The 115,343-nt window shown below is 38.9% G+C and carries 95 protein-coding genes, 4 tRNA genes, 3 rRNA genes, 1 other RNA gene and 1 pseudogene (2 of these 104 running past the window's edge); 66 read left to right on the top strand and 38 right to left on the bottom strand.

The genetic code is table 11. The annotated features are described in order from the left end of the window. On the top strand, positions 1-3,015 hold the 3' portion of the coding sequence (locus VCM39_RS07660; protein WP_322933445.1) for a hypothetical protein. Its footprint begins 21 nt before the window's first position; 3,015 of the gene's 3,036 nt are visible here — the last part of the coding sequence; its start codon lies beyond the left edge, outside the window; the stop codon is at positions 3,013-3,015. A 706-nt stretch (positions 3,016-3,721) separates the two neighbouring features. Here VCM39_RS07660 and VCM39_RS07665 read toward each other — a convergent pair. The 3 genes and pseudogenes from VCM39_RS07665 to VCM39_RS07675 form a co-directional block, all read right to left on the bottom strand. After that, positions 3,722-3,925 (bottom strand): annotated as a pseudogene (locus tag VCM39_RS07665) (phage integrase SAM-like domain-containing protein); the annotation flags it as partial. Positions 3,926-4,014: 89 nt separating this feature from the next. Beyond that, positions 4,015-4,088, bottom strand: a tRNA-Asp gene (locus tag VCM39_RS07670). Between the two features lie 58 nt (positions 4,089-4,146). Further along, a tRNA-Asp gene (locus VCM39_RS07675) sits at positions 4,147-4,220 on the bottom strand. Positions 4,221-4,865: 645 nt separating this feature from the next. On the opposite strand from VCM39_RS07675, the gene purU reads away from it, so the two are divergent. The 11 genes from purU (at position 4,866) to VCM39_RS07730 (ending at position 18,407) form a co-directional block, all read left to right on the top strand. Further along, positions 4,866-5,723, top strand: a complete 858-nt coding sequence (purU, locus tag VCM39_RS07680) for a formyltetrahydrofolate deformylase (protein ID WP_025867592.1) — start codon at positions 4,866-4,868, stop codon at positions 5,721-5,723. Between the two features lie 101 nt (positions 5,724-5,824). After that, positions 5,825-6,415: an imidazole glycerol phosphate synthase subunit HisH gene (gene hisH, locus VCM39_RS07685; protein WP_322933444.1), complete on the top strand. Its 591-nt coding sequence runs from the start codon at positions 5,825-5,827 to the stop codon at positions 6,413-6,415. 82 nt (positions 6,416-6,497) lie between these two features. Next, on the top strand, positions 6,498-7,217 hold the full coding sequence (gene hisA, locus VCM39_RS07690; protein WP_221649370.1) for a 1-(5-phosphoribosyl)-5-[(5-phosphoribosylamino)methylideneamino]imidazole-4-carboxamide isomerase: 720 nt from the start codon (positions 6,498-6,500) through the stop codon (positions 7,215-7,217). Between the two features lie 48 nt (positions 7,218-7,265). Then, on the top strand, positions 7,266-8,027 hold the full coding sequence (gene hisF / locus VCM39_RS07695) for an imidazole glycerol phosphate synthase subunit HisF (RefSeq protein WP_321028795.1): 762 nt from the start codon (positions 7,266-7,268) through the stop codon (positions 8,025-8,027). Between the two features lie 109 nt (positions 8,028-8,136). After that, positions 8,137-8,745, top strand: coding sequence for a bifunctional phosphoribosyl-AMP cyclohydrolase/phosphoribosyl-ATP diphosphatase HisIE (gene hisIE / locus VCM39_RS07700; RefSeq protein ID WP_002561500.1), 609 nt, complete (start codon positions 8,137-8,139; stop codon positions 8,743-8,745). Then, positions 8,730-9,425 (top strand): cell division ATP-binding protein FtsE, encoded by a 696-nt coding sequence (locus VCM39_RS07705; RefSeq protein WP_002561501.1) that lies wholly within the window; start codon positions 8,730-8,732, stop codon positions 9,423-9,425. The genes hisIE and VCM39_RS07705 overlap by 16 nt, the downstream gene beginning before the upstream one ends. Positions 9,426-9,456: 31 nt before the next feature. Next, positions 9,457-10,776: an aspartate kinase gene (locus VCM39_RS07710; protein ID WP_221649368.1), complete on the top strand. Its 1,320-nt coding sequence runs from the start codon at positions 9,457-9,459 to the stop codon at positions 10,774-10,776. Between the two features lie 107 nt (positions 10,777-10,883). Further along, entirely contained in the window at positions 10,884-12,044 is a 1,161-nt protein-coding gene (lysA, locus tag VCM39_RS07715) for a diaminopimelate decarboxylase (RefSeq protein ID WP_289293537.1), read from the top strand. Positions 12,045-12,188: 144 nt separating this feature from the next. Continuing rightward, a complete protein-coding gene (locus VCM39_RS07720; RefSeq protein ID WP_322933443.1) occupies positions 12,189-12,668 on the top strand; it encodes a ferritin in 480 nt (159 codons plus the stop codon). Between the two features lie 218 nt (positions 12,669-12,886). Next, a complete protein-coding gene (locus VCM39_RS07725; protein WP_322933442.1) occupies positions 12,887-16,153 on the top strand; it encodes a carboxypeptidase regulatory-like domain-containing protein in 3,267 nt (1,088 codons plus the stop codon). A 10-nt stretch (positions 16,154-16,163) separates the two neighbouring features. Then, the gene (locus VCM39_RS07730) at positions 16,164-18,407 is read left to right on the top strand and encodes a sensor histidine kinase (protein WP_322933441.1); all 2,244 of its coding nucleotides are present in this window, start codon (positions 16,164-16,166) and stop codon (positions 18,405-18,407) included. 38 nt (positions 18,408-18,445) lie between these two features. Here the strand turns inward: VCM39_RS07730 and VCM39_RS07735 are convergent, their stop codons facing one another. Next, positions 18,446-18,847, bottom strand: a complete 402-nt coding sequence (locus VCM39_RS07735) for a DUF2721 domain-containing protein (RefSeq protein ID WP_002561509.1) — start codon at positions 18,845-18,847, stop codon at positions 18,446-18,448. A gap of 152 nt (positions 18,848-18,999) precedes the next feature. Continuing rightward, positions 19,000-20,187 carry a glycine C-acetyltransferase gene (gene kbl / locus VCM39_RS07740; protein ID WP_221649363.1) on the bottom strand — a complete coding sequence of 396 codons (1,188 nt, stop codon included), beginning with the start codon at positions 20,185-20,187 and terminating at the stop codon, positions 19,000-19,002. Positions 20,188-20,321: 134 nt separating this feature from the next. On the opposite strand from kbl, the gene VCM39_RS07745 reads away from it, so the two are divergent. The 5 genes from VCM39_RS07745 (at position 20,322) to VCM39_RS07765 (ending at position 26,247) form a co-directional block, all read left to right on the top strand. Next, entirely contained in the window at positions 20,322-21,275 is a 954-nt protein-coding gene (locus tag VCM39_RS07745) for an NAD-dependent epimerase/dehydratase family protein (protein ID WP_025867600.1), read from the top strand. Next, positions 21,275-22,129 carry a DUF4348 domain-containing protein gene (locus tag VCM39_RS07750; RefSeq protein WP_322933440.1) on the top strand — a complete coding sequence of 285 codons (855 nt, stop codon included), beginning with the start codon at positions 21,275-21,277 and terminating at the stop codon, positions 22,127-22,129. Before VCM39_RS07745 ends, VCM39_RS07750 begins: the two co-directional genes overlap by 1 nt. Positions 22,130-22,744: 615 nt before the next feature. Further along, on the top strand, positions 22,745-23,746 hold the full coding sequence (murB, locus tag VCM39_RS07755) for a UDP-N-acetylmuramate dehydrogenase (protein WP_221649361.1): 1,002 nt from the start codon (positions 22,745-22,747) through the stop codon (positions 23,744-23,746). Between the two features lie 48 nt (positions 23,747-23,794). Beyond that, a complete protein-coding gene (locus tag VCM39_RS07760; protein WP_221649360.1) occupies positions 23,795-24,562 on the top strand; it encodes an MBL fold metallo-hydrolase in 768 nt (255 codons plus the stop codon). A gap of 53 nt (positions 24,563-24,615) precedes the next feature. Further along, positions 24,616-26,247, top strand: a complete 1,632-nt coding sequence (locus VCM39_RS07765) for a DUF3352 domain-containing protein (RefSeq protein WP_221649359.1) — start codon at positions 24,616-24,618, stop codon at positions 26,245-26,247. A gap of 346 nt (positions 26,248-26,593) precedes the next feature. Here VCM39_RS07765 and VCM39_RS07770 read toward each other — a convergent pair whose 3' ends face one another. Further along, positions 26,594-26,965, bottom strand: coding sequence for a DUF3127 domain-containing protein (locus tag VCM39_RS07770; protein ID WP_221649358.1), 372 nt, complete (start codon positions 26,963-26,965; stop codon positions 26,594-26,596). A gap of 153 nt (positions 26,966-27,118) precedes the next feature. On the opposite strand from VCM39_RS07770, the gene dnaN reads away from it, so the two are divergent. The 8 genes from dnaN to VCM39_RS07810 all read left to right on the top strand — a co-directional run bounded on the left by dnaN (position 27,119) and on the right by VCM39_RS07810 (position 36,723). Then, a complete protein-coding gene (dnaN, locus tag VCM39_RS07775) occupies positions 27,119-28,243 on the top strand; it encodes a DNA polymerase III subunit beta (protein ID WP_221649357.1) in 1,125 nt (374 codons plus the stop codon). 119 nt (positions 28,244-28,362) lie between these two features. Then, entirely contained in the window at positions 28,363-29,148 is a 786-nt protein-coding gene (locus tag VCM39_RS07780; protein WP_221649356.1) for a 3'-5' exonuclease, read from the top strand. A 65-nt stretch (positions 29,149-29,213) separates the two neighbouring features. Beyond that, positions 29,214-30,407 carry a bifunctional phosphopantothenoylcysteine decarboxylase/phosphopantothenate--cysteine ligase CoaBC gene (gene coaBC / locus VCM39_RS07785; RefSeq protein ID WP_322933439.1) on the top strand — a complete coding sequence of 398 codons (1,194 nt, stop codon included), beginning with the start codon at positions 29,214-29,216 and terminating at the stop codon, positions 30,405-30,407. 38 nt (positions 30,408-30,445) lie between these two features. Beyond that, positions 30,446-31,354 (top strand): DUF4835 family protein, encoded by a 909-nt coding sequence (locus tag VCM39_RS07790; protein ID WP_221649354.1) that lies wholly within the window; start codon positions 30,446-30,448, stop codon positions 31,352-31,354. A gap of 126 nt (positions 31,355-31,480) precedes the next feature. Then, positions 31,481-33,145, top strand: a complete 1,665-nt coding sequence (gene recN / locus VCM39_RS07795; protein ID WP_322933438.1) for a DNA repair protein RecN — start codon at positions 31,481-31,483, stop codon at positions 33,143-33,145. Positions 33,146-33,267: 122 nt separating this feature from the next. After that, positions 33,268-34,014 carry a 23S rRNA (guanosine(2251)-2'-O)-methyltransferase RlmB gene (gene rlmB / locus VCM39_RS07800; protein ID WP_221649352.1) on the top strand — a complete coding sequence of 249 codons (747 nt, stop codon included), beginning with the start codon at positions 33,268-33,270 and terminating at the stop codon, positions 34,012-34,014. 145 nt (positions 34,015-34,159) lie between these two features. Beyond that, positions 34,160-35,863, top strand: a complete 1,704-nt coding sequence (locus VCM39_RS07805; RefSeq protein WP_221649351.1) for a S1 family peptidase — start codon at positions 34,160-34,162, stop codon at positions 35,861-35,863. 485 nt (positions 35,864-36,348) lie between these two features. Then, positions 36,349-36,723 (top strand): RidA family protein, encoded by a 375-nt coding sequence (locus VCM39_RS07810; RefSeq protein WP_221649350.1) that lies wholly within the window; start codon positions 36,349-36,351, stop codon positions 36,721-36,723. On the opposite strand, the gene VCM39_RS07815 is transcribed toward VCM39_RS07810, so the two are convergent. Further along, positions 36,691-37,989: a bifunctional folylpolyglutamate synthase/dihydrofolate synthase gene (locus VCM39_RS07815; RefSeq protein ID WP_221649349.1), complete on the bottom strand. Its 1,299-nt coding sequence runs from the start codon at positions 37,987-37,989 to the stop codon at positions 36,691-36,693. The genes VCM39_RS07810 and VCM39_RS07815 overlap by 33 nt on opposite strands. A 133-nt stretch (positions 37,990-38,122) precedes the next feature. Between VCM39_RS07815 and VCM39_RS07820 the strand changes: the two genes are divergently transcribed. Then, complete coding sequence (locus VCM39_RS07820; RefSeq protein WP_002561526.1) at positions 38,123-39,448, top strand: PhoH family protein; 1,326 nt, start codon at positions 38,123-38,125, stop codon at positions 39,446-39,448. Between the two features lie 340 nt (positions 39,449-39,788). Here VCM39_RS07820 and VCM39_RS07825 read toward each other — a convergent pair whose 3' ends face one another. From VCM39_RS07825 to VCM39_RS07920, 20 genes are all read right to left on the bottom strand, one after another. Beyond that, on the bottom strand, positions 39,789-41,777 hold the full coding sequence (locus VCM39_RS07825; protein WP_221649348.1) for a glycoside hydrolase family 97 protein: 1,989 nt from the start codon (positions 41,775-41,777) through the stop codon (positions 39,789-39,791). Between the two features lie 546 nt (positions 41,778-42,323). Further along, positions 42,324-42,800 (bottom strand): UpxZ family transcription anti-terminator antagonist, encoded by a 477-nt coding sequence (locus tag VCM39_RS07830; RefSeq protein ID WP_221651284.1) that lies wholly within the window; start codon positions 42,798-42,800, stop codon positions 42,324-42,326. 56 nt (positions 42,801-42,856) lie between these two features. Further along, entirely contained in the window at positions 42,857-43,552 is a 696-nt protein-coding gene (locus tag VCM39_RS07835; RefSeq protein WP_322933437.1) for a CpsB/CapC family capsule biosynthesis tyrosine phosphatase, read from the bottom strand. A 35-nt stretch (positions 43,553-43,587) separates the two neighbouring features. Then, positions 43,588-44,256, bottom strand: a complete 669-nt coding sequence (locus tag VCM39_RS07840) for a tyrosine-protein phosphatase (protein ID WP_322933436.1) — start codon at positions 44,254-44,256, stop codon at positions 43,588-43,590. 71 nt (positions 44,257-44,327) lie between these two features. Beyond that, on the bottom strand, positions 44,328-46,793 hold the full coding sequence (locus VCM39_RS07845) for a polysaccharide biosynthesis tyrosine autokinase (RefSeq protein WP_321029075.1): 2,466 nt from the start codon (positions 46,791-46,793) through the stop codon (positions 44,328-44,330). A 15-nt stretch (positions 46,794-46,808) separates the two neighbouring features. Beyond that, the gene (locus tag VCM39_RS07850; protein WP_322933435.1) at positions 46,809-47,588 is read right to left on the bottom strand and encodes a polysaccharide biosynthesis/export family protein; all 780 of its coding nucleotides are present in this window, start codon (positions 47,586-47,588) and stop codon (positions 46,809-46,811) included. 130 nt (positions 47,589-47,718) lie between these two features. Beyond that, a complete protein-coding gene (locus tag VCM39_RS07855; protein ID WP_322933434.1) occupies positions 47,719-48,801 on the bottom strand; it encodes a DUF1972 domain-containing protein in 1,083 nt (360 codons plus the stop codon). Between the two features lie 29 nt (positions 48,802-48,830). Next, entirely contained in the window at positions 48,831-49,937 is a 1,107-nt protein-coding gene (locus VCM39_RS07860; RefSeq protein WP_321029078.1) for a glycosyltransferase, read from the bottom strand. 70 nt (positions 49,938-50,007) lie between these two features. After that, the gene (locus tag VCM39_RS07865) at positions 50,008-50,526 is read right to left on the bottom strand and encodes an acyltransferase (RefSeq protein WP_321029079.1); all 519 of its coding nucleotides are present in this window, start codon (positions 50,524-50,526) and stop codon (positions 50,008-50,010) included. A gap of 2 nt (positions 50,527-50,528) precedes the next feature. Continuing rightward, positions 50,529-51,431: a glycosyltransferase family 2 protein gene (locus VCM39_RS07870; protein WP_322933433.1), complete on the bottom strand. Its 903-nt coding sequence runs from the start codon at positions 51,429-51,431 to the stop codon at positions 50,529-50,531. 31 nt (positions 51,432-51,462) lie between these two features. Next, entirely contained in the window at positions 51,463-52,683 is a 1,221-nt protein-coding gene (locus VCM39_RS07875) for an O-antigen ligase family protein (protein ID WP_322933432.1), read from the bottom strand. Positions 52,684-52,816: 133 nt separating this feature from the next. Further along, positions 52,817-54,010, bottom strand: a complete 1,194-nt coding sequence (locus VCM39_RS07880; RefSeq protein ID WP_322933431.1) for a Coenzyme F420 hydrogenase/dehydrogenase, beta subunit C-terminal domain — start codon at positions 54,008-54,010, stop codon at positions 52,817-52,819. Positions 54,011-54,015: 5 nt separating this feature from the next. Continuing rightward, positions 54,016-55,527 carry a lipopolysaccharide biosynthesis protein gene (locus VCM39_RS07885; RefSeq protein ID WP_322933430.1) on the bottom strand — a complete coding sequence of 504 codons (1,512 nt, stop codon included), beginning with the start codon at positions 55,525-55,527 and terminating at the stop codon, positions 54,016-54,018. 1 nt (position 55,528) lies between these two features. Beyond that, entirely contained in the window at positions 55,529-56,638 is a 1,110-nt protein-coding gene (locus tag VCM39_RS07890; RefSeq protein ID WP_322933429.1) for a polysaccharide pyruvyl transferase family protein, read from the bottom strand. Positions 56,639-57,299: 661 nt separating this feature from the next. Further along, entirely contained in the window at positions 57,300-58,373 is a 1,074-nt protein-coding gene (gene rfbB, locus VCM39_RS07895; RefSeq protein ID WP_321029085.1) for a dTDP-glucose 4,6-dehydratase, read from the bottom strand. A gap of 95 nt (positions 58,374-58,468) precedes the next feature. Then, positions 58,469-59,038, bottom strand: a complete 570-nt coding sequence (gene rfbC / locus VCM39_RS07900; protein WP_322933428.1) for a dTDP-4-dehydrorhamnose 3,5-epimerase — start codon at positions 59,036-59,038, stop codon at positions 58,469-58,471. Positions 59,039-59,176: 138 nt separating this feature from the next. After that, a complete protein-coding gene (gene rfbA / locus VCM39_RS07905; RefSeq protein ID WP_221651301.1) occupies positions 59,177-60,061 on the bottom strand; it encodes a glucose-1-phosphate thymidylyltransferase RfbA in 885 nt (294 codons plus the stop codon). Between the two features lie 4 nt (positions 60,062-60,065). Further along, positions 60,066-60,617, bottom strand: a complete 552-nt coding sequence (locus tag VCM39_RS07910; RefSeq protein ID WP_221651302.1) for a UpxY family transcription antiterminator — start codon at positions 60,615-60,617, stop codon at positions 60,066-60,068. Positions 60,618-61,517: 900 nt separating this feature from the next. Next, the gene (locus VCM39_RS07915; RefSeq protein ID WP_221651303.1) at positions 61,518-63,356 is read right to left on the bottom strand and encodes a WecB/TagA/CpsF family glycosyltransferase; all 1,839 of its coding nucleotides are present in this window, start codon (positions 63,354-63,356) and stop codon (positions 61,518-61,520) included. A gap of 340 nt (positions 63,357-63,696) precedes the next feature. Next, positions 63,697-64,638, bottom strand: coding sequence for a tyrosine-type recombinase/integrase (locus tag VCM39_RS07920; protein WP_221651304.1), 942 nt, complete (start codon positions 64,636-64,638; stop codon positions 63,697-63,699). Between the two features lie 250 nt (positions 64,639-64,888). On the opposite strand from VCM39_RS07920, the gene VCM39_RS07925 reads away from it, so the two are divergent. Continuing rightward, positions 64,889-65,497, top strand: a complete 609-nt coding sequence (locus VCM39_RS07925) for a master DNA invertase Mpi family serine-type recombinase (RefSeq protein WP_221651305.1) — start codon at positions 64,889-64,891, stop codon at positions 65,495-65,497. Positions 65,498-65,597: 100 nt separating this feature from the next. On the opposite strand, the gene VCM39_RS07930 is transcribed toward VCM39_RS07925, so the two are convergent. Further along, a complete protein-coding gene (locus tag VCM39_RS07930) occupies positions 65,598-66,164 on the bottom strand; it encodes an HdeD family acid-resistance protein (protein ID WP_221651306.1) in 567 nt (188 codons plus the stop codon). Between the two features lie 248 nt (positions 66,165-66,412). Between VCM39_RS07930 and tpx the strand changes: the two genes are divergently transcribed. Beyond that, a complete protein-coding gene (gene tpx / locus VCM39_RS07935; RefSeq protein WP_002561552.1) occupies positions 66,413-66,916 on the top strand; it encodes a thiol peroxidase in 504 nt (167 codons plus the stop codon). A 153-nt stretch (positions 66,917-67,069) separates the two neighbouring features. Continuing rightward, complete coding sequence (locus VCM39_RS07940; protein WP_221651307.1) at positions 67,070-67,954, top strand: DUF3078 domain-containing protein; 885 nt, start codon at positions 67,070-67,072, stop codon at positions 67,952-67,954. 132 nt (positions 67,955-68,086) lie between these two features. Here VCM39_RS07940 and VCM39_RS07945 read toward each other — a convergent pair whose 3' ends face one another. From VCM39_RS07945 to VCM39_RS07960, 4 genes are all read right to left on the bottom strand, one after another. Then, on the bottom strand, positions 68,087-68,725 hold the full coding sequence (locus VCM39_RS07945; protein WP_221651308.1) for a DedA family protein: 639 nt from the start codon (positions 68,723-68,725) through the stop codon (positions 68,087-68,089). Between the two features lie 133 nt (positions 68,726-68,858). Next, a complete protein-coding gene (locus tag VCM39_RS07950; protein ID WP_322933427.1) occupies positions 68,859-70,310 on the bottom strand; it encodes a tetratricopeptide repeat protein in 1,452 nt (483 codons plus the stop codon). 103 nt (positions 70,311-70,413) lie between these two features. After that, positions 70,414-72,153, bottom strand: a complete 1,740-nt coding sequence (locus tag VCM39_RS07955) for a glutamine--tRNA ligase/YqeY domain fusion protein (RefSeq protein ID WP_002561556.1) — start codon at positions 72,151-72,153, stop codon at positions 70,414-70,416. Positions 72,154-72,212: 59 nt separating this feature from the next. Continuing rightward, a complete protein-coding gene (locus VCM39_RS07960; RefSeq protein WP_322933426.1) occupies positions 72,213-73,025 on the bottom strand; it encodes a PstS family phosphate ABC transporter substrate-binding protein in 813 nt (270 codons plus the stop codon). Positions 73,026-73,211: 186 nt separating this feature from the next. Between VCM39_RS07960 and pstC the strand changes: the two genes are divergently transcribed. The 6 genes from pstC to VCM39_RS07990 all read left to right on the top strand — a co-directional run bounded on the left by pstC (position 73,212) and on the right by VCM39_RS07990 (position 78,648). Continuing rightward, a complete protein-coding gene (gene pstC / locus VCM39_RS07965) occupies positions 73,212-74,408 on the top strand; it encodes a phosphate ABC transporter permease subunit PstC (RefSeq protein WP_322933425.1) in 1,197 nt (398 codons plus the stop codon). Position 74,409: 1 nt separating this feature from the next. Beyond that, positions 74,410-75,285: a phosphate ABC transporter permease PstA gene (pstA, locus tag VCM39_RS07970; protein WP_322933424.1), complete on the top strand. Its 876-nt coding sequence runs from the start codon at positions 74,410-74,412 to the stop codon at positions 75,283-75,285. Between the two features lie 173 nt (positions 75,286-75,458). Continuing rightward, a complete protein-coding gene (pstB, locus tag VCM39_RS07975) occupies positions 75,459-76,214 on the top strand; it encodes a phosphate ABC transporter ATP-binding protein PstB (protein WP_221651312.1) in 756 nt (251 codons plus the stop codon). A gap of 148 nt (positions 76,215-76,362) precedes the next feature. Further along, positions 76,363-77,055, top strand: coding sequence for a phosphate signaling complex protein PhoU (gene phoU, locus VCM39_RS07980; protein WP_322933423.1), 693 nt, complete (start codon positions 76,363-76,365; stop codon positions 77,053-77,055). A gap of 422 nt (positions 77,056-77,477) precedes the next feature. Further along, positions 77,478-78,077, top strand: a complete 600-nt coding sequence (locus VCM39_RS07985; protein WP_002561562.1) for a riboflavin synthase — start codon at positions 77,478-77,480, stop codon at positions 78,075-78,077. Positions 78,078-78,108: 31 nt separating this feature from the next. Beyond that, entirely contained in the window at positions 78,109-78,648 is a 540-nt protein-coding gene (locus VCM39_RS07990; protein WP_122200587.1) for a nitroreductase family protein, read from the top strand. Positions 78,649-78,797: 149 nt separating this feature from the next. On the opposite strand, the gene VCM39_RS07995 is transcribed toward VCM39_RS07990, so the two are convergent. Both VCM39_RS07995 and VCM39_RS08000 read right to left on the bottom strand, forming a co-directional pair. Then, entirely contained in the window at positions 78,798-79,622 is an 825-nt protein-coding gene (locus VCM39_RS07995) for a DUF4373 domain-containing protein (protein ID WP_322933421.1), read from the bottom strand. Positions 79,623-79,738: 116 nt separating this feature from the next. Continuing rightward, entirely contained in the window at positions 79,739-80,086 is a 348-nt protein-coding gene (locus tag VCM39_RS08000) for an SH3 beta-barrel fold-containing protein (RefSeq protein ID WP_322933420.1), read from the bottom strand. 1,155 nt (positions 80,087-81,241) lie between these two features. On the opposite strand from VCM39_RS08000, the gene VCM39_RS08005 reads away from it, so the two are divergent. The 18 genes from VCM39_RS08005 (at position 81,242) to VCM39_RS08090 (ending at position 97,550) form a co-directional block, all read left to right on the top strand. Beyond that, positions 81,242-81,799 carry a UpxY family transcription antiterminator gene (locus VCM39_RS08005; protein ID WP_322933419.1) on the top strand — a complete coding sequence of 186 codons (558 nt, stop codon included), beginning with the start codon at positions 81,242-81,244 and terminating at the stop codon, positions 81,797-81,799. Between the two features lie 67 nt (positions 81,800-81,866). Continuing rightward, positions 81,867-82,349 carry a UpxZ family transcription anti-terminator antagonist gene (locus VCM39_RS08010; RefSeq protein ID WP_322933418.1) on the top strand — a complete coding sequence of 161 codons (483 nt, stop codon included), beginning with the start codon at positions 81,867-81,869 and terminating at the stop codon, positions 82,347-82,349. 80 nt (positions 82,350-82,429) lie between these two features. Further along, positions 82,430-83,497, top strand: coding sequence for an acyltransferase family protein (locus VCM39_RS08015; RefSeq protein ID WP_322933417.1), 1,068 nt, complete (start codon positions 82,430-82,432; stop codon positions 83,495-83,497). Between the two features lie 418 nt (positions 83,498-83,915). Next, positions 83,916-85,382 (top strand): hypothetical protein, encoded by a 1,467-nt coding sequence (locus VCM39_RS08020; RefSeq protein WP_322933416.1) that lies wholly within the window; start codon positions 83,916-83,918, stop codon positions 85,380-85,382. A gap of 19 nt (positions 85,383-85,401) precedes the next feature. Beyond that, the gene (gene kdsB / locus VCM39_RS08025) at positions 85,402-86,139 is read left to right on the top strand and encodes a 3-deoxy-manno-octulosonate cytidylyltransferase (RefSeq protein ID WP_322933415.1); all 738 of its coding nucleotides are present in this window, start codon (positions 85,402-85,404) and stop codon (positions 86,137-86,139) included. Then, entirely contained in the window at positions 86,132-87,706 is a 1,575-nt protein-coding gene (locus VCM39_RS08030; protein ID WP_322933414.1) for an aldolase catalytic domain-containing protein, read from the top strand. Before kdsB ends, VCM39_RS08030 begins: the two co-directional genes overlap by 8 nt. Before the next feature lie 2 nt (positions 87,707-87,708). Next, a complete protein-coding gene (locus VCM39_RS08035) occupies positions 87,709-88,389 on the top strand; it encodes an inositol monophosphatase family protein (RefSeq protein ID WP_322933413.1) in 681 nt (226 codons plus the stop codon). A gap of 67 nt (positions 88,390-88,456) precedes the next feature. Then, positions 88,457-89,284 carry a 6-hydroxymethylpterin diphosphokinase MptE-like protein gene (locus VCM39_RS08040; protein WP_322933412.1) on the top strand — a complete coding sequence of 276 codons (828 nt, stop codon included), beginning with the start codon at positions 88,457-88,459 and terminating at the stop codon, positions 89,282-89,284. A 59-nt stretch (positions 89,285-89,343) separates the two neighbouring features. Further along, a complete protein-coding gene (locus VCM39_RS08045; RefSeq protein WP_322933411.1) occupies positions 89,344-89,484 on the top strand; it encodes a hypothetical protein in 141 nt (46 codons plus the stop codon). A gap of 209 nt (positions 89,485-89,693) precedes the next feature. Continuing rightward, entirely contained in the window at positions 89,694-90,422 is a 729-nt protein-coding gene (locus VCM39_RS08050) for a glycosyltransferase family 32 protein (RefSeq protein WP_322933410.1), read from the top strand. Positions 90,423-90,432: 10 nt separating this feature from the next. Next, entirely contained in the window at positions 90,433-91,413 is a 981-nt protein-coding gene (locus tag VCM39_RS08055; protein WP_322933409.1) for a glycosyltransferase family 2 protein, read from the top strand. A 463-nt stretch (positions 91,414-91,876) separates the two neighbouring features. Beyond that, positions 91,877-92,725 (top strand): hypothetical protein, encoded by an 849-nt coding sequence (locus VCM39_RS08060; RefSeq protein WP_322933408.1) that lies wholly within the window; start codon positions 91,877-91,879, stop codon positions 92,723-92,725. 46 nt (positions 92,726-92,771) lie between these two features. Next, positions 92,772-93,995 (top strand): glycosyltransferase, encoded by a 1,224-nt coding sequence (locus VCM39_RS08065; RefSeq protein ID WP_322933407.1) that lies wholly within the window; start codon positions 92,772-92,774, stop codon positions 93,993-93,995. A gap of 31 nt (positions 93,996-94,026) precedes the next feature. Continuing rightward, a complete protein-coding gene (locus VCM39_RS08070) occupies positions 94,027-94,779 on the top strand; it encodes a glycosyltransferase family 2 protein (RefSeq protein ID WP_322933406.1) in 753 nt (250 codons plus the stop codon). 9 nt (positions 94,780-94,788) lie between these two features. Beyond that, positions 94,789-95,685, top strand: a complete 897-nt coding sequence (locus VCM39_RS08075; RefSeq protein WP_322933405.1) for an NAD-dependent epimerase/dehydratase family protein — start codon at positions 94,789-94,791, stop codon at positions 95,683-95,685. 97 nt (positions 95,686-95,782) lie between these two features. Next, entirely contained in the window at positions 95,783-96,739 is a 957-nt protein-coding gene (locus VCM39_RS08080; protein ID WP_322933404.1) for a glycosyltransferase family 4 protein, read from the top strand. Positions 96,740-96,891: 152 nt separating this feature from the next. After that, positions 96,892-97,368, top strand: coding sequence for an HU family DNA-binding protein (locus tag VCM39_RS08085; RefSeq protein ID WP_322933403.1), 477 nt, complete (start codon positions 96,892-96,894; stop codon positions 97,366-97,368). A gap of 86 nt (positions 97,369-97,454) precedes the next feature. Beyond that, positions 97,455-97,550, top strand: coding sequence for a smalltalk protein (locus VCM39_RS08090; RefSeq protein ID WP_002560793.1), 96 nt, complete (start codon positions 97,455-97,457; stop codon positions 97,548-97,550). Between the two features lie 69 nt (positions 97,551-97,619). Here the strand turns inward: VCM39_RS08090 and VCM39_RS08095 are convergent, their stop codons facing one another. Then, positions 97,620-98,939 (bottom strand): YihY/virulence factor BrkB family protein, encoded by a 1,320-nt coding sequence (locus VCM39_RS08095; protein WP_322933402.1) that lies wholly within the window; start codon positions 98,937-98,939, stop codon positions 97,620-97,622. A gap of 27 nt (positions 98,940-98,966) precedes the next feature. Beyond that, positions 98,967-99,356, bottom strand: an RNA gene (rnpB, locus tag VCM39_RS08100) — RNase P RNA component class A. 225 nt (positions 99,357-99,581) lie between these two features. On the opposite strand from rnpB, the gene VCM39_RS08105 reads away from it, so the two are divergent. The 6 genes from VCM39_RS08105 (at position 99,582) to VCM39_RS08130 (ending at position 106,558) form a co-directional block, all read left to right on the top strand. Next, positions 99,582-100,565 carry a C40 family peptidase gene (locus tag VCM39_RS08105; protein WP_323674011.1) on the top strand — a complete coding sequence of 328 codons (984 nt, stop codon included), beginning with the start codon at positions 99,582-99,584 and terminating at the stop codon, positions 100,563-100,565. A 1-nt stretch (position 100,566) separates the two neighbouring features. Beyond that, positions 100,567-101,721 carry a dipeptide epimerase gene (locus VCM39_RS08110; RefSeq protein ID WP_322933400.1) on the top strand — a complete coding sequence of 385 codons (1,155 nt, stop codon included), beginning with the start codon at positions 100,567-100,569 and terminating at the stop codon, positions 101,719-101,721. Positions 101,722-102,077: 356 nt separating this feature from the next. Continuing rightward, positions 102,078-103,616 (top strand): Do family serine endopeptidase, encoded by a 1,539-nt coding sequence (locus tag VCM39_RS08115; RefSeq protein ID WP_289294212.1) that lies wholly within the window; start codon positions 102,078-102,080, stop codon positions 103,614-103,616. 219 nt (positions 103,617-103,835) lie between these two features. Continuing rightward, positions 103,836-104,696: an RNA polymerase sigma factor RpoD/SigA gene (locus VCM39_RS08120; protein WP_221651321.1), complete on the top strand. Its 861-nt coding sequence runs from the start codon at positions 103,836-103,838 to the stop codon at positions 104,694-104,696. Between the two features lie 140 nt (positions 104,697-104,836). Then, entirely contained in the window at positions 104,837-105,238 is a 402-nt protein-coding gene (locus VCM39_RS08125; protein WP_221651322.1) for a hypothetical protein, read from the top strand. Between the two features lie 93 nt (positions 105,239-105,331). Next, a complete protein-coding gene (locus VCM39_RS08130; RefSeq protein WP_221651323.1) occupies positions 105,332-106,558 on the top strand; it encodes a clostripain-related cysteine peptidase in 1,227 nt (408 codons plus the stop codon). A 40-nt stretch (positions 106,559-106,598) separates the two neighbouring features. On the opposite strand, the gene VCM39_RS08135 is transcribed toward VCM39_RS08130, so the two are convergent. Together VCM39_RS08135 and VCM39_RS08140 are read right to left on the bottom strand one after the other, a co-directional pair. Continuing rightward, positions 106,599-107,054, bottom strand: a complete 456-nt coding sequence (locus tag VCM39_RS08135; protein WP_221651324.1) for a DUF4405 domain-containing protein — start codon at positions 107,052-107,054, stop codon at positions 106,599-106,601. Between the two features lie 72 nt (positions 107,055-107,126). Then, positions 107,127-107,969: a helix-turn-helix transcriptional regulator gene (locus VCM39_RS08140; RefSeq protein WP_322933399.1), complete on the bottom strand. Its 843-nt coding sequence runs from the start codon at positions 107,967-107,969 to the stop codon at positions 107,127-107,129. Between the two features lie 847 nt (positions 107,970-108,816). Here VCM39_RS08140 and VCM39_RS08145 point away from each other — a divergent pair. From VCM39_RS08145 to VCM39_RS08175, 7 genes are all read left to right on the top strand, one after another. Continuing rightward, positions 108,817-110,340, top strand: a 16S ribosomal RNA gene (locus tag VCM39_RS08145). Positions 110,341-110,493: 153 nt separating this feature from the next. Then, positions 110,494-110,567: transfer RNA gene (locus tag VCM39_RS08150), tRNA-Ile, on the top strand. 91 nt (positions 110,568-110,658) lie between these two features. Next, positions 110,659-110,732: transfer RNA gene (locus VCM39_RS08155), tRNA-Ala, on the top strand. A gap of 169 nt (positions 110,733-110,901) precedes the next feature. After that, positions 110,902-113,787 (top strand): 23S ribosomal RNA (locus VCM39_RS08160). Between the two features lie 78 nt (positions 113,788-113,865). Continuing rightward, positions 113,866-113,976: ribosomal RNA gene (gene rrf, locus VCM39_RS08165) — 5S ribosomal RNA — on the top strand. The 16S, 23S and 5S rRNA genes sit together here with 2 tRNA genes alongside, the layout of an rRNA operon. A 260-nt stretch (positions 113,977-114,236) precedes the next feature. Next, positions 114,237-114,464 (top strand): hypothetical protein, encoded by a 228-nt coding sequence (locus tag VCM39_RS08170; RefSeq protein WP_221649883.1) that lies wholly within the window; start codon positions 114,237-114,239, stop codon positions 114,462-114,464. Between the two features lie 298 nt (positions 114,465-114,762). After that, a protein-coding gene (locus tag VCM39_RS08175; protein ID WP_221649884.1) for a hypothetical protein crosses the window boundary here: on the top strand, positions 114,763-115,343 show its 5' portion. The gene runs 10 nt beyond the window's last position; the window shows 581 of its 591 coding nt (coding positions 1-581); it begins with the start codon at positions 114,763-114,765; its stop codon lies beyond the right edge, outside the window.

Below are 115,343 nucleotides of genomic sequence, written 5' to 3' on the forward strand. Positions count from 1 at the left end.
ATTCTTGTTTGTATGATGGCTTTTGCCAGTACAAGCTGCCGTGATGATTTTATGGCATATGATTCTGTTATTGGAGAAGGCAGGGCGAAAGTGTCTGCTGTTGTGGATTTTGAACCAATGTCATCGGGACTGATACAAACAAGAACTGCCGGAGATGCAATCAAAGATATTACCAGTCTTCATGTGTTGTTATACGACTATGAAACTAAGAATCTGACAGAAAGTTGGAAGATTGAGAACTATCAACCCAAAGATGTGGACCGTATTGACACGGATGCGGAAAATGGGATAACTGCAGAAGCAAAGACGAAGCGCGTCTCTTTCGAGTTGAATAAAACTATCGGCAAAGGTAAATATCTTATGTATGCAGTGGCGAATATCCCCGATTTACTTGAAAATTATGAAGAAAATATTAAAACGGTGGATGGACTTAAGAGCATACCGCTTACATGGAACGATAAGGATATAAGCCAAAACAGTCAGATGATAGGATATTTCACAAAGAACACTACTGTACAGCCGGAGGACAATCCGCTTGTTATAAACGAATCGGAGGTTCGCTTGCATGCATGGTTACGCCGTGCAACTTCAAAGGTGACTATCGCTTATGACGGAAGTAATTTGAAAGAAGGGGTTTTTATTTATCTCAAGTCGGTACAGATTAAAGATATACCGGAGCAGTGTTATCTGGGGAAAGACAACAATGTGGGTACTGAGGGATATACGTTAAAATGTCCGGGAAAGGGACCGGACATGCCTGACGGAGAGATAATCAAATATTATGAAGGAGAAGAAGAACCGGCTGAATTCGGCCCTGACTATAAAGGACCTCGTATTACGGTGGGAACTCCAAAATATGGTTCTCATGAAGAAAATGCTAACGCTTTGTTCTTTTACGAGAATATGCAGGATATTGGCAAGGATAAACGGCAGGATTCGGATGGTGATAAAGTGCTTGATGCACCGGGAATGCCGGGGGATGTGACTTATGTGTTCAAAGACGGCAAGCCGTATGGCACATATATAGAAGTGGAAGCGCACTATATTTCTAATAATTCGGAAAAACTGGGTAATGGTCGTATCATATATCGTTTTATGTTGGGACAGGATGTAAAGACAGACTATAATGCTAAACGGAACTGTCATTATAAGCTGACGTTGATATTCAACAACTTTGCTAATGATGTGGATTGGCATATAGAGTATGAAGAGCCGGAGCCGGGTGTGATGACTCCCGAACCTTACTATATTTCCTATCTGTATAACCACTCATTGATGTATCCGCTCAAAATCAATACAGGCGGAAGGAAAATAGAATACATAAAGGCGGAAATAACCGATAATCGCTGGGCGCCGGATAATGCCAATAAGGAAGTTTATTTTCATGAAATGGATTTACCCAATCAAAACCAATGGAATGGTTTCCTGTCGTTGCATGAAACGACTGAGACGCGTATTACCGGGACCCAACCTTTTACCGCTACATCGAATATGGAATACTATAATAAAACTCCTAAACGAGGTGAACGGGAGTACAAAGACTTTACAGAAGGAGAACATACGACTGACAATGCGAATATAACCGATATTTATCGTGTACAGAAACATCCTACGGAAGAGAATACATTCAATGTATATATTCCTATGTACACGCGGGCTAAACAGTTGATTAAGGCAACAGGTTATACCGGCAATAATCCTTACGTGGCATATCAGCGTAAAGCGAATGTAAAGATTACAACCAAGTTGGAAGGGCTGGAACAAGTATTTGAAAATAATGTAACCATGTATCAAGTACGTCGTATCGTGAATCCCAAAGGAGTTTATCGTAGTGCCGATAATAATAAATCATTTCATGTGGTATTGAAACGATTGCCGCGGGAAAATGCAGAGCGCTTTGAAACATTTCAATCAGAAGGTCCATGGAAAGCTTATATTGTAAGACATTATAATGGAGATGGGATTGAACTTTCAGGATATCAGGGAAAGTCGGAATGTATAAATGACACTATATATGGTAATACGGGAACAAATATGGATTTTAACATTGATTTTTCCGGAACGCCGGTTGGTAACCGATATGCTATAATTAGGGTTGAGTATCATAATTATACTTGTTATCATCTGATATTTGTAAGACAGGGAAACGAACCCGACAATTTGATTGATGGTGGTGCGTTATGGTATGCCGAAAATATGAAAACCAAGAACCAATTAGCGGCAAGTCCGCTGGATGAAGGTTCGTTATTTAAGTTGGGAAACTGGGATGATCCGATTGATGCGTTGAATAATAAAAATTCGAAAACACCTTGGATAAATGTCACCTCGGCAGATTTTAAAAAGCCGACAGATGGCTTTATTATAGCCGGAAAAACGGATACGAAAAAAACATGGGATCAGATAATAACAAAGGTTGATGTAAACAATCCGCAAATAGTAGTTTCATTTGATGATCCCGGAAATGGAATGGAAGTTGCTAAATGGGAGGACTATGAGGCCTTATATAATAGCAAAGATATAGAACAAGGATACGGTATCCTTTACGGAGATGATGCGGTAGAGACAGCTGATCATATAGACCATGCATATGGATATGATTATAGCCATGGAGTAATGGGATGTGGAATGAGAGGTTGTTTTGTATATAACAAGATGACAGGCAAAAATCTTTTCTTCCCGATAGGAGCTTCTGGCTACGGACACAGAAAGCACTTAGAAGGTGGAATATTAAGATATTCTGCGGGGCAGACCGGATATTACACCACGGGACGTGTTCCGGCTGACACTAGTAAACCGGCTGTTTACCCTGAAGGTGTGAAAGATGCCCCGTTGTTGCATGACATATATATGAGACCGGGAGCTGTATATTGGTATAAAACACAGGGAGGAAATATACCTGACGGACCATACGTAGGCTGGGATATAAACTATTTCTCATTCGATTTCTATCCGATAGGTAGTTACTCCACAGGAAGCCGTCGGGATGCTTGTTTTGTGCGTTGTGTGAAAAAATGATAACTTTATCTAGTGGCTTCTTTGTGTTGATGCGTATGCAAACTACTTTAGATCACCGAAGCAAATTCAAAAAAGCTCTGAAATACTTGAATTTCAGAGCTTTTTTGAATTTGCTTTTCGTTTTTTCGGTGCGTACGGAAGATGAACCTAAATTCTATTCTTTACATAACTAATATCTTAGTAATGCTCTTGCTATTTAGTTCGACGAATAGTCCAACATATTAAGTTCGCTGTTCTGCTTGGCTTTTTGTTGTTGCTTGGAACACTGTAAATGTACGAAATCACATTTAAATCATCAAATTTTAAAGAGATTTATTCCTTTTCGCAATCATGTTCTTGAGTCATTTTCCATCTATTATAAAGACCCAGGTATTGGATTCATTGTATAAAAGTAATCTGCATCTATTACAAAGAAAGTATCTGAAAAAAGGTAAATTTGTTGTGCCGACCTATACGCGCAATAAACAGACAGTTCCTATTTATACCTTTTATGAATATTCACCCACAAAAAAAGGCTTGTATTATTTCTGCCGGAAAGATGATTTACTGACTTCTGATTTTTTGTATTATACAAAACTTGAAGAATTTCTCAAAGAGTTTTGCTTGACTCACGGGGTTGAGAGAATGATATTCCCATGTATTGAATATGGAAAACCTTGGTTTTGATGTTTAGAGAGTAATTTATCTTGTAGTAAATAGACACTTGTTCCTCACGAGATAAGAATTCAACATTCACTTCGTCATACTTGGAATGAATGCCATAAAAGGGAATTTTATAATCCACTCATTAGCTAAGGCGATACGAATAATTTTCTGGTAGGTTCTTCAAGTGCTTTAATACTGAATTATTATAGTAATGTTTGGTTGTTTTCAGCCAAGATTCAAAGTTTTGAATAAATTGTCTATTTATGGGCTATCTTTTGTAAAATGAACTAAAAATGATAAAGCTCTGAAGCGTTTGGCTTCAGAGCTTTACTTGATGTTTGCAAATTAAGATTGCGGTGTGTACGGGACTCGAACCCGTGACCCCATGCGTGACAGGCATGTATTCTAACCAACTGAACTAACACACCAAATATTTATTTGATTAATCAGATTTTACCGTTTACACTTCTTAGATAAATTAAGAAGCGGTGCGTACGGGACTCGAACCCGTGACCCCATGCGTGACAGGCATGTATTCTAACCAACTGAACTAACGCACCAGTATTTCATTTTAATCAGCTTTCTCTCTCGATTGCGGGTGCAAAGGTAGCTGTTTTTACGTAATTTGCAATACTTTCAAAAAGTTTTTTTGTGAGTAAAATAGTCATTTTTTGCTTTGTGCTTCATTATGAGGTATTTCTGTTAGAATAAAAAATAGAAATTCTTTTTATTTCTTTCTCTATAGAGGGATTCTAATGCTTTAGAAAGTGTGTGTTGTTAATATATTTTCTTCTGCATTTAGATAATTGATTTTATAGGCTGTAAAAGTACGTATTTAAATGTGTCTTAATTACCTAATTAAGGCAGTGTTAAAACGGATAGTTTATATCTATAAAGTACGTACTTTTTAACCGCCTGTAATACAGTAGCATATGGCGTTGTTTTGCCTCAGTCTGTATATTCGTGTCTTATCTCATGTATGCTTTTCTGCCTGTCGTGCGGTTGAATACCTTAAAATGATGACATTATTTTCTTTATTTCTTTTTGAATTTTGAGCTTCAATCTTTCTATCTGATCTATTTCTTGCTTTTAGAGTAAACTTTTTGCTCAAATTATTCGCTATTTTGCAATAATTAGTTATTTTTGCAAGCTAAAATCGCAGGCAGTGAAACAACACTGCATGAATTAGTAAAATAGTAGAAACAATGATGACAACTGCCAAACTGTTATTGCACTGTCCCGATAAACCGGGTATCCTGGCCGAGGTGACAGACTTTATCACGGTAAACAAAGGAAATATTATCTATCTGGACCAGTACGTAGACCATGTGGAAAACATCTTTTTTATGCGTATTGAATGGGAATTGAAAGATTTTCTGGTTCCTCAGGAAAAGATTGAAGATTATTTTGAAACACTCTACGCCCAGAAGTATGGTATGAATTTCCGTCTCTATTTCTCAGATGTGAAACCACGAATGGCTATTTTTGTATCCAAAATGTCGCACTGTCTTTTTGATATGTTGGCACGGTATACGGCAGGAGAGTGGAATGTGGAAATTCCTCTTATCATTAGTAATCATCCTGATTTGCAGCATGTGGCAGAGCGTTTTGGAATTCCTTTCTACCTTTTCCCTATCACAAAAGAGACGAAGGAAGAACAGGAACGCAAAGAGATGGAACTGCTGGCTAAACATAACATCACATTTATTGTGTTGGCGCGTTATATGCAGGTTATCTCAGAGCAGATGATCAATGCTTATCCTAATAAGATTATCAATATTCACCACTCTTTTCTTCCGGCTTTTGTAGGTGCAAGACCTTATCATGCTGCTTTTGAAAGAGGTGTGAAAATTATTGGTGCTACCAGTCATTATGTAACGACTGAGTTGGATGCCGGACCTATTATAGAACAGGATGTTGTGCGTATCACACATAAAGATTCGATAGAAGATCTGGTTAATAAGGGTAAGGACCTGGAGAAAATTGTACTTTCGCGTGCCGTGCAGAAGCATATCGAACGCAAGGTATTGGCTTATAAAAATAAAACGGTAATATTTAATTAGTTGATAATTGACAATTGACAGTGGACAGTTACTGCGTTGTAAGCGTCTGGTTATTTGAACTCACTGTCAATTGTCAATTGTCAACTGTCAACTAAATAAGGATGAATGTTGCAGTAATAAAATACAATGCCGGGAATATCCGTTCTGTAGACTATGCTTTAAAGCGTCTTGGAGTGGAGGCTGTGATCACTGCCGATAAAGAGGTGCTGCAGGCTGCCGATAAGGTGATTTTTCCTGGAGTAGGACAGGCTGAGACTACCATGAATCACTTGCGGGCTACTGGGATGGATGAATTGATCAAGAATCTCCGTCAGCCGGTGCTGGGTATTTGCCTGGGGATGCAGTTGATGTGTAGTTATTCTGAAGAAGGGGATGTGGACTGTTTGGGAGTTTTTGATGTGCCGGTAAAACGTTTTATCCCACACAAGCATGAGGATAAGGTGCCACATATGGGCTGGAATACGATAGGGCATCTGAATAGTGAACTTTTTAAGGGTTTCACGCAGGATGAATTTGTCTATTTTGTACATAGCTTCTATGTACCCGTTTGTGATTTTACGGCTGCCCGGACAGATTATATACATCCGTTCAGTGCTGCTCTGCATAAAGATAATTATTATGCTACACAATTTCATCCTGAAAAGAGTGGTGGGACAGGAGAGAAGATATTGAAAAACTTTTTGGATCTATAACTTTCATGATTATACGATGGAGAGTACAGTCTGATGTATTTTCAATCGTCAAATCGTAAATCGTCAAATTGTAAATAATAATATGATTGAAATTATTCCAGCTATTGACATTATCGATGGGAAATGCGTTCGCCTTTCTCAGGGAGATTATGACAGTAAAAAGGTGTATAATGAGAACCCGGTGGAAGTGGCCAAGGAGTTTGAAGCCAACGGTATTCGTCGCTTGCATGTGGTAGATCTTGACGGGGCTGCCTCTCATCATGTGGTAAATTACCGCACGTTAGAGCAAATAGCTACCCGTACTTCTCTTATTATCGATTTTGGTGGTGGCGTAAAGAGTGACGAGGATCTTATTATTGCTTTTGAGAGTGGTGCAGAGATGATAACCGGAGGAAGTATAGCTGTGAAGAATCCTGAACTGTTTTGCCGTTGGATAGACAAGTATGGCAGTGAGAAAATTATTCTTGGTGCCGATGTCAAAGATCATAAGATTGCTGTCAATGGCTGGAAAGATGAAAGTGCCTGTGATCTTTTCCCTTTCCTGAAAGAGTATATCCATAAAGGGATAGAGAAAGTGATCTGTACGGATATCAGTTGTGACGGTATGCTTGCCGGACCTTCTATTGAACTGTATAAAGAGATACTTGCTGAACACCCCACTCTCTATCTGATAGCAAGTGGTGGAGTCAGTAACATGGGTGATATTGAAGCCCTCCATGAAGCCGGAGTGCCTGCCGTTATTTTTGGCAAAGCGCTTTATGAAGGACATATTACCCTGAAAGATCTCTACCGTTTTTTATAGTATTTTCAATCGTAAATAGTAAATTGTCCAATCGTAAATATTAGTATCGTGTTAGCAAAAAGAATTATTCCCTGTCTTGATATAAAAGATGGACAGACTGTAAAAGGAACCAATTTTGTCAACCTCCGTCAGGCAGGTGATCCGGTTGAACTGGGACGTGCTTATAGCGAACAGGGAGCTGATGAACTGACTTTTCTTGATATTACCGCCAGTCATGAAGGACGTAAGACCTTTGCCGAATTGGTGAAACGAATTGCTGCTAATATTAATATCCCTTTTACAGTGGGAGGAGGGATCAATGAATTGAGTGATGTGGATCGTTTGCTGAATGCCGGTGCCGATAAAATATCTGTAAACTCTTCTGCTATTCGTAATCCGCAATTGATTGATGATATAGCAAAGCACTTCGGATCACAGGTTTGCGTGCTTGCCGTAGATGCCAAGATGACTGAAAATGGTTGGAAATGTTACCTGAATGGCGGCCGTATAGAAACAGATAAAGAATTGCTGGCGTGGACCAAAGAGGCTCAGGAACGGGGTGCCGGAGAGATACTTTTTACTAGTATGAATCATGATGGTGTGAAGACCGGATATGCCAATGAAGCACTTGCTTCGCTTGCCGGGCAACTTTCTATACCTATAATTGCTTCGGGAGGGGCAGGTGCGATGGAACATTTCCGGGATGCTTTCACTCTTGGCAAAGCGGATGCTGCGCTGGCTGCCAGTGTTTTTCATTTCGGAGAAATCAAAATTCCCGATTTAAAATCGTATCTTTGCAGCCAGGGAATTACTGTAAGAAGGGAGAATTGAGAGGAGAGAAGGGAGAAGTAATTTCAATCGTAAATCGTAAATCGTTAACGTACCTATGTGTTAAAAAATAAATAATGGTCATGACCGTAGGGAATAAATTGTAAATAAAATGTTGGATTTTGATAAAATGAATGGGCTTGTTCCCGCTATCATACAAGATAATGACACCCGTAAGGTGCTGATGCTTGGTTTTATGAATAAGGAAGCTTATGACAAGACAGTAGAGACCGGGAAAGTAACTTTTTTCAGCCGTACCAAGAATCGTCTCTGGACCAAAGGAGAGGAGAGCGGTAATTTCCTGAATGTGGTTTCTATCAAAGCCGATTGTGACAATGACACACTGTTGATTCAGGTTAATCCGGTTGGCCCTGTATGTCATACAGGTACAGATACTTGTTGGGGCGAAAAGAATGAAGAACCTGTAATGTTTCTCAAACTGCTGCAGGATTTTATTGATAAGCGTCACGAAGAGATGCCGGAGAAATCTTATACTACCAGCCTTTTTGAATCGGGTATCAATAAGATAGCTCAAAAGGTGGGCGAAGAAGCGGTAGAAACAGTTATAGAAGCTACTAATGGAACCAATGAACGGTTGATTTACGAAGGATCCGATTTGATCTATCACCTCATCGTGCTGCTAACTTCTAAAGGCTATCGCATCGAAGACCTGGCACGCGAATTGCAGGTAAGACATAGCGCCTCATGGACGAAGCACTGATTACATATAACAATGTAGAGATACATCAGCAAGAACTTTGCGTGCTGAGTGACGTAACGTTACAGTTGCACAAAGGTGAGTTTGTATATCTGATAGGTAAGGTAGGGTCGGGAAAAACGAGCCTGCTCAAAACCTTCTATGGTGAACTCGATATTGCTGATGGTGAAGCGGAAGTGTTGGGATATAATATGAAAACGATCAAACGTAAGTACATCCCGCAACTGAGGCGTAAACTTGGTATTGTCTTTCAGGACTTCCAGTTGCTGACAGATCGTACCGTATATAACAATCTTGAGTTTGTGCTTCGTGCTACCGGTTGGAAGAATAAACAAGAGATAAAGGAGCGTATTGAAGAAGTATTGCAGTTGGTAGGCATGAGCAACAAAGGTTACAAGTTGCCTAACGAACTCTCCGGAGGTGAGCAACAACGTATTGTTATTGCGCGTGCCGTACTTAATTCACCTGCTATTATCCTGGCAGACGAACCTACTGGAAACCTGGATGTGGAAACAGGAAAGGCCATTGTGGAATTGTTGCATAGTATTTGCGAATCGGGTTCATCTGTAGTGATGACTACCCATAATTTGCAATTATTGCGCGAATATCCCGGACGTGTATACCGGTGTTCGGAGCATCATATCAATGATGTGACGGATGAATTTACAGAGAAAAATAATTAATATACATACTAATTTTAATACAGTAACGAAAATGAAAGTTTTAAAGTTTGGAGGAACTTCCGTAGGCTCTGCACAGCGGATGAAGGAAGTAGCCAAATTGATTACCGATGGTGAAAAAAAGATTGTTGTTCTTTCGGCTATGTCGGGTACAACAAACACATTGGTGGAGATTTCCGACTATCTGTACAAGAAGAATCCGGAAGGTGCCAACGAGATTATCAATAAGCTGGAATCTAAATATAAACAGCACGTTGATGAACTTTATGCTACCCCGGAATATAAACAGAAAGCGCTGGAAGTTGTCAAATCTCATTTCGACTACATTCGTTCGTACACGAAGGATCTCTTCACATTGTTCGAAGAGAAAGTAGTACTGGCACAAGGCGAGCTGATTTCTACTGCCATGGTAAACTTCTATCTACAGGAGTGTGGCGTGAAGTCTGTACTGCTTCCGGCTTTAGAATTCATGCGTACTGACAAAAACGCAGAGCCCGATCCTATCTATATCAAGGAGAAATTGCTGGCACAACTGGAGCTCTATCCGGATGCAGAGATTTATATTACGCAGGGGTTCATTTGTCGTAATGCTTATGGGGAAATTGATAACCTGCAACGTGGTGGTAGCGACTATACTGCTTCTTTGATTGGTGCGGCTATCAATGCTTCTGAAATACAGATTTGGACAGATATCGATGGGATGCATAACAATGATCCGCGTATTGTAGACAAGACTTCTCCGGTGCGTCAGTTGCATTTTGAAGAGGCTGCTGAGTTGGCTTACTTTGGTGCCAAGATTCTTCATCCTACTTGTATTCAGCCAGCTAAGTATGCTAATATTCCGGTACGTTTGCTTAACACAATGGCTCCTGAGGCTCCGGGTACATTGATCTCTAATGATACGGAGAAAGGAAAGATTAAGGCTGTAGCTGCTAAAGAAAACATTACTGCTATTAAGATTAAATCCAGTCGTATGTTGCTGGCTCACGGATTCTTGCGTAAAGTATTCGAGATTTTTGAAAGTTATCAGACCTCTATCGATATGATCTGTACTTCAGAGGTGGGTGTGTCTGTTACCGTAGATAATACCAAGCATCTGAATGAAATACTGGACGACTTGAAGAAATATGGTACGGTAACGGTTGACAGAGATATGTGCATCATTTGCGTGGTAGGAGACCTTGAATGGGAAAATGTAGGTTTTGAAGCCAAAGCGCTTGATGCGATGCGTAATATTCCGGTACGTATGATCTCTTTCGGTGGTAGTAATTACAACATCTCCTTCCTTATCCGTGAGTGTGATAAGAAGGTAGCATTACAATCGCTGAGCGATATGTTGTTCAACGGAAAATAATAATCACATATCTACTATAGAAGGCACAGAGGACACAGAGGATTAAAAGAAATTCAAACTCTGTGCCCTCTGTCCTCTCTGTAGTAGACCTAAATAAAGTATCTTTTATGAAAGGAATATTCCCTATTGATAAATTTCGTGAGTTGCGTACCCCTTTTTATTATTATGATACAAAAGTGCTGCGTGACACACTGACTGCTATCAATAAAGAAGTAACCCGTTACGAACATTTTGACGTGCATTATGCTGTGAAAGCAAATGCAAACCCGAAGGTACTCACCGTCATCCGTGAGAGTGGATTGGGTGCCGATTGTGTAAGTGGCGGCGAAATACGTGCAGCTATTAAAGCTGGTTTCCCAGCACAGAAGATTGTATTTGCCGGTGTGGGGAAAGCCGATTGGGAGATCGAACTTGGATTGGATTATGACATTTTCTGTTTTAACGTAGAATCTATTCCTGAACTGGAAATTATTAACGAACTGGCTGCTGCCAAAGGAAAAGTGGCAAACGTTGCTTTTCGTATCAACCCCAATGTAGGTGCACATACCCATGCAAATATCACTACCGGACTTGCTGAGAATAAGTTTGGCATCAGTATGGAAGATATGGATAAAGTGATAGATGTGGCTTTGGAGATGAAGCATATCAACTTTATCGGTCTGCACTTTCATATTGGTTCGCAGATACTTGATATGGGTGATTTTATTGCTCTTTGTAACCGGGTTAACGAACTGCAGAATAAACTTGAGGCACGCCAGATTTTTGTAAAGCATATTAATGTGGGTGGTGGACTTGGTATTGATTACGATCATCCCAATCGCCAGCCAATCCCTGATTTCAAGGCTTATTTTGCTACCTATGCAGGCCAGTTGAAGTTGCGTCCGCATCAGACATTGCATTTTGAACTGGGACGTGCAGTAGTGGGGCAGTGTGGTACGCTTATTTCTAAGGTGTTGTATGTGAAGCAAGGCACCAATAAGAAATTTGCTATTCTCGATGCCGGAATGACGGACTTGATTCGTCCGGCACTTTATCAGGCACATCACAAGATGGAGAATCTTACTTCTGATGAGGCGATGCAGACTTATGATGTAGTAGGTCCTATTTGTGAATCGTCTGATGTTTTCGGTAAAGCGATCGATTTGAATAAAGTGAAACGTGGTGACCTGATTGCTCTCCGTTCTGCGGGTGCATATGGCGAAATTATGGCTTCATCCTATAATTGTCGTGAACTGCCGAAAGGTTATACATCGGATGAATTAGTCTAAAAAATTAAATTTGTTTAGAACAAATAAGAAGCATCAATTGTTTTTATATAAAATGAATTTTGATTTTACAGATAGTGATTTATCGATGTTTATATTTCTTGTGAAATCAAAGTAAGGAGTTTAATTCACTAATATATAATTATTATGATGACAGAGAAATTACAGAAAGTTCTGAATGAGCAAGTTACAGCAGAAATGTGGTCTGCTAACCTTTATTTATCTATGTCTTTCCACCTTGAAAGAGAGGGGTATACCGGTTTTGCTTCCTGGTTGAAAAAGCAATCACAGGAAGAGATGGAGCATGCTTATGCTATTGCCGGTTATATCATAAAACGTGGTGGTATAGCAAAAGTAGACAAAATCGATGTGGTGCCTACCGGATGGGGTACACCATTGGAAGTTTTTGAGCATGTATATGAACATGAATGCCACGTTTCTAAAATGATTGACGGCCTGGTAGCCATTGCTTCTTCCGAAAAAGACAATGCCACACAAGATTTCCTTTGGGGCTTTGTTCGTGAGCAGGTAGAAGAAGAAGCTACTGCTATGGAGATTGTAGATAAAATCAAACGCGCAGGTGAGGCAGGTGTCTTTTTTATTGATGCTCAGTTGGGTAAGCGCTGATCGAACTATTCTTTTCACATAAAAAGGTCCCGGACAATTCGTTCGGGACCTTTTTTATGTAAGAAAAATGTTTGTTTGTTATCCGATATTTTCTTTGTATAGGAATAATAAGATTTTTTTAATGTAAGCCCCCATATTTTTACAAAATTTATCTATCTTTGCTCCAATTATCATAAAGAAGATAAAAGATCGTTTATCTTTTTTATAAAGTGGAAAGCATGAACAAAATAATATTTCTAATTTGCTGTTTATTTTGCTATACAGTGAGTTATGCTCAGGTTACCACCTCTTCTGTGAGTGGTCTTGTATCAGATGAAAATAAAGAACCGCTACCTGGTGCTGTTGTTATGGCTATTCATGAGCCTTCGGGAACTCAATATGGAACTATCACTAATCTTCAGGGGAATTATCAATTGCAGGGAATGCGTATCGGTGGGCCTTATCGGATTGAAATATCTTATGTTGGTCATCGCAGAGCTGTATTTACTGATATCTATTTGAGGTTGGCTGAGAATTACTCATGTAATGCTTTGCTGAGTTCATCGACAGAATTGGATGAGGTGGTGGTCGTAGGAACGTCTTCAAAGTTTGCCGGAGAGAAAACAGGTGCTTCCACACATATAACTATTGAGGATATCAATCGGTTGCCAACCATTAACCGTAGTTTGAGTGATATTACAAAACTATCACCTTATGCCAGTGGTAGTGGCTTTGGAGGACGGGATCAGAGAATGAATAATTATAGTATTGATGGAGCAAACTTTAATAACACTATGGGACTGGATGGAGCTGTCTTACCGGGAGGTGGTAATCCGATTTCCATAGATGCATTGGATGAAATCCAGGTGAGTATTGCTCCTTATGATGTGCGGCAGACTAATTTTATCGGAGCATCTGTCAATGCTGTGACCAAGAGTGGTACGAATCAGTTTCGTGGTTCTGGGTATATGTATGTTAAGAACGAGAATCTCCGTGGGAATGAGGTGAATGGAGAAGATTTGGGTGAACGTGCTGAAGAGCGACGCAATATCTATGGCTTTACTCTGGGAGGGCCAATTGTGAAGAACCGGCTTTTCTTTTTTGTCAATGGAGAGTATGAGAATGAACCGAAGCCAATGCATAAATGGAAACTTTCTGCTGATGGAACCGAAGATGTTGAGCATTTGATATCGCGTGTTACCGACGCGGACATGCGTCGCTTTTCCAATGACTTGAAAACAATGTACGGTTATGATACAGGTTCATGGACCGACTTTAGCGGAGGAACAAATACTTACCGTGCAATGGCGCGTATGGACTGGAATATTTCAGAACGCCATAAACTCATGGTACGTTATAACTATACTTCCCAGCAGAAAGATAATAATGTAGTGGGCGCAGCTTTAAATATAAATGGGGCTCCGGTGGGCCGTTACTCTATGACCTTCCGAAATTCTACTTGGAAGCAGTCGAATAATGTGAACTCTTTGACAGCCGAATTGAATAGCCGGTTGGGGATGATGATGAATAATAAACTATTGGTAAGCTATACTTTTAATGACGGCAACAAACGTAAATGTAACGGAGACTTCCCGACAGTAGATATTATGAAGCCTGACGAAGGAGGGATAAACCGTGCTTTTATGAATGCCGGTTACGATCAGCATGCATGGAGAAATGGTATTACAGAAAAAGTATGGGCTGTTACCGATCATTTTTCTACGCAGCTAGGGGCGCATAATTTAGGTGCTGGACTTAGCTTTGAGTCACAAAATGTATCCAACTGCTACATGCGTTATGGAGCGGGATATTACCGGTATGCCAGCTATGATGACTTTATTAACCGGATGGCTCCGATTGCTTTTGCAATGACCTATTCACTGACAGGAGAAGATCGTGCATTATCGGCTGTACATTACAATCAGTTTTCAGTATATGCACAGGATGATTATAATGTATCTTCCCGTCTGAAACTTGTGTATGGTGTCCGTATGGATGTTCCTTTCTATGTAAATAAGCGATATGAGAATCCTTCTATTACCGGATATGATTTTAACGGAAAGACATTGAGTACTGGTAGCTGGCCTAAAGCCACTCCGCTCATTTCTCCGAGAGTGGGTATTAATTATGATTTGTTGGGTGATAGCCGGCTCAAACTGCGTGGAGGTACAGGGCTTTTTACCGGTCGGTTTCCTTTAATTTTCCTTTCAAAGATGCAGGAAGGAAGTGGTATACTGCAGACAACGGTTTCGACAACCACTGTGGGAGACCCTTTGCTTACTGCTCTGGCCGGAAGTATTCGTATGCCCCAACAAGTGTTACAGGAAATAGCTCCTCAATTTCCTGACCGTTTCCCGACGGAACCTGGAGCTGTAAACAATATTATTACAATCGACCGTAATTTCAAGATGCCTCAGGTATGGAAAACATCACTGGCCTTGGACTATCAGTTGTTATTACCCTTTAAGGCAGATATGACTTTGGAAGGAACTTTCATCAAGGATATCAATGCCATTTTACAGCAGAATGTTAATGTGATAGCTTTGGATGACCCAAAGATGTCTACTTTTTCAGGTCCTGACAAACGTTATCGTTATCCGGGAAATGATGAAAAATACATTCATCCGGAAATTACGGATGCTATGTTGATGACGAATACGCATAAAGGATATAGTTACAACCTGAGTGCTACATTGCATATGATGCCGGTAAAAGGGCTGAATCTGATGGCATCTTACACCTACACTTGTTCACGTACACTTTCCAATAATCAGAGTAATCAGATAGATGGGGCTTGGAAACAGGAAGCTTCTGTACAGGGAGCCAACTACCTGGCTTTACATAATGCTTCCTATCTGTATTCTCCTCATCGGTTGATAGCAGAAGCATCGTATGCTATACGGTATGCACATAATTATGTAACGTCTGTTTCTATTTTCTATACCGGACAACGTGAAGGTTCTTATTCTTATCTGTACGATAATGATATGAATAATGACGGTTATATATTTGATTTGATGTATATTCCGTCCAATTCAACAGAACTGAACTTTCAGGACCAGAAAGTAGGGGATCGCACATTTACAGCCGAAGAACAACGGGATGCCTTTTGGACTTTTGTAAATCAGGACCCTTATCTTAAAAAACATAAAGGAGAATATGCTGAAACAAACGGAGCATTTTTGCCTTGGGTTAATCGTATCGACTTACGTCTCACGCAGGACTTCCGGGTAAAAGCCGGGAAGACAATGAATACTTTACAGTTTAGTGTAGACATCATGAATATTGGTAATTTGTTGAATAGTTCCTGGGGAGTGTCAAAGAGTGTCAGAACTAATAAATTGTTGAACTTTAGGGGAGTAAATTCTGCAAATGAGCCGGTTTATACTATGGTGACACAGTCGAATGACGGAATCGTTACATTACCTTCGGAAACGTTTATGTCCAATCGTTTATCCGGTAATTGCTGGCAGCTTCAGTTTGGTATACGTTATATCTTTAATTAGTAAAAAATACATGTATAAGAAATTTCTTAAACTTACATATTTGCTTTTTTTGCTGTTATCTGTTACTGGGTGTTCAGAGAAAGATACACATCGTATACTGGTTGTTCATGCCTATGAATTTAGCTATGCTGCCTATCCTGATTTTAATCGTTTGATAGAGGAAGATTTTCATAAATTAGCCATTGATTCGGATATAAGGACACTCTACCTGGATTGCGAGAGCTATCAGGAGCAGCCTGAACTGGAGAGAATGAGAAGATTACTTAGTTCATTAAAGGATTGGAAACCGGAAGTAATCTTGGTGAATGAGGATCAGGCTACCTACTCATTATTGAAGTGTGGACATCCTTTGGTAAAGGAGGTTCCGATAGTGTTTGCCGGTGTTAATTATCCGAACTGGGAGTTGATAAAACAATATCCTAATGTGACAGGATTTTATGATAAGATAGATTACAGGACGAATTTTCATGTTGCGAAAGAATTGTTTGGAGAAAATGTACGTCCTTTTGCAATATTAGACAAAACTTTTCTTGACAGGGCTATACGGGATGATATGAAGGAGCAGCTGAAAGACGAAAAGGTAACGGGTATAGTCCATCCCGAATATAATAATGCAAAAAGAGATTCATTAGTTAAGAAAGAAGGCTATACACCTTTCAATGCAATGGCTGCGAGAGGTAGTAATTCTTATGGAGGTGCGCTTATATGGAGTCTTAGCAAATATGTCCCTAATGGATGTTATGTGCAGTTGAAGCGTGATTTTACGACGGTAAATATGGGAAATGTTTCAGCCAGTCCCGGGATGACGGTGATTAATGAGGCATTTGGATATGGTGAGAGATTACTGGGAGGATATATCACTCCGATAACTGTACAAGCAAATGAGGAAGTAAAGGTTGCTGTTCGTATTCTTAAAGGAGCTTCCCCGGCAGATATACCTGTATGTGAGAGTAAGAAAGAGTTTTTGATAGACTGGCAGGTACTGAAGCAGTTGCAGTGGGATAAGGAAAGGATTCCGGAGAAGTATCACTTTATCAATATGCCTTTCAAAGAACAGTATAAAGGAATCTGGACTGCATTGATGGTACTTGTTTTCATTTTGCTGTTTAGTATATTCAGCTTGTTGATGTTTCTTTATCTGCGTGAACAGAAACGAAAGAAAATGGCTCTTTATGCTTTAGCAGACGAGAAAGAAACGCTGGCACTGTCTATTGAGGGAGGGAATACATATGCCTGGAAATTACAGGATGAATGTATTGTACTTGAAAATGCTTTTTGGAAATCTATAAACGGACTACCCCGAAAGTTAACAATCGATGAATTGGAGAGTTATGTTCATCCGGAACAGCGTAATAAGTTTGAGTTGAACCGGGAGAGTTTGCCATTGGCAAAAAAGAAGATTGTACAGTTAAAGTGTGATTTTGACGGGCAGGGTTACCAATGGTGGGAGTTTCGTTATACAACTTCTTATTCGGTTTCCGGGCAGACTAAAACCGCTGGTTTACTATTAAATATTCAAACCATTAAAGACCGTGAACAAGAGCTGGAGGATGCGCGTCGTCTGGCTGAAAAGGCAGAGCTTAAACAGTCGTTTCTGGCAAATATGAGCCATGAGATACGTACACCTCTCAACGCGATTGTTGGCTTTTCAAATATTCTGGCTATGGATGATGATTTGGAAGAATCAGATAAAATGGAATATATAGATACTATTAACCGGAATAGCGAGTTGCTGCTAAAGCTTATTAATGATATTCTCGAACTGTCGCGTATTGAGTCGGGGAATATGACTTTTCAGGAGAGCAAATGCCAGATATCTGAGTTGGTTAATAGGGTTTACACTACCCATAAGGTATTGATTCCTGCTCAATTGGAGTTTATAGAAGAGATGGATGATATTCCGATGGAAATAGAAGTGGACCAGGATCGTCTGACGCAAGTGCTGACTAACTTTCTGAACAATGCGTCTAAATTCACAAAAGAAGGATATATTAAGCTGGGGTATCGCTATGTACCCGAAGAAAATCAGGTACGTATCTATGTGGAGGATACCGGTATTGGTATCCCTGTGGAAGAGCAACGTATTATTTTCAGTCGGTTCTATAAACAGGATGAATTTGCACAGGGGACGGGGCTTGGATTATCCATTTGCCAGTTGATTGTTGAGAAGTCCGGTGGGAGCATTGAACTTTGGTCCGAACCGTCTAAGGGAAGCCGGTTTACAGTGGTACTTCCCTGTCACGTTGTATCTTAAATTGTGATTTCTAAGACCGCTGTCGGTTCATACTTTGGTCAATTTATCTTTTTTTCCATTGTGCTCAGGTAGATCTCCAGTGAACGGGTAGATATTTGTATTTCCCGGAAAGAAACTCCCAATGAAGCTATCAGCAAGAGTAGTGCCAGTCCGAACACGTAGGCAGATAGTAATTGCAGTCCGATATAGATAAGAAACATGCTGACAACACAAAAGAACAGACTTGCAATGCCCAGCCCTTGCATGGTACGGGTTAGGTTGAGACGTTTGCGCAGATTCTCAATTTGTGCAACGGTGATGTCGGTAGGATTTTCCATATAACGATCACGCAATTGGCGTACCAGTTGGGCATACGACAGAAAACGATTCGTGTATGCTAACAGGATAAGTGAAACTGCCGAAAAGAGTAGGGCAGGCGTTGTGAGTGTAAGTTCTTCCATAATGTTTTTTTTAGTGGTATGTGGTTGAGAGTAGATGAGAGAGTAGTAAGTAGTCAAGTAGTAAGTAGACGATAGTGATTGAGTATCTGAATCACAGAAACCGGGCTATCGTCTACTTACTACTTGACTACTCTTAATTACTTATTTAAAGATCATTTCAGCACGCCAAGTTCTTTGCCTACTTTAATGAAGGCATTGATACACTTGTCCAGGTGCTCTTTGTCATGTCCTGCAGAAATTTGTACGCGAATGCGTGCCTGTTCTTTCGGAACTACCGGATAGTAGAACCCTGTCACATAAATACCTTCTTCGAGCATGCGGGCAGCGTAATCTTGAGAAAGTTTGGCATCATACAACATAACTGCACAGATTGCGCTCTGTGTCGGTTTTATGTCAAATCCGGCAGCCATCATTTTGTCACGGAAGTAGTTGACGTTCTCTACCAGTTTATCGTGTAACGCATTACTTTCTTTCAGCATTTTGAATACTTCAAGACTTGCACCGATAATGCCCGGAGCCAATGAGTTAGAGAACAGATAGGGGCGACTGCGTTGGCGCAATAGGTCGATAATCTCTTTACGTCCTGTGGTGAATCCTCCCAGTGCACCGCCAAAAGCTTTGCCCAATGTACCGGTATAAATGTCCACACGTCCGTAGGTCTTGTAGAGTTCGCTCACACCATGACCTGTTGCACCTACCACACCGGCCGAGTGAGATTCATCTACCATTACCAGTGCGTCGTATTTCTCGGCGAGATCACAAATTTTATCCATAGGGGCCACATTGCCATCCATTGAGAATACACCGTCTGTCACTATAATGCGGAACCGTTGTGCCTGAGCTTCCTGAAGACACTTTTCCAGTTCCTCCATATCAGCATTGGCATAGCGATAACGTTTAGCTTTACAGAGGCGTACACCGTCTATAATAGAAGCATGATTCAGTGAATCCGAAATAATAGCGTCTTCTTCTGTGAATAATGGCTCGAAAACACCGCCGTTGGCATCAAAACAAGCGGCATATAAAATTGTATCTTCTGTCCGGAAATAGTCAGAGATTGCAGCTTCCAGTTCTTTGTGAATATCCTGGGTCCCACAGATAAAACGGACGGATGACATACCATATCCGCGACGGTCCATCATCTTCTTTGCTCCCTCTATCAAACGGGGATTATTGGAGAGTCCCAGATAGTTATTAGCACAAAAGTTCAGTACTTCTTTTCCTTTTACAGTGATCGCTGCTTGTTGTGCACTTTCAATGAGTCGTTCTTCTTTATAGAGTCCGGCTTCTTTAATTTCAGCAAGTGTATTGCTGAGGTGTTCTTTCATTTTACCGTACATAGCGTTTGGAGTTTTAGTTTCTATGCAAAGGACATTATTTTTCTCCAAATTACAATGACTATTTGCTATAAAAGTGAAAAAAAAGTGCTTACTTTGCGCACCATTTAGCTTAATATACCCTATAAGTTGGAAGAATGAAAAATATTTTGGTAATTGGAGCTACCGGGCAGATTGGTTCGGAGCTCACGATGGAACTGCGTAATCGCTATGGAAATGAGAACGTTGTAGCCGGATATATTCCCGGTGCAGAACCTAAAGGAGAATTGAAAGAATCGGGCCCCGCGGCAGTAGTTGATGTAACGAACGCCGAAATGATTGAGTCCGTAGTAAAAGAATATAATATTGACACAATATACAACCTTGCGGCCTTGTTGTCTGTTGTAGCTGAGTCAAAACCAAAGCTTGCCTGGAAAATAGGTATTGATGGTTTGTGGAATGTACTTGAAACAGCGCGTATCCATGGATGTGCGGTGTTTACACCGAGTTCTATCGGATCGTTCGGAGCAGATACACCACACACGAAAACGCCGCAGGACACCATTCAGCGTCCGCGTACGATGTATGGCATTTCCAAGGTGACTACTGAGTTGTTGAGTGACTATTACCATAATAAATACGGAGTAGATACCCGTGCAGTTCGTTTCCCCGGAATTATTTCCAATGTGACCCCTCCGGGTGGCGGAACAACGGATTATGCTGTTGATATATATTATTCTGCCGTAAAAGGTGAAACCTTTGTATGTCCTATCGCCAAAGGTACGTTGATGGATATGATGTATATGCCGGATGCTTTGAATGCTGCCATCTCGCTGATGGAAGCTGATCCGGAGAAACTGATTCACCGTAATGCTTTCAATATTGCTTCCATGAGTTTTGATCCGGAGGCAATTTACGAAGCCATCCGTAGGCATGTGCCCGATTTCAAAATGATCTATCAGGTAGATCCTTTGAAACAGCGTATTGCCGATAGTTGGCCCGATAGCCTGGATGATACCTGCGCTCGTGAAGAGTGGGGGTGGAAACCGGCTTATGATTTGGAAAGTATGACAGTGGATATGCTTGAAAAATTAAGAGCTAAACTGAAATAATGAAAAAACTTATTGCGGGGGCTGTTGCCCTCGCTCTTCTTGCTTCTTGTGGAAACAAGAGAGCGAATCTTGACCCCTTCGCATCACTTACAAATGAGGTGGACTCGGCTCTTCACAGAGCTGATACGCTCCACCAATCAAAGACATCAGAGGGACCGAAGCCGATAGAGGCTGACGAATCATTCGATGACTTTATTTATAATTTTGCTTCCGATGACGAGTTGCAGCAGCAGCGCGTAAAGTTTCCGTTGGCTTATTATAACGGAGATGAACCTTCAAAAATTGAAAAGAAGTACTGGAAACATGATGATCTGTTTACAAAGCAGAGCTATTACACTTTACTTTTTGATAGCGAGGAAGATATGGATCTGGTAGGCGATACTGCGCTTACTTCCGTGCAGGTAGAATGGATCTTTATCCGTACTCACATGGTGAAGAAGTATTATTTCGAGCGGGTGAAGGGAGCATGGATGCTGGAAGCTATTAATCTGCGTCCTGTAGAGAAAGGGGATACTGAGGATTTTGTAGAATTCTTCGGACGTTTTGCAACGGATAGTCTTTTTCAATGTCGTCGTGTACGTCAGCCCTTGATGTTTGTAACTACTGATCCGGACGATGATTTTTCTGTTTTGGAAACAACCCTTGATCTTAACCAGTGGTTTGCCTTCAAACCGACATTACCTACCGATAGATTGTCGAATATTAATTACGGACAAAAGAATACTAATAATTCTTCTACTAAAGTTCTTGCCCTGAAGGGAATAGGAAACGGACTTTCTAATATTCTCTATTTCAAAAGGAAAGAAAATAGCGGAGAGTGGGAACTGTATAAGTTTGAGGATGTGAGTATTTGAGTGCTTCCCGCACAGGGAGGTGCGACAGGCGATGCTACATCGTCAAAACGTAGATGAACGTAGTTTTTCGCAAAGGGAAACAAATGATGATAAAGAACTACAGTCTTTTAATCTGCGTTAATCCTGTGTTAATCCGCGTTCCATCAGATAGATACTACTCTGTGGAACTCTGTGTTACTCTGTGGTGAATTTCCCTTATTTCTGATCCGTTTATGCTAAATGTTGTCTGCCATAACTATCCATCCCTTTCTCCGGTATTGATAAAGCCCCTTCTCGTGGAGCAACGTATGAAGCCTCGGTGTGTAACGTTGTTTTAGATGTACATGTAAAGCGGTACGACATGCGCATGTGGGACAGTACGACATGCACATCTCATGCAGCTTTACATGTACATCTAAAACAAGACTGCGCACCGGGAAAAGGAATGTTCCTTTTTAAGAAAAAAAGCTATTTAGTCCCTTTCCATCAGTTTTGAACTTAATATTTTGTGTGGTTATTCTGTCTTTCTTTTGTATCAAGGCAAAAGAAAGAATAATTTCATTAATTTTGCGGCACAACAGATAAGAGGAATATAGTCGGTATATTCTTTTATTATATTGAATAATTGGTTAAATTATGAAACAAAAAAATTGCTCTCTTTTATCTCACAATACATTTGGCATTGATGTGAAAGCCGCCTGTTTATTGGAATATTCTTCTGTGGATGAACTCCGTGAACTGATACTTCAGGGGCTGATTGTTAAACCCTATTTACATATTGGTGGTGGAAGTAATTTGCTTTTTACCAAAGATTATCCGGGTACAATTCTTCATTCCCTCATTGATGGACTGGAAATTCTCGATGAGAATGAGCAGGAAGTACGGGTACGGGTAGGTGCCGGTGTACAGTGGGATGATTTTGTTGCCGAATGTGTTGCCAGGGGATGGTATGGAGCCGAAAATCTTTCATTGATTCCCGGTGAAGTGGGGGCAAGTGCTGTGCAGAATATCGGGGCTTATGGTGTAGAGGTAAAAGACCTGATTACGGCTGTGGTGACAATGAACATAGAAGGGGAGCAGCGTGTTTATAGCGTAGATGAATGCCAGTATGCTTATCGTGATAGTATCTTTAAGCGTGCGGAAATGAAAGATGTTTTCGTTACTCATGTATGTTTCTGTCTGAGTAAACAAGAGCATTATACATTGGACTATGGCACAATTCGTCAGGAGTTGGAGAAGTATCCGGCGGTGACATTGCCAATAGTACGCCGTGTGATTATCGATATTCGTAAGAGTAAATTGCCCGATCCGAAAGTAATGGGTAATGCCGGTAGCTTCTTTATGAATCCTATTGTTCCCCGAAAGCAATTTGAAGCTTTGCAACAGGAATATCCGCGTATGCCATTCTATGAATTGGCAGACGGAAGGGTGAAAATTCCTGCCGGATGGATGATAGACCAGTGCGGCTGGAAGGGAAAAGCATTAGGACCGGCTGCTGTACATGATAAACAAGCATTGGTGTTAGTGAATTGTGGCGGTGCAAAAGGTAGTGACATTATTGCGCTTTCAGATGCGGTACGGGCTTCCGTACGCGAAAAGTTCGGGATTGACATTCATCCGGAAGTAAACTTTGTTTAATGAATTATGCTATGCAGCTCATAATTCATCAATCATAAATTATAACTCATGAAGATAACAATATTAGGAAGCGGTACTTCTACAGGAGTGCCTGAGATAGGTTGTACTTGTCCTGTCTGCACTTCTTCTGATCCTCGTGATCACCGACTGCGTGCTTCTGCTCTTATTGAAACAGACGATACGCGTATACTTATTGATTGTGGCCCGGATTTCCGGACTCAGGTGCTCGGACTTCCCTTTAAGAAGATAGATGGAGTACTTATCACTCACGAACATTACGATCATGTAGGTGGTTTGGATGATTTGCGGCCTTTTTGCCGTTTTGGTGAAGTACCTATTTATGCTGAGCCACATACGGCGGAACGTCTGCGTACCCGTATGCCTTACTGTTTTGTGGATCATAGTTATCCCGGAGTTCCCAATATTCCGTTGCAGGAGATTGAAGAAAATCGTACTTTTTTGATTAATCATATCCCGGTAACCCCTTTGCGTGTAATGCACGGCAGGCTTCCTATTCTGGGGTATCGCATTGGGAATATAGGGTATATTACTGATATGCTGACAATGCCTGATGTATCTTATGAACAATTACGCCAGCTTGATGTTCTGGTGGTAAATGCGCTGCGGATTGCTCCTCATCCAACGCATCAGAACCTGGCAGAAGCCCTTGACACTGCGCGGAGGATTGGAGCTAAAGAAACTTATTTCATTCATATGAGCCATCACATAGGGCTTCAGGCGGAAGTTGAAAAACAACTGCCTCCCCATGTGCACTTTGCATCGGACGGAACAGAAATATTTTCGCAAAAGTTTTGATTCTTTAACGGAAATCCTTATTTTTGCCTGCAGTCGGTAAAAGAAGCAATATTATGAAACTTCGTACCTTCGTCAAAATAGCAATTACCACTTCTGTTGCGCTTTTGTGTACAGGTTTTGTTGTGTTCTCATTTTTCAAGTTGTCGGCAGCAGAAAATAAGGAGGACTTTGAACTTTATACACTTGTACCGCCTACGGCAACAGTTGTTTTTGAGACAGATGACATGTGTACCCTGGTACAGGAAATTAATGAACTGAACTGTAGTCGGGATAATAATTATTTGTATATTTCTAAAATTTTCTCTTATCTTAAACTGCATCTTTATACGCTTCTCGAGGATACTCCCCATGGGCTGAGCAGGCAGATGAGTAAAATGTTGCTTAGTTTTCATGAGCCGGATAACGATCGTAATCAGGTACTCTATTGTGCTCTTGGTTCGGGGGATTATGAATTGGTGGAAAAATTCATCAAAAAATATTGTTCGAGTACATTTCCTTCCAAATTGTTTGATTATAAAGGAGAGGAGATACGTATCTATCCTTTGCCGGACGATGATTTTCTGGCTTGTTATGTTACTTCCGGTTTTTTAGCTGTCAGTTATCAGAAGAAATTGATAGAACAGGTGATTGATGCACGTTTGTCAGGTAAGTCGTTACTTAGAGATGATTCTTTTTCTAAGATACATGCGGCTAAAAAAAGTAATGTGGCTGCCACGATTTATGCTCGCATGGAGTCGCTGGATATGGGTAAAATGACTGATGGTATCCGCTCGCATACGGATCTTGGCGGCTGGACAGAGTTTGATATGAAGCTCAATGGAGATGCTATTTATTTCTCGGGTATCAGCCATGATACGGATACATGTCTGACGTTTATGAACATGTTGCGTCAGCAACAACCGCTGGAGGGTTTTCCTGGGGATATTCTTCCGGTGTCCACATTCTTTTTCAGTCAGCGTTCGGTAAGTGATTTGCAGGCGATGTTCGATTTTACAAGTGGTCAGGAGTATGCTACAGCTACTTATTCGGATTATATCAGTGCACGTGATGAGGCGTTATTGTCTTATCTCAAAGAGAATGGTAAACATGATATAATGACTTGTCTTTTTCACCGTAATGATACTGTTACTTTTCCGGCTGCCGTGGCAAGTTTGCCTGTTGATGATGTGGTGCAGGCTGAACGAATGTTGAAATCGCTGATAGAGAATACCCCAAAGGAGGAAGATGCGCCTTCTGTACCTCCTATGACTTTTTGTTATACTTCTAATCGGGCATATACCCTCTATGTGCTGCCGCGTAATACGTTGTTTGCACAACTGACTGGTGTGACGCAATCTTCATTGTATGTTTATGCATGTTTGTACGATGGTCGGTTGTTGTTAGCTCCTGATTCTGAGAGCCTCTCTTGTTACATTGGGCATTTGGATAAAAAAGAAGTGTTGGAAGAATTGCCTGCGTATCAGGAAAGTGTATCAGGCTTATCTGATGTGTATAATTTTATGCTTGTTGCCGACTTGGGCAATATGTTTGCTCAGCCTGAAAGTTATGTCAGGCTTGTTCCAGGTTTTTTCTTCCGTAACCCTGACTTTTTCCGTCATTTTGTTCTTTCTGCCCAATTTACGAGTATGGATGGGCAGATTTATCCGAACGTAGTTTTGCAATATAAAGGGAGTGAGAACTATTGATTTTTTCGGGATAAAGATGCGCTTTTTAAGCTTCGTTTAGCTGGATAATTATTGTGTTAAAAGCTTCTGATTTCCGGGTGCTTTCTGAATTTCGTTCAAAAAAATCAAGAATGACTCAGAAATAATCCTAAAGTTTAATGTCGCTTTTTTTTAATAATCAGTTGTGTATGGTCTTAATAACGTGCTTGTGCAATAACACGCGTAAAGATATAGAGCATAGAACTCATTCAAGAGAAGTGTGCGGGAATACTTAATTTTCCTCGGGAGAAAAGCGGGATTTACTCCCGAGGAAAGTAAGGGTTTACCAGGGATAATACAAAAAGGGCTCTCTGATAATTTTTTTTTCTTAGAATGGCAGGTCATCCTTTGCGTCACCAGCGATAAACTCGGGTGCTGCTGTCGGGGCTGGAGGAGGAACCGGAGCGCCCGGAGCCATGGGTGCACCTGCTGCTACGCGTTCCACTTTCCATGCACGTATACTGTTGAACCAACGATCCTGCCATTGACGTGCATCGACGTCAAAGGATACGGTGAGCTCTTCGCCCATCTGGATATTGAACTGCTCTATTTTGTCAGCACCAAATACGTCAAAACACATTTTACGTGGGTACTGGTCGTGGTTTTCAATAACATATTCCTGCGATTTCCATTCGTTCCCAGTTTTAGAAACTCCGCCTCTGGGCTGGAGTATAGCGATAATTTTTCCTGTAAATTCCATTGCGATAAATTTAAATTCTGCGGCGAAGTTACAATTTTTTAGGAATATCTAAAGCACAACCCGGTGTTTTTTCTTTCGTTTTGTTGGTGCACCCCAATCTTTTTTTGTAACTTTGTGCATTGATAAAATTAAAAATTAAACATTCGGAAATATATGAAATTTATCGTTTCTAGTACTGCGCTTTTCAGCCATTTACAGGCTATTAGCCGTGTGATAAACTCAAAAAATGCGCTGCCTATTTTGGATTGTTTCCTCTTCGAACTGGAAGACGGAACGTTGTCTGTGACCGTTTCTGATAGTGAAACGACGATGGTAACCTCTGTCGAGGTCAATGAAAGTGATATGAATGGTCGCTTTGCAGTGGCTAACAAAACATTGCTCGATGCTTTAAAGGAGATACCCGAACAGCCGTTAACGTTCGATGTAAATACCGAAACTCTTGAAATTACTGTGCAGTATCAGAACGGAAAATATAGCCTTATGGGGCAGAATGCCGATGAATTTCCTCAGTCTGCCACGTTGGGTGAAAGTGCTGTTAGGGTGGAGATGAGTGCAGATATACTGCTGGGTGGTATTAATCGCAGTGTATTTGCTACTGCAGATGACGAATTGCGGCCTGTGATGAATGGTATTTATTTTGATATCACTACTGAAGATATTACAATGGTAGCTTCGGATGGGCACAAATTGGTACGTTGTAAAACACTTGCTGCCCGTGGCAATGAGCGTGCTGCCTTTATTTTGCCAAAGAAGCCGGCTACTTTGCTCAAGAATCTGCTGCCGAAAGAAAATGGCATGGTAGTGATTGAGTTTGACGAACGCAATGCTGTTTTCACACTTGAAAACTATCGTATGGTATGTCGTCTTATTGAAGGCCGTTACCCTAACTATAACTCAGTAATTCCGCAGAATAACCCGCATAAGGTGACTGTAGACCGTCAGCAACTGATAGGAGCTTTGCGTCGTGTGTCAATCTTCTCGTCGCAGGCCAGCAGTTTGATAAAACTCCGTATCCAGGAGAACGAAATAGTAATTTCCGCACAGGATATCGATTTCTCTACTTCTGCAGAAGAAACTCAGGTATGTCAATATGCTGGCGCTCCGATGAGTATTGGTTTTAAATCAACGTTCTTGATTGATATTCTCAATAATATTTCGGCAGAAGAAGTCATAGTTGAATTGGCAGATCCATCGCGTGCCGGTGTGGTTGTTCCTGTGGAGCAGGAAGAGAATGAAGACCTGTTGATGTTACTCATGCCGATGATGCTGAACGATTGATTCAGTTGAAAGTTGAAGTTGAGAGTTGAAAGTTGCTATGCAGTATGATAGCGCAGCTGACTTTCAACTCTCAATTTTCAACTTTTATTTTTTTTACAGATAAAGACTTTAAACAGAATATGAAATTAAACCTTAAGAATCCTATCGTTTTTTTCGATCTTGAAACGACAGGTACAAACATCAATACAGACCGGATCGTAGAAATCTGTTACCTCAAGGTACATCCAAATGGAAATGAAGAGACTAAAACCATGCGTATCAACCCGGAAATGCATATTCCTGAAGCTTCTTCTGCCGTGCATGGGATTTTTGATGCAGATGTGGCAGATTGCCCTACTTTTAAGGAAGTAGCAAAAAATATAGCCAATGATATTGAAGGTTGTGATCTGGCAGGATTCAACTCTAACCGTTTTGATGTACCTGTGCTGGTAGAAGAATTTTTGCGAGCAGGAGTGGATATAGACATTAGTAAACGTAAATTTGTAGACGTTCAGGTCATTTTCCATAAGATGGAGCAGCGTACACTTTCTGCTGCTTATAAGTTTTATTGTGAGAAAAGCTTGGAAGATGCACACACTGCCGAAGCCGATACCCGTGCTACCTATGAGGTATTGAAAGCACAGCTTGACCGCTATTCAGAAGAGTTGCAGAATGATATTGCATTTCTGGCAGATTACTCCAGCTTCAATAAGAATGTAGATTTTGCCGGGCGTATGGTATATGATGATAATGGGGTAGAAGTATTTAATTTCGGTAAGTATAAAGGTCAGTCCGTGATAGAAGTTTTGAAGAAAGATCCGGGATATTACAGTTGGATTCTGAATAGTGACTTTACACTCAATACCAAAGCGATGTTGACAAAAATCAGGCTGAGAGAAATGAGTAATATGAATTATAAATTATGATTTATGTTGGGTGCGACACATAGTATAGCCGATAAATCATAATTCATAAATTAAAAATCACAAAATTGAAAGGTAAAAAAATAATTCTTGGGATCACTGGTAGTATTGCTGCTTACAAAGCCTGTTATATTATTCGGGGACTTATAAAGCTGGGTGCTGAAGTGCAGGTAGTTATTACTCCTGCAGGGAAGGAATTTATTACTCCTATCACACTGTCGGCGTTAACCAGCAAGCCTGTTATTAGTGAGTTTTTTGCACAGCGGGATGGTACATGGAATAGTCATGTGGATCTTGGCCTTTGGGCAGATGCCATGCTGATAGCTCCCGCCACTGCTGCTACTATCGGTAAGATGGCAAACGGCATTGCCGACAATATGCTGATTACTACTTATCTGTCTGCCAAAGCACCTGTTTTTGTAGCACCGGCAATGGATCTCGATATGTATGCTCATCCTTCCACTCAAAAGAATCTGGACATTTTACGTTCGTATGGCAATCATATCATAGAACCTGGTACGGGATTTTTGGCGAGCCATCTTGTGGGGAAAGGACGTATGGAAGAGCCCGAAAATATTATTCGTGTTCTTAATGCTTATTTTTCGGCCAGTGGTGATCTGGCAGGGAAAAAGATATTGATCACTGCCGGTCCGACTTACGAAAAGATAGATCCGGTACGATTTATTGGTAATTATTCTTCCGGAAAGATGGGGTTTGCACTTGCCGAAGAGTGTGCCGGTCGAGGTGCAGAAGTGATGTTGGTTACTGGCCCAGTGTGTTTACAGACATCCCATCCGCGTATTCATCGTATTGATGTGGAAAGTGCTGCTGAGATGGCCAATCAGGCACAATTATATTTTCAGCAGGCTGATGCTGGTATTCTTTGCGCTGCTGTGGCAGATTTTACACCGGAAACGACAGCCGGCTATAAAATAAAGCGGGAGAACGACGATCTGACGCTTCGTCTTAAGCCTACACAGGATATTGCTGCTACGCTGGGACGGATTAAAACAGCAAAGCAGAAATTGGTAGGCTTTGCACTCGAAACGAATGATGAGCAGCACAATGCCCAGAGTAAGCTGGAACGGAAGAATTTTGATTTTATCGTACTTAATTCTTTGAACGATTCCGGAGCAGGATTTCGTTATGATACAAATAAGATCAGCATCATTGATCGGCAAGGACATACGGATTATCCGCTGAAGTCGAAGCCGGAGGTTGCACAAGATATAATTAACCGTTTGGTGGAGGAATTGCAATGAAGCGGATTGGGGGGATATGGAACATAAGGTGTGATGTAATGTGGAAGATATTGAGTGCTTTTGCGGTATGGTTATTTCCTCTGTTTCTTTCGGCCCAGGAACTTGATTGTAAAGTGACTGTCAACCATGCTCAGGTGCAGGGAACGAATGTGCAGGTATTCAAAACACTTGAAACCGCACTGACCGAATTTATCAATGAACGCCACTGGACACAAGCACAGTACGAGATTAATGAGCGTATTCGTTGTTCCATGAATCTTACTGTGAAAGGATATAATGAGAATGAAGGTCGATGGACGTGTGAGCTTATAGTGCAATCCACCCGTCCGGTTTATCAGTCTGGTTATCAGTCTACCGTGTTTACTTTCAAGGATAATAATGTAGAGTTTAATTATCGTGAGTTTGATCCGTTGGAGTTACGTGATAATCTGATAGATAATAATCTCACTGCTGTTATTGCCTATTATGCCTATCTGATGATTGGCCTGGATATGGATACGATGTCACTAAAAGGTGGAACAGAGCTTTTTCGTGCAGCTGAGAATGTAGTGACTGCTGCACAAACTTTGAATGAAAAAGGTTGGAAGGCTTTTGATGATAGTCGTAACCGTTATGCTATTGTTTCCGACTATCTGGATGAGGGTATGAGTCCGCTTCGTCAGATGATGTATGAGTATCATCGAAAAGGAATGGATGAAATGGTAACCAATGCCACCCGTGCGCGTGCGGCTATTACTGCTTCACTTGCCGGATTGAAACAGGCGCGTGATACTAAACCTATGTCTTCATTGCCTGTGATATTTACGGAAATAAAGAAAGACGAACTGGTCAATATTTATGGTGGAAAATCACCTGCAGCTCAGAATGAACGAGAACAGGTATATCAGATTCTTTCAAATATTAATCCTTCGCAAAATAGCGTATGGGACAAGATCAAATCAAAATAATGTGCCTGTGTGCCAATGAAAAGAGACTTAAAGAATAGAGAGATTTAAATAATTAAATAATTAATAAAATTATGTGCACAGCCAATTGGCACATTGACTAATTGGCATATTAGCACGTTATTATATATGCTACGTTCACTGTATATTCAGAATTATGCCTTAATAGAGAAGTTGGATATCCACTTCGATACAGGATTTTCTGTCATCACGGGTGAAACCGGTGCCGGGAAATCAATTATATTGGGGGCTATTGGTTTGCTGTTAGGGCAGCGGGCTGATGTGAAAGCGATCCGTCAGGGGGCATCTAAATGTATTATAGAAGCTCGTTTTGATATTTCTTCCTATGGTATGAAACCTTTTTTTGAAGAGAATGAACTTGAGTATGAAGATGAATGTATTCTTCGTCGTGAAGTGCAAGCGTCGGGCAAGAGCCGGGCTTTCATTAACGATACCCCGGCTTCGTTGACACAAATGAAAGAATTGGGTGAACAGCTGATTGATGTGCATTCCCAGCACCAGAACTTATTATTGAATAAGGAAGGTTTCCAGCTCAACGTACTTGATATTTTGGCACACAATGATGATGCGTTGAACACTTATCATCGGCTTTATACAGACTGGAAGCGTTTGGATAAAGAACTTGACGAGTTGATTTCGTTGGCCGGACAAAGTAAAGAGGATGAAGACTATATTCGTTTTCAGCTTGAACAGCTTGAAGAGGCACATCTTGTCGAAGGTGAGCAAGAAGAGCTGGAACAGGAGTCGGAAACATTGAGCCATGCTGAAGAAATAAAAGCAGGGCTATACCGTATTGAACAGGTTTTTACTTCCGATGAGGGTGGTTTATTGGCTGCATTAAAAGAAAGTTCTGGTTCTCTTTCTGCCTTACAAAAGGTGTATTCACCTGCAACGGAACTTGCAGAACGTATGCATAGTAGTTTCATTGAGCTAAAAGACATAGTAGATGAAATTAGTACCCAGAGTGAAAATATAGAATTTAATCCCACTCGTCTGGATGAAGTTAACGACCGTTTGAATCTGATCTATTCTTTGCAGCAAAAGCATCGTGTGCAGACTGTTGAGGAGTTAATAGGATTGACGGAGGGATATAAAGAGAAATTGTCGGCTATCACTTCGTTTGACGATCGTATTGCTGCTCTGACAGCCGAAAGAGATATCCAATATAATAATGTGAAAAAACAAGCCGGGGTTCTTACGAAGGCTCGTGTTACTGCTGCCCGTGAAGTAGAGAAGCAGATGGCTTCCAGGTTAGTGCCGCTAGGTATGCCTAATGTGCGGTTTCAGGTAGAGATGGGGGTACGCAAAGAACCCGGATTGCAGGGGGAGGATACGGTTAACTTTCTTTTCTCTGCCAATAAGAACAGTGCATTGCAAAACATCTCGTCTGTAGCTTCCGGTGGTGAGATCGCTCGCGTCATGTTATCTGTTAAGGCAATGATAGCCGGAGCGGTAAAACTCCCTACCATTGTGTTTGACGAAATAGATACCGGTGTTTCCGGTGAGATTGCTGATCGCATGGCAGACATTATGCAGGAGATGGGAGAGCAGGAAAGACAAGTGATAAGTATCACCCATTTGCCGCAGATCGCTTCCCGTGGATGTGCACATTATAAGGTGTATAAGCGTGATAGTGATACTGAGACAAATAGCCACATTCGTCGTCTTACTGATGAAGAACGGGTGGAAGAAATAGCACATATGCTGAGCGGTGCTACTTTGACGGAGGCAGCGTTGAGTAATGCAAAAGCGTTATTAGGATTTACGATTTGATGATTTACTATTTACGATCTAGCTGCGTAAGGCAGGAAGAGTAAATGTAGAAATGGAAGAATCGCAAATAGAGAGTATTTTTTTATAGTAAATTGTACATAGTTAAATAGTAAATAAATAAGATGATTGATCAAAGTGAAATGATTTTCGGTGTTCGTGCCGTAATAGAGGCTATACAAGCAGGTAAAGAGATTGATAAAATTCTGGTAAAGAAAGATATCCAGAGTGATTTGTCAAAAGAGTTGTTTGCAGCCTTGAAAGGTATGCTTATTCCGGTGCAGCGTGTTCCGGTAGAGCGTATCAACCGCATTACCCGTAAGAATCATCAGGGAGTAGTAGCATTTATCTCTTCTGTGACTTATCAGAAGACGGAAGATCTTGTACCTTTTTTGTTTGAACAGGGTAAGAATCCGTTCTTCGTAATGCTGGATGGTATGACGGATGTTCGTAATTTTGGTGCTATAGCCCGTACTTGTGAGTGTGCTGCGGTGGATGCCGTTATCATTCCGGCCCGGGGTAGTGTGACGGTAAATGCAGATGCTGTGAAAACTTCTGCGGGAGCTTTGCATACTCTACCTGTTTGCCGTGAACAAAGTTTGAAGAGTACTTTACAGTTCCTCAAAGATAGTGGCTTTCATATTGTGGCTGCCACCGAGAAAGGAGATTATGACTATACGAAAGCCGATTATACTACTCCGACATGTATTATTATGGGGGCCGAAGACAAAGGAGTATCTTATGAGAATCTTGCACTATGTGACGAATGGGTGAAGATTCCGATGCTGGGTAGTATTGAATCACTTAATGTATCTGTGGCTGCCGGCATTTTGATATATGAGGCTGTGAAACAACGTCACAGTGACCTTTAAACTTTGAGTAGTTAGAATTTAGTAGTCAGTAGTCAGAATCTATGCAGCGTGATAACTTTTAAACCGAATGGATTCCAGCTACCAGCTTCTAACTACTAACTTCTAACTGCCAGCTACTAACTACTAACTTTTTAATTTTTAATTTATGAAAAAGATTCTGTTACCTTTAATACTTATTTGTATGTCGGTACAATGGAGCATGGCACAAGCCCCTAAGTGGGTAGAAAAAGCTAAGCGTGCTGTATTCTCTGTAGTGACTTACGACAAGAACGATAAAATACTCAATACCGGAAATGGCTTCTTCGTTACTGAAGATGGTATAGCCCTGTCGGATTATTCTCTTTTCAAAGGAGCGGAACGTGCCGTTATTATTAACTTTGAAGGAAAACAGATGCCGGTAAATGCTATTCTCGGAGCAGATGATATGTATGATGTTATCAAGTTTCGCGTGGCTATCACTGAGAAGAAAGTTCCTGCGCTGGTAATAGCTACTACAGCTCCTGCTGTAGGGGCAGAGGTGTATCTGCTACCGTATTCTACTCAGAAAGATCGTACGTGTACACCGGGAAAAGTACAAAAGGTGACTAAGGTAGGAGAGAATTATAATTATTATACGCTTGATATGCGTTTGAAAGACAAGATGGTGAGCTGTCCTGTGGCTACAACGGATGGTCAGGTGTTCGGGCTTGCACAGAAGTCATCCGGCAAGGATACTACCAGCATCTGTTATGCTGCCGGAGCCGCTTTTGCCATGTCTCAAAGCATTAGTGCACTGTCTCTCGGTGATCTTACTTTGCGGAATATTGGTATCAAAAAAGGATTACCTGAAACAGAAGAACAGGCACTCGTGTATTTATATATGGCTTCTTCACAATCTACTCCCGAAGTATATATGTCTTTATTGGATGATTTTGTGAAGCAGTTTCCGAACAGTCCGGATGGATATCTTCGCCGGGCTTCAACAACTGTTTTTAATGCAAAGGATGATGCTGCGTTTGATAAAGCAGCGGCCGATATGGAACAAGCCTTAAAAGTAGCACAGAAGAAAGATGATGTGTACTATAATATGGCAAAACAGATTTATAGTTACCAACTTGGCAAACCTGAGAAAGTCTATAAAGATTGGACGTATGACAAGGCTTTAGAGTATGTTCATAAAGCATTGGCTATTGATTCTTTGTCTGTTTATGTACAATTGGAAGGAGATATTCAGTTTGCAAAGCAAGACTATCCGGCAGCATTGGTTAGCTACGAAAAAGTGAATCGTACCAATCTTGCTTCACCTGCTACCTTCTTCAGTGCTGCTAAAACGATGGAATTAATGAATGCCGATCCGAAGGCAGTACTTGCTGTGATGGATAGTTGCGTAGCGCACTGTCCACAACCGGTTTCCGCAGATAATGCTCCTTACGTGCTGGAGCGCGCCCAGATGAATATGAATGCAGGAGAATATCGTTCGGCAATGCTTGATTATGACACTTATTTCAAAGCAGTAAATGGACAAGTGAATGATGTATTCTATTATTACCGTGAGCAGGCGGAATTTAAGGCCCGTCAGTATCAGCGTGCTCTGGATGATATTGCTAAAGCTATTGAACTCAATCCGAAAGAGCTGACTTATCGTGCTGAACAGGCAGTAATAAATTTACGTGTGGGACGTTATGAGGAAGCGCTGAAAGTGTTGGATGAGGTATTAGCAATTGATTCTAAATATGCTGAAGCTTATCGTTTGAAAGGAATCTGCCTGATACAATTGAAAAAGCAAGAAGAGGCTTGTGCCAACTTTGCCAAGGCAAAGGAACTGGGTGATGCCAATGTGGATGAATTGATAAAGAAACACTGTAAATAGGTTTTGAGTTGGTAAGTTGGTAAGTTTTTGAGTTCTCATAGTAAATCCTCATATGATACTATATGTATAGAAAGGATGTATTAAAAGCTCATCAACTTAAAAACTCATCAACTTACCAACTCAAAAACTTACTAAAAAACTTCACAGAAATGGTGAAGCCCCTGTCCACGCAGTTGGATAGGGGCTTCTTTTTGGAGATTTCCATAAAAACACTCTCTCTCATCTCCTTACTTAGTCAAGCTCAGGTTTTAGTTCCTTAAAGTTAGTCTTGTATTTTCTCTTGTATAACTATATAGTAAATGCGGAGGTATGCAGAATACTGCATTGGCTTCTGCTTTTTTTCTTAGAATTTTTATCAGAATCTTTTTTTTACTATCTTCGAAGCGTAAAATAACGTGTTAATGAGCTGAATACACCGGTTGGCAGGTTAACTGTGTGTGTTAATTGACACATTGTACATCATTAATAATAAAATAGAGAATAGAATGAAAAAAGTAATTTGTAGTGAAAAGGCTCCGGGAGCGATCGGACCCTACAGTCAGGCTATTGAAGCCAATGGTATGGTGTTTGTATCAGGACAACTGCCTATCGATGCTGCTACCGGAGTAATGCCGGAAGGAGTGGAGGCACAGGCTCGCCAGTCTTTAGAAAATATTAAGCACATCCTGGAAACAGCCGGACTGACAATGGCGGACATTGTCAAAACGACTGTATTTCTGCAGGATATGTCTTTGTTTGCCGGTATGAATGGCGTATATGCAACTTATTTCAACGGAGACTTCCCGGCCCGTTCTGCTGTGGCAGTGAAAGCTTTGCCGAAAGATGCCTTAGTTGAGATTGAGTGCATTGCGGCTCGCTAATAAATCTGCAACAATAAAACTACTGCCTCCTACAAAGATAAAGTCTTTGGGGAGGCTTTTTTCTTGTGCTGCACGTACGGCGCTCTCCACTGTTGGGTAGGTAGTACCTTTCAGGTCAAATTCATTGGCTATACTTTGCAATTCTCCTTCCGGCAAGGCTCGTTTTACACTTGCTTTTGTGAAATAATAACTCGCTTCCTGAGGCAACAGACTTAATACACCGCGAATGTCTTTGTCATTTACCATACCTATTACAATGTGCAGATGGTGGTATGGGATCGATTTTATTTGTTGGGTGATATACGTAATTCCACCGATATTGTGTCCCGTGTCGCATATTAACAGGGGAGCATCACTCAATTTCTGCCATCGCCCCATTAGTCCTGTCAATTCATTGACATGAGAAAACCCATTACGAACACTTTTCTCTTCAATCCGATATCCCAGAGCTTTCAGCTCTTTTAAAGCATGCAGTATTGTATTGGTGTTTTTTATCTGATAACATCCTCCAAGTTCTCCTTCCAAACGGGGATACTCCTGAGTTTCGTATACCAGCATATTGCTTTGGGAGTTCGCATTTAAGACAAGTGTATTATCTTCTGCAAATACGATGGGAGCATCCCTCTCTTTCGCTTTTTCAACAAATACCGGTCGGGTTTCTTCTGTCGCTTCTCCAATTATTACCGGGATTTCCTTTTTAATAATTCCCGCCTTTTCTCCTGCAATCTTTGCCAGTGTATTACCTAGAAACTGTGTATGGTCAAAGCTGATATTAGTAATGATACATAGATCCGGAGCAATGATATTGGTGCAGTCGAGTCGTCCTCCCAGTCCCACTTCAATGATTGCTACATCCACCTTTTCATCGGCAAAGTAACGGAAAGCCATAGCTGTAGTCAATTCGAAAAAGGAGGGATGGAGCGGTTCAAAGAAAGACCGGTGTTTTTCTACGAAGTTTATAACATATTCTTCAGGCATCATCTCTCCGTTGATACGGATACGTTCGCGAAAATCGACAAGGTGGGGAGAAGTATAAAGCCCGACCCGGTAACCTGCTTCTTGCAAAATGGCGGCAAGCGTATGGGAACAGGATCCTTTACCGTTCGTTCCTCCTACATGAATGGTACGGTATTCACGATGAGGATGTCCGAAGTATTCATCTAATATTTTAGTGTTTTCCAGTCCTTCTTTATATGCTCCGCTTCCTATTTGCTGGAACATGGGTGCACTCTCATATAAGTACGTTAAAGTGTTCTGATAGTCCATCTTTTATAATATTTAACTGGCAAGAAATCTTTATTGCCCTTTTATTTCTTATCTTAGGTGCCACAATCCTTCATCGTAGTGACTGATTGCTTTAACGGATTGCAAATATCAACATTTTAAATCTAAGAAGAGTATGGGAACTAAGAAAAATTTTGTGCTTGACACAAATGTTATCCTTCACGACTACAATTGCTTGAAGAATTTCCAAGAGAATGATATTTATCTCCCCATCGTAGTGATTGAAGAACTGGATAAGTTCAAAAAAGGGAATGAACAGATTAATTACAATGCCCGCGAATTTGTCAGAGAACTCGATTTGATTACAGATGATAATCTTTTTACGAGTGGTGCCTCATTAGGAGAGGGACTGGGACGTTTGTTTGTTATTACGGGTGAAGTCGATTCTCCGGCTGTACGTGATTCTTTTCCTTCACGTAAGCCCGATCATCAGATTCTGGCTGTAGCAGATTATCTGGCGCACAAGCATACTAATATGAAGACTATATTAGTGACTAAAGATGTCAATCTACGTATGAAAGCCCGTTCTATTGGTGTGATTTGTGAAGATTACATTACTGACAAAGTGGTGAATGTAGATATCTTTGAGAAGTCCAATGAAGTATTTGAGGGAATTGATCCTACGCTAATCGATCAGATCTATTCTGCCCGGGAAGGACTGGATATCAACGAGTTTGATTTTAAAAATATTATTCGTCCTAACGAGTGCTTTATATTGAAAAGTGATCGTAGTAGTGTACTTGCCCGTTACAATCCTTTTACCCATACGGTTTGCCGGGTCAATAAAACGAAGAATTATGGAATTGAACCTCGCAATGCCGAACAAAGTTTTGCTTTTGAAATATTGAATGATCCCAATGTGAAACTGGTTGCTTTGACAGGTAAGGCCGGTACTGGTAAAACTCTTTTGGCATTGGCTGCTGCCTTAGGCAATCTGATTGATTATAAGCAGATTTTATTGGCACGTCCTATTGTGGCTCTTTCCAATAAAGATCTGGGCTTTTTGCCGGGTGATGCAAAAGAGAAGGTAGCTCCTTATATGCAGCCTTTATTTGATAATCTGAATGTAATCAAACGCCAGTTTGCTGCTAATTCCACTGAAGTGAAACGTCTGGAAGATATGCAGAAAAGTGAGCAATTGGTTATTGAAGCATTGGCATTTATTCGTGGACGTAGTCTGAGTGAAACTTATTGTATCATTGATGAAGCTCAGAATCTTACTCCTCACGAAATAAAAACGATCATTACCCGTGCGGGTGAAGGTACTAAGATGGTGTTTACCGGAGATATCCAGCAAATTGACCAGCCTTATCTGGACAGTCAATCCAATGGATTAGTTTATATGATTGATCGTATGAAAGAGCAGAATATCTTTGCCCATGTCAATTTGGTGAAAGGTGAGCGTAGCCAGTTGAGTGAATTGGCAAGTAATTTGATGTAATGACTCATAATAAGAATAGGGATACTTTTTGAATGTCCCCACTTACAGATACAAGAGAGGCAATTAATTCATTACGAATTAGTTGCCTCTCTTGTATCTGTAAGAAGTATCCTTATTTTGGATCAAATGAAAAATACTGTTGGCAGATTATCTGAATGTATAGATCCGGCTTACTTATTTTATTCCATGAAAATACGTATTTAATACCTTGTTAAAATGCATATTAACAGCGTCTTAAATACGTATTCTTATACTGTAAAAGTACGTACTTTTAAGCAATAAAAAACAGGCTTGTCAAAAGTGTTAAAAATAACACTAACAAAGATTTTTATTTGATCCCTTATTCTATTTTCATTGCAAATCCACCTCCGGGTGCGAGATGTATTTTCACTTTATCTTTATCATTCAACTTGATGTTTTCTTTTTTATAGTCCCGTCCGCTGCGATGTGCGTTTATACCATCTTTAAACAAGGTAACTGTTTTCCCTTTTTCTTTTAAGAATGATAAATCGACCTCTATGTCGCGTGCATCCCAATTAGTCATTCCACCGACATACCAGGTATTACCGTGTCTGCGGGCTGTTACTATATATTCGCCGATCTTGCCATCAAGAGTGATACTTTCGTCCCATACGGTGGGTATGTTTGCAATAAAATCCAGTGATTCCGGTTCGCGCATGTAGTTGCTTGGTGCGTCGCAAAGCATATTGAACGGAGATTCCAGTATAACGTACATGGCCAGTTGATGACATCTTGTACCCTGACTCATTGGTTCTGAATTGCAAGGATAATAGTTACCTTTTGCCGCATTGCGCATGGCACCTTGCGTATAATCCATAGGTCCTGCCACCTGGCGGATGAAAGGAATAATGACATCATACTTCATCTGGTCTACAGCAGGGCTCCATTTCATTTGTTCCAGTCCGTGCACTCCTTCAAAGTTCAGAACATTGGGATATGTGCGGTTCATTCCGGCAGGTTTGTATGTGCCATGCAGGTCGAGTATCAGTTTGTGTTTTGCACAGGTTTCAGCGGCACGGTAGTTAAAGTCTACCATTTCCTGATCATCACGATCCATAAAGTCTACCTTGAATCCTTTCACACCGATATCGGCATAGTGTTTACAGATATTCTCCATATCCCGGTTGAATGCGTGAAAACCTGCCCATAGGATGATGCCTACGTTCTTTTTCGCGCCGTAATCTACCAGTTCTTTGATGTCGATCTCTTTTACAACCTGCATCAGGTCAGCTTTCAGGTTTACTGCCCAGCCCTCATCCAGAATAACATACTCAATACCATGTGCTGCTGCAAAGTCTATGTAATATTTATAAGTTGCATTGTTGATTCCGGATACAAAGTCTACTCCGTCAATGTTCCAATTATTCCACCAGTCCCATGCTACTTTACCGGGTTTGATCCATGAGATATCAGCCACTCGTGAGGCCGCTCCTAACTTGTAAGTCATGTCACTGTTTGCCAAATCTTTATCTGTAGTAGAGAGGATCGCTATGCGCCAGGGGAATGTCCGTGGGCCATTCACTTTGGCTATATAGTGTTCGCGTTGTTGTACTTGCATTTGTAGCATGTTGTGCCCACCCTGTTTGGTAACTTTGGGGTATTGAGCTTGCTTGCCGGTCAGGCTGTTATTGCCGTTTGCGTTAGTCAGATAGAGTCCGGGGTAGCTTTCCAGATCCGATTCTGTGATACAGATTTTTTTTCCGTTCCCTACTTCGACTACCAGCGGCAGAAACATCATTCTTCCTTTGTTTAGTTTTGAAAGCCGGTCGGTGGTATAAGCGTTCTCAAATGAATTCATAAACTGAGACTCATAATCTCCATCTTTTCCGGGCCTTACATAGGGCACTGTAGCCATAGCATCATCGTTAAACTGGTAATTGACCTCTTCACTTTGGATATTAAATGGCTTTTTCCGTTGATTGATAAAACGATAAGCTATTCCATCGTCGTATGCACGAAACTCCAATCCCCATTGTTTTTTGAATGTCAGTTTCAATTCGTTATATGTATCCTGGATTTTATCTTTCTTGTAGAATGGTGAAAGGATTGTTTCATTCACGCTTCGTTTGTTACTTTGGGATAGTTTGGCATTGTCGCCCCATACTTCTCCATCACTTAACATTAATGAAATAGGGGAGGGGGACAGGACAGACTGTCCATCATGTGTAATGTCATAGGTGATTTTTTCGCCGATGTTAATAGTTGTACTGATACGTCCGTTGGGTGAAGTCAACGTAAATTGTTTTTGTGCATAAACTGTGGTTATCAGAAACAGGCTGCACAGCAGAGTCATTTTTAGTTTTCTCATGGTATATAAATGTTTAATTAGACCTTGGTTATTTAGGTCGCTAATATGAAATCGTGTTGTGATATATAAAGTTGTTACAAATATACAATGAAAAAATATAAAAAACTGAGTTTGAGATAGGTTTGATTTATAATTGAATAGATATGAGCAAAACTCACCACAGAGTAGCACAGAGTTTCACAGAGTATTATTTATCTGATGAAACGCGGATTAACACAGATAAACACAGATTAAAAGACTGTAGTTCTTTATCTTAGATTTGTTTCCCTTTACGAAAATCTGCGTTTCAATAAAGATTTAAACTCTGTGTTACTCTGTGGTGAAATACCGTATAGAAGTGAATAAAAAATTCCCCCTTTACTGGCCACGCCTGGTCAGAAGGGGGAAACACAAACAAACAATAATATTAAGAAACTGGCGTGATTCACATCAGACCAACTCCCTGTTTCCCTTTCGGGAAAATACAGTACTGAGATTGAATAACAGTACTATATGCCTTCAAAAAACTATTAATTCTGTTGTTGTGTCATTTTTATTCATAGTTACTTATTCGGTGATTTCACTCCACGGATAAGGATACTTTTCCAGATTTGCCAGTGTATCTACAATCTCTTGTTCTTCCGCTGTTAACTCTCTTTTCCCCCAACTGTCTATTATGTCATGAGCTTCTGCTGCCAGTTCGTCATCAAATACTTCACCATAACAATAGGTCAGTAGTTGACATTTCAAAAGAGAAGGAGAGAGTTTTTCCAATACTTTCCATGAGCGGTTCAGAATTGTTTGCTTTCGGGCTTCTATATCATTGGTATAGATAAGAGCGTTATATCCCATTAACAAAACGAGGCAAAGGAGTGCTTCTTCTTCGTCCGTAGAGGCTTGAGCTGTGAACAAAGCATTTGCTTTTTGCAGTACTTCTTTGCTCTGTTGGCAGAGTGAATCTGCATATATAAGTGAATCATCTACACCCAGATATAACAGTTCGTGGGCTAAATGTTTTAATTCCTGAATTTGAGTTGTTAGCATATGATTATTGAATTTAAATTAGTAGCATTTAAAAGAGTGATTTTGTTATTTATCTCTTATTGTAGAGTATTTACTTTATTGCATACGATGGTAATGCCTAATTTAGACAAGCCTGTTGTCCATTCATCTTCATTTGAATTGAAATACTCACTGTAGTGCATTATTTTGGTATCTTCTATTCCGGAAAAAGCATATGCGTACAGATCTCTTCTTAGTAACATTCTACTATAATTCAGGGCATCATCCCCGTTGTATCCAAAGAAAGAATAGAGATTCATCATGAGCTTACAACCTTTTTCTTTGAGCCGTACAAAGTCCTCTGTTCCCCAATAAATACATCGTTCCGGTTGCATGACTACAGGGATATAACCTGCATTTAAAATAGAGTCAAGCACTTCCCAGAACTTATCATTTTTTAGCAGAGGATGAACATCAATAAGCAATTCTTTTTGTTCGTCAATGGTTAATAGTTTTTCAGTATCCAGCATCTTTTCAAAAGCATTATCCAGGCGATATCTGGCAGAAAGTTTTAGTTCAATGCTTCCTTTATACTGATTTTTTAAACTATTGAATACTTTCTCGAGATTCTTTGTTGTGTTCTCAGGATTCTCTTTTTTCACAGGTGGAACACATGTCACCTGCTTTATTCCTATATCTTCCAGATAGTTCAACAGTTCCATTGATTTGTCCGGAGATAAGGCCCAGGCATCTGTACCTGGTAAGATGTAGGGCTGAAAGTCAGTATAAATCATTAATCTTTCTTTTAATGTAGGTACAGTTTCTTTTTTTATTCAAGAAGGTTATTGTAGTCTATTAATGTCTTTACTAATTGTTGCTGTGAGCGTGATAACCGTATTCGTGAAAGGGCATCCACATAAATTTCCAGATGGTGAAGATCAGAACCTGCAAAGTCGTAAAAACCTGCTTTTAATAATACTTGAGACCGTTGTAATACTCTTTTGCCATATGTACCTGCCAATGACATCAGATTTAACTGGAACTTACAACCATTTTTCTTTAGTGCAACCAGTTCCTCTTCGCGCATATACAAATATCGTTCCGGATGTGCTATAATGGGTTTATAGCCACTTACCTGTAACTCATAAAGCATGTGACGGAGGTCAGGAGGTGCCGATAAATAGGAGGTCTCCACTAATACATGGTGATCACCCAGAGTCAGCAATCCCTCTTCCGTCTGTTTCTTAAATCCTGTGTCCAGCATATACTCGCCGGCCAACCGGAGCTCAACAGGAGATTTACTCTTTTTACAAAACTCTTCGAAACGCTTTTGAAGAAAGTCGGGATGGTTTTCAATGATATCTTCCATAATATGAGGTGTGAGAAAGATTCTTCTGACACCTATTTCATGCAGGTATTCAATGGCAGCAAGGGATTCTTCTACAGAAGCCATCCCGTCATCTACTCCGGGAAGGAGATGGGCATGGACGTCTGTCATGCCCTTTAAGAGTCCCGATTTTAAAATATTTGTTTTTGATGAAAGCCAGGAAAACATAGAGTAGTTTTTGATTATTTATTAAAAAGATTGGAGATACGTTTTTTCAAACGCTTTGTCAAACTTTTGTTTTTGCTTTTTCGTCCTTCATCATTTCCATATCCATAGCCGTATCCATAACCGTACCCATATCCATAACCATAGCCTTTACGGTCATAATTGACTCCGTTAAGTACGATGGCTATATTACGTAATTTATCCAGTTCGTACATTCGTTCCAGATTCGGAAGCTGGCGATGATCCATCACTCCGGCACGTACTACATAGATGGTTAGGTCTACTACTCGATTGATAATTGAAGCATCGGCTACGATGTCTACCGGTACGTTGTCCAGAATTACATAGTCATAGTGTTTTTTTAACTCTGTAACCATACGGTCAAAACGTTCGCTCAGAAGAAGTTCGGCAGGATTGGGAGGGACAGGACCGGCAAAGATGATATCGAGATTTTTATATTTATCATTTGTGATGATAATATCTTCGATTTTATCTGTTTTTCCCGATAAATAATTGGTAAGTCCCATACGAGCCGGAATATCAGTGAAAATATTGCTCAAAGTACCTTTACGGATATCCACATCGACCAGGATAACCTTCTTATTCATTTGGGCGATACTCATAGCCAGATTACATGAGATAAATGTTTTCCCGGCTCCGGGATTAGAGGATGTCAGCATTACTACCTGAAGGTTTTCAGTTTTCACACGCATGAAGTCCATATTAGTCCGGATAATACGGAATGCCTCGGATATTGGGCTACGGCTATTCTCGTGAACAATGATAGGAGATTCTTTTCTGTCTTTCTCACTACATTGGGGAATATCACCCAGAATGGGTACACTTAGAGCATCTTCCAGATCTTTACGGGTACGCACTTTGGTATCCAATGTGCTTTGTAACCAGAAGAATACCAAAGGAATGGCACCCCCTATCAGAACAGTAGCAAATAAGATTATCATTGTTCTGGGAGCTACAGGTTTGCTACTACCCGATGCCGGATCGATAATACGTGCATTACTTTCTGTGATAGCCTGTGTTAAAGCATTCTCTTCACGTTTGTTCAGCAAATAGAGATAAAGCTCTTCTTTAATTTTTTGTTGGCGTTCTACGGTTAGTACATATTTTTGTTGAGCAGGCACAGCTTCAATACGTTTCTGGGTTTGCTCTTCATGTTCCCGGTTATTCTTTAATTTGATGTTCAATCCAACGATTAAGTTGTCCACGGAACGGATAATCGTCTGTTTCATTGCAGCCAGAGAATTGTTCAGGTCGATAACAATGGGATTCTTGCTACTACTGCCTGAAACCAATTTATCACGTTTAAGCAACATTTCATTGTACTCACTGATTTGAGATTCCACACTGTTGTCAGAAATACCGGTATTGGCAGGGATTAGGTCTGCGTTTTTTTGAGGATCTACTAAATAATCTTTAATATATTTAGCAATACTTAGTTGATTTTCGAGGCTAAGTCCTTCCTGGCGATAAAGGCTTGTGTTTGCCAGATACATACCTGTTTCTGACGTGATATCGGTCAGTTGATTTTCACGTTTGAATGCTTCAATGTTGGCATCCACTCCACCGAGTTCACGTTCGATGATTATCAGACGATCATTAATAAAGTTTGAAGTATTGACAGCTATCTGATTTTTATCATTGATTGCGTCTTCATTATAAATGGCAATTGCCATGTTGATAATATCTTCTGCACGTGCTATTGAAACATCTCTTAGAGTCAGATTAATGATTGTTGCAGTTTTACTTGCAAGAGATACTTCCATGTTACTTTGGTAGGTATCTACAATCCTTTCCATGTTAGATTTAGTGACTGAGATGGGTTTCTCATAAAAATTGTCTGAATAATACAAAGTTGGCATTACTACCATTGTACCGACTGGAGTTTGTATTGTATCATGTAAGTTTACTTCCAGTACCTCGTTTGAAGTGATTTCTCCATCTCCAACACTCATTTGCAGATCAGATAGCCTGACTTTAGTTGAATCGATGGGAGTTACTGTTACAAGGATTGCTTGCCTCTCTTCTGCTTCAGGAAAAGAAAGTATTATTGGAGAGTGTGTATAAAGTTCTTTATTTCTTAATCCTTCTTTTATTTTATAACTAATATCTAAATGCAGACGGCGTGCAACTTCTTCCATTAAATGGCGGGACTGAAATATAAGCACTTCATTATCTACGTTCCGTTTTCCTCCGAAAAGTCCTAAATCTGCAAAAGCGGAGGATTCACTTAAACCGCCTCCTTTCGAATCATCACGTATTAAAACAGAGGCTTTACGACTATATATTTTGGACGAAGATTGTAAATAAAAGAAGGCAATACCTACACACAGGAAAATGGAAAGTATAAACCAATAACGGTTACTCCATATTAGCTGTAGAATATCAGCAATATTAATTTCTTCTTCCTGTTCAGAAGATTTGGAGACTTTTGATTCTTTATTAATTTTTTGTTCAGTACTCATTATTCAAAGGCATTTTTATTTAAACATAGTCACTAAGAGTGAGGTTATAGAGGCAAGTACGGACACTCCGGACAACCATACACCGACAGAATTGTTGGAGTTGATGCGACTTTGCCCCGTTTTTGCATTGTTTGGCTCTACATATACAATATCATTCTGCTGTAGATAGTAACAAGGTGACTGAAAGATATCTGATGAACGTAAATCATGATATAGGATACTACGTTTACCATCTTTTTCACGGATTACGGCTACACGGTCACGACGACCATAGATGGTTAAATCACCAGCCATACTCAATGCTTCGAGCAATGTTATTCTGTCTCCTGAAATATCGAATGTTCCCGGACGTCCTACTTCACCTATTACAGAAATTTTGAAGTTAAGGAATTGAACTGTTACAATAGGATCTTTGATTAATTCTTCTTCAATTAGTCTCTTTTTAATTAACTCGGTCACTTGCATACGGGTTAAACCTTCTACATGGATTTCTCCTAAAATAGGGAAATCGATATTACCATCCTGATTAACGAGATAACCAACTAACCGTTGTTGGCTAACGTTTTGTCCACCTATCTGATAACTTACTAATGGCATATTGAAAGGTAAAGCTAATTCAGGATCTTTACTGTTTACTATAATAGCTAACAGGTCATCTTTGTGGATGATAACCTCGTAACTCTTATCAATTGCTTCTTCTTTGATAAGAGAAATGTCTTGTAAATAAAGCACTTTTTTGGGAGCTGAACAGGCCGCAAGTAAAACGACCATACAGATTAAAAATGTATGTTTCATTTTTTAATAAAATAATTAGTTATTGTTGTTTGAATTTTAAATTAATATCTGAGAAGTTTGAAAAGAGAATTTGTCAATTGGAGGGGGCTACTGGAAATTTTATTAATAAAAGTGTAAAATAATAGCTGTTTTAATAATATATACTATACTGATTAGCAATTGTTTCCCATTTATAATTTCTATTGGCAATCTCTAACATGTCTTTGGCGTTTTGTTGTAAGATAGTATTGTTTTTTTGAGTTAATTCAAGAAGATCTTTTTCATTTTGAAAATAACAAGCCTTTTTTTGAGTAGTTTCGCGATTGTATATAACGTCATAGGCAAGAATGGGTACACCGAAAAACATAGCTTCCACTAATGACGGATTTGTGCCTCCTGCACTATGCCCATGAATATAATATTTACAATTTTTCCGGAGTACATATAGTTTTTGCAAATCATAAATAGGATCTAATATCTTTATATTATTATGTGAAATATATTTTTTTTTCAGATCTTTTCCATACTCGCTTCTTTCCCAGTTGCCAATAAATATTATTGGTATATTGCTTTGTGCGAAAGCTTCCAATATTAGATAGCAATTATTTTCTGGTTCAATTCTACAGATAGTTATGGCATATTCACCAGCAGATAAATTATAATGGTTTAAAATGTTATATTGTTGTTCACTGGATATGGTTTGTTGTACGTGGTCACCTCCATATGCTATTAACACGGTTTCTTTACCATATTCATTTTTTACATAGTCTTGTATTCCTTTGTTATCTGCTATTATCACATCGGCATATTTTATGGCCATTGCTTCAGAATATTTGAGGAACTTTCTTGCAAACTTTCCCCATTTAGCCCGTCTGTGTTCTATCCCGTCTATATTTATTATTAATTGTTTGTGGCATAACATACGGAAGAAGGGTAAGAAGATACATCCTGATACCCCTAAAACTAAAATAGTATCGTAGCCTTTGATTACTTTCATTAATGAATAGATATCATATGGGGTGCTTTGTATTCCATTTGCATGGAAAAGGGGGATATATTTCAAAACAGCTCCCTTATAAACTTTCATTTGTTTTTCATAATCTTTACTACTGCAAAATACGGTATATTGAATATCAGAGGGTGTGTTTTCACCGATCATGTTCTCTACCAGTGTTTCAAAGCCACCATATTTTGCGGGTACACCTTGTATACCTATGATTGCAACTTTCTTCATTAATTATAATATTATAATAGAAATACGGATTATTCTTTTATCCATTTAGAGAATTCATTTGAGAATGATGTAATTTCTTGCCTGTTAGTGTAGGTACTATATTCTGTATCTATATAGTAATCTGTATACTTAGTATGCCTTTGTATAATATTAGAGAAAGTATTGGTAAAAGATGTAATATCTAAATCTGTAAGTATTCCAAAACTTTTGAATTTAGATAACATCATATTAAAATATGGAATATTACTTGCAATAATCGGTTTTTTAAAATAGAAGGCCATTTCTAAAATTCCACTTTGTGATGTTTTTCTATATGGCAGTACTACATAATCAGTATTTTTATATAAGAATACTAATTCGTCATCATTGATATGTTTTAGAAAAACTTGAAAAGACTGTGGATACATGAGAGGAATTTTATGAATAGTCCCGTCAAAATCCTTTCCTGCAATGATAATGTTTAACTTCTCAGCTTGTTCTTGGGGTAATGCATTAATTGTTTGGATTAGGATGTCTATTCCTTTATTATAATTTATATTTCCGAAGAATAATATATTTATTTTATCTTTTGCAATTGAATGTTGAATCTCTTTTTCTACCTGATTTTCATTACATGTTTTTTTGAAGCAATATTTAAAGTGTGGAACAGATAATCTCAATCCTTGAAAATCATATTCATTAAGAAAGTTGTTTGTGCGTTGTGAGTGCGTTATTACACTTTTTATTTTAGAAGAGTATATGTTTTTGAACCATTTTTTTAATCGTAGATTTGCATCTACATTCTGTCCTATTGCTTCATGAATATCGATTATATGCTTTGGCGCCTTAGAAATTATCCATAGAAAGGGAATGTCAATACTATTTCCATAAGTCAAATATATGAAACAGGCTTTTTTATTAGATAGAACCTTGATATATAACTTAATGTAATTATATACTAAGAAAATAACTCCAATGAGCTTATTGACTGAATAGAAGTTTAAAAAGAAAGACGTAGCTTTTTCTTCCGGATAGTTAGATAAAATATTTATTTTTTCATTAGGTAAAGGGTTGGATAGTACTTTCTTGAAAGCATCATTATAATAATGCATACCACAATGAATGCCTAAATAATCAACAATAAAGATTTGTTTCATTTCTATAACTGAGATAGATTAGTGATTTCGTATAATATCTGTCTTATAAGTAATTGGGGGTATATAATAATTAACGTGGCTTGAATAGCTCTGTATTTACAGGGATTTCTAATTCTTCTTTATATCTGTTACAGATAAATCGTGCAGGAGCCCCTCCCCAAACTGTATAAGGAGGTATATCTTTATTTACAATAGAACCAGCTCCGATTATAGCTCCATCACCGATAGTAACAGGCTTGGTAAATATAGTATTACTTGCTATATATACATTTCTTCCTATATGAATTTGGCCACGATAGTATGCATGCTCTTTTAGATTGTAGACATCATAGTAATGAGATAAGAGAATACAACCATCAGCTATTGCTGTTCCTTTTCCGATGAAAATATCTTCAGGGTGAATCGTGTCTATTGATATTTTTCCAATACGTACTACTCCTTTTTCAATAGATACGCCCAGAATACGATAAATTTTTGCTCGCAAAAATCTGGAAATGGGTATAACATTACAACTTTTGAAAATCAGAATTTTTATATACCGTTTTATGCTAAAATCATATTTAGCACGATTTGATTTATTTATATCCACAATTATATATTTTTTGTAAATAGTAATTGAATTAATTTCAACTTGTTGGTGAAAAGGTCTTTTCTCAATAAAATTAAAGGAATCCAAAGACCTAAATAGAAAAAACGAAAACATATATAAGCGGAATACTTATTATGCTTCTTAATATAATATAGCTTACTTGTAAATATATTCTTCATTCTATTAAATGACCAGGCACTGGATTGGGATGGATCGCTACCTCCTTCTAAATGTATAATTTCTGGCTCACTGATTATTAATCTTTTATATCCGTTTATAGCCATCCTATATTGCCAGTCTACTTCTTCACAATACATAAAAAACATCGGGTCAAAACCCTCTAATTCTTGATATACTTTATATGGAATGAATAAATCTGCTCCTGTTATGTAGTCCACTTCTTTTGATTCTTTTATTGCTGGTGGATATAAATAGTCAGTATTATTTTTGATACCGAATATTTTAGAGTATTTGGTTAGGACATTTTTGAGTTCTGATTTTATTGTGATGAATTTGCCGTATGAATGAATATTATTTCCATTATTATCTTTCAGAATTGTTCCTACTGCTCCTAACTTGTCTGTATAAGAAATAGAGAATTCAAAAAAGTTTTTTATAGCATTATTACATAATATTGTATCAGAATTTAGGAAAAACAGATACTTCCCGGAAGCTTGTTTGATACCTAAATTATTGGCTTTTCCAAAACCTAAATTAATATTACTTCTTATCAATTTTACTGTCGGAAAGTCATTTTTGAGCATTTGGCATGATTCATCGTGTGAGTCATTATCTATAACAATTATCTCATATACTACTTCTCTGGTATTTGTGATAATAGATTGGATACATTGCTTTAATAAATCACAAGTATTGTAATTTACGATTATTATAGATACGTCCATTTAATGTTATTTTTAGAATATGTAAAATAAACTAAGCCTTCTTAAAGAAGATATTGATATCATTCGATGTAGAAAATAATGGATAGAAAACGAAAGCAAATCTAATGCAGTTTGTTGAAAACAAGGTATCATTACTTAAAAATATCAACATCACCAAGAATGATACTATCATATATCTCATATATTTTCTATATTCTATATTATCCATTGCTTTGGTTCGTTTATATGCATAATAATATAGGCCGAAGTAGATTGCTAGAAGAACTATTCCTCCTCTTGCTATTGTACCAAATACACCAATGTCTGCTAAATAGAATTGATAACCAAAAAAAGCATGAAAACCGAATTCTCGAAATTTGTAAGATAGATTTCCAAAGCCCAATACGGGATTGTCTATTATATAAGGTATTACACTTTCTATCGAATTTAGACGTGCTAATGTTGAATTGTCTGATGTTTTTACCCCTTCGAAAATACTAAAGAATCGTTCCAAAAATGAAGAGTCATATAAAATAATAGCTATAATAATCACTATGGGTGATAATCCTAATACAAAACGTTTAATAGTTAATCTTTTCATTCTAATATAATAGATGAAATAGATTATTCCGACTAATGCAAGAGGCTGTCGGCCTTTGTTGACAAAAATAAGATATACCATTAAAATAATAAAAGGGATAAATATTTTTTTGTCATTAGGGTTATCCATGAACTTTAGCAAATAGTATATATAAGATATAAGCATCATAGCTGAACCGGTGAATAATTTAGCCCCTTTTATAGAGTCTTCAGTAGAAGTTATTTCTACAGAGTCTGTGCTAAATAAATATGGTTCAATTGTGACATGGTTGATACCAAAGAAAAAGAATGCTATAATTGAGACTATAGCTATGCAGATATTTATATTATTGATTTGTAATAGTAATAACCGGTAATCATATTTTATAGAATAGAGAAAAAAACCGAAAAGGATAACCCATAAGTATCTTAGAGAAACGATTCCCATGAATATGGGTTGTTCAAAAATAATAGAACTTTTGTAGGAACCATAAAGTGGAAATAAAAAGCAATATAGGATAAGTGCAAAAGTTAATTTTGATAGTTTCTTTTTTATGAATAATTCGCGTCCTAAAGAGAGTGTTCCCAATAATATAATTCCATAAAAACAAATAGAAAGAAGAGCTCCACTTTTAAAAAATTGTAGGCAATCTGTTACATATAAAATTGTTATTAAAACTATATATTTAGACATAATTAGTATGAATTCGAGTAATTATAGCAATGATTGGAATAATGTGCTGATTATTTGATAGTATAAAGATTAAACTTATTGGTAGATTTTGAATGTGTAATTTATATCTGCATCATTCATTTTTATATTCAGTTCAGATCTTAATTATTCGAATCGTTTTTAAAATTTTTCTTGGTATTCTTCTAAATAGAAGATCGGGTATATATAATAATTGATTCTGTATTATATTTCTTTTAAGTACCTTTCTTATAGCATACAGATATCCCTTACTTTCGCATAAGTAGATAAATTCTTTTTGGTATGGATGCCTCGGAAAGGGTGCTCTTAATGAAGGTCCGTATTTAATAGCTTCCGCGTATTTACGTTCCACCGATTGTATTTCGTTTGTTTCATCACATCGTATAGTATTATAGATAGTAAGTCCTTTATCAGTGTTGGGCAATACTATGGATACGTTATAAGGATTATATTTAAATGGAGTATCTTTCCCTAATCCGATGAAATCTCCAATAGTTATATCTGATATTCTTTCTGGGCGAGCATAATTGCATGTATAGCAATTTTCTCTCAAAGTGATTCCTTTTAGAAATCCGGAAAAGTAATATTGAGAGTATGCAGATTTACAATATTTGAGTGTATTATTGTCCCACAGTGATAATTGAAAATTTTTTCTGTCATTTCCTCTAAATCGGACGTCTGTAATATGAGGAATTTTATTTCTTTGTTTTAGATACTCTATCTCATCTATAAAATAAGATGTGGGAGACACGCCATGACAGATAAGATCTATAGTTAGAAGATTGGAGTACTCTTTTTTTAGAAAAGAATAAAGTCCGGCAATCTGGCAGGGAGTTGCTATGTAAAGCACTTCTTTGTTTTGTACTAAATCTTTTTTTATATCTTTGAAACATTCTCCTACCAGACTTTGTGTATATTTAGATCCTTTGAAATATTCTAAATCCTCTAACGTTTCAGATCGTGTAGTAATTGGGATCAGGTCTTTTGTATAGCGTGTTCCATATACAATCCCTCTCTTTTGTTTTATAATGTATTCAGAAAATACAGTTGCTATACCTCCAGATGCACATTTTTTCCGTTTTTCTTTATCTTTGGTCCAGGTAGCATAGCATTTAATAGGTGATTTAAATTCAAATTCACAATTATTTGGACATGATTTAATACAGAGATTGCAATGTATGCATTTTTCATTGTCTATAGTGGGGTATAATATTCCTATTGAATCATTTTGCATTGTAATACAATGACATGGACATGCATTGATACAGGCATAGCAGCCTGTACATTTTTCTTTTGGACAAATAATCATGTGTTTTATATACTAATTTTTTTATCTTTTAGTTGTATGATTTTGAATACCCATAAGAGCAAACAATATAGAATAAACCAAATAACACCTTTTAATGTAAAAATAAACAGGTATGTGATTTTATTGCTTATATCATCTATGTGAATTGCTTCATAGGGAAGTAGACATGTTAGTACAAATGCTATTAGAGAGAATAATGTAGGTTTGACGAAAGCGATAAACATCTTCTGCCGGTTTAATTTGAGTATTTTTTGGTAATAGGCTACATAATAAGAACCTATTACTATAATGACATATATAAAATAACCGATTACAGCAGAACCTACTCCATAGTGTTTACAGAGTAATGCATTTATTATCATTGAGATTATGCATGATGCAGCAGAAATATATACTAATACTTTCGTTTTTCCATAAGCTAATATTAAGCTATTTCCGGGGGTTGTATGGATTTGTATAAGAACAGTTACACACCATAGTATTAACCAAATGTACAAGTACTGATACTCTATTCCCACATATGCAGAGATAATTTGTTTAGCTCCTAATATAAAAGGAATACATAATATATTGGCTAAAATGGTGGTAATAGTTGTTCCTTTATATGCGAATTTTTCTATTTCATCTTGGTTCTTTTGGGCAATTAACTCAGAACTTTTAGGTAAAAATATTCCGGTCAAAGTACCTCCAACCACAATAATAAACAATGGTATGACTTCTATAATCCGATATTCTGCTGCTATATCGGCAGCATTGCTTGCAAGCATTCCCAGTATTAACGGACGAGATTGTGTTGCTGTAACTTGAAATAGAGATAATGCAAATAATGAGAGGCTATACATTAATACGATTTTGAAATCGTTCCAATAAAATTTTATTTTAAAGTTATCGATTAAATTATCTTTTTTACATTTATATGCATAAGGGATTAATAGAAGTGCTACTATTAAATTAAAGAAAAAGAAATAATTAGTTAAGCCTATATTGAAGAATAGGGTAGCAATAACCAAAATAGCTTTTAAAACAGAGATGATGCACTGTATCTGTTGGGTATAAGCCATTTGTTTATCTGCAACCAATAATTGATTGTACGATGTTGTTACCCATGTCAATAATGAGAAGAGAGCAAGAATAATTAAGCAGAGTCTAAGTGTGAGAAATTGCTCATGAGTGATGTTGAATAATCCTTCTCCCCAAATAGCTATTGCCAATAGACCTAAAGTGTTAATTAGAGATATTAACATGTAAAATGTCGTATTTGAGTGTGCTACGCGATAGATTAAATTTATTCTTCCTTCTGTTTTCCACTGTGAGTAGAACTTAATCGCTCCTGTATTCATTCCTAAATCCAGAAGGTGCATATATCCATTGCAAGCTGTAGCAAGTGAGAGTACTCCATAATCTGCCTGTCCCCATACACCTAACAGTAAGGGTACAGAGATGAAATTTATAATAGCATTAAGAATTTTAGATAATGTACTCCAGAAAAAAGAGGATATGTAATAATTAGATTTCATCTCAACTTTCTATTGCATTGATCAAATAAGTCATGGAGTCAATCCGATCTTTCTCTAAGATACATTTAATTGGATCATATTTAATTTTTTGTGTAATTTCTTTATGGGGTGTGTATATTCTTTCTTGTAATTGATAGTGTTCTAAAAGATCATAAATTCGGGAATTTTGCGATTTATTGTCATCATTATTAAAACGGAGAAATTCTATAAAATCAATAGAGAGATTGATACTGATAGCCGTAGCATGGAATGAATCTGTACATACTAATTCAGCATGCTGAATTAGCCAAACAAACTCTTTGGGCCCTGCATTTGTATATACGATGCTTCCTTCGATATTAAAATTTCTGTTCTCTGCAGATTGGATAATAATAAGGCTTTGAATTCCGGTTCGCTCTTGTATATCTATTATTTGAGGTTCATAATTATCTCGGTTTCCAATAAGATAACAAAGTATATATTTCTGAGGAGTAATAAACTCTATAACTGCATTCTGGGCAAATGTAATCCAATCCTGAGGTGTTAGCAGGAATGTCGGATCTAGTACATTGGCGATATCTTGTCTGTTAAGGAGTTTACCTATAAGGTCGCAACCTGTTTTTTCCCGTAATCCGATGTGGTTAAATAATGATATGTGCTTTTTATATAATTCGATTTTATTTTTAGGAAGTTCTTTTACTCCAATACTGGAGGCATATGCTATTCTTTTATTTGAATTGGCAAAATTTAGTAGGTAAAATTCACTTAAATGGAAAGGGTTCCATATCTGGTCACTCCCTGTAATAAAGATGGGATAGTCTTTTAGTAAAGCTTTATATTGTTTTTGGGTATATACATGTTTTATTGATATATCTTCCTGAATAAATTTGAGAATTTTTTTTTGTTTTAAGTCGTTTATGGCTTTTACTGATTTTATAGTTGCTTCAAAATTGAAAAAGGATAGTACATATCTGAGATGAGCTTTCCAGGAAAAATTGTTTGAATTAAATGCTGCTATTAAGTCACACGGATATCCTAATTCTTTGATTTTTTTATATAATGCATAAACTTGAACATTTGTTCCATAGTTTTTGCTTCCGTACCAGGTTATTAAACCTATGTTTTTTTTCATGTTATTATTTTATTAAAGTAATATCCAGATTTTATAAGCAGATATTACCATTAGAATAGTCCAAACTAAAAACAAAACTCTTTTACTGAGTATAAAACCATATAATTTAAAATACCTGCCTATCAGATACATTAATAAAAGAATCTGAAAATAAATATTGAAATTCTGATTAGCAATGAATAGTTCTATACTGCTGATGAAAAATAAGCAAAATATGAAGGTGCTCAAATTTTTTTTGGGTACTTTCTCAAGACTGGTATTCATACCTGGGAGAAGTAATAAAAATAGGAGCCAATCAATTGGAACCTGATATCTTAAACAGAATGTGTAGATTGATGGGTATAAATAACTTTCAGAGAATAGATCTTGTTTTAAAGCTAATCTTATTATTAAATAACTGATAAAAAGGATGATTACCCATATTGTAACATTGTATGATTTACTTGGTGCTTTTTTTGTGTTTAAGTATCCCAAAAACAACATGAGTGAACCGGTTATCATGATAGAGGCGGAGTATTCAATGAGGATTGTTGGGGGGATAAATAGATACCAAAAACAAATAGCAATAAGTACCAGTGTTAAAATGAATAAGCCGGTAATATTATGATTTATATAATTCATGGAGTGTGGTCACCCTTTATTTGAATATTGTTAAATCTGTTTATTTCCCTTTATACATACCTTCATAGTACTTCTCATACTCCCCTGAAGTAATATTATCCATCCAATCCTGGTTTTCCAAATACCACTTCACCGTTTTTTCAATTCCCTCTTCAAATTGTAAACTTGGTTCCCAATCCAGCTCATTTTTTAATTTGGTAGAATCGATGGCATAACGAAGGTCATGTCCTTTGCGATCGGTAACATACGTAATTAGGTCAAGTGAATGTCCTTTGGGATTTCCCAGTAAGCGATCTACGGTTTCGATGATAACCTTGATGATGTCTATGTTTTTCCACTCATTAAATCCGCCAATATTATAAGTTTCGGCAATTTCTCCTTGATGGAAAATGATATCGATAGCACGTGCATGATCTACCACATACAGCCAGTCGCGTACATTTTCACCTTTACCATATACTGGCAATGGTTTTCTGCAACGAATGTTATTGATGAATAGTGGAATTAGTTTTTCCGGAAATTGATACGGACCGTAATTGTTACTACAGTTGGTTACAATTGTAGGCATACCATATGTGTCGTGAAAAGCACGTACGAAATGATCCGATGAAGCTTTTGACGCTGAATAGGGTGAATGTGGATCGTATTTTGTTGTTTCGGTAAAGAATGTACCGTCAAACTCTAATGTTCCATATACCTCATCGGTTGATATGTGGTAAAAACGTTTGCTCTGGTAGCCATTTTCAGAATTTTCCCATAATAACTTGGCAGCTTGTAGTAAGGAGAGGGTTCCCATTACGTTGGTTCTTGCGAAAGTAAACGGGTCTTTAATACTTCTGTCTACATGGCTTTCGGCTGCCAAATGAATAACTCCGTCTATCTGGTATTGGTTGAACAATTCCATTATCCTGTCGAAGTCGCAGATATCTGCTTTCACGAATGTATAGTTTGGAGCGTTTTCGATGTCCTTCAAATTCGCTAAATTGCCGGCATAGGTCAGTTTGTCGAGGTTGATGATATGATAATCAGGATACTTATTTACGAACAAACGTACTACATGGCTACCGATAAATCCGGCTCCGCCGGTAATCATTATATTTCTTTTGAATGTCATGGTGTTATGCTTCTAATTCGTTAATACATTTGATAAATAGATTGGATATCGCATGTCTGGCTTTTAATGGAACTATTCTTTTAGTAAAGTCATGTTTAATACAGTTTTTCGTCGTAGTTAAAGAGCCATTCGCTATCTTTCAAGCAGGAATGGGCTTTGTCTTTTTCTGAGAGAACCACATCGTTTGCCGGTATTCTCCAATTGATTCCCAAAGCGGGATCATTCCATGCCAGAGCACCTTCGCTTTGTGGTGAGTAAAAGTTGTCACACTTATACTGGAAAATAACCTCTTCGCTTAATACACTAAACCCATGTGCAAACCCACGGGGTATAAAAAACTGGCGATGGTTTTCTTCCGTCAGTTCCACAGCCACATGCTGTCCGAAAGTAGGGGAACCTTTGCGGATATCTACGGCAACATCCAGTACTGCACCTTTTATCACACGCACCAGTTTGCTTTGTGCAAAAGGAGGTTTCTGATAATGCAACCCACGGATCACACCATAACCGGATTTGGATTCATTATCCTGAACAAACGTCGTTTTACAGACCTTTTCTTCAAATTCTCTCTGATTGAAAGATTCGAAAAAGTAACCACGCTCATCTTTAAAAAGACGTGGCTCGATAATGATTACGCCTTCTATGGAAGTCTTTATTATATTCATAATTTGATAGGAAAAGTATATGCTTTAAAAGAGAAATATAAAGGTGTACATTTTTGTGTGACAGGAGTGTACATTATTACACTGCAAAAGTGTACACTCTTGTTATACAAAAATGTACACTTTTATATCGGCTGATAATCAGTGCTTTAACTCGTCTATTACTTTCTGTAAATATTGTCCGTACTGATTCTTCAGCATCGGCTTTGCCAGTTCCTGCATTTTATCTGCCGTTATCCAGCCTTGACGTAGTGCAATACCTTCCAGGCAGGCAACCTTTAAACCCTGACGCTTCTCTATCACTTCGATAAAGGTACTGGCTTCCGAAAGGGAATCATGTGTACCTGTATCCAGCCATGCAAAACCTCGGCCCAGCAACTGGACTTTCAGCTCTTCGTCATTCAGAAATTCCTGATTCACGGTGGTTATTTCTAACTCCCCACGGGCAGATGGTTTGATATTTTTGGCCACTTCAACCACTTTATTTGGATAAAAATAGAGTCCGACTACGGCATAGTTACTTTTGGGATGAACCGGTTTTTCTTCAATGCTCAGTACATTCCCCTCCTTATCGAACTCGGCAACTCCGTAGCGCTCCGGATCACTGACCCAGTAACCAAACACAGTTGCTTTCTGTTCTTCTTCGGCCAGACGAACAGACTCTTTCAACATCCGGGTAAAACTTTGCCCATAGAAAATATTATCTCCCAATACCAGACAGACGGAATCATTACCGATGAATTTCTCGCCAATGATAAATGCTTGTGCCAATCCATCGGGTGAAGGTTGCTCTGCATATTCAAAACGAACGCCAAAGTCGGAACCGTCTCCTAATAAACGCTGGAAACCCGGCAGATCATAAGGCGTGGAGATGATTAATATTTCGCGGATACCGGCAAGCATTAATACGGATATCGGATAGTAAATCATGGGTTTGTCGAAGATAGGCAACAACTGTTTACTTACCCCTTTGGTGATAGGATACAGACGGGTGCCTGAACCGCCGGCTAATACAATTCCTTTCATATTATTATAATGATGGTTGGTTCGTTGATAACTTCATTCTTTTCTTATGGCACCTGCTGGTTATTTTTTCTACAAATCCAGCTGGCATATCTACCTGTGCACATCCAAGCATATCTAATCGGATAGCAACTTTACTTTTTCCGTCTACCATTACCAGTTCTCCTTCCAGACCTGTTAATGGCCCTTTGATCACCTTTACCAATTCTCCCGGAGCAAGTGGGGTAGTAGATAATTCCACGGCATCTTTGGAGTAGTCCAACATGAATTTGAATTTCTCCATTTGTTTATCCGGGATAATAGCAGGAGTTGATTCTCCGCGTAACACCATATACCTGCTAACGGACGATAAGGTTAGAGGTAAAGAGCGTTCTTCGGGGGATACACGAACGAAGAGTATCATTGGAATCACCACGCGTTCCACCTTTTTCCGGCGGTCACTCCATTGATGAATTTCCTCTTGAATGGGGAGGAAACATTCGATACCCATAGCATTGATGCGATCACGAGTTTTCTTTTCGTGATGGAGGCGAACGTAAGCTGCAAGCCAGTACTTCATAAAGTTATATTCTGAGATTTCTGATATCGAAATGGAGGGGGATACCGGTGCTTTGTTACGAAGCGCTTGAGCACGCTACGCTGTTACCTGTCACAACTCTGTGAGGTAATCTTTGATGCAATAGACCAAATCCGATGCAAAGATATATATTATTTACGAAAAAAAATAATTTGTAGATAAAAAATAATATAATAAATGAGTTTTGTCTTTTTAATTTTTTATTTGAATTCTGTCTTTTTACTTATAGTGGCTTCTCGTTTGTTTCTTGAAAATATATTACTAATATTTCAATCGTAGTCTTTTTTGTAAAAAGGGTTTGGATGTTTTTTAGAATTCATTAATGCGAATGTTATCTTTTTTAAAGAAGGTATGATGGTATCTGTGAAATGAATGATATAATTCTTTGAATAGATTTTATGTAAATGAATATTTTATACTTATTTTTAGATTTTATATTTTGTAGTATTGCTTTTGTTGTTTATATATGAAACCTTTATAGGCCTTTTGTTGATGTAATATACTGATTATGTGATTATTTATTGCGTGAGATACTATGCGTAATTATAAAATGGATGAATTTCTTTTATTTCTTGTTTGTTTTCTTGAATTTTGATTTTATTCAATGCCTCTTGTTTCCATTTTCAGTTTTGTTAATGGATTGTTTGGGGGCAAGTAGTATTTCTTTCCTTCGTGTAGTAGAGTATGGATAAGAATGTCCGAAGATTATTTTTTTTAAATTATCTTATATAATTACATTTATATAAAGTGAATAGTGCTTGCATTTCTTGAATATGTTAATTTACTAACTTTTTCAAGAATGCTCGTGTTTGGGATTTATGTAATTAATTATTTAATAATATATGTATCTGTATTATTTACATTGTTCTTTGCTGATATTTTTTAATTAGTTTCGTATTCGGTGGTTGTTTTTATCGATTTCTTTCTATTCTTTATTTGTAAAGCGGTGATTAAGATTTTAATGGCAGATAGAGACTGCTGTTTTCTCCATTGAGGAGGATAAGAAGTAGTGCCACCATAAAAACCAAACACAGCTCCTATTCCGGATATAAGATGGGTGTGAAGGAGATGCCGGTTAGTGGCAATCCATTTTTCTTGTTTGGATACTGACATTCCGATAAATAGTACATCAGGTTTGAATTCGTTTATAGCTGTTATCATTTCGTTTGTTTCTTCTTCAGAGAAACTGTCGCGATAAGGAGGGCTATATGTTTTTACTCGGATATTTGGATATTCTGTGAGAATACGTTCGGTAATAAGAGCAAGAGTCCGGTCAGAAGCTCCAAGATAGAATACTGATCCCGCTACTTTATCAAGGTGTTGAAGTATAGACAGATGTAGGTCATCACGCGATATATTGTGAATCTGCTTTCCTGTGAGCCAACGGGCAGCAAGCGTTATGCCCGCTCCGTTTGGAACTAATATATCACTTTGGAGGAGTGCTTGCTTGAGTTCTTTATCCTCATTGGCCATGAGCCAGATGCGTGAGTCTATGGCATGTATCACCATTTGCTGGTCGGGGATAGAGTCAAACTGGTAGTTATTGGTGATTACGAAGTCTCCCATTGGGATTGATTCGGTTTGTTTTAATAGTTTCTTATTTAAGCTTTGAGCCCTTCTTCTTCTCCGTTTGTTGAGGTATACATCACATAAAATACCTGCTATAAGATCAATGGCCAATATCAGATTGATATTGAGTAACTCATGCAAAAGGATATTGCACGCTGTAATGAAGAGCGTAGTTATGGTGAGGGTCAAAGTGATTCTGCGGTGACTAAATCCCAAGTCGAGCAATTTGTGATGGATATGATTGCGATCCGGATGGAAAAGTGATTTTCCCTGGCTGGCCCGCGTATACATAACCCGGGCAGTATCAAACAGTGGAATAAACAAAACCGACCATGCTATAATAATAGGTGGTATGCCTGTTGAAATTGCTTCGGAAGAATCCCTCATGCTATAATACACCGCAAGAAAGGCAAGTATGTAACCCAGAGTGAGCGATCCTGTGTCGCCCATGAATAGTTTTCTTCGGGCTATAATATTATAATATAGAAAAGGAATGAGTGTACCTACTACAGAGAAAGTAAGAATAGGCATTGTGTAATTGCCTGCAATAATGAAGCCGATACCCAGGATGGCTGCAGCTGAGATACTGAGACTCGCTGCAAGTCCGTCTACTCCGTCAATAAGATTAATAGAATTAATGATATATACAATCAGCAGGGCTGTGAAGGGTATTCCGATATAGGGTGATAATTCGTATATGCCAAAAAGCCCATATAGGTTGTTGATGTAAGTTCCGGATGCTATCAGCAAAAGGGCAGATAAGGTCTGAATAATGAATTTATGTGAATAGCGTGCGCCAATCAAGTCGTCTTTGACTCCCATTAATACCAGAGGAAGAACGCCGCATATCATAAAAGAAAGGCGAATGAAAGACTCGGATGAATGACTGATATTAAATGCTCCCATCCATATAGCCTGTAGTCCTGCTATGGGTAGAAAGCTAAGAAGAATAACGGGACAGAAGGTAATGCCGGCCAATCTTGGTATAGGGTTGACGTGGGATTTACGCTTGTCAGGCATATCATATAAACGTTTTCTCCTGGAGATGAGAAGAACGCGTGGTAGCGTGATGAATTCTATAAAGATAGCTACAACAAGTGCTGCTATGCAGCATACAATTACACTAAATATAGGATTAATTAAAATATTCATTGTCTGTTTAATATTTGTTCCATTACTTATTAGGTAAGGGAATCTCAAATATCAAAAAGTTCAAAGAAAGTCGTTTTAGTGTTAATATAGTCTAACGAAAAAGGCGGTTTAGAAAGGAAAAACTGTCTGTTTTATTGAATTCTGTTTGATGTAACATTTGTAATTACATCAAACAGAATTTTCATATCAAATCTTCGTTTATTGAACAATAGGTTTAAACTGGTGTATTTATTATGTTAAATTGGTTTTTTTTGAAAAAAATATCAAGCTTTATTGTGTTAGATAGAAATTTTATCCCTAATTTTGCAGCGACAAGAAAAAATAATAGTCGTTCCCTTACCTAATAAGTAAGGGAACTCTTTTTGAGTATCATTTTTTTCTTAGAAGTCACTGCTGAGATAATTTTTTTGTTTGCTTCACTCATCGTTTTGTTATCCAGCGATTCCAGATATACATATGTTACTTTTTCCGATGAATGTCCCATTCCTGTACTAATGATCGAGACAGGAATTCCTTTTTCCCTTGCTGTACTTGCCCAGGTGTGCCTTGCTACGTATGAAGTGAGGTGTGGCGTTATCTGTATCATTTCCGATATCTGATGCAAATGCTTGTTATACAGCCGCAATGCGCTTTTGTATTGCTTGTATCCTTGTTCTCCTACAGCATTTAGTATCGGTAGCAAGTAAGCCGAGTTTTTGCATTCACGTGCATAGCGTTTAATGATCTTGTGCGCGCAGTTTTCAACGGTAATATACAGCTGTTGCCGGGTTTTATGGCGGCGGTAAACCAGTATGTTTCCATTGACATTACTTTTACGCAGATAAGCCAGGTCTACGAATGGGATTCCCTGTAAGTAGAAACTTAGCAGAAACAGATCACGACTAAATTCCAATTGCGGGTACCGACTAAAATCTGCTTCCCGTAATTGGTTGATTATGATCGGTTTGATAGCCCTTTTGGCGGTCGTGTCGCAGCCTACAAATACATTCTCAAAGATGTCTTTGGTGTTTATTGTAGCTACTCCGGCAGCCACTGCCTGGTTAAAGATAGAGCGCAACATGCGCATGTACAAAGAGATCGTGTTTTCATACAACCCCTTCAGAAAGAGATGCTGCTCAAACCCTTTAATAAGTTGAGGAGTAATCTCGTCAAAACGAGTAGATGGAGTACCTGTAAACAATTGTAAACTGTGCAGCGTACTTAGATAACTATCTGCGGTACTATACCTTCCAGACAGTTTTGCTTTTTCAATCAATGATTTTGTGAAGATTTGTATTTCCATTTCTATGCTTCCTTTTAGGTTTGTTCAATAAACAAAGAATAAGATCGAAATGATTTTGGTTGTTTAGATAATGAGTTGGTAAAGATAGGATAAAGATATGGTAAAAAAAAGAGCGATTTGCATATTTTTTGCTATGATTTTATTTTGAATACCTGGAAAATAGAGAAATAAAAGAATCTCTAACGAAGATGATATATTATAATATTTACTGTTTTTTCGCGGTGTATTAATCATTTTAATCGAGAAAATTATGGTAATAGCTTATTTGAGAGTAAGTACAGAAAAGCAGTTTTTAGCCAATCAGAAAGAAGAGATTTTAAGATTCGCAGAGAAGAATGGGTTGGCTATTGATAAATGGTACACCGAGACGGTGAGTGGGAGTGTAAGTACGAAAGAGCGAAAACTGGCACCGCTATTGCGACAGATGAAGCCGGGAGACACGCTGATTGTTACAGAGATTTCAAGATTAAGCAGGACCCTATTGGAGATTATGACTATTTTAAATTCATGCATTAAGAAGCAGGTAGTACTGTATAGTACTAAAGAGGGATATGTCTTTCAGAATGATATAAACAGTAAAGTGTTAGGGTTTGCATTCGGCTTAATGGCAGAAATAGAACGTAATCTTATTTCCATGCGTACAAAAGAGGCCTTGGCAAGACGCAAGCAGGAAGGAGTTGCATTAGGGAGGAGAAAAGGAGATAATCCTAAATTGCAATTATTGCATGATAACAGAAAATATATTTTAAAACAAGCACGAGGTGGTGCTAAACATGCGAAACTGGCACGTGAGTTTGGAGTGTCCAGAACGACCATGTTCCGGTTTCTCAAAGCAGAAGGAATGACGGCAAATACCTGATGAACTTAAAAAATGTGAATTGAGAATTTGGATGTGCTTGACATCGCATGATAAATCTCAATTCACAAATTTTGAATTTAACAATTTGTTCTATAAGGTTTTAGTTGTTCACTCTTTTATGAAGGTTCTTAAGCTCAAACGCAAGCATGAACCTGAAAAGACCGATGATGAGGAAGGTGAACGAAATCATATACACGGCATATAATGCACCTATTGCCGGTTGCCACAGAATGAGCAGAGAGCATAAAATAGCCAGAATTCCGAATGCCATATACCAGCCCCAGTCGCGGGTTCCATAACGTTTCAGATCCATGGAGTAGCCTGTGGCAGAGAATCCCCGGAACATGAGCCAGAAAGCAATCAAGAAAGGTATAACTTCCATGCTTACCATTGGATAAACCACAAGATAAATACCGATAATAAGGTCAATAATACCTCCGGCGAGGTACCAGCCCCAGCTTGACACATGTTTATTGCTTATAGCAAAAAGAATTTCCAGAATACCACTGACTAACATGGAGATACTGAAGATAATGCTTAGAGCTACATAACTACTTAACGGAGCAAACATAAGGCATAACGCTACGCCGATATACAAAATACCTAAAATAAGAGACATCCACCAATTTTTCACTGAATGTTGAATCTCATCAAATACTGTTTTCATACGAATGTGATTTTATTAATTGATACTATAAGTTTGTTAGGGGAGTAACAAATAGAGGGAAAAAAGGTTTGGCATGGCGACTTGATATACAAATCGGTTGTATGCTGGATAATATATCATATGAGGCTTGATGTATGATTCTGTTATTTCTTTGTGAACCTATTGCAAACTTTAATTGTTGTATACACAAAGGAGCGAAACTTAAGACTCTTTTTTAAAATACTAAATAACTAATAATAATATATCTTATGGCAACAACAAATTTCAAAGGACAACCGGTAAAGCTGATCGGTGAATTTATACAGGTAGGAAAAGTAGCTCCTGATTTTGAACTTGTAAAAACAGATTTATCTTCTTTTTCTCTGAAAGATCTCAAAGGGAAAAATGTAATTCTTAATATTTTTCCAAGTCTTGATACAAGTGTTTGTGCAACCTCTGTACGTAAATTTAATAAAATGGCAGCTGGTTTGAAAGATACAATCGTATTGGCTATCTCCAAAGATCTTCCTTTTGCTCATGCGCGTTTCTGTACTACTGAAGGTATTGAAAACGTAATTCCATTGTCGGATTTCCGTTATTCGGATTTTGATGAGAGTTATGGTGTGCGTATGGCAGATGGTCCGCTTGCCGGCTTGTTAGCACGTTCGGTGGTAGTGATTGGTAAAGATGGTAAGATTGCTTATACAGAGTTGGTACCGGAAGTTACGCAAGAACCTGATTATGATAAAGCACTGGCTGCTGTGAAAGAATAAATTATTAAAGAGAGAGAGGCCTGTGCCTTTTAAAGGCACAGGTATTAAAGATTTTGACCTAATAGGGACTGGTTTATAGATATGGTAATATCGCCATCTCTTCAGTTCTTGTTAGGTTGTGTTTTTTTCAGAAATAAATAAAACCTAAACAGAATGAACAGAATGCAATTAGTGCCTATCGCCTTTTTATTTATGGGCGTAGGAGTGTTGTCGGCTCAAACGGAACCGGCAAAAGAAGCTTCCCCCTGGACAAGGGAAGGATATGCCGGGGTGAAATTGACCCAGGTAAGTTTAACAAACTGGGCTGCCGGTGGTGACAACTCTGTTGCCTTTGATTTACAGGGTGCTTATCAGGCCAATTATAAAAAAGGAAAACATCTTTGGAACAATCGTCTCGAATTGGCCTATGGATTAAATAAAACGGGCGAAGACGGTGTAAGGAAAGCGAATGATAAGATCTACCTGAATTCTAATTACGGATATTCTATAGCGAAGAGCTGGTATGCCAGTGCTTTTACTACTTTTCAGACGCAATTCTCTCCCGGATATGATTATAAGGTAAATAAAGATATCTCTGTTTCGGAGTTCATGTCTCCTGCCTATCTGACCACCGGACTCGGTTTTACTTACGAACCCAATAAGATTTTTACGGTAGTACTGTCTCCGGCTTCCTGGCGTGGTACGTTCGTGCTCAATGATCGTTTATCTGACGAAGGAGCTTACGGTGTAGATCCGGGCAAGCATTTATTATCGAGCTTCGGAGCAAATCTGAAAGGAGAGGTGCGATATGAGTTTATGAAGAATATGACAGTTTATTCCCGTCTGGATCTCTATTCTGATTATTTGGATAAACCGCAGAATGTGGATGTGAATTGGGAGGTACAGATAAATATGGCAATTAATAAATGGTTCTCAACTACATTAACTACCAATCTGATGTATGATGACGATGTGAAAATAGCCCAGAAAGACGGAACAAAAGGACCACGGGTGCAGTTTAAGGAAATATTGGGAGTAGGATTGCAAATTAATTTCTGAGTTTTATTTCACCACAGAGGACACGGAGGACACAGAGATACTGAATAATTATCTAATTGATTTTAAATAATTAAAACTCTGTGTGATTCTGTGTCCTCTGTGGTGAAATAAACTCAAAACAATACGAAGTCCTTATTTCTTCTTCAGTGCTTTGTAAACCAGGAAACCTACAATAAATACCCCTACAGCGATAAAGAAGTAACCCAGTTCGTGACTGTATTCACCAACACGTGCCAACAATTGTTCTTCGCTCTCGATACCCGGAACGGAAGCCAGATGGTATCCGATAGCTGCCAGTATACCATTCCATAAACCGGCTCCAAGAGTAGTGTATAACAGGAAGGTGGAAAGCTTCATACGGGCAAGACCGGCAGGGATAGAGATTAACTGACGTACAGCAGGGATCAGACGCCCTACAAAAGTAGACAATGCACCGTGCTTATCGAAGTATTCTTCTGCATGTTGTACTTTAGCTTCGTCGATGAGGCACATGTGGCCAAAACGACTGTTGGCAAACTTATAAATGATAGGGCGTCCCAGCCAGTAAGCTAGATAATAATTGATGATTGCTCCGAGGTTTGCTCCAATTGTGGCAAACAATACTACCAGATATACATTCATTTCATCATTTACAGCTGCTTTGTAGGCGGCAGGAGGTATAACTACCTCGGACGGAAAGGGTATAAACGAACTCTCGATGGTCATTAACAGGGTAATAGTCCAGTAGTTAAGGTGATCGAGACACCATTGAATGAAGGCTACAGATTCCATTTGTTTAAATTCTGAATGCTAATTTATAATTTAAGTATTTTGATTTAGTAGTCAGTAGATAGAATCTATGCATGTGATAACTCTTATGCCAAATGGATTCCAGTTACCAGCTATTATCTACTAACTTCTAATTTTAGTTATCTTCTTTATCTTTCTCAGTCTCTCCGTTATTTACATCGTCGAGTTCATTCATGAATGTTTCCAGATTCTGCAAGATATCTTTGTCGGTATTTTGTGACAACATTTCCTGAATCGTTTCTATGCTTAGCGGAGTTTCTGACATTTGATTGTATTTTTGGAATCCTTTGTGATCCCTAAGAATCATGCAGATAGAAGCCAGACGACCATTGATCCCCGGATAATCAGGATCTTGTTTCTTGGCTTCTTCAAAACAAAGGCGGGCATTTTCTACCATGCCATAGTCCAGGCTATAGTTGCCTATCTGCACTAATGTTTCGGCTTCGGGTGCATATTGCAACGCTACAGCCCAGCACTTTTTAGCTTCCTCAAACTTATCCTCTTCCAGATAGAGGCGTCCTTCCTGCAGATAAATTTCCACACTCTCAGGTATCTGTTTTTTGGCCTTTTCGCAGAGTTGATGTGCTTCTTCATATTTGCCTAACTTGGAAAGACAGAAAATTTCATTGCTGTATATATCCGAAAGGATGGGAGAGTTATCGTCTCCGATAATTTCCATTGCAAGTTCATAACTTCTGTAAGCCAGTTCCCATTTTTCCTGATTGGCATATGCCAGCCCGATAAACATATGAGCAAAGTCGGGAGGTAGGCTTTTGTTCTGTAGAGCCAGTTGATATTCCTGGATAGCTTCAGTTTCATTCTCTAAATGGAAGAGGCTGTGTGCTCTTATGATGTGTGCCTCTCCGAAATTATCATCGGCCGCAAGGGCAAAGTCGCAGGCTTCAATAGCCTTGTCAAACTCCTGCTGGCTGAAATGGCATTTGGCAAGTCCGGTCCAGTAAGAGGGATTGTACGGATTCTTATCAATCAGCTTGTTGTAGAAACATATTGCCTTTGTGTTATGCTCTCCGCTACGATAGCAATCGGCGATGGCTGCAAGGAATTCTTCGTTCTCCTTATATTCTTCCAGTCCGAGAGTGAGCCATGGCAATGCTTTCTCCGGATAGCCCATATCCATATAAAGATACGCTACATCAATGATCGTTTCCAGTGATTTTTCTTCTTCAATAGAGTTGAGCAGGGTTTCTGCTTCGTCCAACTTACCTTCGTTCAACAGGATTTCGGCTTTTAGCAGTTTGACTTCCGGATCGTAACCTTCTGCGATACTGTCAACCACGGTTATGGCTTTTTGAAGTTGCATCGTATCCAGATATAGATAAGCCTGCTCTACCAAGAGGTCTGTGTGCCCCGGATGAAGTTCAAGACCGTAGCTGATTACTTCTTGTGCTTCCTCAAAACGACGGTCTGTGGCATATTTGTCTGCGATATCTGCAAGTTGGTCACCGTCCAGATAAAGTTGCCTATTCTCTGCTTTTGCTGTTTCGTAACTTGCAATGAGTTCGTTCAATTCTTGTTCTTTATCCGTAGATGGATTTTTTCTAGCCATTTGATTAATTAAAAATGAGAATTAAAAATTAAAAACGAAATTGAGGGAGAAAGAAACGGACTGTACTTTTGTGTATGTGCAGTCCGCTTTTTATTTCCAACTTTTAATTTTTAATTTTGAATGTATCTTTCAACCCCACGGTGCGGTTGAATATAAGTTTGTCGGGAGCCGACTCTTTGTCTATATTGAAGTAGCCTATGCGCTGGAATTGCAGGTACGAGAGTGTAGGCAATGTTGCTACATACTTTTCCACATAGCAATTATTGAGTATTTGTAAAGAGTCAGGATTGATAATCTCTTTCATGGCCTCCAATGCTTCGCAGTTTTTAGCTTCACGGATGGCAGCCAGTTCGTCACGCGGGTTCTCTACTTTCCAAAGACGGTCATAGAGGCGTACTTCTGCAGATAGGCAGTGTGCACAACTCAACCAGTGCAAAGTACCTTTCACTTTACGGTTAGCATCGGGCATACCACTTTTTGTATGTGGATCATATTCGCAATATACTTCAGTAATATTACCGTTTTCATCCTTCTTACAGCCGGTACACTTTACGATATATGCATTTTTGAGACGTACTTCCTGTCCCGGAGTCATGCGGAAATATTTTTTCGGAGCATCTTCCATAAAGTCTTCACGTTCAATCCACAGTTCGCGGCTGAACTCGATTGTATGGCTTCCTGCTTCTGGATCTTCCGGATTGTTAATTGCATCCAGTTCTTCTACTTCTCCTTCGGGATAGTTGGTAATAATCAGTTTCACCGGATTCAATACCGCAGAAACACGGGTAGCACGGGCGTTGAGGTCTTCACGTACAGCACTTTCCAGCAAAGCAAATTCATTGAGAGCATCATAAGTAGTGTAGCCAATTTTGTCAACGAACTTACGGATAGACTCAGGTGAATAGCCACGACGACGGAAACCGCAGATAGTCGGCATGCGTGGATCATCCCAGCCATTTACCAGACCTTCTTTTACGAGTGTTAGCAGATTGCGTTTACTCATCAGCGTATAGCTGAGGTTCAGCTTATTGAATTCATACTGACGGGGACGATTGTCATTCAAGTCATTCCCTTCTTTCAACCAGTCGATAAAAAGATCGTATAACGGACGGTGTACGACGAATTCCAATGTACAGAGTGAATGAGTCACTCCTTCAAAGAAGTCACTTTGTCCGTGCGCAAAGTCATACATCGGATAGGCTTTCCAGGTAGTACCTGTACGGTGATGCGGATGTTTCACTACACGGTAGATAATCGGGTCGCGAAAATGCATGTTAGGATTCGCCATGTCTATTTTAGCACGGAGTACCATAGCACCTTCTTCTATTTCGCCACTATTCATTTTTTCAAATAAGGCAAGATTCTCCTCAATGGGGCGGTTACGATAAGGGCTTTCAGTTCCCGGTTGAGTCGGAGTACCTTTTTGTGCGGCAATCTGTTCGGAAGTCTGTTCGTCAATGTAGGCTTTACCTTCTTTGATAAGACGCACGGCAAAGTCCCAAAGTTGCTGGAAGTAATCCGAAGCATAATATACATTTCCCCACTCAAAGCCGAGCCATTTGATATCTTCTTCGATAGCTTCTACATACTCCACATCTTCTTTGGTTGGATTGGTGTCATCAAAACGAAGATTACATACACCGCCATGACGGGCCGCGAGGCCGAAATCGAGGCAAATAGCTTTGGCATGACCTATGTGAAGATAACCATTGGGTTCAGGCGGAAAACGCGTCTGTACCTTTCCTCCGTTTTTGCCCTCTTTTAAATCATTTTCTACAATTTGCTCAATAAAGTTGAGGCTTTTTTTTTCGCTTGTCACCTCTTCGTTTCTAATATCTGTCATAGCGTTTAATGAGTTACGAGTTATGAGCTACAAAAGTATGACATTTTTTTTGCATAACCTTATTTCACCGGAATATATCCACTCTTTTTTATAATATCCTGCCCTTCCTGAGAAAGAATGAAGTCAATAAGAGGCGTTACCGCTTCTTTGTTCTCTGTATTGTAGTAATAATAAAGAGGACGTACGATGGGATAAATTTTACGAGTTGCATTTTCTACATTGGGCTGGGCATAATGCTTGTTGTCATAAGATACTGACAACGTTTTGATACGTGGTGATACATAGGCCAACCCGACATAGCCGATAGCTCCCTTTGTCTGGCTCACCGATTGTATGATAGCACCGGTGGCAGGCATAGAGAGGCTACTGGACATGTAATTCTTATTTTTAAGTACACTTTCTTTAAAGAATTCGTAGGTTCCTGAAGAGGTTTCCCGGGAGTATACAACGATCTTACGGTCTTCGCCACCCACTTGTTTCCAGTTAGTGATTTTACCCCGGAAGATATCCTCCAACTGTTGACGGGTAAGTTGCTTCACCGGGTTTGTAGGGTGTACTACTACGGCAAGGGCATCATATGCAACGATAACCTCCTCTATATTTTTTTGAGCAGCCTTGGCCTTCATCTTTTCACTAAACTTGATAGGGCGGGAAGCCATAGCAATGTCAGTGGTATTATCCATTAAGGCGGAGATACCTACTCCGGTTCCACCACCTGTAACGGTGACACGGCTATCTGCGTTTCTATTCATAAAGCGTTCGGCTGTTTGCTGGGCAACTGGAAGTACCGTGTCACTACCTTTGATCCGTTGAGCCTGAATGCCTGTGGTTATAAGAATCAGACTCAGAAATAATATGCTTTTTGCATTCATAAATTCATTTATAATTGGTATTTCACTCGCAAATTAAAAAAGAAGATGTTACATTCTTGTTATAAAGTCTACAATGTTTTCTCTTGTAACACAAATGTAACACTTTTGAAACACTTCCTTCAAGCGGAATTCACACCTCCTTAACATGATACTCTTTCCTTTGCATTCAGAAATCAAACAATAGGTATGAAGAAGATTTTCGAAAAGATTGTAGAGGGAATGCTTACTTGTAGTGGCTTTGTTACAAGTATAACCATCCTGCTTATCGTACTATTCCTGTTTACTGAAGCTTTTGGGTTATTCAGCAGCAGAGTAATAGAAGAAGGATATGTATTAGCTTTAAATAAAGATAACAAGGTCAGCCAGCTAAGCCCGGCTCAGATAAAAGATGTTTTTGACGAAGAGATAACGAATTGGAAAGAGCTCGGTGGGGAGAATCTCCCTATCCGGGTTTTTCGTTTAGAAGATATCACACAATATTATACGGAAGAAGAGTTGGGAGATGCTTATCAGTATGCCGGGGCACGTATTATGGAACTGATTGAGAAGACTCCGGGGATTGTTGCTTTCGTCCCGCAACAGTTTATTACAACACCTGATAAGGTACATTTTATCAAGGATAATACCATTTCCGTAAAAGATGTATTTGCCGGTGCCGAATGGTTCCCGACGGCTACTCCCGCTCCGTTGTTTGGCTTTCTGCCTCTTATTACCGGTACCCTTTGGGTAAGCCTTTTCGCTATACTTATCGCTTTGCCGTTCGGGCTTTCCGTATCTATTTATATGTCCGAAGTAGCCAATCCGAAAGTACGTGGCTGGCTGAAGCCTATCATCGAATTATTGAGTGGAATCCCGTCGGTAGTCTATGGCTTTTTCGGGTTGATAGTGATTGTACCACTTATACAAAAAGTATTCGATTTGCCGGTAGGAGAGAGCGGGCTGGCAGGAAGTATCGTATTGGCCATCATGGCACTGCCTACCATTATTACTGTGACGGAAGATGCAATGCGCAATTGTCCGCGTGCCATGCGTGAAGCCAGTTTAGCGTTGGGAGCCTCACAATGGCAGACTATATATAAGGTAGTTATTCCTTTTTCCATCTCCGGAATCACTTCAGGAGTTGTGCTTGGTATCGGTCGTGCTATTGGTGAAACGATGGCTGTACTCATGGTAACCGGAAATGCAGCGGTAATTCCTACTACAATCCTTGAACCGTTGCGTACCATCCCGGCCACTATTGCTGCCGAACTGGGCGAAGCACCTGCCGGTGGGCCTCATTATCAGGCGCTGTTCCTGTTAGGTGTAGTATTGTTTTTTATCACATTAATTATAAACTTTAGCGTAGAGTACATCTCGTCTAAAGGCGTAAAACGAAGCAAATAAAATGGAAATAGCAAGTAATAATAAGGCGAAACGTCGTTCACAAGGCATTGCTTTCGGAATCTTCCGGGCGTTAAGCTTGTGTATCGTACTGATCTTGTTTGCCATATTGGGGTTTATTATATATAAAGGTATAGGAGCTATAAATTGGGATTTTATTACTTCTGCGCCTACCGATGGTATGACGGGAGGAGGCATCTGGCCCGCTATTGTAGGTACGTTCTACCTGATGATAGGAAGTGCACTTTTTGCCTTTCCGGTAGGAGTGATGAGCGGTATCTATATGAATGAGTATGCTCCCAAAGGAAAGCTGGTTCGCTTTATTCGAGTGATGACAAACAACCTGAGTGGCATTCCATCCATTGTTTTCGGATTGTTCGGTATGGCTCTGTTTGTCAATTATCTTGGGTTCGGTGACAGCATTCTGGCCGGTTCGCTAACGTTGGGGTTGCTTTGTGTTCCTTTGGTGATTCGTACCACAGAAGAAGCGTTGAAGGCAATTCCTGATAGCTTGCGCGAAGGTAGCAGAGCGTTGGGAGCAACCAAGTTGCAAACGATCTGGCATGTGATTTTACCGATGGGTATGCCCAATATCATTACCGGACTGATCCTGGCCTTAGGACGTGTTTCCGGTGAGACGGCTCCCATTCTTTTCACTTGTGCAGCCTATTTCCTGCCGCAGTTGCCTACCAGTATTTTTGATCAGTGTATGGCATTACCTTATCACCTTTATGTGATTTCCACCAGCGGTACGAATATGGAAGCTCAATTGCCGTTGGCTTATGGCACTGCCCTGGTGTTGATCCTGATTATTCTGTTGGTAAACTTGTTGGCGAATGCCTTGAGAAAGTATTTTGAGAAAAAAGTAAAAACAAACTAAGTAAGATTTACGATTAGACAATTTACGATTTACGATTGATGTTGCAATTCGTTTCAAGTTGCATCGCATATTGAATCAAGTTGCATCGCATTTTGTAAAATCATAAATAGAAGTAATTTCAATCGTAAATCGTAAATCGTAAATTGTAAATCGTCAAATCGTAAATAAAGAATATGGAAACAATGGTAAGTGCTCGTGATGTGAATTTCTGGTATGGTAACTTTCATGCATTGAAGGGTATCGGTATGGAGATCGAAGAAAAAACGGTAGTAGCGTTTATTGGTCCTTCAGGCTGTGGTAAGTCTACCTTTCTTCGTTTATTTAACCGTATGAACGATTTGATTCCTGACACTCGCCTGACAGGAGAGATTCGAATCGATGGTGAGAATATTTATGATAAAGGCGTACAGGTCGATGAACTCCGTAAAAATGTAGGAATGGTTTTCCAGCGTCCCAATCCGTTTCCTAAAAGCATTTTTGAAAATGTGGCGTATGGTTTACGGGTGAATGGAGTTAAAGACAATGCTTTTATTCGTCAGCGTGTGGAAGAGACATTGAAAGGAGCAGCACTTTGGGACGAAGTCAAAGACAAGCTCAAAGAGTCTGCTTATGCTCTTTCGGGCGGGCAGCAACAGCGTCTTTGCATCGCACGCGCTATGGCCGTATCTCCTTCTGTATTGCTGATGGATGAACCTGCTTCCGCCCTCGATCCTATTTCTACGGCAAAGGTAGAAGAATTGATTCATGAGTTGAAGAAGCAATATACGATTGTCATAGTAACACACAATATGCAGCAGGCTGCTCGCGTTAGTGATAAAACGGCCTTCTTCTATCTGGGAGAGATGGTAGAATATGACAATACAAAGAAAATCTTTACGAATCCGGAGAAAGAAGCAACGCAGAACTACATAACCGGAAGATTCGGATAAAAAAATAATTATTCAATGTGCCAATTGAATAATGTGCCAATGTGTCAATATGCCAATGTGCCAATTGCCATGCGGCATGTTGTTGTATTACGGTTAATTGGCATATTGGCACATTTTTCAAATTAGCACATTATTAAATTATTATATTATGGTGAAGTTTATAGAATCGGAGCTCATCCTGCTGCACAAAGAAGTTGATGAGATGTGGACATTAGTTTATAACCAGTTGGATAGAGCTGGAGAGGCCGTATTGACACTTGATAAAGAACTTGCCCGGCAAGTGATTGTTCGTGAACGGAGAGTGAATGCTTCCGAACTGAAAATAGACAGTGATGTGGAGGATGTGATTGCTTTGTATAATCCTGTGGCTATCGATTTGCGTTTTGTGCTTGCCATGCTTAAGATTAATACCAATCTGGAACGTCTGGGTGACTTTGCCGAAGGGATTGCCCGTTTTGTGCTGAAGTGTGAGGAGCCTGTTTTGGATGCCGAATTGTTGAAACGTCTTCGTCTGGAAGAGATGTTGGGAGAAGTGCTCTCTATGCTTGAACTGGCAAAACGCGCTTTGAATGAAGAGAGTATTGAACTGGCTACCGCCGTTTTTTCCAAAGACAATCTGCTAGATGAAATCAATGCTGAAGCCACTACGGTTCTTGCCGGTTATATAAAAGAACATCCTGAAAATGTACTTTCCTGCCTGAATCTCGTAAGTGTGTTTCGTAAGTTAGAGCGTTCAGGTGACCATATCACTAATATTGCCGAAGAGATAGTGTTCTTTATTGATGCAAAAGTGTTAAAACATAGCGGAAAAACGGATGAACACTATCCGGAAAAGTCATAATATGCAACTTTTTATACAAAAATTAGTAGTACTTAAAAAAAAGTTCTATATTTGTCTGCTGTAACGGGTAGGTAGTGAGGCGGCTATCTTGAAATGATAATAAATCCAAAGAAAATTCAAAAAGATGTTATAAGACATGTTTTAATATTTGGTTCATAACGAGAAAAGCGCCTATATTTGCACCGTTATCCTGAAAACAATCTTTTTACCTTAAAAAAAAACTAATACCTATTGAAAACTGAGAAATGGAGCTTTGTGAAAAGCCCCATTTTTTTATACCTATGTCCTATTAACAATTAACACAGATTATTTGTTTCCTTTATTCTAATCAGTTTCAATTTTGTATCTTTGACCCCATGATCGGAGAGGGTATCTCCAACCGTAAATCGTAAATAGTTAAATCATAAATAGTAAATATCTTTATGTTTTCCGGAATAGTAGAAGAATATGCTACTCTCGTAGCACTGGTAAAAGACCAGGAAAATATACACTTTACTTTTAAGTGTTCGTTTGTAAATGAGTTGAAAATAGACCAGAGTATTGCACACAACGGTGTATGTCTGACAGTTGTTAGCATGACCGATGATACCTATACTGTGACTGCCATGAAGGAGACGCTTGACCGCTCCAACCTTGGCTTGCTTAAAATAGGGGATAAGGTGAACGTGGAACGTAGCATGATGATGAACGGACGTCTGGACGGACATATCGTGCAAGGACACGTTGATCAGACTGCTACTTGTGTGGATATCAAAGATGCAGACGGAAGCTGGTATTTCACATTCAAATATGCATTTGATACAGAGATGGCAAAGCGTGGATATATCACTGTAGACAAAGGTTCGGTAACGGTGAACGGCGTCAGCCTCACTGTATGTAACCCTACGGATGATACCTTCCAGGTAGCCATTATACCTTATACTTATGAACATACCAACTTCCATACTTTTGTGATCGGTAGTGTGGTAAACATTGAATTCGATATCATCGGCAAGTATATCAGCCGAATGATAGTGTTATAACCTTATAACTTTATAACCCTATAACTCTTTTATGGATTTTCTGCAATTAGTTATGTCACGGCAAAGTGATCGTGCTTATGATAAGGAACGCTCTGTTGAACCGGAAAAGCTGGAACGGATACTGGAAGCTGCTCGTTTGGCACCTTCAGCTTGCAATGCACAGCCGTGGAAGTTTGTGGTGGTTACGGACAGAGAACTTTCCCGCAAAGTAGGGAAGGCTGCTGCCGGACTTGGCATGAATAAGTTTGCGAAGGATGCACCTGTACATATCCTGGTAGTGGAGGAGTCTGCCAATATTACTTCTCTTTTGGGAGGTAAAGTGAAAGACAAGCATTTCCCCCTGATTGATGTAGGCATTGCAGCTGCCCATATTGTTCTTGCTGCCGAAAGTGAAGGCTTGGGTTCGTGTATCCTTGGTTGGTTCGATGAAAAGGAAATTAAACAACTGACGGGTATTCCTGCTTCTAAACGACTGTTGCTGGATATTATTGTCGGCTATCCATTGAAAGAGAAACGTAAGAAGATTCGTAAGGTGAAAGAAAAAGTGATATCTTACAATGGCTATAAGTGAAATAGCAGAGTCCTTCATTTCCCGCATACAAACTTAGTATTTTAACGGTGACTTAAAATGCATATTAATAGTGTGTTAAGTACGTACTTTGGTATCCCAAAAGTACGTACTTTTTTATTGCTTGATTTCCAGGTTTTTAAACCTGTTTTTTACTGTGAAGTCCTGAGTATTTTTAGGATATATTTTCCCGGTGCCTCAATCCTGCCCCAGTTTGTTTTTGCCAGTATTCTCCATATTTCCGTCCCCTTCCTGCCATAGTCCGACAATCTCAGTATCGCCTTAATCTCGGCTTTGTCCTTCACATTGTGCAGCCTCAGGCTCTCCAGTAGCCCGCTGTAATTGTGTGTTTTCTCATTGAGTGCGTATTCGGGTGGGGGAGGAAGCAAAGAAATATCTTCCTCTTCTTCCTTCTCCCCGGTGGGGGGATTAGAGGGGGGAAGTTCTTTACTCTTCTCTGCTTTACTTTGCTTTACTTTACTTTGTCTGAAATTGTCTGCATTTTCCAGGCTCAACTCCATTTGAGTCGGTAACTTGTCTGCATTTTCTGTAGTTGAACTACCTGTTTTGCATACATTTTTTGAGTTCGCACCCTCTGTCAGCATGTAGGGCAGTTTGGTTAAGTCCTTCTTTCTCCGGCTTGTAGCCTCCAACCATACCTTTTGTATCTCCACAGAAGTCAGTACTCCGTGTTTTTCATAGCTTTCTTTATCGAAAAATTCTTTTTCAATGAGTAGGTTTACGATCTCTTCCACTGTCTTTTTATCGTATTCCGGTCCTAACTTCCTTGCAAAAATCATACATTGGTCCTCTCCCCAATGAATGTAATACCCGTCAGTATATATCTTGCACAGTAACATGATCACCGCATGCGGCCCTTTCACTCCATGTATCGCCGTAATCAGTTCTATCGTATCGCAGTGAAAAAATCCCGTCAGTAGCGGGAAGTAGTTTATTCCATAGTATTCTGTAGCCATAATTTTTTTGAGTAGTAAGTAGTTAGTAGCAAGTAGTTGATAGTAAGTAGCCGGAATTCTTTTGGCATACCTCTGATACGCTGCATAGATTCTGGCTACTGACTACTGGCTACTAACTACTGAATAGGTCTCCATTCCATAAAGTTCTCCACCAGAAATGTCCTCCATCCCTGTTGCTCTACATCCCAGTAAACGATGGCGCCATCAATCTTTGCGGGATCGTATGCTTTGTGAAACTCTGCTTCGTAATAGACCAGTGTCCCTTTCACAAACTTGAAATCTCCGTTCTGCTTGTAATAGGCAATCATGGCATGTCCGTACAGCATGTGGTCCAACAATCTTTCCAGTCGTTCTGCCATCCATTGTGCGGTGCTCTCCGGGTAACTTTTTTCCATTACGATCCGTCTTTTCCATCTTGTTTTCATTGCTTCACTCTGTGACACCTGCCTCTTCAGCTTTTTCATACTATTAAATTTAAAATGATGAATAATTATTTTTTTCAGGTTGATGCTGTATACAAAGAAAGTGCCGCATCCTGAGAAAGCGGCACTCCTACATCTTTCGCTTCAATCTGCTGCGAATATATGCTTATTATTCTAAAATGAATTTACAAAATAGGTGTCCTGTAATTTCCCTATCTCCTCATAACCGGATTAGTGTTATTCCTCTTCATTCCATATTTGGGATATGTAGGTTTTTATAGTGCTGTATTTTAGTTGTTTGTATTCCCCGTTGACTATATGAATGAGTGTACTTCTTTCAAAAATAAATCGTGCTAAACTGGCTTGACATGTCTTTAAATCTTCTCCCATTGCTCCTTTTTTGCACAACAATATCATGTCTCTGATATATTCTTCGTGACAGGAAATAATACCGCACATTGGTTTCTCCTTTTTTCTTCCTTTCTTTGATTGAGTTTCCTGTTTATTAGTTAGTAAAGACTTTTTGTTCTCGTTTTTTTTACTCTTTTACTATCCTCTTTCTGTTGTAGTTTTTGGTTCATAATTTGCGATTTTAATTTTGTTAATGATAAAAATGTTTAAAATCGCGAAAGTAGCTAATTAATTCATTTAGTATGGATTATTTATGGGGTAAAATGAAGGAAAATGCTTGTTTTATGTATATATTATGTTGTAAATCAATAAAATATCTATCGAATATAAAAGTGTTTCAATAAACGTTCGTTTAATTGAACGCAAAGATATGAGGTATTTTTATACTGGCAAAATGTTTAATAAAAAAAATGATATTATATTTGTTGAATTACCCTCAATGATCTGATTATTAGTAATATACGATATTAAATAAATTACTCTTTTATCTGTATGCTTTTATGAAAATCCCTTTTTATATGATGTGTAAAAAAAGTGTTCAATTAAACGAACGTCTATTGAAACACTTATTGCTTTCAGTCGGCTCGTTTATAATAAGTTGTGCATCCCGCTTTGTTTTCAATAAAAACAAGTCCTTGCACACCTCATAAATCCCCTCTTTATGTTCGTTCCCTGTGATAGGGCCACTATTGAGGGCAAGTGTATAACTCATTGATAATCTCTACTTATACACGCTTAACCGGAAGGAGTTTTCACTACCCCGGTGTCCCTAAAGAATATCCAATTGTGAACAAATCCACTGACATACACTGGTATCCGCTTCGCGTCACTTACAGCCGTGAGCTTCTCCTAAAAGAGATTTTAGATGCCGAAAAGATTGAGAACTTCATCCCGATGCACTACGAGTATATCCGGAAAGGGGAGCGTAAAGTACGTAAATTGGTCCCTGTGGTACATAACCTTATCTTCGTCCGTTCCTCTTTGGAATGTATCGAACGTATCCGTCAGTCCATCGCCCTCTCTTTGGCTGTCCGTTACATCTTCAATCAGGAGCTTCGTCGTCCGATTACCATCCCGGATTCCCAGATGCGTAGCTTCATTGCCGTTTCGGGCAATTACGAAGAGCAGATTGTCTACCTCGATCCCATCGCCACCGCCTTACAGAAAGGCGATCGTGTTCGTGTCACCGGTGGTATCTTCGAGGGTGTGGAAGGAGTTATCATTCGTGTCAAGGGAGATCGCCGCGTGTCGGTTTGTATTCAGGGAGTCATGGCAGTAGCTACCGCCTATATCCATCCCTCCCTAATCGAACGCATTCCCGACTCTGATTCTCTTAAATCGTAATTTGTTAAATTGATTCTACATCATTTTTCAATCGTAAATTGTAAATCGTCAAATTGTAAATCTCTCCATGTTTCTACAATCCCAAATCAATGCCCTGTGCCATATTACGCACGAGCTTCTCAACTTAGGTTTCGATGGTAATCCCCTCTATTCCGACCGTTTCTGTGAACTCAATGCTGCGGTATACCGTCAGTCCGAAGATCTCTATATCCGTCGCAGTTCCGGTGCTGAAGAAGAGGCCTGGCTTTGTTATGTCCTGCTGAGTGGTTTTCATGCCACCATTTATGACAATGGCAATAAAAACAAAAAGATCCAGGCACTTCTCGACCGTAGCTGGAAGGTGCTCGATCAACTTCCCGTCTCACTATTGAAGTGTCAGCTTTTAGTAGCTTGCTACGCAGAGACTTTTGATGACGAGTTAGCCAAAGAAGCCCATGAAATAATCAATGGTTGGGAAGGTTGTGATCTGACTTTGGCAGAACGGGAGGTTTTCGACTATCTGGAGAGTCTGGAGGCTAATCCGTATCCGAATTGGGAAGAGATAGAGTAATACTTTGCTGTTGTATATTTTTTGAGTCATAGAACTATTATGTACTTATTATATTTTTTATAACGAAACTCTATTGAATAATGACCAATGATGAACTTCAGTCGAAAACTATCAACTTTCTTCGTTTTCCATTGATTATAGGAGTTGTGTTGATTCACGCACATATTACTAAGATGACAATGAATGGAATTGATATTTTTCAAGGGAATGTTTTTCCCATATATGATACGGTCTCTTTTCTTTTTTCTGATGTGATTGCTCGTATAGCTGTACCACTGTTCTTTTTTATCTCAGGCTTTTTGTTCTTTTATAAATCCAAAGGATTTTCATTATCGGTTTATGGACGTAAACTTAAAAAGCGTGTACATTCGATTCTTATTCCATATCTGTTTTGGAATCTGTTGGTTCTTTTATTATTTTTTCTGGCACAAACATTCCTTTCCGGCTTCACTTCTGGTGCTACTAAGTTGATACGTGATTATTCGTTTTCTGATTGGTTAGCGGCTTTTTGGAGTAATATTATTTGTTATCAATTCTGGTTTTTGCGCGATTTGATGGTTGTGGTATTATTCTCCCCATTGGTTTTTGTAGCAGTAAAGTATCTTCGTTTATCAGCTGTTTTTGTATTAGGACTTTTGTGGTATTTTGACTGGTGGTTCTCTTTTACCGGATTTAGTATAACAGCTTTTTTCTTTTTCTCTTTGGGAGCTTATTTAAGTGTATGGCGTTGCAACTTTATTGCATTATTGAAACCTTATCTTTTTTCTTCAGTAGTGATCTATGCTTTATTAGCGTTTTTTTGTGTCTGTTTCAAGGAGCAGTCTTGGGTAAGCTTTATTTGTTCATTAAGTATCCTTTTCGGTATTGTTTTGACTATTTCCTTATCTGCTTACTTTTTGGAACGAGGTAAGTGGTCAGTAAACACCTTCCTTGTTGGTGGTACATTCTTTGTATATGCTTTTCATGGTATGCCATTAGCGCTTATTATGAAGTTTTGTATCAAATACTCCCCTTATCTAAATAATGGGATACTTTTAGGTATATACTTTTCAAGTACTGTGTTTATTATTCTTGTTAGTTTGGGTATTTACTATTTATTGAGGAGATGGTTTCCTCGTTCTCTAATTATCATGACGGGAGGACGTTGAGGATTGAATCTGGTAGGGCCGGGAAGTTTTCGACTATTTGGAGAGTCTGGGAGCTAATCCTTATCCGTGGGAATATATTGACGAGTAGAAATTGTCTGCATACTATTTGCTTAAATGATAAAAGCTACATTGCTGCTGAGGCCTCGCAACATGCTACTTTCATTTGGACGAACATATTATTTATGTTTACTAATGATGATTTTGTGATTGTATATTCCTCTGAAATATTTTATATTGCTGTAAGCCAAAGCTAAAAGTGAGTGAATCGTTCTCGACCTTTTTACTTTGTAAAGCAAAAGGTGGCTATATATGAAAAGAGTATTTACATTCAGATTTTACTTTTGTGTCAAATCTTTCTTCTAATAACAAGCGTATAGCTAAGAATACACTGTTCTTGTACGTCAGAATGTTGTTTCTGATGTTTATTTCATTATATACTTCAAGAGTGGTCTTGGACAAATTGGGTGTTGAAGACTTTGGTATATTCAATGTGGTAGGTGGTTTAGCTGCGATGTTCACTTTCTTTAGTTCATCGTTATCTAATGCTACTCAGCGATTCTTAAATATTGAGTTAGGGCAGAATAATTTGAATGGTGCAAAAAATGTATTCAGTCAGTATTTTTTATTCTATTGTATTATAGCAATAGTTGTTATTGTGGCTGCTGAGACTATAGGGCTTTGGTTTGTATGGAATAAGCTTGTTATTCCTCCTGATAGGGTTGTGGCGGCTGTATGTGTATATCAATTCACAGTACTTTCTTTATGTATTACGTTGATTGGCATTGTATTCAATTCCGAGATTGTTGTTCACGAAAATATGCGCATCTACTCTTATATAGGGATATTTGAGGGAGTGGCTAAGTTGGCAGTTGCTTTTTTGATAAGCGTATCACCTTTTGACCGATTAATTGTTTACGGATTGTTGCTGCTGATTACAACGTTGGCTGTTCAAGGTTATTATGCTTATTATGGATTGAAGCATTATGAGGAATGTCAGATTAGGTTTATTTGGGACAGAGTCTTGTTGACGAAAACGTCTTCTATAGTAGGTTGGAATATAGTTTCAACAACTGTATATGCAGTGAATGATTCAGGTATCAATATTCTGTTGAATATCTTCTTTGGTCCTGCAGTGAATGCGGCTCGTGCAGTGTCTTATCAGGTAAGTAGTGCTGTCAATAGTTTTGCGATCAATTTCTTTACTTCTGTTCGTCCTCAGATTTTTAAGTCATATGCCAGTGGAGAACGCGAATATTTGATTAAACTCTTTTTTAATAGTTCTAAATTCTCATTCATGCTGCTTTGGATGTTATGTCTTCCTATTTTCTTTTCTATAGACACCATTTTTCATCTGTGGCTGACAGAAGTACCTGAATATGCTAATGTCTTTACTGTATGGATTTTAGGCTATTCGTTAATAACTGTGTTTAATAATCCGGTTTGGACTATTGCACTTGCGATAGGAGATTTGAAACGATACGTTCCTTATGAAAGCTGTGTGTCTCTTATGGTATTTCCACTTTCATATGTAGCTTTGAGATGGGGCTGTTCTCCTGTGATTGTTTTTGTCATTTTGTTTAGTATAAGGTGTTGTTATATATTAGTAGTACTGACTATTATTAATCGATATATTCATTTCTCAGGTTATAAATATCTTCGGAATGTCATCCTGCCTATAGCTAAGGTGATTTCCATATCTTTACTTATTGCATTCGGATTGAGCAGATTACTACCTGATACATTACCATACACTATATTACTTATCTTTTTGATTGTTTCATCGGTTGTCGTTACTATCTGGATCTTTGGAATTACATATAGTCAAAGGAATTATATTGTTACATTTATAAAATCAAAATTTACAAATAAAAATCAAGTATTATAGAAATAATCTTTTTACAAGTATGAAAACTGTAGCAATAATTCCTGCTCGGTATAATTCGAGTAGATTTCCAGGAAAACCTTTGGTCGATATTTGTGGCAAACCTATGATTTGGTGGGTGTATAATCAGGTTAAGCAAGCTTCTCGTATTACAGAAGTAATGGTTGCCACTGATGATAAAAGAATACTTGAGGCGTGTAGTGCTTATGCTATTAATTGTGTTATGACTCGTTCTGACCATAGTACAAGCACAGAGCGGTTATATGAGGTTGCTCAAAATCTTGAAGCGGATTTATACGTTTGTATTAATGGTGATGAACCACTGATAGATCCGGAGTTAGTGAATGCAATTGTACCATTAGGCATACCTCAAAAGTCTTTTTTTGTAAGTAATCTTATGACAGAGATAAAAAATCCTGCAGAAGTTGTTGATTTTACTAATATTAAAGTTGTTACGGATACAGATTCAAATGCTCTTTTTATGTCAAGAGGTATAATACCATATCCAAAATCTTCCATTGAATATAAATACTACAAACATGTCGGGGTTTTGGTTTACACATTAGAAGCTTTGAAATTTTTTAGTGAAACCTCTAAAGGGTATAATGAAAAGATAGAAGATATAAATGAGTTAAGGTTTATTGAACATGGAAAAAAAATAAAAATGGTTGAAGTTCAAGCTAACTCATTATCAGTTGATACTCCCAAAGATTTGGATAAAGTAGTTTCTATAATCAGAGAATCTTTAAAACATGAATAAAATACAAATATTAGATTGTACCCTGCGTGATGGTGGGTATATTAATGATTTTCGTTTTGGTAAATTTGCTATTTCCAAAATAATTAATCAACTTGTTGTTGCCAATGTTGATATTATTGAGTGTGGCTTTTTAGAAGACTGTAACTACGATGAGAATTGCTCTATTTTTAATTATGTAGAAGAGATCCGACCTTTTCTTCCACAAGATCGAAAGAAATCTATGTTTGTAGCAATGGCGTGTTATGGTGAATATTCTTTGGACAAGTTGTCCGTTTATGATGGAACTTCTATTGATGGAATCAGAATTACTTTTCACTATAATGAAGTTGAAGAAGCTTTGGAGTATTGTAGACAGATAAGTGAAAAGGGATATAAAGTTTTTGTGCAGCCGGTTGGTACTACCAGCTACACAGATATTCAACTGATAGAATTGATAGATAAAGTGAATAAACTTCAACCTTATTCATTTTACTTGGTCGATACTTTGGGTCTGATGCAGCGGGAGGATATTCTAAGGATGTTTTATTTGGTTGATCATAATCTTAATTGGAATATTCATATGGGATTCCATTCTCATAATAATTTGCAACTTTCATTTTCCAATTGTCAGGAATTTGTCCGTTTAGAGTCTGATCGTATCATTTCTTTGGATTCTTCAGTTTACGGTATGGGGCGTGGTGCGGGAAATTTGAATACGGAATTAATAGCTAATTACTTGAATGAACACCAAGTACGTAAGTATGAGATAGAACCTTTGTTGGAAATAGTCGATGAGTTTATTGTCCATATTAAAGCTAAGTATGAATGGGGATATTCGGTTCCGTATTATCTGGCTGCCATTAATGGCTGTCATCCTACGTATGCTTCTTATTTAAGCAGCAAACAGACCCTTCCGGTAAAATCTATAAGTTCGATCCTTCGTATGATAGCCCCTGAAAAACGTTCTTTGTTTGACCGGAAATTAGCAGAAGAGAAATATGTAGAGTTTCAATCCCGTGAAATAGATGATACGGCTGCAATAAAATTATTGAAAGGTGAATTGTTTGATAGAAATGTGATGTTATTGGCTCCTGGAGTATCTTTGGATACGAATAAAGATAGAATTCTCCGTACGATAAAAGAAGAAAATTGCCTTGTCGTTTCTATTAGTTTTGTTCCTGATTTTTTGGAACCGGACTATGTTTTTCTAAGTAATTTGAAACGCTATAATACAACTTTCAATCCGCTCAAAAAGGATATTAGGCTGATTCAGACTTCTAATATAGACATAAAAGAAGACAATAAAATAATAGTAAACTACTCTAATTTACTAAATGAGGATGATTGGATTATAGATAATTCTTCCTTAATGTTTTTGAATTTGTTATTGAGGCTTTTTCCGAAACATGTTTATTTGGCAGGATTGGATGGATATGTTCCTTATCATAAAAATTATTATATGGATCGTTTAGCACTTCTGCAAGATGATGAAAGGATTGAACAACAAAATAAATCAATGAAGCAACGGGTCGTTGAGTTATCCGGTAGCTTGAATATTAGTTTTATAACTCCCTCTTTATATCAGTAAGAATGGATATTTGTAGAGAACTTTATGCGGTCATACAGGAACACCTAGAGGAGATCCTCTCTTTACGCGGTACTCGGCAATTAAAAGCAGATAATACATTTGTTTCCGAAGGAGACTTGTTATGCGAGACCTTACTCTTTCATCATTTGAAAGCTCATTTGACTAATTATTTTATTATTTCGGAAGAAACACCAGTATCTGATTTAAATTCCCTTTCCGATTATGAATATGTGATAACTATTGATCCTATTGACGGTACAGAGAATTTTGTTTCCGGATTGAAAGAATGGGGGATAGGAGTTTCTGTTTATCGACAAATGAGGCATTATCAGTCTATGATTGCTTTACCGGAATTAGACATTTGTTTATGTACAGGCGATGAAATAACTCGTATGCCAGATTCTAGAATATGTGGTTTATCTTCTTATATGACTTCTGGTGATTTTGTGGGTCTACCACCCAATAGTGAATATCGTATAATGGGTTGCTGTATGTATAATATGTACAATGTGATTCGTGGCTCTTACAGGCAATTTATACATTTGAAAGGTGCTTATTCGTGGGACATTCTCCCGGGGCTTAATTTGGCTTTAGAACATGGGCTCTCAGTATACTTAGATGGAGAAAAATATACGGGTGAGTTTCTCTTACCCGGGTACAAATTTAATTTTGAAATTGATTAAATTATGAGCCTGTTTTTCTTAATGAAAAATGTATAATCTTATAACAATGAATCTAAATAATCATCATATGAATATAGGAATCGCTTTAAGAGGGGTAAGAGCTAAGTTAATAAAGAACTTTAGGGTTAATTGGTCGTTATTACTCTTCAATATGAGTAGTGCTGCTACTATTAATCGAGTAAAAGTAGAACGTTTGAAGAATGCCTATAAAGGAAAGAGAATATTCATAGTATGCAATGGTCCCAGTTTGATGGCGGCTGACCTTGATAAGATAGCTAGGAGTGGTGATTACTCGTTTGCATCGAATAAAATTGATAAAATATTTAGTCAAACAGCTTGGAGACCTACTTTTTATTGTGTTTCAGATGAGACATTTCAATTCTCTTTATTAGAAACGATGCAAAAGATACCGGCTAAAGTGAAGTTTTTTCGTACTGTTAGCTATATGACAACCCGTAGAGCTGGCGGAAACTGTGTGTATATCAATATGAATGGTGATCGTGCTCTATTGAACCATCCGCGTTTTGCCGAAGATTGTAGTAAGGTACTCTATGGGATTGCTACTGTGACTTATGTTATGCTGCAAATTGCTGTTCACATGGGTTTCCGTGAAATTTATATTATTGGCTGTGATAATTCTTATGGCAAGGAAGTAAAGAAGGACGGTACTATAGTGGATAATGGTACTGCTTCTTATTTTGCAGGAAGTGACGAGAAGGATAGAGCTACTGTAGCTGCTACATGGGAAATGAATGTAGCTTATGATTTTGCCCGTCGTTACGCTGATGAACATGGTATAAAGATTTTTAATGCTACTCGGGGAGGATATTTGGAGGCCTTTGAACGTATGGATTTTGATTTACTCTTTGATAGTAAGAATCAAGATATAAAATAATCGTTTTCACATTTTATCCTTTACAGTTCTTGATATCCAAAACGAAATATATTATTACTATGATTAAGAAAATAATGCTTGGCTTTGGCACACGTCCCAAAGCACTATCTGTAGGTATAGTGAAACTGGTGGGAACTGATTTCAATAAGATTGTAAACGAGGAGTCTGTTTTACTTGATCTAACAAAGTGCGTTTGTTAGCTGTCATATTGTTTATAAAAGCGATTGATATCTAATCTTTTACTTTCTACATCCCCCATCAGGTTTTCGTGTTGGGAGCTTTCTTGATACTCAGATTAACATTTAATATTTTCATAAATATCCTATTGATACTGGCAGTAATTGTTGTCAGCTCTTTTATTGGGGGTATTGTATCTTAACGTTATAGTTTCTTTTAAAAATAGATAAGTGTGATACCAAAGATAATCCATTATTGCTGGTTTGGCAAAGGAAAAATGTCAGAACTGGCATTGAAGTGTATTGAGTCGTGGAAGAAACATCTTCCGGACTATGTGATTAAAGAGTGGAATGAGGATAATTTCGATCTGGATGCGTATCCTTATGCCCGTGAAGCATACGACAATCGGAAATTTGCCTTTGTAACTGATATTGTGCGTTTACATGCTTTATATCACGAAGGAGGTATTTATATGGACACGGATGTTGAGGTTTTGAAACCCTTGGACACTTTTCTAAAGTATGATGCGGTGTCGGGGTTTGAGTCAAAAACTCAAATTCTAACAGGTTTAATGGCGTGTCGTGAGGGGCATTCTTTGTTTAAAGAATTACTGAATGAATATGAGGGTATACACTTCAAACAGCCGGATGGAAGTCTGGATTTTACTACAAATGTAGTTCGTATTACTAATACTTGTTTGAAATACGGTTTGGTTCCCAATAACCTGTTTCAGACGGTAAATGGTTTTACTCTCTTTCCGAAGGAATATTTCTGCCCGAAATCTTACGATGATGGGAAAATATATTTAACTGAGAATACGGTTACTATACATCATTTCGCAGGAAGTTGGTTGACACCCAAGCAAAAGATTACGGAGAGAGCTGTAAGAGTGATAGGCAATGATAACTTTGCGGTTATAGTCCGTTTGAAAAAAAAGTTGTTTTCGTTTTTTGGTAAATAGACTTTAAGATATGATAGTTGATTCTGAATCTGTACTTGTCTCTATTTTGGTACCTGTATATAAGGTGGAAAAGTACATTGAGAAGTGTGCCATGTCTTTATTTGAGCAGACTTACGATAATATAGAGTATGTATTTGTAGATGATTGTTCGCCGGATGATAGTATAGCTTTGCTGGAAAGCATAATGGAACGCTATCCCAAGAGGAAGGAACAAGTGAAGATTGTGAAACATGAGAAGAATATAGGGCTGGCCAATGCAAGAATTACGGGTATAAATAACTGTAGTGGTTTATATTTGCTGAATGTGGATAGTGATGATTATATTGCAAAGGATATGGTTGAAGTTATGATGGAGAAAGCCTTAGATTCAGATTCGGATATGGTTGTTTGCGATTTTAATTATGTCTTTACTAATAAGGTGAAGAGAATGAATAATGTGGTAGAAAACGATCGTCTCGAATATATAGCCAGTTTGATTACAAGACATTCTTCTGTCTGTGTGTGTGGACGTTTGATAAAGAAGTCTCTCTATGTAGCTAATTCGGTTTATCCTATACCGGATTTGAACTATGCGGAAGACTACGTGGTAACACCACGTTTAGTGTTTTATACCCATAATATAGTCAAAGTGGATAGAGCTCTCTATAATTATGTTCAATCAAATAGTATCTCTTATACTCATAATCTTAGTTCTATTTCTATCGGTAATGCAATTTTGGCGAATCATATACTTTGCGATTTCTTTATTAAGCACGGATTATCTGGTAAACTTCCTTTACGAGAGTCTAAAGCAATCAATTTAGTGACTTTATTGTATGCTACACCTTTAAATCTATTATCTGAAGTAGAGTTAGCGTGTGAAGGATTGGACTTACGAGATTTAAGAATATCCTTATTGCATAAGTACCTTTTAGTATTGGCCCAAAAAAAATGTACAAGATTGCTCTATGGCATATTAAGCATAATTAATTTCATGAGAAATATTCTATAAGTCTGGTTTTATGAACATTCTCTGGTGTGAAAGACGTAACTTTAGATATTGGTTCTTTTGTACAAGCTGCTTTATGTGGCTACTGTTATTCGTAGCATTATTAAATGTCACTGACTTACTTCTTATAGGACAAATGGCTACTGTACATTTATCTGTAATGGCAGCACTACTATTAGTTCGTTCTTTTTGTGCCAGGAATCCTTTATATCTTATTTTCTTTAGCTTTATTGCGCTCTATGTTTTGCCTGCTAAATTATTTTTTTTTGACGGATTATATTTTTCAGCTTATCATCAGACATTTTCTTATTATACGGCAGGCTATACAACTTTAATTTTTTCTTTATTCTTATTGTTTGTAAACTTATTTTTAATCATACCTCGGGGAACAACTAAGCAGATTCAATTTCGGAGAAATAATTGTATCTTTTGGCTTCTTTATATTATTGCTTTCATAATAGTGTGCATGTGCAGGAGAAAGGGGAATATGTATGGAGGAGAAGATGGAGGGGTATCTACATTGAATGAATATGTCATAATACTTTTCTTGATCTGTTTTATATATAGTTCCAATGAGAAGTTGAAAAACAGAGCCTTGTATTTTCTTTATGCCCTTTATGCATTCTTTGCTATTATTACTGGTGGTCGTATTGAATTGGTTCTTCTTTTTTTTCTGTTATTGGCAACAGTGTTACAGTATAAGTTTTCCTTCAAATTTCTATTCTTGTGTTTTCTGTTTGGAGTGTGGGGTATGACATTGTTTGGAAAAATCAGACATGATCCTGTTATACTTCTTCAACAGGATATAATTTCTATTATTTTTGATAATCGTGCAGTTGACTTAGGGATGCAGACTTCCAATGAAGGGGATGTGTATTGGGCTTCAGAAAGGTTGTTGTGTTTGATAGAAGATGGAAACCTTAATTTTTTTTCTCGTGTAGAGGCTGCTGTTTGTTACTTTCTTTCTCCATTGGCTCCTTCTTCTTTTTTTCCTGAGACTGCAAACCTCTCCACTTATAGAAAGGATTTAATGAATACTGGCGGTGGAAATTTAGCTCCTGTCAATTTCTTTGTTATGTTTGGTTTCTTGGGGACTGTATTCTTGGGGTATTTTGTCTCTCGTATGTTAAATATGCTTTTTAAGGATAACTGTAATCTGCCTAAAATCTATATTCTATTGATGGTAATTACGGTATCCCGTTGGTTTGCGTACAATCCAATACAATTGGTAAAATTATGTGTTTGGGGGATAGTTTGTTATTATTTAGTGATAAGCGTAGACTATACTGTGAAAAAACATCGTCAGAATTGCTGATAAAAGGTAATGCTTTTTTCCTTTTATTTTTTATAATTTAAAATGTATGCCAATACTTTTACAGATAAATACTGTCTGTAACTCCGGTTCAACCGGACGTATAGCGGAGGAGATCGCTAATTTAGTCATTCAAAAAGGATGGAAAAGCTATATTGCCTATGGTCGTGGGAAACAGCTAAGTACCAGTATAACCTATCACATAGGTCGTGATCAGGATTTATTAATAAATGCATTTGCTGCAAGGCTTTTTGATAATGATGGATTTGTGAGACGAAAACCTACGGAACAGTTTATAGAATATATAAAAGAGATAAGACCGGATATAATACACTTTCATAACTTGCATGGATACTATTTAAATCTGGATGTTTTATTTAAATATTTAATCGCTTCACGTATTCCTGTAATCTGGACTTTGCATGACTGCTGGAGTTTTACTGGGCATTGTGCTTATTTTGATTTTGTCGGTTGCACTCGTTGGATGACAGGTTGCTATTCATGTCCGGAGAAACATAGCTATCCTAAAAGCTTGTTATTGGATCGTTCTTTGGAGAATTATGTACATAAGAAAGAGCTGATATCTCAGTTGAATATATTGAGAATAGTTACCCCTTCATCGTGGTTGGCTGATTTAGTAAGGGATTCTTTTTTGAAAATATTTCCGATAACAGTTATTAATAATGGTGTGAATCTGAAGCAGTTCTATCCCCGATCTACCGGTGAACTGCTTCAAAGATATAGATTTGGGAATAGAAAAGTCGTTTTAGGAGTTGCCAGTATATGGAATGAAAGAAAAGGATTGAAATACTTAGTTGGATTAATAGATTATCTCCCCGCTGATGCTTACCAGATTATAATTATAGGTGTAACAAAAGCTCAGAAGAAACGGCTTCCTCCGGAAATATTAGGTATTGAACGTACTGAAAGTATAGATGAATTGGCACAATTTTATTCATTAGCGAATGTATATGTCAATCCTACATTAGAAGATAATTTTCCCACAACCAATCTTGAAGCATTAGCCTGTGGTACACCTGTAGTGACATTTAAAACAGGAGGGAGTGTTGAAGCAATTGGTGAAGAGCAACCATGTGGCGCTATAGTGGATGTGAAGTCTGTTCCTGCATTAGCCGATGCCGTGAAGTTAATAACAGCGAAGGATATAGCCGTACTAAGAAAGATGTGCATAGAAAGAGCTAACAGATACTATGATGCTTCTGAACGCTTTAAGGAATACTTGAATATCTATAATGATATTCTTTGTAAGTAATATACTCATAATAAGGAAGTAATATTATAGAATGAAAATTTCTCTCATTACCGTTACTTTTAATAGTGGCGGAACTCTTCGTGATACTATTCAATCTGTTTTATCTCAAACTTATTATGATATTGAATATATCATAGTAGATGGACATTCCCAAGATAATACAGTTGATATGATAAAAGAGTATGAACCTTTGTTTCATGGTCGGTTAAAATGGATTAGTGAGAAGGATCAAGGACTTTATGATGCTATGAATAAAGGCTTTAAGATGGCTACAGGTGAGATTGTCGGTATTATTAACTCCGATGACTTATTGGCTGAATCCGGTGCAATAGGAAAAGTTATTGATTGCTTTAAGGATCACAAAGATATTGACTGTGTATATGCAGATCTGTATTATGTGTCACAGCATGATACTTCTAAAATAGTACGTCACTGGATCACAGGAAAACAGCGTTCGTTTTCAAAAGGGTGGCATCCTGCACATCCGACTTTTTATGTAAAGCGAGAGATATATTCAAAATATGGGATGTTTGATTTGGATTTTAAATTTGCTGCAGATTTTGAGTTGATGTTACGACTGGTGGAGAAAGAACATATAAAAACATTTTATTTATCAGAACCATTAGTAAGAATGCGTTTAGGAGGAACTACCAGTAAGAATCTGACCAATATACGAAAAGGGAATATTGAATGTTTGAACGCGTTTAGAAAGAATGGAATATCTGTAAGTGTTTTATATCCATTCTATCGTTTGCTTCCTAAATTGAAACAATACTTCCAATAATTATTTTTCATGAAACTACTTTTTACAGGAGCTTCCGGCTTCTTAGGTAATCATATTTATCCTTTATTGAAAGAGAAATACTCTATTTCTACTATCGGTTTAACTTCACTGGATAATTACTTCGTTAATTTGGCTATAGCGGTTCCTTTCCTAACAGAAAAGTATGATATTGTTCTTCATGCTGCTGGTAAAGCCCATTCTACACCTAAAACAGAAGAGGAAAAGCAATTATTTTTTGATGTGAACTTGCAAGGAACAAAGAATCTATGTGTAGCATTAGAGCGCACAAGTATTCCTATGGCCTTCATTTTTATTAGTACTGTTACTGTTTATGGTTGTGATTGTGGCGAGAATATAACAGAAGACCATCCTTTAAATGGAATGACACCTTATGCCTTAAGTAAAATACAAGCAGAGCAATATTTACAGGAGTGGTGTAATAAACATCATGTGACTTTAGGAATTATTCGTCCTTCATTGATTGCAGGGCCTAATCCTCCGGGAAATTTAGGTGCTATGATCAATGGGATACGTCATAGTAAATATTTCAGCATTGCTGGTGGTAAAGCCCGGAAAAGTGTTTTGATGGTGCAAGATATTGCGAATTTGATCCCATTATTAGCAGAGAAAGGGGGAATCTATAATGTTTGTGATACTTATCAACCTACATTCCGGGAATTAGAGTCCGTGATATGTAGGCAACTTGGTAAGTCAATGCCGCTTTCCATTCCGTATTGGTTGGCAAAAAGTATGGCTGTTGTCGGTGACTGTTTTGGAAGCAAAGCACCTGTTAACTCTTTAAAACTGAATAAAATAACCAAATCTTTGACTTTTAGTAATGAGAAAGCAATGCGTGAATTGGGGTGGAAACCAATGAATGTATTGGAGAATTTTAAAATTGAATAGCTATGCTTTGGGGAGTTATAGGAGGTTTGCTTGCTCTTGTTATTTTAATCTTTAGTGGCCTCCAACTGTGGTTTTATCTGATTAATAAAAACGAATAATGTATTATTTAATAGTCTTAGTTCTGCTTTTCCTGGCAGAACTTTTTTATTTCCGTATTGCTGATAAATGCAATATCATCGACAAACCCAATGAGCGCAGTTCGCATACCCGGATCACTTTACGGGGTGGGGGGATCATCTTTTATTTCGGCGTATTAGCCTATTTCCTTACGAATCATTTTGAATATCCCTGGTTCATGCTTGCTCTGACACTGATCACTTTAATCAGCTTTATTGATGACATTCGTTCTACTTCTCAAGCACTGCGATTGGTGTTTCATTTCTCCGCCATGGCTTTGATGTTCTATCAATGGGGGCTGTTTTCTCTTCCCTGGTGGACAATCCTTGTTGCGTTAATAATATGTACCGGTATCATTAATGCTTATAACTTTATGGATGGAATCAATGGGATCACCGGAGGTTACTCCCTGGTCGTTCTGGGAGCATTGGCATATATTAATACAAAAATAACCGCTTTTGTTGAAGCAGATTTTATCTATTCCTCGCTTTGTGCTGTAATAGTTTTCAATTTCTTTAATTTCCGAAGACGTGCGAAATGTTTTGCCGGTGATGTAGGTTCTGTGAGTATTGCATTTATCGTCTTATTCCTTATCGGTAAGCTCATAATCAAGACGGAGGATTTCAGTTGGATTATACTGTTAGTAGTGTATGGGGTAGATAGTGTGCTTACCATTATTCATCGTCTGATGCTTCATGAGAATATAGGTTTGCCGCATCGGAAACATCTGTATCAGATCATGGCAAATGAACTAAAAGTACCTCATGTAGTAGTTTCTTCTGTATATATGGTGATACAAGCATTGGTAATAGTGGGTTATTTCTATTTTCAGGCGTATGGTTACTGGTATTTATTGAACAGTATTTTAGTATTAAGTATTCTATATGTCTTGTTTATGTATAAATACTTTGATCTACATTTTTTTTCAACTAACTGATAATTATCTCTCTACAAACTTTCTGAGAGAAACAGCTTTACCTCCCTCTTTTTCGTTTGTCATCCGATAATAAAACCTCATCTTTGCAATGTTGATCAACGAAACATGTGAATGAAAAAAACGATTAGTAACATTAAAAAGAGGAGGTAATTATGCCTTTATTTTACAGAGCGGTGCAATCACCGATGGCCAACAAAGCAGGAGCTAAATTATGGCATCTTAATCTGGTTAAAACCGGAGCAACAGTAACTACTCAGCAATTGGCTGAGGTAATAGCAGAGAAATCATCCCTTACGCCGGGTGATGTACAGAATGTGGTACGTAACCTGATGTCGGCAATGCGGGAACAACTTCTGAACAGCCGTACGGTACGTCTGGATGGCTTGGGGACATTTACAATGAAAGCCCGTACGCAGGGCAGGGGAGTAGAGAGTGCCGATAAGGTAAATCCGAATCAGATAACAGCTTTGAAGTGTCAGTTTACAGCTGAGTATACTCGTCCGGCAGCTATTGGTACCACACGTGCCTTGTTGCAAGGTGTACAGTTTGTGCATGCTGATTTGCTGAAGAGCATGACCGAGGGAGGAAACCCTGGCGGTGAGGGTGAGGGGGAAGATCCTTCTATTTAGTTGAAAGCTTAGAGAGTTGAAAGTTGAAAATTGAGAGTTGAAAGTTGGCTGCGCGGCACTTGATACGTTATTAAAATGGGAGGAAAATGAAAAAGACGATTTGGAATACGATTTTAAAAGTGGTTATAGCTGTGGCAAGTGCCTTGGCTGGTGTATTTGGCGGACAGGCTATGATGGCTTAGCGGACAAATAGATATAAATAAGAGATCGCCCGGTTCATTCTTAGGAGTGAATCGGGCGATTTTTGTTTATTATAAGTCTTTCAGTAATACTTTACTTGCTTTTTTGTAGTACTCTTCTCTTGATTCTACCAGTACCCGCCACTCATCACTGAACTCTTCTTCTTTGTCTATCTTGAAGTTCTCAGAACCATAAGTATCAAGGCGCTCGAGTAGTACAGCTACGTTTAATTTATTGATATCCATGGAAGGCTGATAAGCAATGTTTTCGCTTTTTTGGTCAGTCACAACTTCGTGTATCAGATTGATTTCCTGCAACTGATACAATGTCTGATTGGTGAGTCGTATCGGGATCAGATGTTCGTCTGCCAGCTGTTCGGAGGTATATGGGGGCTCGTTTTGTTCAAAGCGTTTGGCTATAAGAGACATAATGAGGATAGAGATAAAGTCCCGGTAACGGCGGCTGATATTCTGGGTGTCTTTATCGAAACTAAAATTCCTTATGTTTTGTCCTGCAAAAGTCAGTTCTGCTCCAAACAAACAGATGGTCCAGGAGATTTGCAACCACAACAGGAACATCGGTAAGGCAGCAAAGCTGCCGTAGATGGCATTATAGCGCGATACCCATAACTGACTGCTGATGTATAGAAACTGGAATGCCTGGTAAGCAGAACCGGCAAGGATTCCTGATATCAGAGCATGTTTGAACTTCACTTTTGTGTTGGGCATAAATATATAAAGCCCTGTAAACATAAACCAGGTGAGCACAAAGGGGATAAGCCGTATCAGAAACTTCATAATAGGAGCCAGCAAAACGAAATCTTCTATCTGCTTCAACATTGTACTCATGAAGATGGAAAGACCACCGGAAACAACAATAAGGATAGGCATCAGAAGAAACATAGAGAAATAGTCGGTGATTTTGCGATACATATTTCTCGCTTTCTTTACTCCCCAAATGCGGTTGAAGGTAATTTCGATGTTACTTACCAGATTGATTACCGTCCACAATAACATGATTAAACCCACTCCGATGAAAACTCCACCTTTGGTTTGCGACAAGTAAGAGTTTACAAACTCAAGAATGGTATCAGAGGTTTCGGTTGCACCTCCAAAACCGTTGCGGAACTGATGTTCCATTATGGTGGAGACCCCAAATCCCCGGGCAATGGCAAATACAATGGCAAGTATAGGTACAATGGCGAGCAATGTGCTATATGTCAGTGCAGAAGCTTTATTGACAATACGGTCTTTGGTGAAACGGTTGATGCAGAGATAAATGGTTTTGATGATATTGTAAACCGAGAATTTAGTTTTGGTTACCTCATCTTCCGTGATACGCCAGATGTCATAGGTGATAAATTTCCATATATCTGCTATTCTTTTATTCATGGCATTCAGTAGATTATAATTTTAAAAAAAAGCAGTCGGCCTGTAAGCCGAGTTCTGTCCTTGTATAATTTTTAATTTATAATTATTAATTAAACAAGTGCCTGTCATTTATCTGAGTGACATGTTACCATGCCACTTTAGCGGTCTACCCTCCGACATGGAGCGAGCAACTCTCATAACGCCGGTATACATGACCTTACAACTCCCAAGACGTACAGCCCGACACGTCACCATGCGGCTGGTGGGCTTTTACTCCACCTTCTCACCCTTACCTTGTCTTTCCGAAGAAAGAGAGGCGGTTATTTTCTTCTACGTTACTCTACCCTCGCGGACAGCTTTCTGTTAGGAAGTGGGATGCTCTGTGTTGCCCGGACTTTCCTCCTGTGCCGAAACACACGCGACAGACCAGCCAACTGCTTTAGGGGGGCAAAAGTACGTCATTTATTTCTTTTATGCTAAAAAATAAACACAAACTTCTTCTTTATTGTTCGTGCAATCCCTATCTTTGCTTTTAGAATGGAGTCAGTAGTTAGACGTTAGTAGTTGGTAGTTAGAATCCTTTCGGCATGACAACGCTAATATGCTGCACAGATTCTAACTACCAACTACTATCTACCAACTACTAATTTCAATTATGCTTCAATGAAAATGCGTATCTTTTTTTTCAGCTTGTTATGGTTTATAGTGACAGGCATTAAAGCTCAGGACATTCCGTCCGTACCTGCCGATTCGGCTTATGGTGTTGTTAGTGTATCTGTTTGTAATATGCGTGCTGAGGGTAAATTTACCTCTGGTATGACTACGCAGGCTTTGCTGGGGATGCCGGTGAAGGTATTGCAATATACAGGCTGGTATGAGATACAAACACCTGACGACTATACCGGATGGGTGCATCGGATGGTTATCAGCCCAATGTCCAAAGAGAAGTACGATGAATGGAACCGGACAGAGAAGATAGTAGTAACGGCACATTATGGATTTACGTATGAAAAGCCTAATGAACATTCTCAGACAGTTTCGGATGTTGTGGCAGGCAATCGTCTGAAGTGGGAGGGGAGTAAAGGACATTTTTATAAGGTCTCTTATCCAGATGGCAGACAGGCCTATATTTCAAAGTCGATAGCAAAGCCCGAAAAAGAATGGCGTTCAGAGTTGAAGCAAGATGCAGGGAGTATTATTCGTACAGCTTATACGATGATGGGAGTTCCGTATTTATGGGCGGGTACTTCTTCTAAAGGGGTGGACTGTAGTGGTTTGGTGCGTACTGTACTTTTTATGCATGATATTATTATTCCCCGGGATGCTTCGCAACAAGCATATATAGGGCAACATATTGACATAGCACCTGATTTTAGTAATGTGGAGCCGGGTGATCTTGTTTTCTTTGGACGGCAGGCTACGGCTGAGAAAAAAGAGTCTGTTTCGCACGTCGGTATATATATAGGTGATAAAAGGTTTATCCATGCTTTGGGGGATGTGCATATCAGTAGTTTTAATCAGGCAGATAAGGAGTATGATGCATTTAATGCCGGGCGATTGCTTTTCGCTGTCCGTTTTCTACCTTTTATAAATAAGGAGGCGGAATTGAATACAACACTTACAAACCCCTACTATAAAAAGAATTAGCATGCAAAATAGAAGAGATTTTCTGAAGACTGCCGCCCTGGCGGCTATAGGTTCCGGTCTGATTGTGAACAATACTTTTGCGGAAGCTTCTCATCCTGCTTCTTTTTCTATAAACAGGTTGGGAAAGGGTGGAAAGATGAAAATGAAGTTTTTTCCTTATGAATTAAAACTGAAGCATGTGTTTACGGTAGCTTCCTTTTCGCGTACTACGACTCCTGATGTGCAAGTGGAGATAGAATATGAAGGGGTGACCGGATATGGTGAAGCTTCCATGCCTCCCTATTTGGGGCAAACAGTGGATAGTGTGATGAAGTTTCTGAGTAAGGTTAATCTGGAACAGTTTGATGATCCGTTTGAACTGGAAGATATTCTGGCTTATGTTGATAGTTTGAGTCCGGGCGATACGGCAGCAAAAGCGGCGGTAGATATTGCTTTGCATGATCTGGTAGGAAAACTGTTGGGAGCTCCCTGGTATAAGATATGGGGGCTGAACAAAGAAAAGACACCTTCTACCACGTTTACTATTGGTATTGATACACCGGATGTAGTACGTGAAAAGACACTTGAGGTGGCTGGGCAATTTAATATACTAAAGGTGAAACTGGGACGTGAAAACGATAAGGAGATGATTCGGACAATTCGCTCGGTCAGTACGCTCCCGATAGCTGTAGATGCCAATCAGGGCTGGAAAGATAAATACTATGCGCTCGATATGGTTCATTGGTTGAAAGAACAGAGGATTGTGATGATTGAGCAACCCATGCCTAAAGAACAGTTGGAAGACATTGCCTGGGTCACTCAGCAGAGTCCGTTACCGGTGTTTGCTGATGAATCTTTGCAGCGTCTTAGTGATGTGGCTGCTTTAAAAGGTGCTTTTACCGGAATCAATATAAAGCTGATGAAATGTACCGGAATGCGTGAGGCATGGAAAATGGTGACTTTAGCGCGTGCACTGGATATGAAAGTAATGGTAGGGTGTATGACCGAGACATCTTGTGCCATATCTGCTGCTGCGCAATTTTCTCCGGCCGTTGATTTTGCTGATTTGGATGGTAATTTACTTATCTCCAATGATCGTTTTAAGGGAGTGGAGGTATTAAAAGGCAAAATTACGCTCAATAACTTACCAGGAATTGGAGTCACACTGTCAGTCTGACAGGTACTAATGTGGCAATAAAATAATGTGCTAATTGAATAATATGCCAATGTGCCAATTGCCATGTGGTATGCCACAGCGCAGCCAATTGGTATATTGGCACATTGGCATATTGGCACATTATTTAGCATATTATCCAAATTGTTTTTCTGCCATGTTAAAAGCCTTGTCATGTAACGAATGCAAATTTGTCAGTGTCCGTCGTTAAGCGCTGTTAATCAGTAAATATTCTCTGTTAAAAGAGGACAAAAAAGAGTGACAAGTGGAATAAGTGAATGATTTTTGTCGTTATTTTAACGTCATAAAGTTAAAACGAATTAGAATATTAACATTTTAAAGAATAAACAAAGAGTAGTATGAAACAGACAACAAAAAACATTCTTGGAGTAGGAGCCATCGTTCTTCTGAGTTCAGGAGTTGCAGGTTTAACAACCTATAAAATGATGCAGACAGGAGATAGCGACAAGCAGGCGTCATTTAATGAGGTGTTCCAACAGAATCCTGATGTGAAACTGGCTGCTTTTGATGCAATCAATGCGCAACCGGTAGACTTGACACAGGCGGCAGAGAATTCGCTTCATGCTGTAGTACATATAAAGTCCACTCAACAATCAAAAACTCAGACTGTTCAGGGAGCACCTGATATTTTTGACTTCTTCTTTGGTGATGGCGGCGGACGTCAGCGCCGGGTACAGACACCGGAGCGTGTAGGTTTTGGTTCGGGAGTTATCATCTCTAAGGATGGATATATTGTAACCAACAACCACGTGATTGATGGTGCGGATGAAATAGCAGTGAAGTTGAATGACAATCGCGAATTTAAAGGCCGTATCATTGGTACAGACCCGAGTACTGACCTTGCATTGGTGAAAATAGAAGCAGACGATGATCTGCCTACTATTCCGGTAGGTGATTCAGAAGCACTGAAAGTAGGTGAGTGGGTACTCGCGGTAGGTAATCCGTTCAATCTGAACTCTACTGTAACGGCAGGTATTGTAAGTGCAAAAGCCCGTACGCTGGGTGTTTACAATGGTGGCATTGAATCTTTTATTCAGACGGATGCCGCTATCAACCAGGGTAACAGCGGTGGTGCACTGGTAAATGCAAAGGGAGAATTGGTAGGTATCAATTCTGTGCTTTCGTCACCTACAGGTGCGTATGCCGGATATGGTTTTGCTATACCAACCAGTATTATGAAAAAGGTGGTTGCCGACCTGAAAGAGTTTGGAACCGTACAGCGTGCTATGTTGGGTATCGCAGGAGCTTCATTGGGAAGCAGTATTATGGAAGACCAGCAACCTATAGACAAGTCGGGCACTACGCTTCGTGATAAAGCGAAAGAGTTTGGTGTAGTAGACGGAGTTTGGGTACGTGAAATTACTGAAGGTGGTTCGGCATCCGGTGCGGATATCAAAGTAGACGATGTGATCATAGGTATTGATGGTAAGAAGGTTCACAACTTTGCCGACTTGCAGGAAGCGCTTGCAAAACATCGTCCGGGTGATAAGATTACTGTGAAGTTGATTCGCGATAAGAAAGAAAAGAGTGTGGAAGTGACTTTGAAGAATGAGCAAGGTACTACAAAAGTAATAAAGAATGCCGGAATGGAAATTCTGGGTGCAGCTTTCAGAGAACTCCCTGCCGACTTGAAGAAGCAACTCAACTTGGGATATGGTATAGAGGTAACAGGTGTTTCCAATGGTAAGATGAAAGATGCAGGTATCCGTAAGGGATTCATCATTCTGAAAGCTAACGGACAGCAGATACGTAAAGTGAGCGATCTGGAAGAGGTGCTGAAAGCAGCAACCAAATCACCGGATCAGGTATTATTCCTCACAGGAATGTTCCCATCAGGAAAACGTGCTAATTATGCTGTTGACCTGACTCAGGAATAGTTTATTAATTGAAAATTGAAAGTTACTATGCAGTATATAGCGCAGCCAACTTTCAATTTTCAATTTTCAACTTTCAATTAAAAAAAGGGTGCCGGTATACAACTTGTCGGCATCTCTTTTTGTTTATACAGATAATAATAATGGTGAAAAAGTTTCGTTAAGATAGTTAGTTAACAAATTATTTGTCGTAACTTTGCACTCCAAATCTGTTTTATAAGAATGAGACAACTAAAGATTACCAAAAGTATCACTAACAGAGAGAGCGCTTCTCTTGATAAGTATTTGCAGGAAATCGGTCGCGAAGACCTCATCACTGTAGAGGAAGAGGTAGAGCTTGCTCAGCGTATTCGTAAGGGTGACCGTGTAGCGTTAGAAAAACTGACACGTGCCAATCTGCGTTTCGTCGTGTCTGTAGCCAAACAGTACCAAAACCAGGGTTTGAGTTTGCCTGACTTGATTAATGAAGGCAATTTAGGACTGATTAAGGCTGCCGAAAAGTTTGATGAAACACGTGGGTTCAAGTTTATCAGTTATGCTGTATGGTGGATTCGTCAGTCTATTTTGCAAGCATTGGCAGAACAGTCACGTATCGTTCGCCTTCCCTTGAATCAGGTTGGTTCACTGAATAAAATCAGTAAAGCCTTCTCAAAATTCGAGCAGGAAAATGAGCGCCGTCCATCTCCGGAAGAGTTGGCAGACGAATTGGAAATCCCGGTTGATAAAATCTCTGATACGTTAAAAGTGTCCGGCCGTCATATTTCGGTAGATGCACCTTTCGTTGAAGGAGAAGATAACAGCTTGCTGGATGTGCTGGTGAATGATGACTCGCCTATGGCGGATCGCGCTCTGGTTAATGAGTCTCTTGCGAGGGAAATTGATAGAGCTCTTTCTACGTTAACCGATAGAGAAAAAGAAATCATACAGATGTTTTTCGGTATCGGACAACAGGAAATGACATTAGAAGAAATCGGCGATAAGTTTGGTCTCACACGTGAGCGCGTTCGTCAGATAAAAGAAAAAGCAATCAGAAGATTAAGACAAAGTAATCGTAGCAAATTGCTCAAATCGTACTTGGGATAAGGCGATATATCAGTTTTCGACAATTAAGGTATTAGTCGTGTAAGTTGAAGTGTTTAGGGTAACTATCTTAAAAAACAGACTTGCACGACTTTTTTTATCCCCCTTTTTTGTTACCTTTGCCGCAATAAAACAGTTTAGATATGAAATACGTAAAAATACTATTTGCAATAGCACTGGTGTTCACTTTGTGCTCAGCGTTCTCAATTAAGAAAGGTTCTCATAAGCCTGTGTATGCTTTTGGCGTTTCTGCCTCATTTACAGATACTGTGGTGTACTATACGGATATTCAGTTGATTGATAGTGTTCATCTTGATAAGAATGGTTTTTTGCCACATCGTGAATTGTACAGCTATCAGTTTAAAAACTTTTTAGAACTGGATATGAATCAGCCTAACAGGACTTGTATGATTTATTTTTCGGATAGTAAGAAGAAGATTGATAAAGAAGCTTTGAAAATATTGGGGAAGTACAAGAAGAACAAAGCGGTGGCTTTGCAAAAGGTTGATCCTGAAAAATTCAGGTTCACTAAACCGGAAGAATAGTTAAGATGTTAATATATAAGAGATGCAGTGTTTGTGTCTCTTATTTTTTTATCTTTGTGGGTAATATATTAAGAAACAGAGCATACTATAATTATGAGAATTACCATATTATCTTTATTGGTTTCATTTTTTATTTTGACTTTTACGGCATGTCGTGATGACAACGAAGTTTCGGGACCAGAGAAGCGATCACGTACAGTATTGGTATATATGGTAGCGCAAAACAACTTGAGCTCTTTTGCCGAAGCAGACTTTAATGAAATGCTTGAAGGAATGAAGTCTGTGGATGATCAGAATAATAACTTGATTATTTATAGGGATGATAATTCAAAACCGCGTTTAATCCGCCTATACAAGGATAAGAATGGTACGGTAAAACAAGAGAGGCTTCAGGATTATGCGGAACAGAATTCTGTAGATACTGAAATAATGAAAAGTATTTTAAATCAGGTCTATTCGGAATATCCGGCTGATAGTTATGGATTGGTGCTATGGTCACATGCTGATGGCTGGGCTCCTTATCCGGGAGTTAAATCCAGGTCATTTGGAGATGATGGCGGGAATTCAATGAATATTGCAGACCTTCGTAAAGTGCTTGAGGGTACCCGGCACCTGAATTTTGTCTTTTTTGATGCTTGCTTTATGCAAGCGGCAGAAGTTGCTTATGAGTTGCGTCAATATACAGATTATATAGTGGGTTCTCCTACTGAAATTCCGGCTCCGGGAGCTCCTTATCAGGTTGTAGTGCCTGCTATGTTTGAAGATGAAGATGCGGCGGCAAAAAAGATTGCTGAAACATATTATACAAACTATGCAAATACGTATAATGCGGAGATACGGGAAGGGGAGTATAGCCCATGGAAAGACCGTAATTATCTTACTAATATTTGGGTTGCAGGGGTTTCGTCTGCAGTGGTAGATTGTAGTAAGCTTGAAGCGCTTGCCGCTGTCACGGGAGAGCTTGTCTCAAAATATGTGGATGCATCGACCACTTCCGATAATGTATATTGCTATGATAAGAGAAAAGGGTATTCATATAATTACAATAACTCTAAGCTCTATTATGATTTTGCTGATTTTATGAAAAAGATCACGGGTGACAATGATGAATATAGAGTTTGGGAACAGGCTTTTAAGGAAGCTGTTCCCTACTATTATACTACTCCAAAAAACTTTTCAGATTGGGTAGGGGCCTTTGATATGACTGGAACGTGTGGTTTGTCTGTCTTTATACCTCGTAGTGCAAGTCCGAAGTTAAATGATTTTTATCGTGATTATCAGTGGTATTACGATGCGGGTTGGGTGAATACTGGCTGGTAAGGTAGTATTGCATCTTGGTTGATTTTTAGACAATGCATAATTATTGTTTTTTGGTTATTATATTTGTTTTAAATCCGCTATACAAGAAGTGTTTTCGTCTTAATATGTGTAGAATCGCTAAAACTCCCGTTGCAATACCGATTTTGTAATGTAATAGTCCTGTTGACGAACTGGCTCCATTGACGAATAGTAGCAATAGTATGCCCGTAATAATAACCAGTGCAAAGGTTATAGACAAAAGCAGTACAACTTTTCTTTTACCTTTACAGCCTATTGTTTTTAATCCTTTATACCAGTTCCAATGGCTTTTGATGTGCGCAATTCCGAATATAGTAAATAACAGGCTGACGATTGTGTGAAACACAGCCCAATTGTGCCATATTTCATGGTTGGTATGGTGTCCGGCGATGTGTAGCTTTATTCCTGTGTATAATGACAAAATAAATAGGGGAATCAATATTAAATCCGTAAAGTAAATAAATCTTTTTTTATTCATTGTTCCTTTTTGGTTGCAAAGTTACAATGCGTTGTTAAATGGAAAAATAGACAATATAAGGTAAAGATTGCACTATTCAAGGTATTTCTTTCTATATGAGGTAGGATTTAGGCCTGTTGCTTTCGTAAATAAACGCGTGAAATAAGCATAATCATCAAAACCTAAATTAATAGCGATCTCTTTTATATTTAGAGAGGTATATATTAGCATTCGTTTTGCTCTCAACATAAGTTCAATTTGAATATATTTGCTTACGCTGATTCCGGTAATACTTTTAATAGCTTCGTTTAAATATACCGGAGATATATGTAACGATTTTGCATAGTGAGATATTCTCTTTTCTGTGTGTAGCTTTCTTGAAAGTAGTTCTTTGAAAGCTAATGTGATATCTATATGTCTTTTATTTTTAGACTGTTGTCGGATAGTTCCTTGTATGGCTTCTGTTATTATCCCTACGGCAGCACGTGATAGATTTTGTATAATATGTTTTGATTTATTGTTTCCCGAATCGTTTATTCTGTGGAGAATGATGGCGAATAATTGTTCCAATTCAAAGCGTTGTTGATCGCTTATTTTGAATGGCGTCAGAGATAGAGCATATTCGGCAAGTATTTGTTTGGTCTCTGAGTCTATGAATACACTGTCAATAAACAAAAGAAATGTTTTTGCGTCGCCTGCATTGGTAACATGATGCACTTGATGGGGCTGGGTACATATTATTTCACTTTCTGATAAATGATAGTTCTTAAAATCTATACTGACACTGCACTTTCCGCTAGCCACCATACCGAATATATAATAATCATCCTGATGAATATAGTTAATAGGCGATTTTGATGAAAAAGGGGAGACCTCTTTCAAATATATTCCGAAATCAGATTGTTGAACGACTTTGTGTATTGGGATAGTTGGCATTTGATCTTTTTTTGCAAAGTTAATAAAAGCAACTGATAACTCTCCAAAACAATGTTAAGTATAACAGTAGATGAATGAGAAAGAATAATCAACTACTTTTTATCTGTGGGAATCTATACTTCAATTTATAGATTTTCTCGCACGCGTATACGCATGCGCTTGTATATTATAATGCGTCTTTGTTTTCCTTTGTTTTCCTTCCTTTCTTTTTTTTATGTTTTACAACACCTTTGCTTATCAGCATATTACGATAAAATTTCATTTTTATTCCAAAATAATTCCTGATATGTTTTGCGTATATTGTAAAAAGGTCTACTTTTGCATCCGCTTAGCAAGAGAGTCTAAGCCTTTTAAGATTGACATATTGAAAGCGCGGATTACCGGATAATGAATAAACAAAAAAAACTTCTGAAAAGATTTGGTTTTAAAGTTTAAAAGTTCTTATCTTTGCAGTCCGATTCGCAAATGAAAAGGCGTTTTTTTTCTTTGTAGGTTTTTTCTCCTTTCGCAAGAGAGCTGTTAGAGAATCCTCGAAAAAAAAAACTAAAAAAAACTTTCCAAAACATTTGGTAGTTATAAAAAAGTCCTTTACCTTTGCACCCGCTTTTGAAACGAAGCGATTTTAAAAACGAAGCGTTCTTTGAAAAATTGATAAACAATACAAGTAGTACAAGTCCAAAGCAATAAAATGTTTTGAGAAATTAGAACCGTCAATACTTATATATAGGTATTTGAAATAAGGTCAATAAATAACGGTATCCTGAACAGAGCAACGACTTTACTATTGCCTTTTGACTGTTTCAATCGTAAATTGTCAATTGTCTGATAGTAAATCAAAATAACTTTTACAATGAAGAGTTTGATCCTGGCTCAGGATGAACGCTAGCTACAGGCTTAACACATGCAAGTCGAGGGGCATCAGGATGTAGCAATACATTGCTGGCGACCGGCGCACGGGTGAGTAACACGTATCCAACCTGCCTTTTACTCGGGGATAGGCTTTCGAAAGAAAGATTAATACCCGATGGCATAATATTTCCGCATGGGATTATTATTAAAGAATTTCGGTAAAAGATGGGGATGCGTTCCATTAGGCAGTTGGCGGGGTAACGGCCCACCAAACCTTCGATGGATAGGGGTTCTGAGAGGAAGGTCCCCCACATTGGAACTGAGACACGGTCCAAACTCCTACGGGAGGCAGCAGTGAGGAATATTGGTCAATGGGCGAGAGCCTGAACCAGCCAAGTAGCGTGAAGGATGACTGCCCTATGGGTTGTAAACTTCTTTTATATGGGAATAAAGTGAGCCACGTGTGGCTTTTTGTATGTACCTTATGAATAAGGATCGGCTAACTCCGTGCCAGCAGCCGCGGTAATACGGAGGATCCGAGCGTTATCCGGATTTATTGGGTTTAAAGGGAGCGTAGGTGGACATGTAAGTCAGTTGTGAAAGTTTGCGGCTCAACCGTAAAATTGCAGTTGATACTGTGTGTCTTGAGTACAGTAGAGGTGGGCGGAATTCGTGGTGTAGCGGTGAAATGCTTAGATATCACGAAGAACTCCGATTGCGAAGGCAGCTCACTGGACTGTTAACTGACACTGAGGCTCGAAAGTGTGGGTATCAAACAGGATTAGATACCCTGGTAGTCCACACAGTAAACGATGAATACTCGCTGTTTGCGATATACAGCAAGCGGCCAAGCGAAAGCATTAAGTATTCCACCTGGGGAGTACGCCGGCAACGGTGAAACTCAAAGGAATTGACGGGGGCCCGCACAAGCGGAGGAACATGTGGTTTAATTCGATGATACGCGAGGAACCTTACCCGGGCTTAAATTGCATTTGAATAATTTGGAAACAGATTAGCCGCAAGGCAAATGTGAAGGTGCTGCATGGTTGTCGTCAGCTCGTGCCGTGAGGTGTCGGCTTAAGTGCCATAACGAGCGCAACCCTTATCTTTAGTTACTAACAGGTCATGCTGAGGACTCTAGAGAGACTGCCGTCGTAAGATGTGAGGAAGGTGGGGATGACGTCAAATCAGCACGGCCCTTACGTCCGGGGCTACACACGTGTTACAATGGGGGGTACAGAAGGCAGCTACACGGCGACGTGATGCTAATCCCAAAAGCCTCTCTCAGTTCGGATCGAAGTCTGCAACCCGACTTCGTGAAGCTGGATTCGCTAGTAATCGCGCATCAGCCACGGCGCGGTGAATACGTTCCCGGGCCTTGTACACACCGCCCGTCAAGCCATGGGAGCCGGGGGTACCTGAAGTACGTAACCGCAAGGAGCGTCCTAGGGTAAAACTGGTGACTGGGGCTAAGTCGTAACAAGGTAGCCGTACCGGAAGGTGCGGCTGGAACACCTCCTTTCTGGAGTGATGCCGTAATCATGACTTTATGGTTCTAATAGTACTACTGGTACTTGTTTATTTATAGAATATAGATCAACCATCTATAGAAGTATAGATAGAGATAAACAAGAGAAAACAGAAGCCGGGTCTAATAATAGGCTCAGTTTGAACTAGTCCTATAGCTCAGTTGGTTAGAGCGCTACACTGATAATGTAGAGGTCGGCAGTTCAACTCTGCCTGGGACTACTTCTCGAATTGAAAATGGAAAGTTGAAAGTTGAAAATGATAAATCGTCTTGATTTAGTTCTTCTCGCTTCTTTCTTCTCAATTCTTCGAAGGGGGATTAGCTCAGCTGGCTAGAGCATCTGCCTTGCACGCAGAGGGTCAACGGTTCGAATCCGTTATTCTCCACTCCGATCTTGATTAGTGGTTTGTAATTTCAATTGTAAATTGTAAATCGTCCAATCGTAAATGATCACACGATCTTTGACATGTTGTACATAAAAAAAGTAAATTTAGTAAAGAGCTAAAAGTATATATCGAACCGTACGCTGTTGTTTTGACAGTATAAGGCAAGAGAAAGAAAGTAAGAAAGGGCGCATGGCGGATGCCTTGGCTCTCGGAGGCGATGAAGGACGTGATAAGCTGCGATAAGCTACGGGTAGGTGCAAATGACCTTTGATCCGTGGATTTCCGAATGGGACAACCCAATTGGTTGAAGACCGATTATACTGCACTGCAGTAGGCTAACGCAGGGAACTGAAACATCTTAGTACCTGCAGGAAAAGAAAATAAAAAATGATTCCCCTAGTAGTGGCGAGCGAACGGGGAATAGCCCAAACCAATTATGTTACGGCATAATTGGGGTTGTAGGACCACGTTGTGGGACGAAAGTTGGTGAGTGGAATGATCTGGAAAGTTCAGTCATAGACGGTGATAACCCGGTACACGAAGCCATCTGAACCCTAGTGGTATCCTGAGTAGCGCGGAGCACGAGGAATTCTGCGTGAATCTGCCGGGACCATCCGGTAAGGCTAAATACTCCCGAGAGACCGATAGCGAACCAGTACTGTGAAGGAAAGGTGAAAAGCACTTCGAATAGAAGAGTGAAATAGTCCCTGAAACCGTGCGCCTACAAGCGGTCGGAGCAGCTTTAGCTGTGACGGCGTGCCTTTTGCATAATGAACCTACGAGTTACTTTTTCCGGCAAGGTTAAGCGTCTCAAGACGTGCAGCCGAAGCGAAAGCGAGTCTGAACAGGGCGCCATAGTCGGAAGGAGTAGACGCGAAACCAAGTGATCTACCCTTGGGCAGGTTGAAGGTTAGGTAACACTAACTGGAGGACCGAACCGATAAGCGTTGAAAAGCTTCCGGATGACCTGAGGGTGGGGGTGAAAGGCTAATCAAACTTGGAGATAGCTCGTACTCCCCGAAATGCATTTAGGTGCAGCCTTGTGAGTTACTAATGTGAGGTAGAGCGACTGATAAGATGCGAGGGCTTCACCGCCTATCAAGTCTTGATAAACTCCGAATGCGCATTAGTTCTATCACAGGAGTGAGGGCATGGGTGCTAAGGTCCATGTCCGAGAGGAGAAGAATCCAGACCATCAGCTAAGGTCCCCAAATAAACACTAAGTTGAACTAACGAAGTCAGATTGCTAAGACAGCTAGGATGTTGGCTTGGAAGCAGCCATTCATTTAAAGAGTGCGTAACAGCTCACTAGTCGAGGAGTTTGGCGTGGATAATAATCGGGCATTAAGTGTTTTACCGAAGCTATGGGATCAGTAATGATCGGTAGGGGAGCATTCCACTCTGCGTTGAAGGTGTACCGTCAGGTATGCTGGAGCGTGTGGAAAAGCAAATGTAGGTATAAGTAACGATAAAGGGGGTGAGAAACCCCCTCGCCGAAAGACTAAGGTTTCCTGATCAACGCTAATCGGATCAGGGTTAGTCGGGTCCTAAGGCTCAGCCGAACGGTGATGCCGATGGCAGAACAGGTTAATATTCCTGTACTACCTTTAAGAGTGACGTGGAGACGGAGGCGTGACAGCGCCGCGAACTGACGGAATAGTTCGTTGAAGGGTGTAGATGTTGATTGTGGCAGGCAAATCCACCGCAAGAGTCGAACCTGATAGTATGGAGCGTTCTTCTGAACAATCCAATAGTGCGTGTAAACATACTCCCAAGAAAATCCGCTAAACTTAATCTTAAAGGTACCCGTACCGTAAACGGACACACGTAGTCGGGTTGAATATACTAAGGCGCTTGAGTGAATCACGGTTAAGGAACTAGGCAAATTGACCCTGTAACTTCGGGATAAAGGGTCCCCGTCAGTGATGGCGGGGCGCAGAGAATAGGTCCAGGCAACTGTTTAACAAAAACACAGGGCTGTGCAAAATTGAAAGATCACGTATACAGCCTGACACCTGCCCGGTGCTGGAAGGTTAAGAGGAGATGTCATCGCAAGAGAAGCATTGAATTGAAGCCCCAGTAAACGGCGGCCGTAACTATAACGGTCCTAAGGTAGCGAAATTCCTTGTCGGGTAAGTTCCGACCTGCACGAATGGTGTAATGATCTGGACACTGTCTCAACCGTGAGCTCAGTGAAATTGTAGTATCGGTGAAGATGCCGATTACCCGCGATGGGACGAAAAGACCCCGTGAACCTTTACTATAGCTTAACATTGAATTTGGGTAATTGATGTGTAGGATAGGCCGGAGACTTTGAAGCAGGCACGCCAGTGTTTGTGGAGTCGCTGTTGAAATACGGCCCTTTGATTATTTGAGTTCTAACTCGCTAATGCGAGGACACTGTTTGGTGGGTAGTTTGACTGGGGTGGTCGCCTCCAAAAGTGTAACGGAGGCTTCTAAAGGTGCCCTCACGCCGATTGGTAACCGGCGGCAGAGTGTAATGGCATAAGGGCGCTTGACTGGGAGACTTACAAGTCGATCAGGTAGGAAACTAGAGCATAGTGATCCGGTGTTTCCGTATGGAAGGGACATCGCTCAAAGGATAAAAGGTACTCCGGGGATAACAGGCTGATCCCTCCCAAGAGCTCATATCGACGGAGGGGTTTGGCACCTCGATGTCGGCTCGTCACATCCTGGGGCTGGAGAAGGTCCCAAGGGTTGGGCTGTTCGCCCATTAAAGTGGCACGCGAGCTGGGTTCAGAACGTCGTGAGACAGTTCGGTCTCTATCTATCGTGGGCGTATGAAATTTGCGTGGCTCTGACACTAGTACGAGAGGACCGTGTTGGACTGACCGCTGGTTTACCAGTTGTGCCGCCAGGTGCATTGCTGGGTATCTAAGTCGGGATTGGATAAGTGCTGAAAGCATCTAAGTACGAAGCCAGCCACAAGATTAGATTTCTTAGGGTCGTCAAAGACGATGACGTTGATAGGAGGCAGGTGTAAAGGTAGTAATATCATAGCCGAGCCTTACTAATTGCCCGTTGACTTTTTTTTCTTGCCTGTCTGTATGGTTTATATATACGTTTAGTTCGTATCTGACTGAATTACTTTTTGTACACATGTCTACCTTCTTTAGGTGACTATAGCATCAGGGTTCCACCTCTTCCCATTCCGAACAGAGAAGTTAAGCCTGATCACGCCGATGGTACTGCGTAACAGTGGGAGAGTAGGTAGTCGCCGTTTTTTGAATCCCCCTTTCGTCAAGATGATTGATGGAAGGGGGATTTTTCGTTGTTGGTATTCACCACAGAGTTTCACAGAGGAACACAGAGTTTCACAGAGGAATAAGTCGTATTCTTATTTATTCTGTTTATGCAGGATAATTAAAACTCTGTGTTCCTCTGTGAAACTCTGTGGTGAAAAAAATACTTTGTATAAGTGATTTTATTTACTTATATTTGCAACCGACAATAATCAATAACTGTTTAAAGCAAATTTAAAGTATGAGAACTAAATTATTTTTGGCTGCTGTTGCAGTAGCATTTTCTTTCGCTGTAACTTCTTGTGGTAATAAACCTGCAAGTACTGAAGTTTCTGCTGAATCAGTAGAAGTTGAAACTGTAGAAGCTGCAGCTCCTTGCTGTAAGTCTGATTCTGCTACTTGCGATTCTACTAAAGCATGTTGCAAAGAAGAAGCAGGATGTGAGAAAAAAGCTTGTGACAAGAAATAATAAGCGAGATTATCTGATACAAATGGGAGTAAAGCATGAATTGCTTTGCTCCCATTTGCGTTTTATAACTATCCGAATGATTATTATTTCTTGTATATGTGGGTTTACTTGGTATAAGAATAGATTCTAAATGGTATTTTATTGTAATATTTCCTCCTTTTGGGCTATTCTTTTCTATTTTATGAACAGTTTTCTTCTTCTTTTCCCTTTTTTAATTAGATTGAAATTCGTACTTTTGGCAAGAATCTAATCGAAATACATAGATACTATAATATAAACTTCTAAATAGTCCGTGAACATGGAAAACAAAATTCAAGAGTTGACCGATAAGATTTATCGTGAAGGCGTAGAAAAAGGTAATGAAGAAGCCCAGCGTCTTATCGCAAATGCTCAGGAAGAAGCCAAGAAGATTATTGAAGATGCTCATAAGGAAGCAGAGTCAATTATTACCTCCTCTCGTAAGTCTGCTGATGAACTGGCAGAAAATACCAAATCAGAATTAAAGCTGTTCGCCGGTCAGGCTGTGAATGCACTAAAATCGGAGATCGCTACTATTGTGACAGATAAGATTGTGACTGCTCCTGTAAAGGAATTTGCGCAGAATCAAGATTTTCTGAATGCATTTATTGTAGCTTTGGCTTCTCAATGGAGTGTAGACGAACCTATTGTTATTTCGACAGCCGATGCAGAATCGCTGAAGAAATACTTTGCTGCCAATGCCAAAGCTCTTTTAGACAAGGGTGTCAGAATAGAGCAGGTAAATGGTATTAAAACATTATTTTCTGTTTCTCCGGCAGACGGTTCGTATAAAGTGAACTTTGGAGAAGAAGAATTCATGAATTATTTCAAAGAATTTCTGCGTCCTCAGTTAGTAGAAAT

It is taken from the genome of Bacteroides mucinivorans, assembly GCF_034654355.2.
Classification (GTDB): domain Bacteria; phylum Bacteroidota; class Bacteroidia; order Bacteroidales; family Bacteroidaceae; genus Bacteroides; species Bacteroides nordii.

Excerpts from the sequence above, each read along its gene's own strand:
- purU (WP_025867592.1), top strand. The coding sequence starts at position 4,866 with ATGATGACAACTGCCAAACTGTTATTGCACTGTCCCGATAAACCGGGT.
- hisH (WP_322933444.1), top strand. The coding sequence starts at position 5,825 with ATGAATGTTGCAGTAATAAAATACAATGCCGGGAATATCCGTTCTGTA.
- hisA (WP_221649370.1), top strand. The coding sequence starts at position 6,498 with ATGATTGAAATTATTCCAGCTATTGACATTATCGATGGGAAATGCGTT.
- hisIE (WP_002561500.1), top strand. The coding sequence starts at position 8,137 with ATGTTGGATTTTGATAAAATGAATGGGCTTGTTCCCGCTATCATACAA.
- VCM39_RS07705 (WP_002561501.1), top strand. The coding sequence starts at position 8,730 with ATGGACGAAGCACTGATTACATATAACAATGTAGAGATACATCAGCAA.
- VCM39_RS07710 (WP_221649368.1), top strand. The coding sequence starts at position 9,457 with ATGAAAGTTTTAAAGTTTGGAGGAACTTCCGTAGGCTCTGCACAGCGG.
- lysA (WP_289293537.1), top strand. The coding sequence starts at position 10,884 with ATGAAAGGAATATTCCCTATTGATAAATTTCGTGAGTTGCGTACCCCT.
- VCM39_RS07720 (WP_322933443.1), top strand. The coding sequence starts at position 12,189 with ATGATGACAGAGAAATTACAGAAAGTTCTGAATGAGCAAGTTACAGCA.
- VCM39_RS07725 (WP_322933442.1), top strand. The coding sequence starts at position 12,887 with ATGAACAAAATAATATTTCTAATTTGCTGTTTATTTTGCTATACAGTG.
- VCM39_RS07730 (WP_322933441.1), top strand. The coding sequence starts at position 16,164 with ATGTATAAGAAATTTCTTAAACTTACATATTTGCTTTTTTTGCTGTTA.
- VCM39_RS07735 (WP_002561509.1), bottom strand. The coding sequence starts at position 18,847 with ATGGAAGAACTTACACTCACAACGCCTGCCCTACTCTTTTCGGCAGTT.
- kbl (WP_221649363.1), bottom strand. The coding sequence starts at position 20,187 with ATGTACGGTAAAATGAAAGAACACCTCAGCAATACACTTGCTGAAATT.
- VCM39_RS07745 (WP_025867600.1), top strand. The coding sequence starts at position 20,322 with ATGAAAAATATTTTGGTAATTGGAGCTACCGGGCAGATTGGTTCGGAG.
- VCM39_RS07750 (WP_322933440.1), top strand. The coding sequence starts at position 21,275 with ATGAAAAAACTTATTGCGGGGGCTGTTGCCCTCGCTCTTCTTGCTTCT.
- murB (WP_221649361.1), top strand. The coding sequence starts at position 22,745 with ATGAAACAAAAAAATTGCTCTCTTTTATCTCACAATACATTTGGCATT.
- VCM39_RS07760 (WP_221649360.1), top strand. The coding sequence starts at position 23,795 with ATGAAGATAACAATATTAGGAAGCGGTACTTCTACAGGAGTGCCTGAG.
- VCM39_RS07765 (WP_221649359.1), top strand. The coding sequence starts at position 24,616 with ATGAAACTTCGTACCTTCGTCAAAATAGCAATTACCACTTCTGTTGCG.
- VCM39_RS07770 (WP_221649358.1), bottom strand. The coding sequence starts at position 26,965 with ATGGAATTTACAGGAAAAATTATCGCTATACTCCAGCCCAGAGGCGGA.
- dnaN (WP_221649357.1), top strand. The coding sequence starts at position 27,119 with ATGAAATTTATCGTTTCTAGTACTGCGCTTTTCAGCCATTTACAGGCT.
- VCM39_RS07780 (WP_221649356.1), top strand. The coding sequence starts at position 28,363 with ATGAAATTAAACCTTAAGAATCCTATCGTTTTTTTCGATCTTGAAACG.
- VCM39_RS07790 (WP_221649354.1), top strand. The coding sequence starts at position 30,446 with ATGTGGAAGATATTGAGTGCTTTTGCGGTATGGTTATTTCCTCTGTTT.
- recN (WP_322933438.1), top strand. The coding sequence starts at position 31,481 with ATGCTACGTTCACTGTATATTCAGAATTATGCCTTAATAGAGAAGTTG.
- rlmB (WP_221649352.1), top strand. The coding sequence starts at position 33,268 with ATGATTGATCAAAGTGAAATGATTTTCGGTGTTCGTGCCGTAATAGAG.
- VCM39_RS07805 (WP_221649351.1), top strand. The coding sequence starts at position 34,160 with ATGAAAAAGATTCTGTTACCTTTAATACTTATTTGTATGTCGGTACAA.
- VCM39_RS07810 (WP_221649350.1), top strand. The coding sequence starts at position 36,349 with ATGAAAAAAGTAATTTGTAGTGAAAAGGCTCCGGGAGCGATCGGACCC.
- VCM39_RS07815 (WP_221649349.1), bottom strand. The coding sequence starts at position 37,989 with ATGGACTATCAGAACACTTTAACGTACTTATATGAGAGTGCACCCATG.
- VCM39_RS07820 (WP_002561526.1), top strand. The coding sequence starts at position 38,123 with ATGGGAACTAAGAAAAATTTTGTGCTTGACACAAATGTTATCCTTCAC.
- VCM39_RS07825 (WP_221649348.1), bottom strand. The coding sequence starts at position 41,777 with ATGAGAAAACTAAAAATGACTCTGCTGTGCAGCCTGTTTCTGATAACC.
- VCM39_RS07830 (WP_221651284.1), bottom strand. The coding sequence starts at position 42,800 with ATGCTAACAACTCAAATTCAGGAATTAAAACATTTAGCCCACGAACTG.
- VCM39_RS07835 (WP_322933437.1), bottom strand. The coding sequence starts at position 43,552 with ATGATTTATACTGACTTTCAGCCCTACATCTTACCAGGTACAGATGCC.
- VCM39_RS07840 (WP_322933436.1), bottom strand. The coding sequence starts at position 44,256 with ATGACAGACGTCCATGCCCATCTCCTTCCCGGAGTAGATGACGGGATG.
- VCM39_RS07845 (WP_321029075.1), bottom strand. The coding sequence starts at position 46,793 with ATGAGTACTGAACAAAAAATTAATAAAGAATCAAAAGTCTCCAAATCT.
- VCM39_RS07850 (WP_322933435.1), bottom strand. The coding sequence starts at position 47,588 with ATGAAACATACATTTTTAATCTGTATGGTCGTTTTACTTGCGGCCTGT.
- VCM39_RS07855 (WP_322933434.1), bottom strand. The coding sequence starts at position 48,801 with ATGAAGAAAGTTGCAATCATAGGTATACAAGGTGTACCCGCAAAATAT.
- VCM39_RS07860 (WP_321029078.1), bottom strand. The coding sequence starts at position 49,937 with ATGAAACAAATCTTTATTGTTGATTATTTAGGCATTCATTGTGGTATG.
- VCM39_RS07870 (WP_322933433.1), bottom strand. The coding sequence starts at position 51,431 with ATGGACGTATCTATAATAATCGTAAATTACAATACTTGTGATTTATTA.
- VCM39_RS07875 (WP_322933432.1), bottom strand. The coding sequence starts at position 52,683 with ATGTCTAAATATATAGTTTTAATAACAATTTTATATGTAACAGATTGC.
- VCM39_RS07880 (WP_322933431.1), bottom strand. The coding sequence starts at position 54,010 with ATGATTATTTGTCCAAAAGAAAAATGTACAGGCTGCTATGCCTGTATC.
- VCM39_RS07885 (WP_322933430.1), bottom strand. The coding sequence starts at position 55,527 with ATGAAATCTAATTATTACATATCCTCTTTTTTCTGGAGTACATTATCT.
- VCM39_RS07890 (WP_322933429.1), bottom strand. The coding sequence starts at position 56,638 with ATGAAAAAAAACATAGGTTTAATAACCTGGTACGGAAGCAAAAACTAT.
- rfbB (WP_321029085.1), bottom strand. The coding sequence starts at position 58,373 with ATGACATTCAAAAGAAATATAATGATTACCGGCGGAGCCGGATTTATC.
- rfbC (WP_322933428.1), bottom strand. The coding sequence starts at position 59,038 with ATGAATATAATAAAGACTTCCATAGAAGGCGTAATCATTATCGAGCCA.
- rfbA (WP_221651301.1), bottom strand. The coding sequence starts at position 60,061 with ATGAAAGGAATTGTATTAGCCGGCGGTTCAGGCACCCGTCTGTATCCT.
- VCM39_RS07910 (WP_221651302.1), bottom strand. The coding sequence starts at position 60,617 with ATGAAGTACTGGCTTGCAGCTTACGTTCGCCTCCATCACGAAAAGAAA.
- VCM39_RS07915 (WP_221651303.1), bottom strand. The coding sequence starts at position 63,356 with ATGAATATTTTAATTAATCCTATATTTAGTGTAATTGTATGCTGCATA.
- VCM39_RS07920 (WP_221651304.1), bottom strand. The coding sequence starts at position 64,638 with ATGGAAATACAAATCTTCACAAAATCATTGATTGAAAAAGCAAAACTG.
- VCM39_RS07925 (WP_221651305.1), top strand. The coding sequence starts at position 64,889 with ATGGTAATAGCTTATTTGAGAGTAAGTACAGAAAAGCAGTTTTTAGCC.
- VCM39_RS07930 (WP_221651306.1), bottom strand. The coding sequence starts at position 66,164 with ATGAAAACAGTATTTGATGAGATTCAACATTCAGTGAAAAATTGGTGG.
- tpx (WP_002561552.1), top strand. The coding sequence starts at position 66,413 with ATGGCAACAACAAATTTCAAAGGACAACCGGTAAAGCTGATCGGTGAA.
- VCM39_RS07940 (WP_221651307.1), top strand. The coding sequence starts at position 67,070 with ATGAACAGAATGCAATTAGTGCCTATCGCCTTTTTATTTATGGGCGTA.
- VCM39_RS07945 (WP_221651308.1), bottom strand. The coding sequence starts at position 68,725 with ATGGAATCTGTAGCCTTCATTCAATGGTGTCTCGATCACCTTAACTAC.
- VCM39_RS07950 (WP_322933427.1), bottom strand. The coding sequence starts at position 70,310 with ATGGCTAGAAAAAATCCATCTACGGATAAAGAACAAGAATTGAACGAA.
- VCM39_RS07955 (WP_002561556.1), bottom strand. The coding sequence starts at position 72,153 with ATGACAGATATTAGAAACGAAGAGGTGACAAGCGAAAAAAAAAGCCTC.
- VCM39_RS07960 (WP_322933426.1), bottom strand. The coding sequence starts at position 73,025 with ATGAATGCAAAAAGCATATTATTTCTGAGTCTGATTCTTATAACCACA.
- pstC (WP_322933425.1), top strand. The coding sequence starts at position 73,212 with ATGAAGAAGATTTTCGAAAAGATTGTAGAGGGAATGCTTACTTGTAGT.
- pstA (WP_322933424.1), top strand. The coding sequence starts at position 74,410 with ATGGAAATAGCAAGTAATAATAAGGCGAAACGTCGTTCACAAGGCATT.
- pstB (WP_221651312.1), top strand. The coding sequence starts at position 75,459 with ATGGAAACAATGGTAAGTGCTCGTGATGTGAATTTCTGGTATGGTAAC.
- phoU (WP_322933423.1), top strand. The coding sequence starts at position 76,363 with ATGGTGAAGTTTATAGAATCGGAGCTCATCCTGCTGCACAAAGAAGTT.
- VCM39_RS07985 (WP_002561562.1), top strand. The coding sequence starts at position 77,478 with ATGTTTTCCGGAATAGTAGAAGAATATGCTACTCTCGTAGCACTGGTA.
- VCM39_RS07990 (WP_122200587.1), top strand. The coding sequence starts at position 78,109 with ATGGATTTTCTGCAATTAGTTATGTCACGGCAAAGTGATCGTGCTTAT.
- VCM39_RS07995 (WP_322933421.1), bottom strand. The coding sequence starts at position 79,622 with ATGGCTACAGAATACTATGGAATAAACTACTTCCCGCTACTGACGGGA.
- VCM39_RS08000 (WP_322933420.1), bottom strand. The coding sequence starts at position 80,086 with ATGAAAAAGCTGAAGAGGCAGGTGTCACAGAGTGAAGCAATGAAAACA.
- VCM39_RS08010 (WP_322933418.1), top strand. The coding sequence starts at position 81,867 with ATGTTTCTACAATCCCAAATCAATGCCCTGTGCCATATTACGCACGAG.
- VCM39_RS08015 (WP_322933417.1), top strand. The coding sequence starts at position 82,430 with ATGACCAATGATGAACTTCAGTCGAAAACTATCAACTTTCTTCGTTTT.
- VCM39_RS08020 (WP_322933416.1), top strand. The coding sequence starts at position 83,916 with ATGTTTATTTCATTATATACTTCAAGAGTGGTCTTGGACAAATTGGGT.
- kdsB (WP_322933415.1), top strand. The coding sequence starts at position 85,402 with ATGAAAACTGTAGCAATAATTCCTGCTCGGTATAATTCGAGTAGATTT.
- VCM39_RS08030 (WP_322933414.1), top strand. The coding sequence starts at position 86,132 with ATGAATAAAATACAAATATTAGATTGTACCCTGCGTGATGGTGGGTAT.
- VCM39_RS08035 (WP_322933413.1), top strand. The coding sequence starts at position 87,709 with ATGGATATTTGTAGAGAACTTTATGCGGTCATACAGGAACACCTAGAG.
- VCM39_RS08040 (WP_322933412.1), top strand. The coding sequence starts at position 88,457 with ATGAATATAGGAATCGCTTTAAGAGGGGTAAGAGCTAAGTTAATAAAG.
- VCM39_RS08045 (WP_322933411.1), top strand. The coding sequence starts at position 89,344 with ATGATTAAGAAAATAATGCTTGGCTTTGGCACACGTCCCAAAGCACTA.
- VCM39_RS08055 (WP_322933409.1), top strand. The coding sequence starts at position 90,433 with ATGATAGTTGATTCTGAATCTGTACTTGTCTCTATTTTGGTACCTGTA.
- VCM39_RS08060 (WP_322933408.1), top strand. The coding sequence starts at position 91,877 with ATGTGCAGGAGAAAGGGGAATATGTATGGAGGAGAAGATGGAGGGGTA.
- VCM39_RS08065 (WP_322933407.1), top strand. The coding sequence starts at position 92,772 with ATGCCAATACTTTTACAGATAAATACTGTCTGTAACTCCGGTTCAACC.
- VCM39_RS08070 (WP_322933406.1), top strand. The coding sequence starts at position 94,027 with ATGAAAATTTCTCTCATTACCGTTACTTTTAATAGTGGCGGAACTCTT.
- VCM39_RS08075 (WP_322933405.1), top strand. The coding sequence starts at position 94,789 with ATGAAACTACTTTTTACAGGAGCTTCCGGCTTCTTAGGTAATCATATT.
- VCM39_RS08080 (WP_322933404.1), top strand. The coding sequence starts at position 95,783 with ATGTATTATTTAATAGTCTTAGTTCTGCTTTTCCTGGCAGAACTTTTT.
- VCM39_RS08085 (WP_322933403.1), top strand. The coding sequence starts at position 96,892 with ATGCCTTTATTTTACAGAGCGGTGCAATCACCGATGGCCAACAAAGCA.
- VCM39_RS08090 (WP_002560793.1), top strand. The coding sequence starts at position 97,455 with ATGAAAAAGACGATTTGGAATACGATTTTAAAAGTGGTTATAGCTGTG.
- VCM39_RS08095 (WP_322933402.1), bottom strand. The coding sequence starts at position 98,939 with ATGAATAAAAGAATAGCAGATATATGGAAATTTATCACCTATGACATC.
- VCM39_RS08105 (WP_323674011.1), top strand. The coding sequence starts at position 99,582 with ATGAAAATGCGTATCTTTTTTTTCAGCTTGTTATGGTTTATAGTGACA.
- VCM39_RS08110 (WP_322933400.1), top strand. The coding sequence starts at position 100,567 with ATGCAAAATAGAAGAGATTTTCTGAAGACTGCCGCCCTGGCGGCTATA.
- VCM39_RS08115 (WP_289294212.1), top strand. The coding sequence starts at position 102,078 with ATGAAACAGACAACAAAAAACATTCTTGGAGTAGGAGCCATCGTTCTT.
- VCM39_RS08120 (WP_221651321.1), top strand. The coding sequence starts at position 103,836 with ATGAGACAACTAAAGATTACCAAAAGTATCACTAACAGAGAGAGCGCT.
- VCM39_RS08125 (WP_221651322.1), top strand. The coding sequence starts at position 104,837 with ATGAAATACGTAAAAATACTATTTGCAATAGCACTGGTGTTCACTTTG.
- VCM39_RS08130 (WP_221651323.1), top strand. The coding sequence starts at position 105,332 with ATGAGAATTACCATATTATCTTTATTGGTTTCATTTTTTATTTTGACT.
- VCM39_RS08135 (WP_221651324.1), bottom strand. The coding sequence starts at position 107,054 with ATGAATAAAAAAAGATTTATTTACTTTACGGATTTAATATTGATTCCC.
- VCM39_RS08140 (WP_322933399.1), bottom strand. The coding sequence starts at position 107,969 with ATGCCAACTATCCCAATACACAAAGTCGTTCAACAATCTGATTTCGGA.
- VCM39_RS08170 (WP_221649883.1), top strand. The coding sequence starts at position 114,237 with ATGAGAACTAAATTATTTTTGGCTGCTGTTGCAGTAGCATTTTCTTTC.